This window comes from Dactylosporangium sp. NPDC050588 (assembly GCF_040654975.1).
Classification (GTDB): Bacteria; Actinomycetota; Actinomycetes; order Mycobacteriales; family Micromonosporaceae; genus Dactylosporangium; species Dactylosporangium maewongense.
Genome location: NZ_JBFAJA010000049.1, coordinates 1 through 103,223, shown reverse-complemented (window position 1 = coordinate 103,223; position 103,223 = coordinate 1). Strand labels below are relative to the sequence as shown.

Annotated in this window: 102 protein-coding genes; 61 read left to right on the top strand and 41 right to left on the bottom strand. The window is 71.5% G+C overall.

All coding sequences use genetic code 11. The features are described 5' to 3' along the window. On the bottom strand, positions 1-446 hold a 446-nt coding region (locus AB0I21_RS31280), incomplete at its 3' end, for a winged helix-turn-helix domain-containing protein (RefSeq protein ID WP_360566519.1). Between the two features lie 157 nt (positions 447-603). Further along, positions 604-2,391 (bottom strand): glycosyltransferase family 4 protein, encoded by a 1,788-nt coding sequence (locus AB0I21_RS31275; protein WP_360566517.1) that lies wholly within the window; start codon positions 2,389-2,391, stop codon positions 604-606. Between the two features lie 102 nt (positions 2,392-2,493). Between AB0I21_RS31275 and AB0I21_RS31270 the strand changes: the two genes are divergently transcribed. Continuing rightward, complete coding sequence (locus AB0I21_RS31270) at positions 2,494-3,681, top strand: sigma factor (protein ID WP_360566515.1); 1,188 nt, start codon at positions 2,494-2,496, stop codon at positions 3,679-3,681. A 127-nt stretch (positions 3,682-3,808) separates the two neighbouring features. On the opposite strand, the gene AB0I21_RS31265 is transcribed toward AB0I21_RS31270, so the two are convergent. Beyond that, positions 3,809-4,585, bottom strand: coding sequence for a Cache 3/Cache 2 fusion domain-containing protein (locus AB0I21_RS31265; protein ID WP_360566531.1), 777 nt, complete (start codon positions 4,583-4,585; stop codon positions 3,809-3,811). Positions 4,586-4,725: 140 nt separating this feature from the next. Between AB0I21_RS31265 and AB0I21_RS31260 the strand changes: the two genes are divergently transcribed. The 4 genes from AB0I21_RS31260 to AB0I21_RS31245 all read left to right on the top strand — a co-directional run bounded on the left by AB0I21_RS31260 (position 4,726) and on the right by AB0I21_RS31245 (position 10,721). Further along, positions 4,726-6,498 carry a proline--tRNA ligase gene (locus AB0I21_RS31260; protein WP_344508294.1) on the top strand — a complete coding sequence of 591 codons (1,773 nt, stop codon included), beginning with the start codon at positions 4,726-4,728 and terminating at the stop codon, positions 6,496-6,498. Positions 6,499-6,763: 265 nt separating this feature from the next. Further along, positions 6,764-7,279 carry a septal ring lytic transglycosylase RlpA family protein gene (locus AB0I21_RS31255; RefSeq protein ID WP_360566513.1) on the top strand — a complete coding sequence of 172 codons (516 nt, stop codon included), beginning with the start codon at positions 6,764-6,766 and terminating at the stop codon, positions 7,277-7,279. Between the two features lie 66 nt (positions 7,280-7,345). Continuing rightward, positions 7,346-8,455: a PP2C family protein-serine/threonine phosphatase gene (locus AB0I21_RS31250; RefSeq protein ID WP_344508290.1), complete on the top strand. Its 1,110-nt coding sequence runs from the start codon at positions 7,346-7,348 to the stop codon at positions 8,453-8,455. 418 nt (positions 8,456-8,873) lie between these two features. Further along, positions 8,874-10,721, top strand: a complete 1,848-nt coding sequence (locus AB0I21_RS31245) for an acyl-CoA dehydrogenase (RefSeq protein WP_360566512.1) — start codon at positions 8,874-8,876, stop codon at positions 10,719-10,721. Positions 10,722-10,812: 91 nt separating this feature from the next. Here AB0I21_RS31245 and AB0I21_RS31240 read toward each other — a convergent pair whose 3' ends face one another. After that, entirely contained in the window at positions 10,813-11,331 is a 519-nt protein-coding gene (locus tag AB0I21_RS31240) for a histidine phosphatase family protein (RefSeq protein WP_360566511.1), read from the bottom strand. 55 nt (positions 11,332-11,386) lie between these two features. On the opposite strand from AB0I21_RS31240, the gene AB0I21_RS31235 reads away from it, so the two are divergent. Continuing rightward, positions 11,387-11,692 carry a DUF6458 family protein gene (locus AB0I21_RS31235; RefSeq protein WP_344508602.1) on the top strand — a complete coding sequence of 102 codons (306 nt, stop codon included), beginning with the start codon at positions 11,387-11,389 and terminating at the stop codon, positions 11,690-11,692. 32 nt (positions 11,693-11,724) lie between these two features. Here AB0I21_RS31235 and AB0I21_RS31230 read toward each other — a convergent pair whose 3' ends face one another. Continuing rightward, positions 11,725-12,351 (bottom strand): hemolysin III family protein, encoded by a 627-nt coding sequence (locus AB0I21_RS31230; protein ID WP_344508600.1) that lies wholly within the window; start codon positions 12,349-12,351, stop codon positions 11,725-11,727. A gap of 122 nt (positions 12,352-12,473) precedes the next feature. Between AB0I21_RS31230 and AB0I21_RS31225 the strand changes: the two genes are divergently transcribed. Genes AB0I21_RS31225 through AB0I21_RS31215 form a run of 3 tightly spaced genes read left to right on the top strand, consistent with a single transcriptional unit; the run spans position 12,474 to position 14,663 of the window. Continuing rightward, positions 12,474-13,067 carry an allophanate hydrolase subunit 1 gene (locus tag AB0I21_RS31225; RefSeq protein ID WP_360566509.1) on the top strand — a complete coding sequence of 198 codons (594 nt, stop codon included), beginning with the start codon at positions 12,474-12,476 and terminating at the stop codon, positions 13,065-13,067. Then, on the top strand, positions 13,064-13,918 hold the full coding sequence (locus AB0I21_RS31220; protein ID WP_360566508.1) for a biotin-dependent carboxyltransferase family protein: 855 nt from the start codon (positions 13,064-13,066) through the stop codon (positions 13,916-13,918). The genes AB0I21_RS31225 and AB0I21_RS31220 overlap by 4 nt, the downstream gene beginning before the upstream one ends. Continuing rightward, positions 13,902-14,663: a 5-oxoprolinase subunit PxpA gene (locus AB0I21_RS31215; RefSeq protein WP_360566506.1), complete on the top strand. Its 762-nt coding sequence runs from the start codon at positions 13,902-13,904 to the stop codon at positions 14,661-14,663. Before AB0I21_RS31220 ends, AB0I21_RS31215 begins: the two co-directional genes overlap by 17 nt. Before the next feature lie 459 nt (positions 14,664-15,122). Here the strand turns inward: AB0I21_RS31215 and AB0I21_RS31210 are convergent, their stop codons facing one another. Continuing rightward, a complete protein-coding gene (locus AB0I21_RS31210; RefSeq protein WP_360566504.1) occupies positions 15,123-16,961 on the bottom strand; it encodes an NHL domain-containing thioredoxin family protein in 1,839 nt (612 codons plus the stop codon). 63 nt (positions 16,962-17,024) lie between these two features. Further along, on the bottom strand, positions 17,025-17,552 hold the full coding sequence (locus tag AB0I21_RS31205) for a hypothetical protein (protein ID WP_360566502.1): 528 nt from the start codon (positions 17,550-17,552) through the stop codon (positions 17,025-17,027). 55 nt (positions 17,553-17,607) lie between these two features. On the opposite strand from AB0I21_RS31205, the gene AB0I21_RS31200 reads away from it, so the two are divergent. Continuing rightward, positions 17,608-17,892, top strand: coding sequence for a hypothetical protein (locus AB0I21_RS31200; protein ID WP_360566500.1), 285 nt, complete (start codon positions 17,608-17,610; stop codon positions 17,890-17,892). Between the two features lie 249 nt (positions 17,893-18,141). Further along, positions 18,142-18,489 (top strand): hypothetical protein, encoded by a 348-nt coding sequence (locus AB0I21_RS31195; protein WP_360566498.1) that lies wholly within the window; start codon positions 18,142-18,144, stop codon positions 18,487-18,489. 696 nt (positions 18,490-19,185) lie between these two features. On the opposite strand, the gene AB0I21_RS31190 is transcribed toward AB0I21_RS31195, so the two are convergent. The 4 genes from AB0I21_RS31190 to pdhA all read right to left on the bottom strand — a co-directional run bounded on the left by AB0I21_RS31190 (position 19,186) and on the right by pdhA (position 23,057). Continuing rightward, positions 19,186-19,320 (bottom strand): hypothetical protein, encoded by a 135-nt coding sequence (locus AB0I21_RS31190; RefSeq protein ID WP_344508274.1) that lies wholly within the window; start codon positions 19,318-19,320, stop codon positions 19,186-19,188. A gap of 205 nt (positions 19,321-19,525) precedes the next feature. Next, positions 19,526-20,935, bottom strand: coding sequence for a dihydrolipoamide acetyltransferase family protein (locus tag AB0I21_RS31185; RefSeq protein ID WP_360566496.1), 1,410 nt, complete (start codon positions 20,933-20,935; stop codon positions 19,526-19,528). A gap of 11 nt (positions 20,936-20,946) precedes the next feature. Continuing rightward, positions 20,947-21,927, bottom strand: coding sequence for an alpha-ketoacid dehydrogenase subunit beta (locus AB0I21_RS31180; protein ID WP_360566529.1), 981 nt, complete (start codon positions 21,925-21,927; stop codon positions 20,947-20,949). After that, the gene (gene pdhA / locus AB0I21_RS31175; protein ID WP_344508270.1) at positions 21,924-23,057 is read right to left on the bottom strand and encodes a pyruvate dehydrogenase (acetyl-transferring) E1 component subunit alpha; all 1,134 of its coding nucleotides are present in this window, start codon (positions 23,055-23,057) and stop codon (positions 21,924-21,926) included. Before pdhA ends, AB0I21_RS31180 begins: the two co-directional genes overlap by 4 nt. Positions 23,058-23,408: 351 nt before the next feature. On the opposite strand from pdhA, the gene AB0I21_RS31170 reads away from it, so the two are divergent. After that, positions 23,409-23,999 carry a hypothetical protein gene (locus tag AB0I21_RS31170; protein ID WP_360566494.1) on the top strand — a complete coding sequence of 197 codons (591 nt, stop codon included), beginning with the start codon at positions 23,409-23,411 and terminating at the stop codon, positions 23,997-23,999. 25 nt (positions 24,000-24,024) lie between these two features. Here the strand turns inward: AB0I21_RS31170 and AB0I21_RS31165 are convergent, their stop codons facing one another. Next, positions 24,025-24,204 carry a hypothetical protein gene (locus AB0I21_RS31165; RefSeq protein ID WP_360566492.1) on the bottom strand — a complete coding sequence of 60 codons (180 nt, stop codon included), beginning with the start codon at positions 24,202-24,204 and terminating at the stop codon, positions 24,025-24,027. Then, positions 24,204-24,461, bottom strand: coding sequence for a hypothetical protein (locus AB0I21_RS31160; RefSeq protein WP_344508266.1), 258 nt, complete (start codon positions 24,459-24,461; stop codon positions 24,204-24,206). Before AB0I21_RS31160 ends, AB0I21_RS31165 begins: the two co-directional genes overlap by 1 nt. Before the next feature lie 177 nt (positions 24,462-24,638). Between AB0I21_RS31160 and AB0I21_RS31155 the strand changes: the two genes are divergently transcribed. From AB0I21_RS31155 to AB0I21_RS31140, 4 genes are all read left to right on the top strand, one after another. Next, complete coding sequence (locus AB0I21_RS31155; RefSeq protein ID WP_344508264.1) at positions 24,639-25,493, top strand: helix-turn-helix transcriptional regulator; 855 nt, start codon at positions 24,639-24,641, stop codon at positions 25,491-25,493. Positions 25,494-25,512: 19 nt separating this feature from the next. Next, entirely contained in the window at positions 25,513-25,713 is a 201-nt protein-coding gene (locus AB0I21_RS31150; protein WP_344508262.1) for a DUF397 domain-containing protein, read from the top strand. 247 nt (positions 25,714-25,960) lie between these two features. Next, positions 25,961-26,515, top strand: coding sequence for a GNAT family N-acetyltransferase (locus AB0I21_RS31145; protein WP_360566491.1), 555 nt, complete (start codon positions 25,961-25,963; stop codon positions 26,513-26,515). A 141-nt stretch (positions 26,516-26,656) separates the two neighbouring features. Beyond that, positions 26,657-27,697: a DUF4192 domain-containing protein gene (locus tag AB0I21_RS31140; RefSeq protein ID WP_360566489.1), complete on the top strand. Its 1,041-nt coding sequence runs from the start codon at positions 26,657-26,659 to the stop codon at positions 27,695-27,697. A 491-nt stretch (positions 27,698-28,188) separates the two neighbouring features. Here the strand turns inward: AB0I21_RS31140 and fdhD are convergent, their stop codons facing one another. After that, a complete protein-coding gene (fdhD, locus tag AB0I21_RS31135; protein WP_360566488.1) occupies positions 28,189-29,061 on the bottom strand; it encodes a formate dehydrogenase accessory sulfurtransferase FdhD in 873 nt (290 codons plus the stop codon). 99 nt (positions 29,062-29,160) lie between these two features. On the opposite strand from fdhD, the gene AB0I21_RS31130 reads away from it, so the two are divergent. The 3 genes from AB0I21_RS31130 (at position 29,161) to AB0I21_RS31120 (ending at position 31,161) form a co-directional block, all read left to right on the top strand. Then, entirely contained in the window at positions 29,161-29,745 is a 585-nt protein-coding gene (locus AB0I21_RS31130) for an NTP transferase domain-containing protein (protein ID WP_360566528.1), read from the top strand. Next, entirely contained in the window at positions 29,742-29,978 is a 237-nt protein-coding gene (locus AB0I21_RS31125) for a DUF6457 domain-containing protein (protein WP_360566486.1), read from the top strand. The genes AB0I21_RS31130 and AB0I21_RS31125 overlap by 4 nt, the downstream gene beginning before the upstream one ends. Positions 29,979-30,096: 118 nt before the next feature. Continuing rightward, the gene (locus AB0I21_RS31120; protein ID WP_360566484.1) at positions 30,097-31,161 is read left to right on the top strand and encodes a hypothetical protein; all 1,065 of its coding nucleotides are present in this window, start codon (positions 30,097-30,099) and stop codon (positions 31,159-31,161) included. Positions 31,162-31,174: 13 nt separating this feature from the next. Here the strand turns inward: AB0I21_RS31120 and AB0I21_RS31115 are convergent, their stop codons facing one another. Then, positions 31,175-31,600: a DUF6232 family protein gene (locus AB0I21_RS31115; protein ID WP_354889535.1), complete on the bottom strand. Its 426-nt coding sequence runs from the start codon at positions 31,598-31,600 to the stop codon at positions 31,175-31,177. Between the two features lie 278 nt (positions 31,601-31,878). Between AB0I21_RS31115 and AB0I21_RS31110 the strand changes: the two genes are divergently transcribed. Together AB0I21_RS31110 and AB0I21_RS31105 are read left to right on the top strand one after the other, a co-directional pair. Beyond that, positions 31,879-32,736: a helix-turn-helix transcriptional regulator gene (locus AB0I21_RS31110; protein WP_360566482.1), complete on the top strand. Its 858-nt coding sequence runs from the start codon at positions 31,879-31,881 to the stop codon at positions 32,734-32,736. Between the two features lie 23 nt (positions 32,737-32,759). Continuing rightward, positions 32,760-32,936, top strand: coding sequence for a DUF397 domain-containing protein (locus tag AB0I21_RS31105; protein ID WP_344508247.1), 177 nt, complete (start codon positions 32,760-32,762; stop codon positions 32,934-32,936). A gap of 87 nt (positions 32,937-33,023) precedes the next feature. Here the strand turns inward: AB0I21_RS31105 and AB0I21_RS31100 are convergent, their stop codons facing one another. Together AB0I21_RS31100 and AB0I21_RS31095 are read right to left on the bottom strand one after the other, a co-directional pair. Further along, positions 33,024-34,913 carry a beta-propeller domain-containing protein gene (locus tag AB0I21_RS31100; RefSeq protein WP_360566480.1) on the bottom strand — a complete coding sequence of 630 codons (1,890 nt, stop codon included), beginning with the start codon at positions 34,911-34,913 and terminating at the stop codon, positions 33,024-33,026. A 5-nt stretch (positions 34,914-34,918) separates the two neighbouring features. Continuing rightward, entirely contained in the window at positions 34,919-35,407 is a 489-nt protein-coding gene (locus tag AB0I21_RS31095) for an Lrp/AsnC family transcriptional regulator (RefSeq protein ID WP_360566477.1), read from the bottom strand. A gap of 68 nt (positions 35,408-35,475) precedes the next feature. Between AB0I21_RS31095 and ddaH the strand changes: the two genes are divergently transcribed. Then, positions 35,476-36,306, top strand: a complete 831-nt coding sequence (ddaH, locus tag AB0I21_RS31090) for a dimethylargininase (RefSeq protein ID WP_360566476.1) — start codon at positions 35,476-35,478, stop codon at positions 36,304-36,306. Here the strand turns inward: ddaH and AB0I21_RS31085 are convergent. From AB0I21_RS31085 to AB0I21_RS31065, 5 genes are all read right to left on the bottom strand, one after another. Further along, complete coding sequence (locus AB0I21_RS31085) at positions 36,303-36,815, bottom strand: hypothetical protein (protein ID WP_360566474.1); 513 nt, start codon at positions 36,813-36,815, stop codon at positions 36,303-36,305. The genes ddaH and AB0I21_RS31085 overlap by 4 nt on opposite strands. 57 nt (positions 36,816-36,872) lie before the next feature. Further along, positions 36,873-38,264, bottom strand: a complete 1,392-nt coding sequence (locus AB0I21_RS31080) for a HAMP domain-containing sensor histidine kinase (protein ID WP_360566472.1) — start codon at positions 38,262-38,264, stop codon at positions 36,873-36,875. Beyond that, positions 38,257-38,940: a response regulator transcription factor gene (locus tag AB0I21_RS31075; RefSeq protein ID WP_360566471.1), complete on the bottom strand. Its 684-nt coding sequence runs from the start codon at positions 38,938-38,940 to the stop codon at positions 38,257-38,259. Before AB0I21_RS31075 ends, AB0I21_RS31080 begins: the two co-directional genes overlap by 8 nt. Before the next feature lie 137 nt (positions 38,941-39,077). Next, a complete protein-coding gene (locus AB0I21_RS31070) occupies positions 39,078-39,569 on the bottom strand; it encodes a hypothetical protein (RefSeq protein ID WP_360566470.1) in 492 nt (163 codons plus the stop codon). A gap of 157 nt (positions 39,570-39,726) precedes the next feature. After that, positions 39,727-40,293, bottom strand: coding sequence for a hypothetical protein (locus AB0I21_RS31065; protein ID WP_360566468.1), 567 nt, complete (start codon positions 40,291-40,293; stop codon positions 39,727-39,729). Between the two features lie 133 nt (positions 40,294-40,426). Here AB0I21_RS31065 and AB0I21_RS31060 point away from each other — a divergent pair, with 133 nt between their 5' ends. The 8 genes from AB0I21_RS31060 to AB0I21_RS31025 all read left to right on the top strand — a co-directional run bounded on the left by AB0I21_RS31060 (position 40,427) and on the right by AB0I21_RS31025 (position 48,106). Beyond that, complete coding sequence (locus tag AB0I21_RS31060; protein WP_360566466.1) at positions 40,427-41,488, top strand: HlyD family efflux transporter periplasmic adaptor subunit; 1,062 nt, start codon at positions 40,427-40,429, stop codon at positions 41,486-41,488. Positions 41,489-41,499: 11 nt separating this feature from the next. Beyond that, positions 41,500-42,216 carry a response regulator transcription factor gene (locus tag AB0I21_RS31055; RefSeq protein ID WP_360566464.1) on the top strand — a complete coding sequence of 239 codons (717 nt, stop codon included), beginning with the start codon at positions 41,500-41,502 and terminating at the stop codon, positions 42,214-42,216. Between the two features lie 9 nt (positions 42,217-42,225). Then, a complete protein-coding gene (locus AB0I21_RS31050) occupies positions 42,226-43,854 on the top strand; it encodes a HAMP domain-containing sensor histidine kinase (RefSeq protein WP_360566462.1) in 1,629 nt (542 codons plus the stop codon). 81 nt (positions 43,855-43,935) lie between these two features. After that, on the top strand, positions 43,936-45,120 hold the full coding sequence (locus AB0I21_RS31045; protein WP_360566460.1) for an HlyD family efflux transporter periplasmic adaptor subunit: 1,185 nt from the start codon (positions 43,936-43,938) through the stop codon (positions 45,118-45,120). Positions 45,121-45,134: 14 nt separating this feature from the next. Further along, positions 45,135-45,821: an ABC transporter ATP-binding protein gene (locus AB0I21_RS31040; protein ID WP_344508221.1), complete on the top strand. Its 687-nt coding sequence runs from the start codon at positions 45,135-45,137 to the stop codon at positions 45,819-45,821. Further along, positions 45,818-47,020: an ABC transporter permease gene (locus AB0I21_RS31035; RefSeq protein ID WP_360566458.1), complete on the top strand. Its 1,203-nt coding sequence runs from the start codon at positions 45,818-45,820 to the stop codon at positions 47,018-47,020. Before AB0I21_RS31040 ends, AB0I21_RS31035 begins: the two co-directional genes overlap by 4 nt. An 87-nt stretch (positions 47,021-47,107) precedes the next feature. Then, complete coding sequence (locus AB0I21_RS31030) at positions 47,108-47,626, top strand: hypothetical protein (protein WP_360566456.1); 519 nt, start codon at positions 47,108-47,110, stop codon at positions 47,624-47,626. Between the two features lie 15 nt (positions 47,627-47,641). Further along, positions 47,642-48,106, top strand: coding sequence for a PH domain-containing protein (locus AB0I21_RS31025; RefSeq protein ID WP_360566454.1), 465 nt, complete (start codon positions 47,642-47,644; stop codon positions 48,104-48,106). Between the two features lie 30 nt (positions 48,107-48,136). Here AB0I21_RS31025 and AB0I21_RS31020 read toward each other — a convergent pair whose 3' ends face one another. Continuing rightward, positions 48,137-50,011 carry a SpoIIE family protein phosphatase gene (locus tag AB0I21_RS31020; RefSeq protein ID WP_360566453.1) on the bottom strand — a complete coding sequence of 625 codons (1,875 nt, stop codon included), beginning with the start codon at positions 50,009-50,011 and terminating at the stop codon, positions 48,137-48,139. 175 nt (positions 50,012-50,186) lie between these two features. Between AB0I21_RS31020 and AB0I21_RS31015 the strand changes: the two genes are divergently transcribed. Together AB0I21_RS31015 and AB0I21_RS31010 are read left to right on the top strand one after the other, a co-directional pair. Further along, a complete protein-coding gene (locus tag AB0I21_RS31015) occupies positions 50,187-54,554 on the top strand; it encodes a HAMP domain-containing protein (RefSeq protein ID WP_360566452.1) in 4,368 nt (1,455 codons plus the stop codon). Between the two features lie 32 nt (positions 54,555-54,586). Beyond that, the gene (locus tag AB0I21_RS31010; protein WP_360566450.1) at positions 54,587-55,186 is read left to right on the top strand and encodes a response regulator; all 600 of its coding nucleotides are present in this window, start codon (positions 54,587-54,589) and stop codon (positions 55,184-55,186) included. On the opposite strand, the gene AB0I21_RS31005 is transcribed toward AB0I21_RS31010, so the two are convergent. After that, positions 55,152-55,481, bottom strand: coding sequence for an STAS domain-containing protein (locus AB0I21_RS31005; protein ID WP_360566448.1), 330 nt, complete (start codon positions 55,479-55,481; stop codon positions 55,152-55,154). The genes AB0I21_RS31010 and AB0I21_RS31005 overlap by 35 nt on opposite strands. 101 nt (positions 55,482-55,582) lie before the next feature. Here AB0I21_RS31005 and hemL point away from each other — a divergent pair, with 101 nt between their 5' ends. From hemL to ccsB, 6 genes are read left to right on the top strand one after another with little or no spacing between them, the layout of a single operon-like run. Continuing rightward, complete coding sequence (gene hemL, locus AB0I21_RS31000) at positions 55,583-56,923, top strand: glutamate-1-semialdehyde 2,1-aminomutase (protein WP_360566446.1); 1,341 nt, start codon at positions 55,583-55,585, stop codon at positions 56,921-56,923. Beyond that, the gene (locus AB0I21_RS30995; RefSeq protein ID WP_360566444.1) at positions 56,920-57,570 is read left to right on the top strand and encodes a histidine phosphatase family protein; all 651 of its coding nucleotides are present in this window, start codon (positions 56,920-56,922) and stop codon (positions 57,568-57,570) included. Before hemL ends, AB0I21_RS30995 begins: the two co-directional genes overlap by 4 nt. Beyond that, positions 57,567-58,106: a TlpA disulfide reductase family protein gene (locus tag AB0I21_RS30990; RefSeq protein WP_360566442.1), complete on the top strand. Its 540-nt coding sequence runs from the start codon at positions 57,567-57,569 to the stop codon at positions 58,104-58,106. The genes AB0I21_RS30995 and AB0I21_RS30990 overlap by 4 nt, the downstream gene beginning before the upstream one ends. Then, on the top strand, positions 58,106-58,858 hold the full coding sequence (locus AB0I21_RS30985; protein WP_360566440.1) for a cytochrome c biogenesis protein CcdA: 753 nt from the start codon (positions 58,106-58,108) through the stop codon (positions 58,856-58,858). The genes AB0I21_RS30990 and AB0I21_RS30985 overlap by 1 nt, the downstream gene beginning before the upstream one ends. Then, positions 58,855-60,411: a cytochrome c biogenesis protein ResB gene (locus tag AB0I21_RS30980; protein ID WP_360566438.1), complete on the top strand. Its 1,557-nt coding sequence runs from the start codon at positions 58,855-58,857 to the stop codon at positions 60,409-60,411. Before AB0I21_RS30985 ends, AB0I21_RS30980 begins: the two co-directional genes overlap by 4 nt. Then, entirely contained in the window at positions 60,411-61,547 is a 1,137-nt protein-coding gene (gene ccsB, locus AB0I21_RS30975; protein ID WP_360566436.1) for a c-type cytochrome biogenesis protein CcsB, read from the top strand. Before AB0I21_RS30980 ends, ccsB begins: the two co-directional genes overlap by 1 nt. Positions 61,548-62,833: 1,286 nt before the next feature. Here ccsB and mqnP read toward each other — a convergent pair. Together mqnP and AB0I21_RS30965 are read right to left on the bottom strand one after the other, a co-directional pair. Further along, entirely contained in the window at positions 62,834-63,736 is a 903-nt protein-coding gene (mqnP, locus tag AB0I21_RS30970) for a menaquinone biosynthesis prenyltransferase MqnP (RefSeq protein WP_360566434.1), read from the bottom strand. Then, on the bottom strand, positions 63,733-65,193 hold the full coding sequence (locus AB0I21_RS30965; protein ID WP_360566432.1) for a menaquinone biosynthesis decarboxylase: 1,461 nt from the start codon (positions 65,191-65,193) through the stop codon (positions 63,733-63,735). Before AB0I21_RS30965 ends, mqnP begins: the two co-directional genes overlap by 4 nt. A 72-nt stretch (positions 65,194-65,265) precedes the next feature. Between AB0I21_RS30965 and AB0I21_RS30960 the strand changes: the two genes are divergently transcribed. Next, entirely contained in the window at positions 65,266-65,898 is a 633-nt protein-coding gene (locus tag AB0I21_RS30960) for a UbiX family flavin prenyltransferase (RefSeq protein WP_344509361.1), read from the top strand. Here AB0I21_RS30960 and AB0I21_RS30955 read toward each other — a convergent pair. Then, the gene (locus tag AB0I21_RS30955; RefSeq protein WP_344508964.1) at positions 65,861-66,088 is read right to left on the bottom strand and encodes a BldC family transcriptional regulator; all 228 of its coding nucleotides are present in this window, start codon (positions 66,086-66,088) and stop codon (positions 65,861-65,863) included. The two genes, AB0I21_RS30960 and AB0I21_RS30955, sit on opposite strands and share 38 nt — an antisense overlap. A gap of 187 nt (positions 66,089-66,275) precedes the next feature. On the opposite strand from AB0I21_RS30955, the gene AB0I21_RS30950 reads away from it, so the two are divergent. After that, positions 66,276-66,722: an Lrp/AsnC family transcriptional regulator gene (locus AB0I21_RS30950; protein ID WP_360566430.1), complete on the top strand. Its 447-nt coding sequence runs from the start codon at positions 66,276-66,278 to the stop codon at positions 66,720-66,722. On the opposite strand, the gene AB0I21_RS30945 is transcribed toward AB0I21_RS30950, so the two are convergent. From AB0I21_RS30945 to AB0I21_RS30935, 3 genes are all read right to left on the bottom strand, one after another. Next, positions 66,719-67,324: a putative glycolipid-binding domain-containing protein gene (locus AB0I21_RS30945; protein ID WP_360566428.1), complete on the bottom strand. Its 606-nt coding sequence runs from the start codon at positions 67,322-67,324 to the stop codon at positions 66,719-66,721. The genes AB0I21_RS30950 and AB0I21_RS30945 overlap by 4 nt on opposite strands. A 73-nt stretch (positions 67,325-67,397) precedes the next feature. After that, positions 67,398-68,702 carry a DEAD/DEAH box helicase gene (locus AB0I21_RS30940; RefSeq protein ID WP_360566526.1) on the bottom strand — a complete coding sequence of 435 codons (1,305 nt, stop codon included), beginning with the start codon at positions 68,700-68,702 and terminating at the stop codon, positions 67,398-67,400. 83 nt (positions 68,703-68,785) lie between these two features. Then, positions 68,786-69,370: a hypothetical protein gene (locus AB0I21_RS30935; protein WP_360566427.1), complete on the bottom strand. Its 585-nt coding sequence runs from the start codon at positions 69,368-69,370 to the stop codon at positions 68,786-68,788. Positions 69,371-69,647: 277 nt separating this feature from the next. On the opposite strand from AB0I21_RS30935, the gene AB0I21_RS30930 reads away from it, so the two are divergent. The 3 genes from AB0I21_RS30930 to AB0I21_RS30920 all read left to right on the top strand — a co-directional run bounded on the left by AB0I21_RS30930 (position 69,648) and on the right by AB0I21_RS30920 (position 73,687). Then, entirely contained in the window at positions 69,648-69,950 is a 303-nt protein-coding gene (locus AB0I21_RS30930; protein ID WP_360566425.1) for a hypothetical protein, read from the top strand. 84 nt (positions 69,951-70,034) lie between these two features. After that, positions 70,035-70,763, top strand: coding sequence for a hypothetical protein (locus tag AB0I21_RS30925; protein ID WP_360566424.1), 729 nt, complete (start codon positions 70,035-70,037; stop codon positions 70,761-70,763). A 2,576-nt stretch (positions 70,764-73,339) separates the two neighbouring features. Beyond that, the gene (locus AB0I21_RS30920) at positions 73,340-73,687 is read left to right on the top strand and encodes a hypothetical protein (RefSeq protein ID WP_360566422.1); all 348 of its coding nucleotides are present in this window, start codon (positions 73,340-73,342) and stop codon (positions 73,685-73,687) included. A gap of 202 nt (positions 73,688-73,889) precedes the next feature. On the opposite strand, the gene AB0I21_RS30915 is transcribed toward AB0I21_RS30920, so the two are convergent. Then, positions 73,890-75,422, bottom strand: coding sequence for a C40 family peptidase (locus AB0I21_RS30915; protein WP_360566420.1), 1,533 nt, complete (start codon positions 75,420-75,422; stop codon positions 73,890-73,892). Between the two features lie 316 nt (positions 75,423-75,738). On the opposite strand from AB0I21_RS30915, the gene mqnE reads away from it, so the two are divergent. From mqnE to AB0I21_RS30900, 3 genes are read left to right on the top strand one after another with little or no spacing between them, the layout of a single operon-like run. Further along, positions 75,739-76,908 (top strand): aminofutalosine synthase MqnE, encoded by a 1,170-nt coding sequence (gene mqnE / locus AB0I21_RS30910; RefSeq protein WP_360566418.1) that lies wholly within the window; start codon positions 75,739-75,741, stop codon positions 76,906-76,908. Between the two features lie 9 nt (positions 76,909-76,917). Then, on the top strand, positions 76,918-77,202 hold the full coding sequence (locus AB0I21_RS30905) for a DUF4229 domain-containing protein (RefSeq protein WP_354889493.1): 285 nt from the start codon (positions 76,918-76,920) through the stop codon (positions 77,200-77,202). A gap of 41 nt (positions 77,203-77,243) precedes the next feature. Further along, positions 77,244-79,031 (top strand): M14 family metallopeptidase, encoded by a 1,788-nt coding sequence (locus AB0I21_RS30900; RefSeq protein WP_360566416.1) that lies wholly within the window; start codon positions 77,244-77,246, stop codon positions 79,029-79,031. Positions 79,032-79,037: 6 nt separating this feature from the next. Here AB0I21_RS30900 and AB0I21_RS30895 read toward each other — a convergent pair whose 3' ends face one another. The 5 genes from AB0I21_RS30895 to AB0I21_RS30875 all read right to left on the bottom strand — a co-directional run bounded on the left by AB0I21_RS30895 (position 79,038) and on the right by AB0I21_RS30875 (position 85,116). Next, complete coding sequence (locus AB0I21_RS30895) at positions 79,038-79,790, bottom strand: VOC family protein (protein WP_360566414.1); 753 nt, start codon at positions 79,788-79,790, stop codon at positions 79,038-79,040. A 54-nt stretch (positions 79,791-79,844) separates the two neighbouring features. Then, positions 79,845-81,776 carry an AAA family ATPase gene (locus tag AB0I21_RS30890; protein WP_360566524.1) on the bottom strand — a complete coding sequence of 644 codons (1,932 nt, stop codon included), beginning with the start codon at positions 81,774-81,776 and terminating at the stop codon, positions 79,845-79,847. A 175-nt stretch (positions 81,777-81,951) separates the two neighbouring features. Beyond that, the gene (locus AB0I21_RS30885; RefSeq protein WP_360566412.1) at positions 81,952-82,887 is read right to left on the bottom strand and encodes a hypothetical protein; all 936 of its coding nucleotides are present in this window, start codon (positions 82,885-82,887) and stop codon (positions 81,952-81,954) included. Positions 82,888-83,116: 229 nt separating this feature from the next. Then, entirely contained in the window at positions 83,117-84,067 is a 951-nt protein-coding gene (locus AB0I21_RS30880) for an RICIN domain-containing protein (RefSeq protein WP_360566410.1), read from the bottom strand. A gap of 278 nt (positions 84,068-84,345) precedes the next feature. Next, positions 84,346-85,116, bottom strand: coding sequence for a VOC family protein (locus tag AB0I21_RS30875; RefSeq protein ID WP_360566408.1), 771 nt, complete (start codon positions 85,114-85,116; stop codon positions 84,346-84,348). Between the two features lie 85 nt (positions 85,117-85,201). Here AB0I21_RS30875 and AB0I21_RS30870 point away from each other — a divergent pair, with 85 nt between their 5' ends. Beyond that, entirely contained in the window at positions 85,202-85,777 is a 576-nt protein-coding gene (locus tag AB0I21_RS30870; RefSeq protein ID WP_360566406.1) for a metalloregulator ArsR/SmtB family transcription factor, read from the top strand. 46 nt (positions 85,778-85,823) lie between these two features. Further along, complete coding sequence (locus tag AB0I21_RS30865; protein ID WP_360566404.1) at positions 85,824-87,074, top strand: MFS transporter; 1,251 nt, start codon at positions 85,824-85,826, stop codon at positions 87,072-87,074. On the opposite strand, the gene AB0I21_RS30860 is transcribed toward AB0I21_RS30865, so the two are convergent. Further along, on the bottom strand, positions 86,980-87,840 hold the full coding sequence (locus AB0I21_RS30860; protein ID WP_360566402.1) for a hypothetical protein: 861 nt from the start codon (positions 87,838-87,840) through the stop codon (positions 86,980-86,982). The genes AB0I21_RS30865 and AB0I21_RS30860 overlap by 95 nt on opposite strands. A 120-nt stretch (positions 87,841-87,960) precedes the next feature. Between AB0I21_RS30860 and AB0I21_RS30855 the strand changes: the two genes are divergently transcribed. Beyond that, the gene (locus tag AB0I21_RS30855) at positions 87,961-88,809 is read left to right on the top strand and encodes a menaquinone biosynthesis protein (RefSeq protein WP_344508992.1); all 849 of its coding nucleotides are present in this window, start codon (positions 87,961-87,963) and stop codon (positions 88,807-88,809) included. A gap of 205 nt (positions 88,810-89,014) precedes the next feature. On the opposite strand, the gene AB0I21_RS30850 is transcribed toward AB0I21_RS30855, so the two are convergent. After that, complete coding sequence (locus AB0I21_RS30850) at positions 89,015-89,869, bottom strand: serine hydrolase (RefSeq protein WP_360566399.1); 855 nt, start codon at positions 89,867-89,869, stop codon at positions 89,015-89,017. Positions 89,870-90,130: 261 nt separating this feature from the next. Between AB0I21_RS30850 and paaA the strand changes: the two genes are divergently transcribed. From paaA to AB0I21_RS30815, 7 genes are all read left to right on the top strand, one after another. Further along, positions 90,131-91,150, top strand: a complete 1,020-nt coding sequence (paaA, locus tag AB0I21_RS30845) for a 1,2-phenylacetyl-CoA epoxidase subunit PaaA (RefSeq protein ID WP_360566398.1) — start codon at positions 90,131-90,133, stop codon at positions 91,148-91,150. Beyond that, positions 91,140-91,409: a 1,2-phenylacetyl-CoA epoxidase subunit PaaB gene (gene paaB, locus AB0I21_RS30840; protein WP_344508998.1), complete on the top strand. Its 270-nt coding sequence runs from the start codon at positions 91,140-91,142 to the stop codon at positions 91,407-91,409. The genes paaA and paaB overlap by 11 nt, the downstream gene beginning before the upstream one ends. Beyond that, a complete protein-coding gene (paaC, locus tag AB0I21_RS30835) occupies positions 91,406-92,185 on the top strand; it encodes a 1,2-phenylacetyl-CoA epoxidase subunit PaaC (protein WP_360566396.1) in 780 nt (259 codons plus the stop codon). Before paaB ends, paaC begins: the two co-directional genes overlap by 4 nt. Next, positions 92,179-92,643 carry a 1,2-phenylacetyl-CoA epoxidase subunit PaaD gene (gene paaD, locus AB0I21_RS30830; RefSeq protein ID WP_360566522.1) on the top strand — a complete coding sequence of 155 codons (465 nt, stop codon included), beginning with the start codon at positions 92,179-92,181 and terminating at the stop codon, positions 92,641-92,643. The genes paaC and paaD overlap by 7 nt, the downstream gene beginning before the upstream one ends. Continuing rightward, positions 92,640-93,734: a 1,2-phenylacetyl-CoA epoxidase subunit PaaE gene (gene paaE, locus AB0I21_RS30825; protein WP_360566394.1), complete on the top strand. Its 1,095-nt coding sequence runs from the start codon at positions 92,640-92,642 to the stop codon at positions 93,732-93,734. Before paaD ends, paaE begins: the two co-directional genes overlap by 4 nt. A 61-nt stretch (positions 93,735-93,795) precedes the next feature. Next, on the top strand, positions 93,796-94,404 hold the full coding sequence (locus AB0I21_RS30820; protein ID WP_360566392.1) for a sigma-70 family RNA polymerase sigma factor: 609 nt from the start codon (positions 93,796-93,798) through the stop codon (positions 94,402-94,404). Next, entirely contained in the window at positions 94,404-95,105 is a 702-nt protein-coding gene (locus AB0I21_RS30815) for an anti-sigma factor (protein ID WP_360566391.1), read from the top strand. Before AB0I21_RS30820 ends, AB0I21_RS30815 begins: the two co-directional genes overlap by 1 nt. On the opposite strand, the gene AB0I21_RS30810 is transcribed toward AB0I21_RS30815, so the two are convergent. Continuing rightward, on the bottom strand, positions 95,095-96,042 hold the full coding sequence (locus AB0I21_RS30810) for an aldo/keto reductase (protein ID WP_360566521.1): 948 nt from the start codon (positions 96,040-96,042) through the stop codon (positions 95,095-95,097). The genes AB0I21_RS30815 and AB0I21_RS30810 overlap by 11 nt on opposite strands. 80 nt (positions 96,043-96,122) lie before the next feature. Between AB0I21_RS30810 and mqnC the strand changes: the two genes are divergently transcribed. Continuing rightward, a complete protein-coding gene (gene mqnC, locus AB0I21_RS30805) occupies positions 96,123-97,361 on the top strand; it encodes a cyclic dehypoxanthinyl futalosine synthase (RefSeq protein WP_344509007.1) in 1,239 nt (412 codons plus the stop codon). Further along, positions 97,358-98,050, top strand: a complete 693-nt coding sequence (locus AB0I21_RS30800; protein WP_344509009.1) for a demethylmenaquinone methyltransferase — start codon at positions 97,358-97,360, stop codon at positions 98,048-98,050. Before mqnC ends, AB0I21_RS30800 begins: the two co-directional genes overlap by 4 nt. Before the next feature lie 1,199 nt (positions 98,051-99,249). Here AB0I21_RS30800 and AB0I21_RS30795 read toward each other — a convergent pair. Beyond that, positions 99,250-99,432 carry a hypothetical protein gene (locus AB0I21_RS30795; RefSeq protein WP_360566388.1) on the bottom strand — a complete coding sequence of 61 codons (183 nt, stop codon included), beginning with the start codon at positions 99,430-99,432 and terminating at the stop codon, positions 99,250-99,252. Continuing rightward, positions 99,426-100,325, bottom strand: coding sequence for a hypothetical protein (locus AB0I21_RS30790; protein ID WP_360566387.1), 900 nt, complete (start codon positions 100,323-100,325; stop codon positions 99,426-99,428). Before AB0I21_RS30790 ends, AB0I21_RS30795 begins: the two co-directional genes overlap by 7 nt. A gap of 305 nt (positions 100,326-100,630) precedes the next feature. Here AB0I21_RS30790 and AB0I21_RS30785 point away from each other — a divergent pair, with 305 nt between their 5' ends. The 3 genes from AB0I21_RS30785 (at position 100,631) to AB0I21_RS30775 (ending at position 103,129) form a co-directional block, all read left to right on the top strand. After that, the gene (locus AB0I21_RS30785) at positions 100,631-101,905 is read left to right on the top strand and encodes a geranylgeranyl reductase family protein (RefSeq protein ID WP_344509013.1); all 1,275 of its coding nucleotides are present in this window, start codon (positions 100,631-100,633) and stop codon (positions 101,903-101,905) included. A gap of 183 nt (positions 101,906-102,088) precedes the next feature. Further along, a complete protein-coding gene (locus AB0I21_RS30780) occupies positions 102,089-102,454 on the top strand; it encodes an NADH-quinone oxidoreductase subunit A (protein ID WP_344509015.1) in 366 nt (121 codons plus the stop codon). Between the two features lie 3 nt (positions 102,455-102,457). Continuing rightward, entirely contained in the window at positions 102,458-103,129 is a 672-nt protein-coding gene (locus AB0I21_RS30775) for an NADH-quinone oxidoreductase subunit B family protein (protein WP_360566385.1), read from the top strand. The last annotated feature ends 94 nt before the right edge of the window (positions 103,130-103,223 follow it).

Below are 103,223 nucleotides of genomic sequence, written 5' to 3'. Positions count from 1 at the left end.
AGGTCGCCGACGAGCCGGGGGCGCAGCCACGCCGAGACGGTGTCGTCGAGCGCGTCGCCGCGCCACAGCGCGAGCGCGTCCCGCAGCAGCGCACCCCGGGCGGCCGGGTCCGTCACCGCGCGGGCCGCCGTGACCATCGCGCCGAAGCGCCGGGCGTCGATCGCGTCGTCGTCGACGTCGATCTGGTACGAGGTGCCGGTGCTGCTCAGCGTGACCGCCGGATCCTTGAGCGCCCCGCGGACCCGGGAGACGTGGCTGTGCAGCAGCTGGCGGGCGGTCGGCACCGGTTCGCCGTCCCACAGCAGGTACACCAGCCGCTCCACCGGCACGGGCGCGTGGTTGTGCAGCAGGAGCACCGCCAGCAGGCACCGCTCCCGGCGCCGGCGCAGCACGACGGGACCGCCGGTCGAGTCGATCGTCAACGGACCCAGCAGCCGGAACCTCACAGCGGCACACCGTAGCCGGTCGCCTTCGCGGCGCCGCCGGTGGCGTGTCAAGCGTGGCGCAAGCGACGACATCCATATTCGCAGTTGGTCAATGCCGACCCGATCGGGGACGTACGGCGGCCGGCGCTCACCCGCCGGCCACCGTACGCGGTCGGCATCACCGCACGGTGGTGAGCAGCCGCTCCCGGACGAGCACGTCCGGCTCGTCGAACCACTCGTCGAAGTGGCTGGCCGGTCCGAGGCCGTCGATGACGTCGACGTAGGCGGCGCTGTCGACGGCACGGCCGGTGAGCAGGCCGGTCACCGCCCGCAGGTAGTGGAAGTCGCTGTGCCCCTGGACGCCCTGCACACCGGCCTCCACGACCGACGCCGCCTGCTCGTCGCGGCCCAGCTCGAGCAGCGTGAGAACGATCCAGCGGCACACGGTGGTGCGCAGCTCGCCGCCGCGCTCGTAGAGCTCCAGGAACCCGTCCAGCGCCGCCTCGAAGCGACCGGCGGTGAAGTCGCGCAGCGCCGCCGCGTAGGGCAGGTCCGCCGGCGGGCCGTCCGCGTGGCCCAGCAGGTAGGCCCGGATGGTGCCGCCGCCGCTGCCGCCCTGCCGCCGCCCGACGACCCGCCAGCGCACGGCGCGGTGCCCGTCGAACGCGGGGAACGTCACCGGCACGGCCACGGCGCCGGCGGCCGTCGCGGCGGCCCGCCGCCGGAGCCGCCGCTCGACCTCGGTGTGGCTCTGGTCGAAGCGCAGGCCGCGCAGGTCGAAGCGCCACTCGTCGCGGGCGGGCGGCGGCGACCAGGCGGCCTGGGCGGCGCGGTAGGCGTCCTCAACCCGGCTGATGATCGTGTCCCACGAGTAGCCGGCCGCGGTCAGCAGCCCGCCCTCCCGCAGCCGCGCCGCGAGCGCCGGCTCGTCCAGGACCCGCCGCACCCCCGCGAGCAGCCCGTCGGCGTCGCCGACGTCGGCGAGCAGCGCGTTCACGCCGTCGCGGGCGTATTCGAGGACACCGGTGTTCCTGGTCGCGACGACCGGCGTGCCGGACGCCATCGCCTCCAGGCAGGGCAGGGAGAACGACTCGTAGTGCGAGCAGCAGACGTACGCGGCGGCCCCGCGGAACAGCGCGCCGAGCGTCGCCTGGTCCGGGGCGACGACGACCCGGCCCAGCGGCTCGCGCGCCGGTTTCGGCGTGACCCATACGAGGTCCAGCGCCGGGCGCTCGGCGCTGAGCGCCCGCCACACCTGCCGCATCTGCGCCATGCCCTTGAACTCGTTGCCGTCCCACCCGACGAACAGCACGTAGGGTCGCGCCTGCTCGACGCCGCCCGGGTGGAACACACCCGGGTCGACCGCGTTGCCGACGGCCGTCGCCGCGACGCCGAAGCGCTCGCGCAGCACGTCGGCGACGGTGCCGCTCACGGTCAGCGTCGCGTCGGCGGCCTCGAGGTGCCGGGCCACGAGCTCGTGCATCGCCGGCTGCAGGTCCTCGAACAGGTGCGAGTCGCCCTGCTCGAAGTGGACCACGGGCGCGAGGCCCAGCGAACGGGCGGCGAGGACCTGGTCCCAGTAGCCGGCGACGATCACGTCGCACTCCGGGACCGCCTCGGCGAGCTCCACGCCGAACGGCACCGTCCAGAACTCCGGTCGCAGGTCGTGCCACTGCGGCGGCGGGAAGTGGCTGAGCACCTTCACCTCGTGCCCGCGCCCGTGCAGGCGGTTGGCGTGCTCGAACAGCACACGCGCCCCGCCGCCGACGTCCGTGCGCGGCACGAGGAAGCACAGCCGCAACGGGCCTGCGCCGGCGTTCCTGACCTTGTTCCTGCGGTCGCGGCGGGCCGGCCGCGGCGCGGCGGCGGGCAGGTCCCGCCTGCTCACGAACTCGGCCTGGCGGGCGGCGGCGATGATGGCGGCGAGATCCGGCCGCAGCGGTGGGTGCTCCTCGAAGGTCGGCACACCCTGACATCGGCCGCCCCGCGACCCGCTTGAGAACATTCGCCCCCGCGGGGATGCAGCAGATCGGTGGCGGTGTGTCTCTACCCGGGTGGAGGCGATGCGATGAGCGAGACGGCCGACGAGGCGTTCGCGCAGTTCGTGCGGGCGCGCGGCGCGAGTTTGATGCGGTACGGGTTCCTGCTGAGCGGCAACGAGGCCGACGCGGCGGACCTGTTGCAGGACGCGCTCATCGGGCTGCGCGGCAAGTGGTCCCGGATCCGCCGGCAGGAGGCCGTCGAGGCCTACGTGCGGCGGTCGATGGCCCGGCAGTACATCAGGATCTGGCGCCGGCGGCGGCGCGAACACCTCGTCGGCACGCCACCGGACCTGACCGCGCCCGCCGACCAGGTCTGGCCGCAGGCGGTGATCACCGTGCCGGCCAGGTTCGGGGCGGGCGCCAACGAGCCGATCACCATGCTCGACGAGCACCGGATGCTCCTCGCCGTCCGCGTCAGCGCCGACAAGGTGGTGTCGCTCGCCGTGTACGACACCCGCACCGGCACGGAGCGGCTCCTGACCGACCTGCCGGACCCGCCGGGCGTGCGCGGCTACTGGCCGGGCGCGTTCACCGCCGCCGGCGGGATGGTCGTCTGGACCGCGTACGTGTTCGGCAACGACCGCTCGCAGACGTCGGAGTACTGGACGATGCGGGACGACGGCACGGACAAGCGCCGGTTCACGACCGGGGACGTCGGGGAGCGGCGGGTCGCGGTCGACGGGACGCTGTACGGGTCGGGGATGGATCGCGGTGGCATCAGCCGGATGCCGCTCGCCGGCGGTACACCCGCCAAGATCGCCGGATCGGAGGGCTTCGAGATCACCAGATGGCCGTGGGCCGTCACCGCCGCCCCGGCGGGCACCGACCGGCCGGAGGCGTGGAACCTGCTCACCGGCGAGCGGCGGACGCCGAAGCCGCGCCCGCAGCCGACCCGGTGGTGGACCGCCGCGGACCAGGACGTGTGGCTCGGGCTCGACGCCAACGGCCGCACGTTCGCCCAGGCGACGGACGGCTCGTGGGAGCTGACGACCAACGGGTTCGAGGCGCGGTCGATCACGGGCGGCCGGTTCGACCGGGGCACCGTGAAGAACTGGCTGCATCCGAACGACCCGCGGCCGCCGGCGATCTGGGACCTGCGCACCGGGCTGGTCGGCACGTTCACCGGGGACTCGTTCCGGCAGCAGGTCTCGCGCCCGCTGCTCTGGTCCCCGGCCGGCGACTCGCTGAAGGTCGTCGACGTCTCGCGGATCTAGCGCCGTGCCGTGCCGCGTCAGCGGCGGAAGCGGTCGACCAGGCCGGCGAGGGTCGAGGCGTTGGTGTTGAGGCGGTCGGCGGCGTGCCGGGAGCTCTCCACCGCCCTCGCCGGCGGTCGCGCTGATCTCACTTGTACGGGGCGTAGTAGGTGACCGTGAGGTCGCTGGCGGCCGGTGGCGCCCCGGTCGTGCCCGGCAGCGTGTAGGTCGTGTGCCACATGGCGTCGGCGGCGAGATTCGGTGCCTCGGTGGTGATCTTGTCGACGTACGCGGCGCCGCCGGCGTCCTTCGCGTCGAGGCGGACCTGACCGACCTCCCGGCTGCGGCTGGACGCGATGACCCGGCCCCGGTCGGTGGCCCCGGTCGAGTACACGGTGACGGCGCCGTTGGTGCCGACCTTCGTCCCGGCGATCGTGCCGGTGAGGCTCGCGATCGCCTCGGCCCGCGGCACCCCGTAGTAGATCGCGCCGACCACGGCTCCCGACGCGTCCTTCACCGGGTCGTAGCCGCTCACGTACCAGGTGTCGACGACCAGCGCGACGCCGCGGAACGGCTTGCCGTCCCGGATCGCCGCGGCGACCGCGTTGGGCTTGCCGTCGGCGGTGACCGCCGGGATGTAGGTGCCGATGGCGCGCTTGCCGGCCTTGTTGGGCACGTTCGTCGCCACGCGCAGCAGGTCCCCGGCGGCGTTCATGCGCTGGAACAGCGTCACGGTCCCGCCGACCATGGTGCGGATGTCGTCGACGACCGGCGTCGGGACACCGACCTCCCGATTCTGCCCGAGCCACACCCCGCCGACCGTGACCCGCGGCAGCGTCACCGGGGTCACCGCCTGCGTCAGCTGGTTCGTCGCCTGCCAGGTGACGGTTTCGGGGGTGAACCTGAACCCGCCGCGCTGGCCCAGCGCAGTTGCATACCGGGCGGATCGGCAGGTCCGGCGGCAGGTTGAGAAAACGGCCGGGTTGAGAAAACCCTGTAGTCACGCACCGGAGTCGTACGGGTATCGTCGCCGAAGGCCTGTTTGAGAAGTAAGGCGGATGCCCGATGGTGCTGAAGATGTCCACGCTGTTCGTGCGGACGCTGCGCGAAGACCCCGCGGATGCCGAGGTGACGAGCCACCGGCTGCTCGTGCGCGCCGGCTATGTCCGACGGGTCGCGCCGGGCATCTTCACGATGCTGCCGATGGGCCTGCGCCTGCTGCGCAACGTCGAGCGGATCGTCCGCGAGGAGATGGACGCCATCGGCGGCCAGGAGCTGACCTTCCCCGCGCTGCTGCCCCGCGAGCCCTACGAGGCGACCGGCCGCTGGACCGAGTACGGCGCCAACCTCTTCCGGCTGAAGGACCGCCGGGGCGGCGACTACCTGCTCGGGCCCACGCACGAGGAGATGTTCACGCTCGCCGTGAAGGACTTCTACTCCTCCTACAAAGACCTGCCGCTCACCCTGTACCAGATCCAGACGAAGTACCGCGACGAGGCACGCCCCCGCGCCGGCATCCTCCGCGGCCGCGAGTTCCTGATGAAGGACTCCTACTCGTTCGACGTCGACGACGACGGGCTGCGCGCCGCCTATGAGCGGCACCGGGTCGCCTACGGCAGGATCTTCGACCGGTTCGGCCTGGACTACGTCATCTGCTCCGCGACGAGCGGCGCCATGGGCGGCAGCGCGTCGGAGGAGTTCCTCGCGGTCTGCGACATCGGCGAGGACACGTTCGTGCGCTGCACCAACGGCGACTACGCGGCGAACGTTGAGGCGGTCACCACGCCCGCCCCCGAGGCGCTCGCGATCGAAGGGCTGCCCGCCGCGCAGGTCGTCGACACGCCCGACACCCCGACGATCGAGACGCTCGTCGACCTGTTCAACGCCCGGGACGACCTGCGCCGCGAGGACCGGGCCTGGACGGCCGGCGACACGCTGAAGAACGTCATGCTCATGCTGACGCTGCCCGACGGCAAGCGCGAGCCCCTCGCCGTCGGCGTCCCCGGCGACCGCGAGGTCGACCTGCGCCGGCTGGAGGCCCAGGTGGCGCCCGCCGAGGTCGCGCCCATGTCGGAGGCGGAGTTCCAGCAGCATCCCGCGCTGGTCAAGGGGTACATCGGCCCCGGCGTCCTCGGCGAGAAGGGCTCCTCCGGGATCCGGTACCTCGTGGACCCCCGCGTCGTGGACGGCACCAGCTGGATCACCGGCGCCGACCAGCCCGGCAAGCACGTCGTGCACCTCGTCGCGGGGCGGGACTTCACCCCGGACGGCACCGTCGAGGCGGTCCGCATCCAGGACGGCGACGTCTGCCCCGTCGACGGCGGCGCCCTCGAGCTGGCCCGCGGCATCGAGATCGGCCACATCTTCCAGCTCGGCCAGAAGTACGCCAAGGCGCTGGGTCTCACCGTCCTGGACCAGAACGGCAAGGCCGTCACGGTCACCATGGGCTCCTACGGCGTGGGCGTGACCCGGGCGATCGCCGTGGTCGCCGAGCAGACCGCCGACGAGCGTGGGCTGTGCTGGCCCCGCGAGCTCGCCCCCGCCGACGTGCACGTGGTGGCCGCGGGCAAGACCGAGGAGATCAAGGCCGGCGCGGCGCAGCTCGCCGACGCGCTTTCCGCCACCGGGCTCGAGGTGCTGCTCGACGACCGCAAGGACGTCTCGCCGGGCGTGAAGTTCAACGACTCGGAGCTGCTGGGCGTGCCCACGATCGTCGTGGTCGGCAAGCGGCTCGCCGACGGCATGGTCGAGATCCGCGACCGCAAGACCGGCGAGAAAGAGGAGATTCCGGTCGAGGGCGCGGCGGAGCGCATCGCCGCGATCGTCCGCGCGGGGTGACAACGCGGGAAGGGTCGGCCGTTCGGCTCCTTGTCGGATCAGCCGTTCGGCCGGACCTATCCCGTCAAATCCCCGCACGTGCGGCACTTCGGTTTGACTGGCGCCAGGGACCGGCCGATACGTTCGGTCACGGCCATGCTGTCGACGAAGGGTGCTGACGTTGTCCGGCCGACACACCGCAATCCGCCGACGTCACCTCATTCCATTGATCGCCGGCACTGTCGCGGCGATCGCGCTCATCGGCGGTGCGGTTGTGACCGTCAATATGGGGTCGGATGATGCCAAACCGACCTCGGCGAGCGACCTGATCGACGGCAGCCGCAGCGCCGACACCCGCGCCGACCGCGGCGACCGGCCCTCCCCGTCCTCCACGTCGCCTTCCGCCTCGCCGTCACCCTCCGCATCCGCGCAGGTCAGCAAGTCGCCGGAGGCGACCAAGACCCCGTCGAAGACGCCGACGAAGAAGCCCTCGACGAACCCCACGGGCGGCGTCGTCACGAACACCGGCACCTGCAAGGCGTCGTACTATGCGAGTGGGTCGCGCACCGCGAACGGCGAGAGCTTCGACCCCGACGGGCTGACGGCCGCGCACAAGGAGCTGCCGTTCAACACCCGGGTCCGGGTGACCAACCTGGCCAACGGGAAATCGGTCGTCGTCAGGATCAATGATCGCGGACCCTTCGTCAGCGGTCGCTGCCTCGACCTCGCCCGCGGGGCCTTCGTGGCGATCGCTTCGGTGAGTGCCGGCGTGATCAACGCAAAGTACGAGGTACTCAAGTAAGCCGCATCCCGGCCGTTTGTTTGAGCGGCTCGGGGGCCGGTTGGTGGCATGCTGTCGATCGGACCTATGAAACGACCGTTGCTTCCCGAAGCCCGCGCCGGAGTCGGCGCGGCCTTCGTGCTGCTCTGCCTGGTCCTGGCCGCTGAGCTCGCCGACGGCACCGACGCCAACTACGTCGGGCTGCTCGCCGCCGCGCCGTTCCTCGCGGCCGCGTTCGCCTCCTGGCCGGAGGTCCTCGCCGTCGGCAGCGCCTCGACGCTGCTCGCCGTCGTCTTCTGCAGCATCGAGCTCATGCACACCCGCGAGCGCACGCTGGTGATGATGCTCAACCTGGGCGCCGTCATCCTCGCCGCGGGCATCGCCTCCGCCGTCGGCGCCATCAGGCAGCGGCAGATCGCGCGGTATGCGGAGCTGTCGAAGCTCGCCTCCGTCGCGCAGCAGGCCGTCCTGCGCCCGCTGGGCCCACAGCTCGGCCCGCTGACGATCGCGGCCCGCTACATCTCCGCCAGCGCCGCCGCCGACATCGGTGGCGACCTGTACGAGGCGCTGGACACCCCGTACGGCGTCCGCATGATCATCGGGGACGTGCGGGGCAAGGGCCTGGACGCGGTCCGGCTCGCCAGCATCGTCCTCGGCTCCTACCGGCACGTGGCGTTTGAGCGGGCCGACCTGCGCGCGATCGTGGCCGACCTGGACCGGGCCGTGGCCAGGTCGGTCGGCGACGAGGACTTCGTGACCGCGGCGCTGATCGAGGAGCGCGGCGGCACGCTGACGATCGTCAACTGCGGCCACCCGGCGCCGCTGCTGCTGCGCCGCGGCCAGGTGATCCCGCTCGACCCGCCGTCCAACGCGCCGCCGCTGGGCTTCATGCCGGTGGTGAAGCCGCGCGTCGAGCGGCTGGAGCCGGGCGACCGGCTGCTGTTCTTCACCGACGGGCTGGCGGAGGCGCGCCGCGACGGGCAGTTCTTCCCGACCGCGGAGCGGGCGCAGCGGCTGCTGGGGCACGGCACCGTCGGCGACGGGCTGGCGTCGCTGGAGAGCGCGCTGCTGGAGTGGGTGCGCGGCCGGCTCGACGACGACATCGCGCTGGTGCTCGTGGAGTATCAGGGGGTCAAGGCTCCGGCGACGGTCCCCAGCTGGGAGATCGGCGGCGCCGGAGCTACGGCCGTCGGTTGACGTCCTTCGGGCGCTACTCCGCCACCACGCGGGGGCGGGGGACGAAGCGGCGCATCGGGGCGCGGTGCCGGCCCGTGTAGAAGCGCGGGTACTTGGGAGCGAACAGAGAGCCCATCATCCGGACGATCATCGCGGTGCCCTCCTTCTGACTGCGAGTAACCGCTCAACGATCACGTCACCCGCAGGTGACGGCGTGTCGTGCGCACGTACACCCGGTGCGCTACTCATCTGCCACCTTGGAGTACTCACCGGTCACCCTGACGTGCCGAAATAGGTGACGCCTGTTGTGACGGCCGTCACCCGCCCGGGTGGGTTGCCTGAGGTTACTCGCAAGTAATAAGATTCCTGTTACCGACTGGTAACCTCGGTCGTCCATGCTCGATCTACAAAGCGACCCAGAGACGGGGGCCACTCCGCGATGAGCCATTACAAGAGCAACCTGCGGGACCTCGAGTTCAACCTCTTCGAGGTCTTCGGCGTCGACAAGGTCCTCGGCCAGGGTCCCTACGGAGATCTCGACGTCGACACCGCGCGCAGCATCCTCGCCGAGGTCGACCGCCTCGCCCGCGAGGACCTCGCCGCGAGCTACGCCGACGCCGACCGCAACCCGCCCGTCTACGACCCGGCGACCCACTCGGTGAAGATGCCCGAGTCGTTCCGCAAGTCGTACGAGGCCTTCATGGCCGCCGAGTTCTGGCGCCTCGACCTTCCCGCCGAGCTCGACGGCACCTCCGCGCCGCGGGCCCTGTGGTGGTCCCTCGCCGAGATGGTGCTCGGCGCCAACGCGCCCATCTGGATGTACGCGTCCGGCCCCTCCTTCGCCAACACGCTGCGGATCGAGGGCACCGAGGAGCAGAAGAAGTGGGCCAAGCTCTTCGTCGACCGCCAGTGGGGCTCCACCATGGTGCTCACCGAGCCCGACGCGGGGTCCGACGTGGGCGCCGGCCGTACACGGGCGATCCCGCAGGCGGACGGCTCCTGGCACATCGAGGGCGTCAAGCGCTTCATCACCAGCGGTGAGCACGACCTCGCGGAGAACATCGTCCACTACGTCCTGGCTCGCCCGGTCGACACGCCCGGCGCCGGCGGCCCCGGCACGAAGGGCCTCTCGCTCTTCGTCGTGCCGAAGTTCCACTTCGACGGCGACACCGGCGAGCTCAAGGACCGCAACGGCGCCTTCGTGACCAACGTCGAGCACAAGATGGGTCTCAAGGTCTCCACGACCTGCGAGGTCACCTTCGGCGGCCACGGCGTCCCGGCCAAGGGCTGGCTGCTCGGCGACGTGCACGAGGGCATCCGCCAGATGTTCCTCATCATCGAGTACGCGCGGATGATGGTCGGCACGAAGGCCATCGCCACCCTCTCGACCGGCTACCTCAACGCGCTCGACTACGCCAAGAGCCGCGTCCAGGGCGCCGACCTCGCCAGCAGCGACAAGAACGCGCCGCGCGTCACGATCATGCACCACCCCGACGTGCGCCGCTCCCTGCTGATGCAGAAGTCCTATGCCGAAGGCCTCCGCGCCCTCGTCCTCTACACCGCCTCCTGGCAGGACAAGGTCGCCCTCGCCGAGGCCGCGGGCGACGAGGCCGCCGCGAAGATCGCCAAGCGGGTCAACGACCTGCTGCTGCCCCTGGTCAAGGGCGTCGGCTCCGAGCGGGCATACGAGCTGCTCGGCCACGAGTCGCTGCAGACCTTCGGCGGCTCCGGCTTCCTGCAGGACTACCCGCTCGAGCAGTACATCCGCGACTCGAAGATCGACACCCTCTACGAGGGCACGACCGCGATCCAGAGCCTCGATCTCGTCTTCCGCAAGATCGTGAAGGATCAGGGCAAGGCGCTGCTGACCGTCGCCGCCGAGATCCAGCAGTTCCTGGAGGCCGAGGGCGGCAACGGTCAGCTGAAGGTCGAGCGGGTCGCGCTGGGCAAGGCGCTCGGCGAGGTCCAGAACATGCTCGGCATCTTCACCGGCTGGCTGGGCGAGGCCCAGGCCGGCGACCCCCAGGCGCTCTACAAGGTCGGCCTCAACACCCGCCGCTTCCTGCTCGCCCTCGGCGACGTCGTGGTCGGCTGGCTCCTGCAGCGGCAGGCGGAGGTGGCCCTGAAGGCCCTGGCCGGCGAGACCACGGAGACGGCCTTCTACGAGGGCAAGGTCGCCGCGGCGAAGTTCTTCGCCCGCGAGGTGCTCCCGCGGACCGGCTCCGACCGCCGCGTCATCGAGGCCACCACGCTGGACGCGATGGACCTGTCCGAGGACGCGTTCTAGGGTTCTGTTCCACAGAGAGCTGGCGGGAGGGCAATGGCGCCCTCCCGCTTTTCTGTTCCGGCTTCTTTCTGGGTCGGCTTTCTATCTGGGGTCAGCCGCGGGCCGTGTGGTGCGCCCGCAGCGGCGCGGTCTCCAGGTCGCGCCACGGGCCCGTCACCGTGTGGACCGCGATCCCGCTGGTGGCCAGGCCCTCGTCCGGCAGCGCGTCCGGGTCGAGCAGGTCGGACAGCATGGACAGGGTCGGGTTGTGACCGATCAGCAGCAGCGTCGCCACGTCCGGCGAGTTCTGCAGCAGGTCCAGCGTGTCGTGGGCCGGGCCGAGGTACACCCGGTGCTCGAACACCACGGGCGCCGTCTTGCCGTGCTCACCGTGCTTGTCGTGCTTGTCGAGGCGCAGGCCGTCCAGCGTCTCGCGGGTCCGGACCGCGGTCGAGCACACCACCAGATCGGGCAGCAGGCCCTGCTCACGCAGCCAGTCGCCGGCCGCGGCGGCGTCCCGGCGGCCGCGGGGGCTCAGCGGGCGTTCGAGGTCGGTGGGGTACGGATCCGGGTCGACGGCCTTCGCGTGCCGGAGCAGGATCAGGGTGCGCCCAGTGGTGCCGTCAGCCATGTCCTATAGCGTGCCCGATTGAGCGGCGTCGTAGGTGGGTAACCCGGCGGTACAGATGGTTACCAACCAAACGTCCTGGAGGCCCTCGATGGGTATCGGTGGCAGCATTCTTCTGATCGTTATCGGAGCGATCATGACGTTCGGCTTGGACGACACCGATCTCGGGCCGTTCAACCTCGACACGATCGGCTGGATCTTCCAGCTCGCAGGCCTGGTCGGGCTGCTCCTCACGCTGTACTTCTGGAACAGCCGCCGGCGCACGGTCGTCCGGCAGGTTCCGACTGCTGGTGGCACCGCGATTCCGCCGACCGTGGACGAGGTCGTCGAGCGCCGCCGGACCTACGAGGACCGTTCCTACTAGGAAAATCCGCGGAAAACCGTACACATCGCCGTCTACCTCGCGTACAGCGCGAAGTAGATGGCGATGTGGTGCAGGATCGCGGCGACGAGCGTGCAGGCGTGGAAGAACTCGTGGTGGCCGAAGACGGTCGGCCACGGGTTGGGCCGGCGTAGGGCGTAGAAGACCGCGCCGACCGTGTAGAACGCGCCGCCGACGATCGTCAGCACGAGCGCGGTCACGCCGCCCGTGCGCAGGATGTCCGGCAGGACCACCACGGCGACCCAGCCGAGCGCGACGTACAGCGGCGCCCCCACCCAGCGGGGCGCGTTCGGCCAGATCATCTTCATGCCCACGCCGAGCAGCGCACCGCCCCAGACCACGCTCAGGATGACGTCGCCGGTCCGCCCCGACAGCAGCAGGACGCTGAACGGCGTGTACGTGCCGGCGATGAACACGAAGATCATCGAGTGGTCGAGGCGGCGCATCAGCTTGTACCCCGCGGGCGACCAGACCCGGCGGTGATAGAGCGCGCTGGTCCCGAACAGGGCACACACCGTCAGGCTGTACACGAGACAGCTCACGAACGGCGACCAGCCCGGGCGGCCCGCGGCCAGCGAGCACAGCACGATGCCGCAGATGATCGCGGCGCCGAACGCATAGGTGTGCAGCCAGCCGCGCATCCTGGGCTTGCCGAGGTCGACCGGGCGCAGGCGGGTCTCGGTCTTCACTGTCACGCCCTCCAGGTTACGGTACCGTAGGTTACTGGCAAGTATCGAAGCGGACACCAACTAGGGTGGCGGTCATGGAGATCCGCCCCGTCGGGAGCTCTGCCCTGCTGATCGAGGTCGACGATCCGCTGGCATGGTTCGCCGCGCTGGACGCCGAGCGGGCCGCCGGACGCCTCGCGGTCACCGATATCGTCCCCGGTGCGCGAACCGTCCTGCTCGACGGGGTCCCGTCGCCCGCGTCTCTGGCCGCTTCGCTGCGCTCGTGGCCGACGCCGTCTTTTGCCCGCTTTTATGCCGACAAATTGGCGATCCCGGTCGTGTTTGACGGGCCTGATCTCGCGGCCGTCGCGGAAATGACCGGTTCGTCCGTCGAGGCGCTTGTCCGCACGCTCACCGAAACCACCCTCACGGTCGCCTTCGGCGGCTTCGCGCCCGGGTTCGCGTACCTCGGCGGCCTGCCGTGGACCATCCCCCGGCGGGAGAGCCCACGCCCTCGCGTCCCGGCCGGGTCGGTCGCGCTCGCCGCGGAGTACGCCGGCATCTACCCGACCGCGTCCCCCGGCGGGTGGCAGCTCATCGGCCGCACCGACACGGTCCTGTTCGACATCGACCGTGACCCGCCCGCCCTGCTGACCCCAGGCCGGACCGTGCGGCTGGCGGTGGCATGAGGACGCTCACGGTCGAGACGGCGGGCCCGCTCACGACCCTGCAGGACCTCGGCCGGCCCGGGTTCGCGCACCTCGGCGTCCCCCGCTCCGGCGCCCTCGACCAGCCCGCCCTGCGCCTCGGCAACCGCCTCGTCGGCAACGACGCGTCCTGCGCCGCGCTGGAGATCACGCTCGGCCCGTTCGTCGCGACCCTGGCCTTCGCCGGCACCCTCGCCCTGACCGGGGCGGCGGCGCCGCTGCGCGTCGGCGGGCGGCCCGCGCCGATCAACGCACCCGTCCCCTTCCGCGCCGGCGACCGCGTCGAGATCGGCCGCGCCGTGGCCGGGCTGCGCGGATACCTCGCCGTCGACGGAGGTTTCGCCGCGTCGCCGGTACTGGGCAGCCGCGCCACCGACACCCTTGCGGCGCTCGGCCCGCCGGTCGTCGGCGTGGGCGCCGTGCTGGCCGTGGGCCCCACGACCGGCGACCCGTCCACCGTGGACGTGGCGCCCCGCCCCGCCCTGGGCGGCCCCATCACGCTCGGCCTGACCTGGGGCCCCCGCCACGACTACTTCGCGGCCGCCGGTGACCTGCTCGCCGGCACGTACACCCTGGGCAACGACAGCAACAGGATCGGCGCGCGGCTCGGCGGCCCCGCACTCACCCGCACCCACCAGCGCGAGCTCCCCAGCGAAGGCATCGTCCTCGGCGCCGTGCAGGTCCCGGCGTCCGGCCAGCCGCTGATCTTCCTCGCCGACCACCCCACCACCGGCGGCTACCCGGTCGTCGCCGTCGTCGACCCCACGGATCTGCCGCTGCTCGCCCAGGCCCGCCCGGGCGATACCGTTCGGTTCCGTGGACCTCAACAGTGACCTCGGCGAAGGCTTCGGCATCTGGACCCTCGGCGACGACGAAGCCCTCCTGGACATCGTCACCAGCGCCAACGTCGCCTGCGGCTTCCACGCCGGCGACCCCTCCACGATGCGCCGCGTCTGCTCCAGCGCCGTCTCCCGCGGCGTCCGGATCGGCGCCCAGGTCAGCTACCGCGACCTGGCCGGCTTCGGCCGCCGCCGCATCGACGTCGACGCCACCACGCTGACCGACGAGCTGCGCTACCAGATCGGCGCACTGTCGGCGTTCGGCCCGGTCAGCTACGTCAAACCGCACGGCGCCCTCTACAACACCGCCGCCGTCGACCCCGTCCACGCCTCGGCCGTCGCCGCCGCCGCTGTCGCCTTCGGCCTCCCCGTCCTGTGCCAGCCCGGCTCGGTCCTGGCCCGGCTCGCCGCCGAGGCAGGCCTGCGCGTGGTTTTCGAGGGCTTCGTGGACCGCGGTTACCTCCCGGACGGCCGCCTCGTGCCCCGCGGCACCGAAGGCGCAGTCCTGACCGACATCCCCACCGTCACCGACCGCGCCGTCCGCATGGCCCGCACTGGCGAGGTCGTCGCCATCGACGGCACCGTGCTCCACCTGCCGTTCGAGTCCCTGTGCGTCCACGGCGACACCCCCGGCGCCGTGTCCATGGCAACCGCCGTCCGCACCGCCCTCCTCGCCGCCGGCCTCCCCTTGTCCCCCTTCACCCCCAGCGAGCCGCCCCCACCCTCCGCTTCCCCGTGACGGGCACTGCTGCGGATGTCTGCGCTGGTTGCCGCGATGCGATGTCGCCCGGCTCTGTTCCGTGACGGAAACCGTCTGCCATGCGGGTCTCTGCGCGTCCACTTCCTCACCAGCGAGGCGTGCCCGCGGCCCGGTTTTCCGTGATCCGGAAGACTTTGTGCTGCTATGACGACACAAAGTCTTCCGGATCATGAGCCGTGGTTACCGCAGCGCCTGGGTGTTGCTGGGTGAGTTGTGCTGGCGTTGGTCTTGCGGCGCGTCCTGGTTGGTCGACCGGGCGGGCTGCGGGCGTCAACGCTCAGCGTCGGAGGGCGTTTTTGTGCTGCGGTGACAGGGGTTGCTGCGGGGGGTGGCGTCAGGTCTGGGATGGCGTGCTGCGCCTTGGTGATCCGGAAGACCTTGTGTGGAGCTGGGGTGGGTGCGTGAGGTCTTCCGGATCGTTAAGGGCGGGCTTGGGCGTTAGGTGTCGAGGCCGCGGAGGACCAAGGGGAGGCGTTGGGCGCCGTCCTTGGCCACGCGGATCGGGACGCCCCAGTCCTGGCGGGTCAGGTGGCAGGCGGGGAACTCCGCGTCGATGTCACACGTCGCGGCCTGGGCCACCACCTGCAGCACGCCCTCGGTGACGTCGGGGGAGAGGACCAGGCGGCGGCGCAGGTCCTGGGTCACGCCGGCGCCTTCCAGCAGCAGCTCGGGTGGGGAGGCGGACACCTCCAGGCGGGTCGACGGGCCGAACGACTCGTCCAGCTTCTGGCCCGGCGCCGGCTCGAAGATCAGGTCGAGCTGGACCTCGCCGGGGGCGAGCATCGTCGAGGGGCGTTCGGTGCGGTGCCGGACGCCGGCGACGTCGATGCCCGCCGCTGCCAGGGTGCCAGGGGCGAGCCGGACCAGCCGGTGCGCGCCCGACTCGACGACCACGACGTCGCCGGTCGAGCTGAGGACCAGGTCGCTCGGCTCGCGGAGGCCGTCGACGACGGTGGACACCACGCCGTCGGCGATCCTGCGGATGGCGCCGTTGTACGTGTCGGCGACGAGCACGCTGCCGTCGGCCAGGGCCAGCAGGCCGAGCGGGTGCTGCAGCAGCGCCTGATCGGCGGGGCCGTCGACGTGCCCGAAGTCGAACAGGCCCTGCCCGGCCACGGTCGACATCCGGCCGTCGGCGATGAAGCGGATCGCGCTGGATTCGCTGTCGGCGATCCACAGCGTCGTGCCGTCGGGCGACGCCGACAGGCCGGACGGCTGCGCCATCCACACCTCTTGCAGCGGGCCGTCGCGGAGCGCCTCGACGGTCGTCCCCGCGTACATCCCGGCGGTGCGCCGCACGGGGTTGAACCACCACAGCTGGTGGATGCCGGCCATCGCGACCACGACCTGGTCGTCGAACCACGCCACGTCCCACGGCGACGACAGGTCGACCGCCAGGGAGTCGTGCGCGTCGAAGTCGACAGTGCCGCGCCACTGCCGGCCGCTGCCGGCGACCGTGGTGACCTCGCCGGTCGAGAGCTTCACGCCGCGCAGCAGATGGTTGACCGTGTCGGCGACCACGACGTCATAGCCGGCGATCTCGGCGACGTGCGGGGGCAGTAGGCACAGCCCGCCCGGCTCGGAGAACTCGGGATCCGTGCCGTCCTTGCGGCCTCGCTGCCCGGTGCCGATGCGGCGGATCAGGGTCTCGTTGTCGGCGTCGAGCTCGACCAGCGACTGGTGCGTCGAGTCGGCGACCAGGAAGTGCCCGTCGGCCAGGGCCAGCGCCTTGCCCGGGAACCGCAGCACCGTCTCCTCGGTCCTGGCGGCGACCTGCGGAGCGGAGCCGCGCCGCAGCGTGCCCCGCGCCTCGTGCACGCGGACGAGCTCCTCGACGAGCCGCGCCAGCCCTTCGGCGTGCCCCTCGCCGGCCATCGTCGCCACGACATAGCCCTCGGGGTCGATGACGGTCAGCGTCGGCCAGGCCTTCGCCGCATACTGCTGCCACATCTCCATCTCGGGGTCGTCCAGCACCGGATGGTCGACCCCATACCGCTCGACGGCGGCCGCGAGCGCGGCGGCGTCCTTCTCGTGCTCGAACTTCGGCGAGTGCACCCCGATGGTCACCAGCACGTCCGCGAACCGCTCTTCAAGCGGGCGCAGCTCGTCGAGCACGTGCAGGCAGTTGATGCAGCAGAAGGTCCAGAAGTCGAGAACAACGATCTTGCCCCGCAGATCGGACAGGGTGAGTCCGTCGGTGTTGAGCCATCCGCGCCCCCGGAGTTCGGGAGCGCGGACGCGGGCCTTGAGCAGTGGCGACTGTGCCGGGTCGGTCATGCCCCCAAGTCTGCCCGAGTGCCGCCGGGCGATCCCATGCGGCGTTGGTCCCGGGCGCCTAGGTCATTTGGCCGAGGTCGGACGGAGGCAGAGGACCTCGTCCTTCTGTCCCTTGTGCTGCAGCACGACGTACGGTTGGCTGGCGTCTGAGCAGCTCTCCGGCTTCTCAACCTTCTGCACGATCGTGAATGCGTCCTTGTCCGAGCAGCTCGCCTTCTTGGCCGAGTTGCCGTCCTGCTTGACGCACGAGTTGACCGCGAAGCTGGTGCTGTCGGCGTTGTTCAGCGCCACCACGATGCCTGTGCCGGCCACCGCGAGCAGGAAGACCACGACCACCACGACCAGCCCCATGATCAGGCCGCGCTTGCTCTTCTTTTCAGTCGGCGGCGTCGGTACGACCGGTGCCCCGCCGACAGGCTCAGAACCAGAAGGGGGTTGATCGCCGGGCATGGTGACGAGGTCGCTGTAATGCGGGCCGGTCGGTGCTGCGCTCGGCACCGAAGCCTGGTAGACCCCCGTGGCGGGCGGCGGCGCGGCCTGATAGATGCCGGTCGCGGGCGGCCCGGACGCCGGAGGCGCCGAGGAAGGCATGTTGGTCGCCGGTGGTGCTGACGCCTGGTACAGCCCGGTCGCCGGTGGTGCGCTCGTGGGCGGCAGGTTGGCCGGCGGCGCGCTGGTCGGGGGCACGTTCGCGGGCGGGACGGACACCTGTGCCCGTGCGGCGTACGACGCCGGCGGGATCTTCCCCAGGTTCGGTGCCGCCGGGACGGCACCGGCGGGCTGTCCCGCTTCAGGGCCCGCCGCACTGGGCGCCGTCGATGCCGGCGTGCCGTACGTCGCGGGCGGGGCGGAGGTCGGGGCGCCGTACGTGGCCGGCGGAGCGGAGGTGGGCGCGCCAAAGGCGGCCGGTGGGGCGGAAGTCATGCCGTAGGTGGCCGGCGGAGTGGCAGCGGCCGGCGGCGCCGAGGTGGGAGCGCCGTAGGCGGTCGGCGGAGCGGCGGTAGGCGCGCCGAATGCGGCCGGCGGTGCGGAGGTCGGGGCGCCGTACGCAGTCGGCGGCGCAGAGGGAGCCGAGCCGTAGGTGGTGGCCGGCGGCGCCGAGGTGGGCGCGCCATAGGCGGCCGGTGGGGCGGAGGCCGGGGCGCCGTACGCGGCCGGCGGCGTGGAAGGCGAGCCGTAGGTGGCCGGCGGCGCGGAGGTGGGTGGGGGCGAGGTCGGGGTGCCGTACGTCGCCGGGGGTGCGGAGGTCGGCAGGACCGCGGGCGGCGGAGGCATGGCGCCGGGGACCTGGGCGCTGCCGGAGACCTGGGCGGTGCCATACGTCCGGGCGCTCCCCGAGACAGGGGCCGCCGAGACGGGAGCGTTGCCGTGCTGGGCGCCCGGCACCGATCCGGCCGGCGCACCGCCGGACCCGGGCACCTGCGCCGACCCGGATGAGGGAACACCGGACACCGGCACCTGCGCGGCGCCGGAAGAAGGCGCGGCGCCGGAAGCAGGGGCAGGCGGGGGCACCGGCACCTGGGTGTAGCCGGCGGGAGGGCCGTTGGGGCCCGCCGGAGCCTGAACCGGATCCTGGGCGGCGGCGGCCGGGTCGCTCTGCGGAGCGGCGGACGAGGCCTCGCCGGCCGGTGCTGACGGAGTGAAACCGGGGAAGCTGCCCGGCGGGCCCGGAGGCACGTTCGGCGGCGTGCGGGCCGGAAGCGGAGGGGCCGGCGGCGCGAACGGCCCAGCCGGCGGGAACGGCCCGGGCCTCGGCTGCTGCTCGGCGTCCTCGACCGCACCCTGCCCGGTCGCGGCGGGCACAGCGGGAGGCGCGGCGGCCGGCGCGACCGGCGGGGCGGCAGGGGCGGGCTCTGAGGAGGCGGCGGGTGAGCCGTACGTCGCGGGGGCCGGCGGCGCCGCCGGGGACGACGGCTGGACGGGAGGCCTGGTCGGCATCGGGACCGACGCGGTCGCTCGCACGGTGCCGGCCGGGGGCGTGCCGGGCGGGGGTGAGCTCGGCGCGCTCGCCGCACTCTCGTCCGCTTCGGACGGGTGGGGCTGGTCGGACGTCATCGTGCCTCCTGTGGGTCAGACCCTTGCGACCGTAGTCGACCCGAACCGTACATGGCAGAGCGGAGGCTCAGGTTCGCCGGCAAGCGCTCCCAGAATAGGTGAACAAAGCGATGCCGCCCCGGTCCGGGGAGGGTCGGACCAGGGCGGCGGGCTCGGGTGGTGCGCAGGCTCAACTTCGGCTGAGCATGGCGTGGAGTTCGTCGCGCAGCGCGGCGGACGGGTTCTTGGCGATGGCGCGCTCGATCGCGTCGAGGCGGCGGGCGGCGTTGCGGCGGGCGCGGTAACGCTCCATGAAGGTGCTCACGGCGGGCTCCTTGGGATGTAAGGACGAGGCTTGCTTCGCATCCATTACACGCCCAGTGGAAGATCGTTAGCCAGCGAATAGCAAGTGACGCGGCGCACGCGCCGACGATTCGTAGGGTTGCTGGCTGCTTAAACGCCCAGTTCGTCAGCCATATGACAGTGGCCCGGCGCGTCAGCGCCGGGCCACCTGCCGTGAATTGGACTGCTCAGCTCCAGGCCAGCAGCGATCCCTCGGGGTCCTCGAGGAACGCGCCGACGTCACGCAGGAACTTGGAGCCCAGCTCGCCGTCGATGATCCGGTGGTCGAAGGACAGGCCGAGCGTCGTCACCTGCCGGATCTTGATCTTGCCTTTGTGGACCCACGGGGTGTCCCGGATCGCGCCGAACACCAGGATCGCCGACTCGCCCGGGGGCAGGATCGGGGTGCCGGTGTCGACGCCGAAGACGCCGACGCTCGTGATCGTGAACGTCCCGCCGCTCATCGCCGCCGGCGACGTCTTGCCCTCGCGGGCGGTGGCGACGAGGTCGTTCAGCCCGTCGGCCAGCTCCCGCGTGGTGAGCGCGTCGGCGTCCTTGATGTTGGGCACGATCAGCCCGCGCTCCGTCGCCGCGGCGATCCCGAGGTTGACGTAGTGCTTGACCAGGATCTCCGAGCCCTGCCACGTGGAGTTCACCATCGGGTAGCGCTTCAAGGCGACCAGGGCCGCCTTGGCGACCATGAGCAGCGGCGACACCCGCACGTCGCGCCAGTCCCGCTTGGCCTTCAGCCGTTCGAGGGCCTTCATCGAGCGGGTCACGTCGACCGTCAGGAACTCGGTGACGTGCGGTGCGGTGAACGCGCTCGCCACCATGTTCTCGGCGGTCAGCTTCCGCACGCCCTTGACCGGGATCCGCTCTTCGCGGCCGGTGCGGGACGCCTGGGCCGCCGCCGGGGAAACCGGAGCGGCGGCGGGGGCGGACGACACGGACAGCACGTCGTCCCGCGTGACCGAACCGTTGGGCCCCGTGCCCGTGATCTCCGCGAGGTCGACGCCGAGGTCCCGGGCCAGCTTGCGGACCGGCGGCTTGGCCAGCACGTTGCCCCGCGCTGGCGGCGTCCGGTCCACGGGCGCCATGACGACGACCGGAGCCGGCGCCACGGGCGTGACGGGAGGCTTCGGCAGTACAGGTGCCGCGGTTGCACTTGCAGTTGTTCTTGGCCGGCGCTTCGCGGCGGCGGTTTTCGGACCGTAGCCGACGAGCACGGCGGTGCGGCCGCCCGGCGCGGGGCCGCCGATCATGCCGGGCTCGACCGGCGCGTCACCGGCGATGTCGACGGCCGCCAGCGAGGCCGCGGAAGGCACACCCGTGGAGGGCGCCGGGGCACCGCCCGGATCGGTGTCGATGGCGATGATCGGGGAGCCGACCTCGACCGTCGTGCCCTCCGGATGGAAGATCTTGGCGACCTGACCGGCCCACTTCGCGGGGATCTCGACCGCCGCCTTCGCGGTCTCGACCTCCACGATCGGCTGGTTGAGCTCGATCGTGTCGCCGACCTGGACGAGCCACTTGAGGATCTCGCCCTCGGTGAGGCCTTCGCCCAGATCGGGAAGGTTGAACTCTTTGACCCGTGTCACTGCGCGTCCCCCTAGAACCCGAACGAGCGGTCGACGGCGTCGAGCACCCGGTCGAGGTCGGGCAGGTACTCCTCCTCGACCCGGGCGGCCGGGTACGGCGTGTCGAACCCGGTGACGCGCAGGACCGGCGCCTCGAGGGAGTAGAAGCACTCCTCGGTGATCCGGGCCGCGATCTCCGACCCGAGCCCCAGATTGCCGGGCGCCTCGTGGACGACGATCGCGCGGCCGGTGCGCCGCACCGACTCGTAAACCGGGCCCATGTCCAGCGGCGACAGCGTGCGCAGGTCGATGACCTCCAGGTCGCGCCCGTCCTCGGCGGCGGCGGTCGCGGCGTCCAGCGCGGTGCGGACCATCGGGCCGTAGGCGAGCAGCGTCGCGTCGGTGCCGGGGCGCGCGATCCGCGAGACGTGCAGCGGTGCGCTCGCGGTGTCGACGTTGACCTGGCCCTTCTCCCAGTAGCGGCGCTTGGGCTCCATGAAGACGATCGGGTCGTCGGACTCGATCGACTGCTGGATCATCCAGTACGCGTCGTCGGGGTTGGAGCAGGAGACGACCTTCAGGCCCGCGGTGTGCGCGAAGTAGGCCTCGGGCGACTCGGAGTGGTGCTCGACCGCGCCGATGCCGCCGCCGAAGGGGATCCGGATGACGATCGGCAGCCGGACCTTGCCCTTGGAGCGGTAGTGCATCTTGGCGACCTGCGACACGATCTGGTCATAGGCCGGGTAGACGAACCCGTCGAACTGGATCTCGCACACCGGCCGGTAGCCGCGGATCGCGAGGCCGACGGCCGTGCCGATGATGCCGGACTCGGCGAGCGGGGTGTCGATGACGCGCTCGTCGCCGAAGTCCTTCTGCAGGCCGTCGGTGATGCGGAAGACGCCGCCGAGCTTGCCGACGTCCTCGCCCATGACGAGGACCTTGGGGTCGCGCTCCATCGCCCGGCGCAGGCCGGTGTTGAGCGCCTTGCCGATCGTCAGGGTCTCGGCCATCAGTGCCCACTCCCCTCGAACGACGACAGGTACTTGTCGAACTGCGCCTTCTGCTGCTCGAGCTCCGGCGAACCGTGCGGATACACGTGGTCGAACAGGGTGCGCGGATCCGGGTCCGGCATGGTGAGGACGCGCTCGCGCAGGTCGGCGGCGGCGACCCGGGCCTCCTCGTCGACCGCGGCGAAGAAGTCGTCGCCGGCGATGCCCTGCTTGCCGAGGAACGCCCGCAGGCGCGCGATCGGGTCCTTCGCCTGCCACGCCTCGACCTCGCTGGCGATGCGATACCTGGTCGGGTCGTCCGACGTGGTGTGGGCGCCCATCCGGTACGTGTAAGCCTCGATCAGCGAGGGCCCCTGGCCGTGGCGGGCGTCGTCGAGGGCCTTGCGGGTGACCGCGTAGCAGGCGAGCACGTCGTTGCCGTCCACGCGCAGGCCGGGGAAGCCGAAGCCGCTGGCCCGGTGGTACAGCGGGACGCGGGTCTGCCGCTCGAGGGGCTCGGAGATCGCGTACTGGTTGTTCTGGCAGAAGAACACCATCGGCGCGTTGAAGACCGACGCCCAGATGAAGGCCTCGTTGACGTCGCCCTGGCTGGTGGCGCCGTCGCCGAAGTAGGCGATGACGGCCTCGCCGTCGTCGGAGCCGACCTTGCCGTCCTTGGTCACGCCCATCGCGTAGCCGGTCGCGTGCAGCGTCTGCGCGCCGATCACGATCGTGTACATGCCGAAGTTGAACTCGTTGGGGTCCCAGGCGCCCTGGTCGACGCCGCGGAACAGGGTCAGCGGTGCGATCGGGTCGACGCCGCGGCAGTACAGCACGCCGTGCTCGCGGTAGGTCGGGAACGCCATGTCCTGCTTGCGCAGCGCCCGGCCGGAGCCGACCTGCGCCGCCTCCTGGCCCAGCAGGCTCGCCCAGATGCCCAGCTCGCCCTGGCGCTGCAGGGCGGTCGCCTCGGCGTCGAGCTTCCGGACCACGACGAGGTCGTGGTAGAGCGAGCGGTATTCCTCATCGGTGAAGTCGACCGTGTAGTCGGGGTGTTCGACCCGGTCTCCCTCAGGGGTGAGCAGCTGCACGAACGCGGGTTCAGGCGCGGCCCGTGTTCCTGACGTCCGGGCCTTTGCTTCGCCCTTCGCCATCCGTTTCTCCCTGTCGTCTCTCGCGTCGGCAGCGGGGGTAACCCTGCCGCGCAGCGGGGGTGGCTGCTACGCGGCGGCCCTGTTGGAGCCGGCGCGTCGCGGTGGGTGTGAGTGGATCACGCCCGGGAGCCGGCTCTGAGGCTCAGTCGCAGGGTATGCGGACGCTACAGCCCCGTTGCCGGTGTGTGTCCAGCATCGCAGAAGGCGTGTGGATCGACACCATGGAGTCCGGGTTCGTCCGCGTTGCAAGGTCGAAAAATCCCTCCGAACCGGGCAGATCCTCGCCCGGCGTGCGGCCGTTGCTCCCAATGAGCTTCGTTCTGCCTTCCCCCGCACACTGGAGCGCTTCCTTTGGAATCCGACGTCCGTACCCACCGCATACTGTCGCCGAACCGGCGGCCGCTGCTCATTTCCGCGCTGCTCGTGGCGCTGACCTCGGTGCCGACCCTGATCGTGGTCGCCGCAGGCAGCGCCTCACTGGACACGGCGCCGTCCGTCCGGACGCCGATCGTCGCCGAGCCACGGCCCGGACCGCTCGTGCTCGCCCCGACGCCCAGCAGCGGGCTGCACGGCACGGGCACGCCGTCGCGCGCGGCGGAGCCGACCGCGCCGCTGCCCCCGGCGACCGTGGCGAAGCCGCGCGTCAGCGCGAGGACGTCGGGTGGATCAGGCGGTGGTGTCGTCGTCGGTACGGGCACCAAGCCGCCCACGGTGGTGCCGGCTCCGCCGACCGCGCCGGCGCCCGAGGTGCAGGAGCCCCCCGCCGTCGTGCCCACGCCCTCACCGACGAAGGGCGTGCCCATCCAGGACAAGGCGTGGCCGGGGTGGAACGCCACGCGCAAGGGCAAGCCGGAGGCGGTCAGGAGCTGGACCGCGCATCGGCCCCGATCGGGGTCGGCCGATCAGTCAGATCTTGAGGACTGCCCGGCCGCACAGGTTTAGCGCTGGGTCATGAAGTGTGCGCGGGTCAGCGGCCGGCGCGCGTGTTGGAGTTGCGGGTCACCATCGCCCAGGCGGTGGAGAACGGCTTGCACGGCCAGCGCGCGCAGCCGGCCGCACAGCGTGTCGCCTGATGGACGCGTAACGGCTGGTGGCGCGCCACGAGGCGGCGGGCGTCGGTCACGGCATGGTCATAGATGACGGCCATCAGAACCCCTGCGTCGCGGGTGCGGTCCACAGGATCCAGGCGGGATACAGCTGCTGAGCGGTTGCGAGCGCGTCGTTCGCCGAGCGGAAGACGGCGATCTCGGACTTCCCATTCCCCAGGCGCCAGGTGAGCACGGCCTGATCCGGCAGCTCATGACCCCAGGCGACAACCTGGGGGTGGTCGTCGTCGAACGGATCGGCGACAATGCCGAAAAGCCGTGGTGCGCCTTCGAGCAGGATCACGTCGTCTTCGATCACGACGGATCTCCCTCCGGCAGAGGAACCATCTCTGACCGCCCCAGAATGCATGTGCAGGTTTCCCGGGGCAATACGTTCCGTCAAACTTGAGTAGAGCAACCCAATCGCTCACTGACGCTCAAGCTTGCGCGACAACCCGGTAACGGTGACACTCGTCCTGAGTAATGGAGGTGAGTGGTGTCGCACGCGCACAGCCCCACGTTCCCCCGCTTCCAGCTGGGCAAACAGCTCCGGCGCCTGCGCGAGCAGGCGAAGCTCACCACCGAGGACGTCGGCCTGCAGCTCGACTGCTCGCCCAGCACCATCAGCCGCATGGAGGGCGGGAAGGTCGGCATCCGCCGCAGCACCCTCGAACAGTTGCTCAAGATTTACGACGTTGATGATAGCGATCTCACGGAGACATTGATCGCGCTTGCGAAGGAAGGCAAGACGCGGGGCTGGTTCGCCCGCTTCGGCGACCTTCCCAGCCACTACTCCCGCTACATCGGCCTGGAGTCCAACGCGATCGAGATGCGGGACTACGAGGCGCTCGTGGTGCCCGGCATGCTCCAGACGGAGGAGTACACGCGGGCGTTGCTCGCCGCCGCCTCCCCGTCCGGCGAATCGGAGGACGCGGTCCAAGCGCATGTCAGCGCCCGGCGTGAGCGGCAGGAGCTGCTCACCCGGGCTGAGAATCCATTGCAGTTCATCGCGGTCCTCGACGAGAGCGTCATCCGGCGCCTCATCGGTGGGGTCGACGTGATGCGGTCGCAGCTCAAGCACCTGGCCGAAATGGGCCGGGCGAGGAACGTGACGATCCAGATACTCCCCTTCAGCGGGGGAGCCTATGCCGGCATGGCTGGATCATTCGCGATCCTCAAGTTCCAAGGTGCACCAAGCGTCGTGTACGCCGAAGCCATGGCCGGCGACATCTACCAGGAAGCCGGAGACGTCCAGCGGTACCACGACGTGTTCGAAAGTCTGCGAGCCGCCGCGCTCAGCCCATTCGAGTCGGTCAAGCTGATCGAGTCAACGGTCGCTGAGACGGCCTGACAACGAAGGAGTGCGCAGAATGGCTGCGCTGAACGAGCGGTGGCACAAGCCCACCCGGAGCGGTAACAACGGACAGTGCGTCGAAGCGCGGTTCGTCGACGGCGTCGTCGAGGTCCGCAACTCCAACTCCCCGGACGCGGGATCCGTGCGCTTCACCCGCGCCGAATGGGAGACCTTCATCGCCGCGGTCGACACCGACGGCGAATTCCGCCTTCCGTAACACATCTGAGCAACAGCTTCCCCCAACCAAGCCTGAGCAACAGCGAAGGGACCGTCCCGACCGGCGGTCCCTTCGTCGTAGCTGCGAGCCGATTTTGATGTTATCGCTCACCGGCTCCATCCATAACCGTGTGGCCACGATCCGCGTGTTGCAACAAAAGGCGTGAAACGGTCAGGCGGCGATCGGCCGGGGTGCAATACCGCGATGTGGGTGTCGCGGCGGCGCGCACCGGAGTAAGCATGAACACATGGTGACTGTTCGCGCAGATGACGGCGTAGGTGGCGGGGTCGCGACGCTGCAGCCGACGATCCGGGCGTATCGACCGACGGACCATCGCGAGTGCCGGCAGCTGTGGGCAGAGCTGACCGAGGAGCATCAGCACCTCTACCCGGCGGCGCCACCCGTCAGCGGCGACCCCGGGGCCGCGTTCGAGGAGTACCTCACGCGGCTCGACCTGTCTGGCATGTGGGTCGCGGAGATCCTCGGCGTCGGCGTGGTCGGCATGGTCGGGCTCATCCTCGACGGGCGCGGTGGGCAGGTCGAGCCGCTGGTCGTCGCGTCGTCCCGGCGGGGCGCGGGGATCGGGCGGGCGCTGCTCTCCCACGTCGCCGACCAGGCCAGGCGGCGAGGGCTCGGGCAGCTGAGCATCTCGCCGGCGGCGCGCAACGTCGACGCGATCCGGTGCCTGCAGGCGGCCGGGTATGACGCGCTCGCCCGGGTGACGCTCGCCATCGACCTGCACTCGGACGGCCACGACTGGCACGACGGGATCGACCTGCACGCGCAGCGGTTCCGCTTCTAGCGCTGCTTCCTGTTACTTCTCGCATAGCGGTGGGCTGGCGTTTGTCAAGGTGCGGCCGGCGGTTGTGGATCGAATCGGGCGTTGTCCACAGCCGAAAACCGCGAGTTCCCGTGGGTGGCGGCAGCCACCAAGCTCGGGTGCATGACGACCGCGACCTCGACCCTCGCGCAGCCCCGGCTGCGCCTGCGCACCCCCGCTGACATCCTTGCCGGCACGCCGTACCTGTTCGGGTTCCACCCGTCCGACAGCCTCGTCGCCCTCGGGGTGCGCGACAAGCGGCTGCGCTTCCACATGCGCGACGACCTGCCCGATCCGGGCGAGGACCTCGACACCCTGGCCGACGGCTATGGCGCCCTGTTCGCCCGCCAGGACGTCGACCACGTCGTGCTCATCGGCTATGGCCCGCCCGAGCGCGTCGAGACCCTCATCCACGCCACCACCGCCGCGATGCGCCGCCACGGCATCGCCGTGCACGAGATGCTCTGGGCCCACGAGGGGCGCTACCGGTCGCTGATCTGCGAGTCGCCCTACTGCTGCCCGACCGAAGGCCAGCCCTATGACGTCGAGACGTCCGCGGTCGCGGCGACCGCCACCCTGATCGGGATGGTCGCACTGCCCGACCGGGCCGCCCTCGTCGCCAGCCTCGCCGCCCCGACCGGCCCCGCCCTCGACGCCGCCGAGCGCGCCACCCGCCAGGCCCAGACCCGCCTCGTCCACTCGCCCGGCACGCCCGCCGAAGGCGTCGCCTCCATCGACGCGGCGCTGCGCCGCGTCCGCGCCGGCGAGGGCCTCACCGACGAGGAGGTCGCCTGGCTCGCGTTCCTCCTCCACAGCCTGCCCCTGCGCGACGATGCCTGGCTGCGCATCGACCGAGACCTCGACACCGACCTCGACCTCCACGACCGCCTGTGGACCGATGTGCTGCGCCGCTGCGTCCCCACGTTCGCCGCCCCGGCCGCGATGCTCGTCGCCTATGCGTCCTGGCGCTCCGGCAACGGTGTCCGCTCCCGGATCGCTCTGGATCGCGCGTTCGACGCCGACCCTGGCTATCGTGCCGCCAAGCTCATGGCCGAGATCCTCGACCGCGGCCTGTCCCCGCAGTCCCTGCCCCCGATCGGCCGCCGCGACGGCCGTCGCCCCACTCCACCCCGCCGCCGCACCACCCGCCGCCGAAGGCGCTGAACCCTGCCGGCGCCGCCCCACCCCGGGCGTGCGTCGGCGGTCTGCCCGTGTGTCGCTGCTGGCTCGGGTGTGGGGCGTCGGGTGGTCTGCCCGCGTGTCGCTGCTGGCTCGGATGCGGCGTCGGCGGTCTGCTCGGTGCCGCGTTCCTGATCGATGGGAGGTGTTCAGGGCGTCGTGCCTGGTTGCGACCACGAGCCATGAGCTGTTGCGGGCGGCGGTCGACGCCGCGTTCGACCTGGTTGCGGTGTTTGCCGGTCCGGGTCGGACGCGGGTGGTCGGTCGCGGTGAGGTGCTCTTGGTCCGGTTGGCGATCTGTGCTTCGGGCGCGGGGCCCCGCCACTGTCCTGCGGGCCGCCCTGGATGAGGGTGCCTTGCCGTTCACCCAGTCCGGGCGGCGTGCTGGTGCGTGCGCACCGCCGGGGACGGTGGATGCGCCGGGCGTCTGAGGGCTGACCCGGCATTCCCGCCCGCGGGGAACTCGGCCGGTGTGATCAGGTCTGGGGCAGGCCGGTGATGCGGTGGGCGCCGGTGTAGACGTTGAAGGTCTGGCCGCGCAGGAAGCCGACGAGGGTCAGCCCTGCCTCCTCGGCCAGGTCGACGGCCAAGGTGCTCGGCGCCGACACCGCGGCCAGCACCGGGATGCCTGCCATCCAGGCCTTCTGGCACAGCTCGAAACTCGCCCGGCCGCTGACCATCAGCACGTGACCGGCGAGCGGCAGGCGGTCCTGTCGCGCGGCCCAGCCGATCACCTTGTCCACGGCGTTGTGCCGGCCCACGTCCTCCCGGAGGCAGACCAGGCGCCCGGCCGCGTCGAACAGCCCGGCCGCGTGCAGGCCGCCCGTCGTCCTGAACGCCCGCTGGCCCGCCCGCAGCGCGTCGGGCAGGTCGGCCAGCAGTGCCGGCGCCACCCGGATGCCGTCCGCCGCGACGTCGAACTGTGAGCGTGTCCGCACGGCGTCGATGCTGGCCTTGCCGCAGACGCCGCACGAGGAGGTGGTGTAGAAGTTCCGGCTCGGATCGGTCTGCGGGGCCGGGACCCCGTCGGCGAGCACCACGTCCACGACGTTGTAGGTGTTCGCTTCCTGGTCGCCGGCGCACAGCTGCGCCGTCCGCACGTCCGCGGCGGATCTGATGATCCCCTCGGTGAGGAGGAACCCGATCGCCAGGTCGAGGTCGTCCCCGGGGGTCCGCATCGTGACCGCCAGCGCGGGGCGTGGCGTCCCGGCCGGTCCGACCCTGATCTCCAGCGGCTCCTCGGCGATCAAGGTGTCGGGCCCGACTTTTGCCGCGACCCCCGCCGGGCCGTCCGGGGCGGGGGTGACGGTGACCCGGGTGATCGTGCGCCGTTGCGTGACGCGTCCCATGGTCGGGCCTCCAGATGCGGGGAGTGGTTCCGGTCGTTGCCCGCTCGACGGTACGTTCTGCCCATGGGCGCAGCCACCGCATGGCCGGGACTTGTGGCCGTGATCCTCGCCGGGGGTGGCGGCACGCGCCTCGGTGGCCAGGACAAGCCGATGCTGCCCGTCGCCGGGGTGCCGATGCTCGACAGGGTGCTCGCGGCGGTCGAGGGGGCGGCGCTGCGGATCGTGGTCGGGCCGCCCCGGGAGGGGCTGCCCACGGGGGTGCGCACCGTCCGTGAGGAGCCACCCGGTGCCGGCCCGGCGGCCGCGACCGCCGCCGCGCTCGACCTCGTCCCGCGAGCGGCGTCGGAGGAAGGGCCGGCGCTGGTCGGACTGTTCGCCGCTGATCTGCCGTACCTCACGGTTGAGGGAGTAGGCGTCCTCGTCGCGGCGGTCGAGGAGGACGTGGACGGGGCGGTGTTCGTCGACGGGCGCGGCAAGCGGCAGCTGCTGTGCGGGGTGTGGCGGGCCGGCGCGCTGCGGGACGCGGTCGAGCGGCTCGGGCCTGCGGCGGGCCGGTCGATGCGGGCGGTGTTGGATGGGCTGGACGTGGTCGAGGTCGAGTGGACCGGGTCCGGGCCGGCGCCGTACTTCGACTGCGACACCGAAGAGGACCTGCGGCGAGCAGACGGGGGTGGAGACCGATGAGCGGGAATCCAGAGCTGGCGGCGTGGGTGGTGCGGGCGTGCGCGGAGCTCGGGCTGGAGCCGTTGGGCGCGCAGGAGCAGGACGCGATCCTCGACCTCGCGCGGGACGTGGCGCACAACGTGGCCCGGCCGGGGGCGCCGTTGACCGCGTTCCTGCTGGGGGTCGCCGTCGGGCGGGGCGCCGACCTCGAGGAGGCCCGGGCGCGGCTCGTCGCTCTGGTGGACGAGGGCTGACCGACGCCACGACCCGGAAACAGGCGCCACGACCCGGAAGCAACCAGTCCGAGGAGCCCGAGGCACCCGGGACGTGCGTCGTCTGGATAGGGTGAGCCCGGGGGGATTGGAGGCGGTCATGGCGGATGATCAGGACTACGAGGCGGCGCTGTTCGACGACGAGGACCCGATCGGCGGGGACCTCAAGGAGAAGGTCGCCGAGGCCTGGCGCGATTTCGCGCGGCACCTGGTCGACGCGCTGCGGCAGCTCGCCCCCGGCACGACGCTCGATCTGACGCTCGACCCGACGGCGTCCGGGACCGGCGACGCCATCTACTCGGTGCAGGTGACCGGCGAGGACGGCGACATGCTCGCCGCGACCGCCGTCGGCAACGCCGACCTGCCCGCGGCGTATCGGCTGGGGCGGACCGTGATCGCGCAGACGGTGGCGCTCGGGTGGTCGCCGCCGGGGGTGGTGCCGGGCTCGGGCGAGGCGTTCGGCGTGCGGGTGCCCAAGAGCGAGGCCGTCCAGCTCAGCCGGCTCATCATGCGGACGCTGCGCGACATCTACGGCACGCCGCACCCCGCGTTCCTCACCTATCTCGCCCACGACGCGCAGGGGCTGGTGGCGGCCCTGCCGTCGCTCGGCGTCGCCCGGTCGCTCGCGTCGATCGTCGAGACCGACGGCGACGGGCCGGTGGCGGTGGTGCGGGCGAAGCAGCACCAGGTGGGTGACGAGCAGGACGACCTGCCGCTGCACGACAAGGTGATCACGGTCGTGGCCCGGCTGATGAAGACGACGCCGGAGGAGCTGACGATCGACCCGGACGGTGACATCGGCATCCGGTCCGGGTCGGCGATGGTGTTCGTCCGGGTGCGGGACAACCCGCCGCTGGTCGACGTGTATTCGCCGGTGCTGACCGAGATCGAGCCGACCGAGCGGCTCTACGTGAAGCTGTCCGAGCTCACCAACCGGATGCCGATCGGCCGGCTGTACTGCACCAACGACACGGTGTGGGCGTCGGTGCCGGTGTTCGGCCGGGACTTCCAGGCGACGCACCTGATGCTCGCCGTGCAGGTGATGACCGGGCTCGCGGACGAGCTGGACGACCGCCTGCAGGGCGAGTTCGGCGGGAAGCGGTTCTTCGGCGAGAACGACACCCCCAAGCAGGTCGAGGGCGAGCGCACCGGGATGTACCTGTAAGGCGCGGCAGACGCTAGAGCCCGCAGGAGCGGCGCAGCGCCCGGGACACCCGGCCGAAGAGGTCGACGTCCCGCGTGCGCAGCAGCGTGACCCGCGTGCCGCGGTAGTCGGCGAGCAGCGTGTGCTGCCGCGGCCAGCGGCGTGCGTAGACGACCCCGACGACCCAGGTGATCAGCAGCGCCGACAGCGCGACCAGGATGACCGGCACGGAGCCGGTGGTCGCCGCCGCGCCGAGGACGACGACGTTCGCGATCCCGACCGCGACGCACGCCCGCACGCCCGGGTGCAGGGTGCCGGTGCCGTGCGCCGGTCGCGACAACTCCGCGATCTCGTAACGGCCGCGGTCGGTGGCGAAGATCCGGTCGGTGACCAGGATCCCGTGCTGGTTGTAGTGGATGACCGGCCGGGACTCGAACGACTGGGGTGCGTAGGAACTCATGGTCGCGCTCCCTTGCTGCTGGTCGGGGCCCGGATCGCGGACGCCGACGCGACGAACGAGGAAGGCGGCAACCGGCCACGGTGACGGCCGCCGTCCAGCGTGCCTCCTGGGGATGAGGCACATCGAAGCCCAAGCGTCGCCGTCGCTGGGTGAGGCGGATCATGCAACCTCACTAGTAGCTTCTAACTTGATTACGCATCAACTCGCTGTCAGATGCAAGTGCAACCCAGTGCCGAAAGTTCTCAGTATTTGAGTGTGGATGCGGTACGGTGTGGTCGATGTCCTCGAAGCCGAGCCCGACTCTGCTCCGTCGCCAGCTCGGAGCCGAGCTGCGCCGGTTGCGAGAGGCTGCCCGGAAGACGGCCGCCGATGTCGCAGCCGAGCTCAAGTGGTCCGAGTCCAAGGTCAGCCGGATCGAGACCGCCAACAGCAGCGTCCGCAACCCGGACCTGACGAAGCTCTTCGACCTCTACCAGACCGCAGAGGCCGAGCGCACCCGCATCACCGCCCTCGCCGCGCAATCGCGCCAGCGGGCCTGGTGGGAAGCCTATGGCGACGCATTGCTCGGCGCCTATGAAACAATGATCGGGTTCGAATCCGAGGCAGCCGACGTCTACATCTACGACGCGGTCATTCTCCACGGACTGCTGCAGACCGTGGAATACGCCGGCGCGATCATCAATTCGGTGTCCGTGGGGGAGCGGCCCGACGTGGTGAACCAGCGGGTGTCGGTCCGGATGGCGCGACAGGCCGTCCTGACCCGCGACCCGCCGCCGCGGATCTGGGCGATTCTCGACGAGGCGGTCCTCAAGCGGCCGGTCGGCGGTCATGATGTCATGCGAAGGCAGCTCATGAGGCTCCTGGAGATCGCCGACCGTCCGACGGTGACGCTGCAGATGGTGCCGTTCGACCGTGGGGCGCACCGGGGGATCGACGGGGCGTTCACGGTGCTCGACTTCGTCGGCGACACCGAGCAGCCGCTCGTGTATTGCGACGGAATGACCGGCGGGGTGTTTCGCAACCGCCCCGAGGAAGTGCGGCGCTACCTGGTCGCCTTCGAATCGTTGCGCACTGTGGCGCTGAGCCACGCGGAAACACTTGATTACATTCAGCGGGCTATTCGCGAATACGAATAGCCCAGGTTCTAGGGGTCATCATCATGAGCATTGTGTGGCGTAAAAGCACGCGCAGCGGCGGCAACGGTTGCGTCGAGGTGTTACTCGACCCGAAGGCCGTCGGCATCCGGGACTCGAAGGACGCCAACAGCCCGGAGATCTTCGTGGACGCCGCCGCCTGGAGGGCGTTCGTGCAGCACGTCGCCGGAGAGCAGCGCTGACCAGACGGCGGACAGCGCTGACCGTGCGGCGGCGCTGACCGCCCAGCCGCGCCGACCGTACAGCGGCGCAGCACCGAAACGATCCAGCTAGAGCGCGATCCAGGCCTGCTCGGCCAGGGTCGCCGCGTCGGTCGCCTTCAGCCCCTGCTCCGACAGGGTCCACAAAGTGCCACCGATGATCAGCGAGCGGCGGATCGCCGTGTAGCGACCGGGGTGGGTGATCGCACCCGCCTCGGTGATCGCCGAGTCGCCGACCTTCAGCACCAGCACGGCCGGCTGGGTGTCGCGCCAGACCGGCACCGCGAGCAGCCCCAGCGGCGCCCAGTAGAGGAACGCGTGCGGGTCGTACTCCGCCTCGGAGCTGCCGCCCGGCCGCTTGAACTGCGCGACCCGCGAAGGGTGCGCCGGGTCCCGCACGTCGAACAGGGACACCTGCATGCCCTGCACCCGGCCCTGCGCGTTGGCGTCCTGCCCCAGGCCGAGCAGCCGCCCGTCGCCCGCGGGGTGCAGGTATGCCGAGTAGCCCGGGATCTTCAGCTCCCCGACCACCTTCGGCGCCGCGGGGTCGCGCAGGTCGAGCGTGTAGAGCGGGTCGGTCTGCCGGAACGTGACCACGTAGCCGGTCGTGCCGATGAACCGCACGGAGTAGATCCGCTCGCCCTTGCCGAGGCCGTCGACGCGACCCGCCTCGGTGAGCCGGCCGCCGTCGCGGCGCAGCACGTACACCGCCGACGCCGTCGTGTTGTCGGCGGACATCGTCGTGGCGATCCGCAGGTGCCCGTCCCACTCCGACATCGAGTACTGGTTGAGCAGCCAGCCCGGCACCTCACCCGACGCGACGAACCGGGGGCTGCCCGGCGCGCCGATGTCGAACTTGAACACCTGGGTCGACGGCCGGGCCGGCGACGTCGCGACCTTCCTGCGCACCACGTCGGCGGCGAGCACCCGCCAGCGCTGGTCGTTGGCGATGTACAGGCTGGGCCCGTTGGCGTAGACGGTGTCGCCGTCGGCCACGACCGAGACCGGATCGCCGCCGCCGAGCGCCGCACCGCCCAGGTCGAACGTCAGCACCGTCAGCATCGACGTCGCCGAGTAGGTCGCCGGCCGGCTCACCGCGCCGCAGTCGACCCGGCCCTCGGTGCGCTTGCCGGCGGCGTCGGTCGCGGCCCACTTCGGCAGCCACGCGTCGACCGGCGCGGCCATGACCGCCGAACGGTTCGCCGCGATCCGCGCGTCGTCGCTGCCGAGCTTCGCGTTGTCGGGGAACGCGATCCGCGGCCGGGACACCACGACCACCCGAGCGGTGCCGCCGACCTGCCGGGCGTCGAGCAGGCCGCCCTCGACGGTGAACCGGCCGATCACCTTCGGCGCGCCGGCGAGGTCGACCAGCGTCATCTGCGCACCCGACACGCCGGGCACGTCGTCGAAGCCCGCCCGGTAGTCGTAGCCGAGCACCAGCGCGCGGTCCCCGGACAGCAGCAGCTCCGTGGCGTTGGCGGCGCTCTTGCCGCTGACGTCGTCGACGGTGCCGATGGCCAGGGAGCCGGTCACCGCCCGGCCGGCGACGTCGACGACCTTCAGGGTGCCGCGCGACAGCGTCACGATCCGTTTGCCGTCGGTCTTCACGAGATCCGGCTCGTCGACACCCGCCTCATGGGTGTTGGTGCCGGAGAACTCCTGACCGGCCGGGGCGGCCGCCTTGCCGCTGTTGAGCCCGCCCTGCCGCTGTGCGCCGGTGTCCTCGGCGCGACCGCCGCGCAGCATGCCGCCGTCGTTCAGGAACCCCCACGGCCCGACCGCACCCGCGGCGGCGTCCCGCAGCGACGACAGCAGCTGCTCGCAGGAGTCGAACGCCACCAGCTTGAACACCGGATCCGGCCCGGCGACCGTCGCCGGCGCGGGCTTCGGCGTCCCGCCGCCAGTACATCCGGAGACAACGAAAACCAGGGCACTCAACGCGGCAAGCGAGCGTCTCATGCGTGCTAGGACGTGGCGGGTGTCGATCCGGTTCCCGGCACGGTGACGACTTTCGGCGCCAGCCGCTCGACCAGCCGTGACAGCACGATCATGCTGCGGGTCGACGTCACGAACGGCTCGGCGCGCAGCCGTTCGAGGGCCTCCTCGAGCCCCGCCATGTCGACCGCCCGCAGGTGGACCAGCGCGTCGGCCTCACCCGAGATGGTGTAGGCGCCGACGACCGCCGGGTGGCGCTTCGCGGCGGCGCGGATCTGCTGCGGCGACGTCCGCCCGGTGCAGAACAGCTCGACGAACGCCTCCGTCGTCCAGCCCAGCGCGTCGGGGTCGACGAGCGCCGTATAGCCGCGGATCACTCCGGTTGATCGAAGCCGGTCGACGCGACGCTTCACGGCCGGTGCGGACAGCGCCACCTGCGATCCGATGTCCGCATACGATGAGCGGGCGTCCTCCTGCAGCAACGCAATGATCTGCTGGTCGATCGGGTCGAGGCGCAACAAATCCCTCCTCGAAAGCAAGCAATACCGCTGTTTTGTGCAACCCCACAAATCTACCGTTTGATCTCGTGACCCACGTCGAGCGGCAGCCACGCGAGCGCACCTACCTGATGTCGCCACCCGAGCACTTCGTGGTGGAGTACGCGATCAACCCGTGGATGGACGTGTCCACGCCCGTCGACACCGAGCTCGCCCTGAAGCAGTGGGAGGGCCTGCGGGAGACCCTGGTGCGGCTCGGCCACCAGGTGCACGTGCTGCCCCCGGAGATCGGCCTGCCGGACATGGTCTACGCGGCCAACGGGGCGTTCAGCGTCGACGGCGTCGTCTACGGGGCGCGCTTCAAGTACCCCCAGCGCATCGCCGAGGCCGCCGCGCACCGGCGGTTCTACGACAACCACGGCTGGAAGTTCGTCGCGCCGGCCGAGACCAACGAGGGCGAGGGCGACTTCGCCTACCTGCCCGACGCGCTCGGCGGCGGCGTGATCCTGGCGGGTCACGGCTTCCGGACCGAGACCTCGGCGCACTCGGAGGCGCAGGAGGCGCTCGGCCGGCCGGTGGTCTCGCTGCGCCTCGTCGACCCGCGCTTCTACCACCTCGACGTCGCGCTGGCGTCGCTGGACGACCGCACCGTCGTCTACTACCCGGGCGCGTTCTCGGCCGCGTCCCAACGGGTGCTCGCGCAGCTCTTCCCGGACGCCGTCGTCGCCGATGAGGAGGACGCCCTGTCGTTCGGGCTCAACCTCGTCTCCGACGGGCGCAACGTGGTCCTCAACAGTGAAGCCACCGCCCTCGCGGCCAAGCTCCGCCAGGCCGGTTACCTGCCTGTACCGGTGGAGCTGACCGAGCTCAAGAAGGGCGGCGGCTCCGTGAAGTGCTGCATCGCCGAGCTTCGGCCTTAAGAGGTCGCCGGAGCCGGCGCTGGGGTTTCGGTCCCGGTCCCGGTCCCGGTCCCGGCCCCGGCCGTGGACTGGATCAGCACGATCTGCGCCGTGTAGGTCGTGGTGGGGGACGCCGCCGGGCTTCCGCCGCCGCCGCTGACCGTGATCGGGCCGCCGACAACCACCTGGGAGCCCGCCTGGATCGCTCCTGGCTGCACACTCATGTGGTTGTTGTAGATCTTGGCGTTCTGGGCCAGGGTCCACGTCTTGGTGTAGCCGTCGGTCGACCGGACCGTCAGCGAGGTGTCCGTCGCCGCCGTCGCGGTGCCGTTCTGCATCGCGACCCGTATCGGGCCCTTCTTCGTCTGCACGATGCCCTCACCGTGCAGCACGTTCTTGAGCCAGTTCTCGTGCTGGCCACCCTGACCGGTCTCGCCGGGTGTCGGATCCGCCAGTGCGATCCCCGGCAGGGAGCCGACGATCACCAGGATCACGGCACTGAGCAACAGGCCTATGCGTGTGCGTCGCATCTGGGTACCTCCTGTCCGAGCTGCTCCGAGCTCCGCCGAATTGAGCCGACGGGTGCACTACCTCCTCTCACCCGGCCCAAACGGCACCGTCACCGTGAATCTCGCCCCGCCCTCGGGCGCGTGACCGGCCTCGATCCTGCCGCCGAGCCGGCGGGCCATCCGAGCGGCGAGCGCCAGCCCCAGCCCGCTGCCGACCTTGCGCGCACCCTGGTACCGCCGCGACAACGCACCCCGCTCGAAGGCCACCGCCAGGTCGTCGTCGGTGAACCCGGGCCCGCCGTCACGGATCTCGATCGACGCCTCCGCCGGCCCCCACACCAGCGCCAGCACCACCGGCACCCCCGTCGCCTGCTCGGACGGCACGACCCGCAACGCGTTCTCCAGCAGGCCGTCGACGATCTGGCGGATCCGCCCCGGGTCGGTGCGCACCGGCACCGGCATCGGTGGCAGCTCCGTGCGCAGCAGCAGCCCCGCCGCCGTGAGCCGCCCGCCCCACGCCTCGGCGGTCGCCGCCACCAGCTGGGTCAGATCCACGTCGACCACCTCGACCGGCAGGTCCGCGGCCTCCAGCCGGGCCAGCACCAGCAGGTCGGCGATCAGCCGGTCGAGCCGCTCCGCCTCGTCGAGCACCGTCTGCCCGGCCCGCTGCGCCCCGTCCGGACCCACCACCCCGTCCGCGAGCGCCTCCGCGTAGCCCCGGATCGTCGTCAGCGGCGTGCGCAGCTCGTGCGACACCGACAGCAGGAAGTCCCGCTCGCGCCCTTCGCTCGTGGCGAGGGCCGCGGTCAGCGCGTTCACCGCGTGCGCCAGGTCCGCCACCTCCGCCGGCCCGTCCGCGTCCAGCGTGACCGACCGGTCCCCGGCGGTGAGCCGGTTGGCCGCGGCCGCCACGGTGCGGATGGGCCGCGCGATCCTCCTGGCCAGCAGCACGCCCGCCAGCAGCCCGGCCGCCAACCCGGCCAGCAGCGCCATCCACAGCTGCCCCCACAGCCGCGTGATGGTCGCCTGGCGCGACGGCATCCGCTCGGTCAGCACGATCCCGTTGCCCGCGTTGCCGACCGGCCGGCCCACCACCAGCTGGACCTGCTGGTCCACCACCGCCCGCCGGACCGGGACCGGCCGCCCGGCCCCGACCGTCTTGACCACCCCGTCGGGCAGCCCCGCGCGGTCCGGCTGCCCCGCCCGGATCAGGTAGACCTGGATCCCGCGGGTCCGCAGCCGCTCGACGATCACCTGCTCGTCCGTGCTCCGGGGCGTGTTGAACCGGGGGCGCAGCAGCTCGGCGGTCAGCGTCGCCTCGTCGGCCAGCCGGACCCGGGCCGCCCTGTTGGCCTCCTGGATCGCCAGCGGCGCCCCGACGAGCGCCGTCACCAGCACCGAGATGACCGCGACCAGGCAAGTGACCAGCGCGCTGCGTCCGGCGATGGACCGGAACCCGGCCCTAAGCATCGGCGGTGTATCCGACGCCCCGCACCGTCCTGAGCACCCCCGCCGCGGCGCCGAGCTTCCCGCGCACCTGCGCCACGTGCACGTCGACCGTCCGGGTGCCGGAATGCGCGGCGTACCCCCACACCGAGCCGAGCAGCTCCTCCCGCGTGAACACCCGCCCCGGCCGGTTCATCAGGTGCGCCAGCAGCGCGAACTCCGTCGACGTCAGCACCACCGGCGCGCCGTCGACCAGGCACTCCCGCCGCGCGGGGTCGAGCGTGACGGGTCCGACGGTGCGGACCTGCTCGACGTCGGGCGGCCCCTGCGTGCGGCGCAGCACCGCCTTCACCCGCGAGACCAGCTCCCGCGGGCTGAACGGCTTGGTCACGTAGTCGTCGCCACCCAGCTCCAGGCCGAGGATCCGGTCGACCTCGTCGTCCCGCGCGGTCAGGAACAGCACCGGCGTCCAGTCACCGGCCTCCCGCAGCCGCCGGCAGATCTCGGTGCCGTCCATCCCCGGCAGCGCGATGTCCAGCACGCACGCGACGGGCCGCAGCTTCCGCGCCGCGGCCAGGCCCGCCGTGCCGTCGTGCTCGACGTGCACCCCGAAGCCCTCGCGCGTCAGATACATGCGCAGCAGGTCGGCGATCGGCCGCTCGTCCTCGACGACCAGCACCAGCCCCTTGCCCTGATCCACGGGCCCATTCTGCCGCGCCCGCACCCGGCCCGATGTTCGGGCGATGTTTGGGCATCGAACCGGTCGGATACAAGCACATCGATCGGCTCACCCTTCGCGAGGAAGCCAGCGCCTGCCGCGAAGTGTGAGCCGATCGCTCACGCGAAGCGGAGGACCGCCTTGGCCAGGGCGGGGACCCGGGGCGCCGCGGCGGCGGCGACCACGCCCCACGGGGTGCGGAACGCCTGCTTGAGGGCCTCGTCGAGGCGCCACATCTCGACCTTGTTCGGCAGGCGGACCCAGATGTTCTCGCGGACGCCGTCGATGGCGGTCACGCCGAGCTGGATGCCGGAGCGGGTCGGCTCGGGGGTCCAGGTGACGTCGGCGAGCGAGTGCAGGTCCGTGTTGAGGTGCAGGGAGACCCGGCGCAGCAGCGGCGACTCGGTGGTGATCACGAGGCGGCTGCGGGTCAGCATCAGCACGCTGTTGCGGGAGGCGCGCGACGTGCAGCGGGCGACGACGGCGACGGCGTCACGGTCCCCGGCGCAGCCGCGCAGCACCTGCACGTGGCGGCGGATGGTGGCGGCGGACAGCCTCGCCAGTGCCGTGGCCGGGAGGAAGGTGCACGTGAAGGTGTCCAGCGTCTCCATATCGAAGGCAACGACGGTTCGCGCTCAGCGACACGCGTCGCGCCCCCGGAAATGCGCCGATCTTGCGGGCGTAGTGTCAGGACACTCCCACGATGTCCTTTTCGCCACCGCCACACCCGCAAGACCGGCGCACCGCCTGTCCGACATCCGGGGAGGGCTACGACGCGGACGGGCGAGGGCTGGGCTTGAGGGGAGCGCAGGCGGTGACGGCGGCCGCCACCTTCGCGTCGGCGGTGTCGAGCTGGTCGACCGGGCCGTTGACGGTGACGCCGTGCTCGGTCAGGCAGTTGCGGTAGGCCGCGTCCCGGCCGCCACCGTTGCCGCCGCCTCCGCCGTTGCCGAAACCGCCGCTCGGGAACGCGGTCGGGCGCAGCGACTCGCAGGCCTTCTGCGCCTTCTCCCAGGTCTGCTGGTCCACGCCGTTCGGCGCGGCAGTGCCGAAGAAGCCACCGCCACCGCCGCGGAACCCGCCGCTGCCGGACGGGCGGGGCTGCCCCGACGGGAACGCGGTCGGACGGCCCGACGGGTTGCCGTCAGGGCGGGAGGTGGGGCGTCCAGAGCCGTTCATCTGCGGCAGGTTGACGCCGTTGTTGCGCAGGCACGACGCGTAGTCGGTGCCGGACGCCGCCGTGGCCGGCGCCGCGCTGTCCGAAGATCCGCAGGCTGTGGCGAAGAACGCCACCGCGGCGAGCGCGAGGGCGGCCGCACCGATCCGCTTGGTCATCACTCCCGACATGCAACGGCGCGAACCTCGACGCACCGTGGGCTGGACCTCAAAATTCGATGGGAGCGCCTTCCCAGGGAACTTTGAGGTCCGGTCGAGCTGACCGGGAGCCGGGACCGGTCAACTAGCAGGCATGAAGGTCTGGTGGCTGGCCGGAGGGGCTGCCGTGCTCGCGGTCGCGGTCGTCGTGGGGGTCCTGCTGACCGGCGACGAGAAGGTCGTGCCGGCGAAGGTGAGCACGACGAAGGTGACCCGCGGGTCGGTCTCGACGACGGTCTCCGCATCGGGGACGGTGCAGGCGCAGCAGAGCCGCACGCTCGGGTTCACCAGCAGCGGCACGCTGACGGAGCTCAACGTCAAGCCCGGCGACGTCGTCGCGGCCGGCATGGTGCTGGCCAGGATCGACGCGACCGCCGCGCAGGAGTCGGTCGACGCCGCCGAGCAGAGCGTCGACAGCGCCGAGGACGCCCTGGACCGCGCGGAGACCGCCCAGGCGAGCGCCACCAGCACGCCCAGCGTCAGCCCGAGCGCCAGCCGCGCGCCAGGCGGCGGCGGGCAGAATCCCGGCACCGGCAGCCAGAACAGCGTCCAGAACGCCAGCGACAACCTGCTCAACGCGCAGCAGCGGCTCAACAACGCGAAGCTCACCCTCACGCAGGCCAACGCCAAGCTGGCCGGGACGGTGATCACCGCGCCGCTCGCGGGCAAGATCCTCGCCGTGAACGGCACCGTCGGGTCCGCCGCCGGCTCGGGTGTGATCACGCTCGCCGGCACCGGCGACGTCGTGGTGAAGGCGCAGTTCACCGAGGCGGAGGTGGCCCACCTCAAGGCCGGGCAGGTCGCCCGGATCACGCTGCCGGACAACGCGAGCGCGAAGTACGACGGCAAGGTCATCCAGATCGACCCGGCCGGCACGGTGTCGAACCGGCTGGTCCGCTACGCGGCGCTGATCGCGTTCGACACGGTGCCCGACACGCTGCTCTACGGGCAGAGCGCTACTGTCGCAGTGGTCACCGCGTCCGTGGACGGCGTGCTGTCGGTGCCCTCCACGGCCGTGCGCGGCGGCGTGGTCGTGGTCAGGGTCAACGGCCGCGACGAGGAGCGCAAGGTCGCGACGGGGCTGCGCGGCGACGTCAACACCGAGATCACGAGCGGACTTGCCGAAGGCGACGAGATCCTGACGGCGGGTCGGTGACGATGGAGCCGATGACCGTACAGGCGAACACGCCACAGCCGAAGGTCCTCGTCGTGGACGACGAGGCGAGCATCCGTGCCCTGCTGTCCGCGACGCTGCGGCTCACCGGCTTCGACGTGAAGGTCGCCGGCGGCGGGCGGGAGGCCCTCGCGGCCGCCGCCGAGTTCGCGCCCGACCTGGTCGTGCTCGACGTGATGATGCCCGACCTGGACGGGTTCGAGGTCGCGCAGCGGCTGCGCAGCGGTCAGCGGCCGGTGCCGGTGCTGTTCCTGACCGCGCGGGACTCCGTCGAGGACCGCATCTCGGGGCTGACGGTCGGCGCCGACGACTACGTCGCGAAGCCGTTCAGCCTGGAGGAGGTCGTGCTGCGGATCCGCGCGATCCTGCGCCGCAGCCTGGGCGAGCAGCAGCAGCTCGTCGACGGCGGGGTGCTGCGCTACGCGGACCTGGAGATGGACGAGGACGCGCACGAGGTCCGCCGCGGCGGGCACCGGGTCGACCTCTCCCCGACCGAGTTCAACCTGCTGCGGTACCTGCTGACCAACGCCGGCCGGGTGGTCAGCAAGGCGCAGATCCTGGACCGCGTGTGGAACTACGACTTCGGCGGCGACGGTCGCATCGTCGAGTCGTACGTCTACTACCTGCGCCGCAAGGTCGACAAGTGGGATCCGCCGCTGATCCACACCGTCCGCGGGGTCGGCTACGCGCTGCGCCTGCCCCAGAAGTAGGCCGCAGCGGTGAGACTCAGGCCCTGGCGCCAGTGGACGGTCCGCACGAGGATCGTCGTCTCCGTGGTGGCCCTCGCCGGGGTCGCCCTCATCGCCGCCAACGCGATCGGCGTCGGGCTGCTCAACTGGTACCTGATGCAGCGCATCGACGACCAGCTGGAGCGCTCGGCGCACCCGCCCGCGTTCGTCGGCCGCAACCCGAACCCGAGCCCCAGCGCCTCGGTGACGGGCGGGCGGCGCGACCGGTACAGCGGCGAGTTCTTCCCCGGGCCGCTGTACCAGATCTACCGCTTCGACAGCGCGGGCAAGCTCAAGGAGCCGCCGACGGTCGTGCTGGACCCGGCACTCTTCGGCGACGTCCGGCAGCGGGCCGAGGACCCGAAGCCGTTCACGGTCACCAGTCCGGCCGGCGAGGACTGGCGGGTGATCGTGTTCGCGCTGCCGGTGCCCACGGGCACCGCGGCCGGGGCCAACGGGTACGGCGCCAACGCGGTCTCCCTCGTCGAGATCCAGGACACGCGGGACCGGATGCTGCAGTACTCGCTGCTGGTGAGCCTGATCGTGCTCGGCTTCGCCGGGTTCGCGACGGCGTCGCTGGTGCGGGTCGGGCTGAGCCCGCTGACCCGCATGGAGGAGACCGCGGTCGAGATCGCGGACGGCAACCTGTCCAGCCGGATCGTCGACGCCGACCCGCACACGGAGTCGGGGCGGCTCGGCACCGCGTTGAACACGATGCTCACCCGCATCGAGGAGGCCGTCGAGGACAGCGCCGACTCGGAGCGCCGGCTGCGCCAGTTCCTCGCCGACGCCGCGCACGAGCTGCGCACGCCGCTGACCTCCGTGCAGGGTTTCGCCGAGCTGTACCGGCGCGGCGGTGCCCCGCCCGGACCCGCGCTGGACGAGGCGATGGCGTGCATCGAGGCCGAGGTCAGCAGGATGCGGCTGCTCGTCAACGACCTGCTGACGCTGGCCAGGATGGACGAGGAGCGGGCCCTGCAGCGGCACCCGGTGGACCTGCTCGCCGTCGCCGCCGACTCGGTGCGCGACGCGCACGTGCGGGTGCCGACCCGGTTCGTGCAGCTGTCGGCGCTTTGGCCGAACGCGGTCAGCGCCGAGCGGTCGGTGACGTTCGAGCCGGTGACCGTGGAGGGCGACGAGGCGCGCATCCGGCAGGTCGTCGCCAACCTGGTCAGCAACGCGCTGCAGCACACGCCGGAGGACACCCGCGTCGTCGTGCGGGTCGGGCGGGCGACCGGCGCCACCCCGCCGCCGACCGCGTCGATCGGTGCACCGCTGCCCGAAGGGGTGCCGCTCGCCGCGATCGAGGTCAGCGACACGGGGCCGGGCATGAAGCCGGAGGACGCCACCAGGGTGTTCGAGCGCCTGTACCGCGCGGAGGGCTCCCGCTCCCGCCGGCACGGCGGCGCCGGGCTGGGCCTCGCCATCGTCGCGGCGATCGTGCAGGCGCACGGCGGGCGGGTCGAGCTGTGGACGGCACCGGGCGTGGGTGCGCGGTTCCGGGTGCTGCTGCCGGCGATGGACGAGCCGGACTTCGAGGACGGGCCCGACGGCCCTGACGACGACGAATCCGGAGAAACCGGGGCAACCGAATTCCGAGGTAACTCCGAGGTGGACTGAGGGTCGCTCCGAGCGGCACCCACCACGATTCCCCTCATGCGTTTGTCGCTGCCGTCTCTACGCCGGCCTCGTCCGAACTCCGTGGGTCTGATCAACGCCGCGCTCGCGGTCGCCACGGTCGGCGGCGGGCTCTGGGCCTATCAGATCGTCTCCGGCCCGGCGGCCGCCCAGGCGTCGCAGACCACCACCCGGACCAGGGTCGTCGCGGCCTCCCAGGGCACCGTGTCGCAGACGGTGTCGGCGTCGGGCTCGGTCGCCAGCTCCGCGACCGCCAACGCCAACTTCACCAGCTCGGGCACGGTCACCGAGGTGGACGTGAAGGTCGGCGACGTGGTCACCAAGGGGCAGGTCCTGGCGAAGGTCGACCCGACGGCCGCGAACGCGTCGCTGAACACCGCGAAGGCCAACCTGACCGCGGCGAAGGCGGCGCTCACCCGGGCGGAGAACAACAACGCCGACGACGCCACCATCGCCTCCGCGGAGGCGCAGGTCGCGACCGCGCAGGCCAGCGTCACGTCGGCGCAGACGACGGTCAACGGCACGGTCCTGACCGCCCCGATCGCCGGCACGGTCACCGCCGTGAACGGCGCCGTCGGATCGACGTCGTCATCTTCCGGGTCGTCCTCCGGTTCGTCCGGCGGCGGCGGTACCGGCGGCGCGACCTCCTCCAGCAGCAGCTCGACCGGCTTCATCCAGCTCGCCGACCTGACGAAGCTGCAGATCAACGCCGGCTTCGCGGAGGCCGACGCGACGAAGCTCAAGGCCGGCCAGACCGCGGAGATCAGCTGGAGCGCGCTCAGCGGCACCCGCGCCACCGGCAAGGTCAGCACGATCTCGCCGACGGCGACGACCACCAACAACGTCAACTCCTACGCGGTGGTCATCGGCCTGGACACGCTGCCGGAAGGGGTGCGGCTCGGACAGAGCACCACGGCGGTCGTGACGATCGCCGAGGCGCAGAACGTGGTGCGCATCCCGACCCAGGCGCTGCGCACGGCCGGCGGCCAGCGCACCGTCCAGGTGCAGGTCAACGGCCAGGTGGAGACCCGCACGGTCGAGGTCGGCATCAGCGGCGGCTCGTTCGTCGAGATCAGGTCGGGGCTCACGGCCGGCGAGCAGGTCGTGATCACCACGACGACGACCGGCTCGACGACCGGCACCAACACCAACCAGTTCCCCGGCGGCGGCAACTTCCCCGGTGGCGGTGGTGGCTTCACCGGCGGCGGTGGCTTCACCGGAGGCGGCGGCGGCCGCCAGGGCAACTGATGGGACCCGGCGAGATGCACCCAGTTCTGGACGTCCAGAAGGTCAAGAAGATCTACGGGCAGGGCGAGACCGAGGTCCAGGCCCTGCGCGGGGTGTCGCTGACCGTCGAGCGCGGCGACTACGTCGCCATCATGGGCTCGTCGGGCTCCGGCAAGTCGACGCTGATGAACATCCTCGGCTGCCTCGACATCCCGACGACCGGCAAGTACCTGCTCGACGGCGTCGACGTGAGCCGCCTCAACGACCGGCAGCTCGCGCTCGTGCGGAACCGGCGGATCGGGTTCGTGTTCCAGGCGTTCAACCTGATCGCGCGGACCACCGCCCTCGCCAACGTCGAGCTGCCCCTCGCCTACGCAGGGGTGAGGTCCGCGGAGCGCCGCCGCCGGGCCAACCTGGCCCTGGCGATGGTCGGGCTCGCCGACCGCGCCGGCCACGAGCCCAACCAGCTCTCCGGCGGCCAGCAGCAGCGGGTCGCCGTCGCGCGGGCCCTGGTCACCGCGCCGGCGCTGGTGCTCGCGGACGAGCCGACCGGCAACCTCGACACGCAGTCCACCAGCGACGTCCTGGCCGTCTTCGACCGGCTCAGCGCGTCGGGCCGGACGATCGTGCTGATCACCCACGAGCCGGACGTCGCCGAGCGGGCGAAGCGACTGATCCGGCTCGTCGACGGACACATCGTCCAGGATGAGCGGCTGAAATGAACATCGTCTTCGCCCTGCGGGCGATCACCGCCAACAAGCTGCGGTCCGGCCTCACCGTGCTCGGCATCCTCATCGGCGTCGCGGCGGTCATCCTGCTCGTCGCGGTCGGCAACGGCTCGGCCCAGGCCGTGCAGAAGCAGATCGAGTCGCTGGGGACGAACACGCTGACCGTCACGGCCGGCGGTGGCGGCGGCGGGCGAGGTGCGGCGGCGACCACGAGCACCGCGCTCACCATGGACCTGGTGCCCGCGCTCTCCGACAAGGACGAGGCGCCGCACGTGCGCAGCGTGTCGCCGGTCGTCACCGGCTCGCAGTCGGCAACGTACGAGGGCACCGACCACACGATCGCGCAGTTCGTCGGCACCTACCCGGGCTACGTCGCGGCCTCGAACTTCAAGGTCGACAAGGGTGCCCTCTTCACCGACGAGGACGTCAAGGACTCCCGCAAGGTCGTGCTCATTGGCAAGACCGTCGCGGAGGAGCTGTTCGGCGCCGTCGACCCGCTGTCGAAGCAGATCACCGTCTCCGGCAAGCTCTTCACCGTCGTCGGGGTGCTCGCCGACAAGGGCGGCACCGGCTTCACCGACCCCAACGACGTCGCGATCGCCCCGGTCACCGCGGTGCAGGAGTCGCTGACCGGCTACGGGTCGCTGAACCAGCTGCTGGTGCAGGCGACCGCGCCGGAGGACGTCAGCGCCGCGCAGGGCGAGGTCACGGCGATCCTCAACGCCAAGCTGAACATCACCGGGTCGAGCACCAGCGCGTACCGCATCCAGAACGCCTCGCAGCTGCTGGAGACCCGCGCGAACACCGCGGAGACCTTCACGCTGCTGCTCGGCGCGGTCGCCGGGATCAGCCTGCTGGTCGGCGGGATCGGCATCACCAACATCATGATGGTCACCGTCACCGAGCGGACCCGCGAGATCGGCATCCGCAAGGCGCTCGGCGCGCCGAAGCGCACGATCCTCACCCAGTTCCTGGTCGAGGCGACCGTGCTGAGCCTGATCGGCGGGCTCCTGGGCGTGGCCGCGGCGGTGATCGGCAGCCGGTTCACGATCGTCAGCATCAAACCCGTGATCGTGCCCAGCTCGGTCTTCCTGGCGCTGGGGTTCTCGGTCGCGATCGGGCTGTTCTTCGGCAGCTACCCGGCCAGCCGCGCCGCCGGCCTGCGCCCCATCGAAGCGCTGCGCTATGAGTAGGAGATTCCTGTGAGCCACGCTTTTCGCCGGCCCAACGCATCGACGCTGGAACAGCCGGACAATCCGGACACTGAGATCCTCGAACCTGTGGTTCTCGAAGAGCCGGACGATCTCCTCGCGCAGCCGCTCGACGACGACCTGAGCGAGCGGATCAGCAAGGCGGCGCCGCGCCGGCTCGCCAACCGCGCCACGTACGTCCTGGCGGGGCTGGCGCTGCTGGTCGCCGGCTTCGTCGGCGGCGCCCAGGTGCAGAAGTCCTACGGCACCGCACCGGCGGCCTCGACCCCGGGCGGCGGCGTCAACCCGGCGGCGCTGGCGAGCCAGTTCGCCGGGCGGGGTGGCTTCCCCGGCGGTGCGCAAGGCGGCACCGGCACCGGGCAGACGGGCACGCGGGGCGGCATCACCGGCACCGTCAAGCTCGTCGACGGCACCACCGTCTACGTGGAGACCGCCGACGGCCAGACGCTGATCGTGAAGACCAGCGGCACGACCACCGTCTCGATGCCGGGCGCGCTGAAGGATCTCACCGCCGGCTCCAGCGTGACGATCGTCGGCCAGAACGCCGACGGGACCGTCACCGCCACCTCGATCACCAAGACGAAGTAGCGCATGCTGGGGGGCATGGACCTCCGCAGCGGAACCTTCGACCCCTCGCAGCCGAAGCCGCAGCCGCAGGCGACCGCCTTACGGTGGCGGGTGTCGACCGGCTTCGCCGCGCTGAAGGCCTGTGCGGCGATCGGCCTCCTGGTCGCCGGCGTGTTCGCCGCGGGCGACCGCCGGATGCTCACCGCCGCGGTGGTCGCCGCGGCCATCCTCGGCATCTATGCGCTGCGGGACTTCGTCGCGCCGGTCCGGCTCGCCGCCGACCCGGACGGGGTCACCGTCGTCACCGGCTACGCGGGCCGCCGCCGGGTCGAGTGGGTGCAGGTCGAGCGGATGCGCGTCGACGCCCGGTCCCGTGGCGGCATGCGCAGCGAGCTCCTGGAGATCGACGCGGGCGAGCAGCTGTTCCTGCTCAGCCGGTACGACCTCAACGCGCACCCGGCCGACGTCTATGAGGCGCTGCTCCGGCTCCGCGGCTTCTAGCTGTCGTCGGCTTCCAGCCGTCGCTGGGTGCTAGCTGTCGTTGCGGACGGCGAAGACGGCGATGTCGTCGCGGGGCGCCTCCGCGGAGAAGCCCAGCGTCGTCGCGCGCAGGCGGGCGACGACCACGTCGGCGGGGAAGCCGGCCAGCAGCGCCGCCTCCTTGCGCAGCCGGTCGACGCCGAAGAGCTCCGCGCCGCGGCGGCGCTCGGTGACGCCGTCGGTGTAGAAGATCAGCGTGTCGCCGGGCTGCAGCGTGATCTGGGTGCGCGGGGTGTTGATCGTGTCGAGCAGACCGAGGGCGGTGCCGCACCGGCCGGCGAGCTCCGTGCTGCCGTCGGCGCGCAGTAGCACCGGCTGGTCGTGCCCGGCGAGGTGCAGCGCCACGTCCAGGGTGCCGTCGGGGCGGCGCAGGATCTCGGCCAGGCACAGCGTGCAGAAGCGGCCGGCGCCCCGCTCGAGCAGCGTCTCGTTGATCCGCTTCAGCGTCTCGGGCATCGGCCGGCCGTCGCGGACCAGCACGCGGGTGACGTCCCGCACCAGACCGGTGACCGTCGCCGCCTGGACGCCCTTGCCCGACACGTCGCCGACGACCACCAGCCAGCGGCGGCCGGAGAGCGGCACCACGTCGTAGAAGTCGCCGCCGACGTCGACCCCTTCGCCGGTCGGCACGTATTCGGCGCCGAACTCCACGCCCTCGGCCTTCGGCAGCTGCGGCGGCAGCAGCGAGCGTTGCAGGGTCTGGGCGATGTTGCGTCGCTCGGCGTGGATGTTGGCGTTGTCGATCGCGAGCGCGGCGCGGCGGGCCACGTCCTCGACGACGGCGACCTCCTCGCTGCGCTGCCACGTGTCGCCGCCACCGCCGACCGTCAGCGTGCCCAGGTGCTGCCCGCGGGCGATCAGCGCGAGGACATACCCCTCCAGCGGCGGGCCGAGCGGCACCACCGCGTCGGTGCCCATCGCCTCCTTCAGCTGCGGGGCCGCGTGCGTGAGCGAGTCGAGCAGCCCGGTGAGCATCGACTCGTCGGCGTGCGCGGCCGCGGCGAGCCGCAGCTCACCGCCGGCGTCGGCGGCGTGGATCGCGCACCAGGTGCCCAGCCGCGGCACCACCAGCCGCGGGATGAGGGCGAGGGTCAGCTCCACGTCGAGGGACTGGGCGAGCAGCTCGCTGGCGTCGGCGAGGAACGTCAGCCAGGTGCGCCGCTCCGAGTCGGCGCGGCGCAGCCGGTGGTTCTCGATCAGCAGCATCAGCCGGTCCGCGGCGAGCGACGTCAGCGGCCGCGCGTACGGGTTGCCGCCACCGCCGGCCACGAGCAGCTCCGCCCGCCAGGGCTTGGTGACCCGCAGCGGCACCCGCAGGCCGCTGTCGACGGTCCCGGTGAGCCGGCCGACGGCGGCGATCGTGTGCGGGCCGTCGCCCTCGTCCAGGGTCAGCGCCGCACCGGTCCCGCCGATCACCCCGACGAGCCGCTGCAGCAGCTCCTCCGAGACCTCGGTCAGCGACGTGCCGGTGCCCGACCAGCCGAGCGCGCTGAGCGCCTCCGGTGCGGGCGCGACGGGGATCTCGAAGCTGGGCGGTGTCCTGTCGCTGCCGACGCTGCCGGGCTTCTTGTCCAGCCGGAACCAGACGCCCTTGCCGCCGCCGAAGTGCAGGGTGCCCCAGGAGGACGCCAGCTGGTCGACGAGCAGCAGGCCGCGGCCGCGCTCGTCCAGGTCGGTGCCGGGCGCCGGGATGTTGGGCACGACCGTGCCGGGCTTGAAGTCCAGCACGGTGACCGTCAGCGAATTGTCGGCTGCGGTGATCTCCACATCGACCTCGGTGCCGGCGTGCACGACGCTGTTGGTCGTCAGCTCCGTCACCAGCAGCAGCGCCTCGTCGAGAATGCCGCCCAGATCCCGTTCGTGCACGATCGTCCGGATCGCTTCGCGGGCCAGCCCAGGAGAGCTATGGTCGGCCGGGAGTCGGATCCTCCGGACGGTCGGGGCGTTCACACCTCGCAGTCTCTACCGAACGGTGGTAACAATCCAACCTGGAGACGACGATGGGTGGACACCGCCTGCCCCCGAGACCGGTGGAGACGTCATGACCACAGTCGAAGAAGTCACCCAAAAGAGTCCCGAGACGCTGCTGCTCGAGGAGCTGTCCACCGGGCTGGACCGGTTGGCGTCGGGCGACCTGAAGTACCGGCTGAGCCGCCGCGACGGCCTGCCCGGCGAGGTCGTCGAGCGCTTCAACCGGCTCGCCGAGCTCAAGCTGCGGCACACCCGCGAGGTCATGCGGATCAGCCGGGTCGTCGGCCGCGAGGGCCGCATGACCGAGCGTCTCGACGAGGAGGGCTTCGAGGGGGCGTGGCTGGACCGCATCCACGCGGTCAACTCGCTGATCGACGACCTGGGGCGGCCCACCACGGAGATCGCCCGGGTCATCGTCGCCGTCGCCGAGGGCGACCTGTCGCAGCAGCTCGCGCTGGAGATCGACGGCCGGCCGCTGCGTGGCGAGTTCCTCACCATCGGCCGCACGGTCAACACGATGGTGGATCAGCTGTCGTCGTTCGCCGATGAGGTCACGCGGGTGGCCCGCGAGGTCGGCACCGAGGGCAAGCTGGGCGGTCAGGCGCAGGTGACCGGGGTCGCCGGCACCTGGCGCGACCTCACCGACTCGGTCAACTCGATGGCCGCGAACCTCACCGGCCAGGTCCGCTCGATCTCCACCGCCGCGACCGCCGTGGCCCGCGGCGACCTGTCGCAGAAGATCACCGTCGCGGCGAAGGGCGAGGTCGCCGAGCTCGCCGAGACGATCAACTCGCTCGTCGACACGCTGCGGGTCTTCGCCGAGCAGGTGACCCGCGTGGCCCGCGAGGTCGGCACCGAGGGCAAGCTCGGCGGCCAGGCCGACGTGCCCGGCGTGGCCGGCACCTGGAAGGATCTCACCGACAACGTCAACTCGATGGCGTCCAACCTCACCGGCCAGGTCCGCAACATCGCGCAGGTGGCCACCGCCGTGGCCCGTGGCGACCTGTCGCAGAAGATCACCGTCGTCGCGCAGGGCGAGATCCTCGAGCTGAAGGACACCGTCAACACGATGGTGGATCAGTTGTCGTCGTTCGCCGATGAGGTCACGCGTGTGGCCCGCGAGGTCGGCACGGAGGGCAAGCTGGGTGGTCAGGCGCAGGTGACCGGGGTTGCCGGCACGTGGCGGGACCTGACGGACAACGTGAACTTCATGGCGTCCAACCTGACGTCCCAGGTGCGTAACATCGCGCAGGTCGCGACGGCGGTGGCCCGTGGTGACCTGTCGCAGAAGATCACGGTTGACGCCCGGGGCGAGATCCTGGAGCTGAAGTCGACGGTCAACACGATGGTGGATCAGCTGTCGTCGTTCGCCGATGAGGTCACGCGTGTGGCCCGCGAGGTCGGCACGGAGGGCAAGCTGGGTGGTCAGGCGCAGGTGACCGGGGTTGCCGGCACGTGGCGGGACCTGACGGACAACGTGAACTTCATGGCGTCCAACCTGACGTCCCAGGTGCGTAACATCGCGCAGGTCGCGACGGCGGTGGCCCGTGGTGACCTGTCGCAGAAGATCACGGTCGACGCCCGGGGCGAGATCCTGGAGCTGAAGTCGACGGTCAACACGATGGTGGATCAGCTGTCGTCGTTCGCCGATGAGGTCACGCGTGTGGCCCGCGAGGTCGGCACGGAGGGCAAGCTGGGTGGTCAGGCCCAGGTGCGCGGCGTCGCCGGCACCTGGCGCGACCTGACCGACAACGTGAACTTCATGGCGTCCAACCTCACCGCCCAGGTCCGTAACATCGCCCAGGTGGCCACCGCCGTGGCCCGTGGTGACCTGTCGCAGAAGATCACGGTCGACGCCCAGGGCGAGATCCTCGCCCTCAAGTCGACCGTCAACACGATGGTCGACCAGCTGTCGTCGTTCGCCGACGAGGTCACCCGTGTCGCCCGCGAGGTCGGCACGGAAGGCAAGCTCGGCGGCCAGGCCCAGGTGAAGGGCGTCTCCGGCACCTGGCGCGACCTCACCGACAACGTCAACTCGATGGCGTCCAACCTGACGTCCCAGGTCCGCAACATCGCCCAGGTCACCACCGCCGTCGCCCGCGGCGACCTGTCCCAGAAGATCACCGTCGACGCGCACGGCGAGATCCTGGAGCTGAAGTCGACGGTCAACACGATGGTGGACCAGCTGTCGTCGTTCGCCGACGAGGTCACGCGTGTGGCCCGCGAGGTCGGCTCCGAGGGCAAGCTCGGCGGCCAGGCCCAGGTGCGCGGCGTCTCCGGCACCTGGCGCGACCTGACGGAGAACGTCAACCAGCTCGCCTCGACGCTGACCACCCAGCTGCGGGCGATCTCGCAGGTGTCCACCGCCGTGACCCGCGGCGACCTGACCCAGCGGATCGCGGTCGAGGCGCTCGGCGAGGTCGCCGAGCTCAAGGACAACATCAACCAGATGATCGTCACGCTGCGCGAGACGACGAAGAAGAACGCCGAGCAGGGCTGGCTCGACTCCAACCTGGCCCGCGTCGGCGGCCTCCTGCAGGGCCAGCGCGACCTCGGCGAGGTCTGCCGCATGATCATGGCCGAGGTGACGCCGCTGGTCGACGCGCAGATCGGCGCGTTCTTCCTGGCCGGCGCCGATGCCGGGTCCGGCCTGCGGCTGCGCCTGGAGGCGTCCTACGGCTACATGACGCCCGGCGCCGAGGTCAGCTTCGCGCCCGGCGAGGGCCTGATCGGGCAGGCGTCGCTGTCGCGCCGCGCGATCCGGGTCAGCGCACCCCAGGACGGCCGGCTCCAGGTCCGCTCCGGGGTCGCCGCGACCCCGCCCGCGGACCTCGTCGTCCTGCCGGTGCTGTTCGAGGGCGAGCCGCTCGGCGTCATCGAGTTCGCCGGCGTCGCCTCGTTCTCCGAGCTGCACCTGGCGTTCCTCGACCGGCTCGTGGTCACCATCGGCGTCGCGCTCAAGACGATCCTCGCCAACCGGCGGACCGAGGAGCTGCTGTCCCAGTCGCAGCGCCTCGCGCTGGAGCTGCAGGACCAGTCCGCGGAGCTCCAGCGCACCAACGCCGAGCTGGAGGAGAAGGCGACGCTGCTGTCGGAGCAGAAGGGCAACATCGAGAAGCAGAACCGCGAGATCGAGATGGCCCGCCTCGGCCTGGAGGAGAAGGCGCAGCAGCTGGCGCAGGCGTCGCAGTACAAGTCGGAGTTCCTCGCCAACATGAGCCACGAGCTGCGCACCCCGCTCAACTCGATGCTGCTGCTGTCGCGGTTGCTCGCCGACAACCCGGACGCCAACCTCACCGCGAAGCAGATCGAGTTCGCCGCGACGATCCACAACGCGGGCTCCGACCTCCTCGCCCTCATCGACGACATCCTCGACCTGTCGAAGATCGAGGCGGGCCGCATGGACGTGGAGCCCGGTGAGGTCTCCTTCGACGAGATCCGCTCCTACGTGGAGCAGGCGTTCGCCCCGCAGGCGGAGGACAAGGGCCTCGACTTCACGGTCGGCACGACCGAGGAGCTGCCGCCCGCGATCGTCACCGACCCGCAGCGCCTCCAGCAGATCCTGCGCAACCTGATCTCCAACGCGGTGAAGTTCACCGAGAAGGGCGCGGTCACGCTGTCGATCAGCGTCGCCACGCCCGACCTGCAGTTCTCGTCGCCGACGCTCGCCGGCGCGCGCCGGGTGATCGCGTTCGCGGTCGCCGACACCGGGATCGGCATCTCCAACGACAAGGTCGCGCTGATCTTCGAGGCGTTCCAGCAGGCGGACGGCACCACCAGCCGCAAGTACGGCGGCACCGGCCTCGGCCTGTCGATCAGCCGCGAGCTGGCCCGGCTGCTCGGCGGCGCGATCGGGGTCACCTCGGAGGTCGGCCGGGGCGCCGTCTTCACCCTGTACCTGCCGGACGTCATCGCGACCGAGGTCACCCAGACCGTGCACACCGTGCCGGCGCAGCCCTTGGCGCCGGTGCGCAGCCTGCCGCCCGGCCCGGCGATGCTGCGGGCGCTGCCGACCCCGGAGCGGCGCCCGACCGCGGCGGCGCATCAGCTCGACGGCGCGACCGTGCTCATCGTCGACGACGACGTCCGCAACGTCTTCGCCCTCACCAGCGCCCTCGAGCTGCACGGCATGACCGTCCTGTACGCCGACAACGGCGCCGACGGCGTGCGCGTGCTGTCGGAGCACCCGGGCGTGGACATCGTGCTGATGGACGCGATGATGCCCGACCAGGACGGCAACGAGACGACCCGGGCGATCCGGCGCAACCGGCGCTTCGCGAAGCTGCCGGTGGTGTTCCTGACCGCCAAGGCGATGCCCGGCGACCGCGAGTCGTCCCTGGCCGCCGGGGCGAGCGACTACATCACCAAGCCGGTCGATCTTGACGAACTGCTTGACGTGATGGCCGCTTGGGTAAACGGGGAGGGTCGCGCGGTGTAGGTTGCTCCGAAACGGGAGAAAGGGGCGCGTCCTTGACTGGACCGGACCGGCCGGCGAAGGTGCTGCTCGTCGACGACCGGCGGGACAATCTCCTCGCCTTGGAGGCGATCCTGCAGGGGTTGCCGGTCCAGGGCGTCGCCGCCGAGAGCGGCGAGGAGGCCCTCAAGCACCTGCTTGTGGACGACTTCGCCCTGATCCTGCTGGACGCGCAGATGCCGACGATGGACGGCTTCGAGACCGCCCGGCACATCAAGCGCCGCGAGCGGACCCGGCACGTGCCGATCATCTTCCTCACCGCGGCCGACCGTGACTCGCACCTGGCGCTTCGCGGGTACGCTGCCGGCGCCGTCGACTACCTCACGAAGCCCTTCGACCCATGGGTGCTCCGGGCGAAGGTGTCCGTGTTCGTCGAGCTGTGGACGAAGACCTCACAACTCGCGGTGCAGACCGAGCTGGTCAAGGCCCGGGACGGCGAGCTGCGGGCCGCCGGGGTCGCCGTCGACGAGGCCACCGCGCTGCTGAAGGCCGGGCTGGCCGCCGGCGGGGAGGTCGGCCGCTCGCAGGTGGAGAAGGCGATGGAGGCGCTGACCAGAGCCTTCAGGCAGGCTCCTGGATCATCAGTGCGCCCCTGAGGCCCGTGATGTCCAGGACGCGGATCAGGAACGCGCCGACGTTGGTCAGCACCAGGTAGCTCTGTGCCATGGTCGCCTTGCGGCTGAGGACGACGAGCGTGCCGAGGCCCTGCGAGTCGCAGAACGTCACGCCGCCCATGTCGAGGACGACCCGCTGCGGGGCGTCGCCGCCGAGGATCTCATCGACGGTTGTCGCCAGCCGCTGGACCGTGGACATGTCGATCTCGCCCGCGAGCGATACCACGGTCTCGGTCGGCGCGCGCCGCACTGTGACGGAAAGCTCCGGTCGATCCACCCGCACAGCCTAACGTGGATCAGCGCCCGCAGTGGCGTCGGGCACAGGCCGCCCGGGGGCGGTCGGCGTCGCCTCGGGCAGGCTGTCAGAATGGGCAGGCTGTGACAGCTATTGACTCCGCCGGCCTCGGCCCCTACGCGGGTGACGCTCCGGCTTCGCAGGCACTGTTCGACCGCGCTCAGGCCATCGTGCCGGGTGGGGTGAATTCACCTGTCCGGGCGTTCCGCGCGGTCGGTGGCACCCCCAGGTTCATGGTCGGTGGCGAGGGCTGCTGGCTCACCGACGCCGACGGGCGACGCTATGTCGACCTGGTCTGCTCGTGGGGGCCGCTGATCCTCGGCCACGCACATCCCGAGGTGATCGGTGCGATCACCGCCGCGGCCGCGCACGGCACCAGCTTCGGCACCCCGACACCGGGCGAGGTGGCGCTCGGCGAGGAGATCGTCGCGCGCACCCCGGTCGAGCAGGTCCGCCTGGTCAACTCCGGCACCGAGGCCACGATGAGCGCGCTCCGGCTCGCCCGCGGCTTCACCGGCCGGCCCAAGGTGGTCAAGTTCGCCGGCTGCTACCACGGTCACGTCGACGCGCTGCTCGCCGCCGCCGGGTCCGGGGTCGCGACCCTCGCGCTGCCCGACTCGCCCGGCGTCACCGGTGCGGCGGCCGGGGACACCATCGTCCTGCCGTACAACGACATCGCCGCCGTCGAAGCGGTCTTCGCCGCCGAGGGCGACCGGATCGCGGCCGTGATCACCGAGGCGGCCTGCGGCAACATGGGTGTCGTCGCGCCGCACGACGGGTTCAACGGCAAGCTCGCCGAGCTCGCCCACCGCCACGGCGCGCTGCTCATCCTCGACGAGGTCATGACCGGCTTCCGGGTCAGCCGGGCCGGCTGGACCGGCCTCGAGCCCGTCGACGCCGACCTGTGGACCTTCGGCAAGGTCATGGGCGGCGGGCTGCCGGCCGCCGCGTTCGGCGGTCGCGCCTCGATCATGGCGCACCTCGCCCCGGCCGGCCCGGTCTACCAGGCCGGCACGCTGTCGGGCAATCCGCTCGCCTGTGCGGCCGGCCTCGCGACCCTGCGACTGGCGACCCCCGAGGTCTATGCGCAGCTCGACGCGACGGCGGCCACGATCGGCAAGCTGTCCTCCGATGCGTTGGCCGCAGCGGGTGTACCGCACACGCTCGCCACCGCCGGCAGCATGTTCTCGATCTTCTTCACGGCGCAGCCGGTGCGGAACTACGACGACGCGCGCACGCAGGACGTGGCGACGTTCAAGGCGTTCTTCCACACCATGCTGTCCCGGGGTGTCTACCTGCCGCCCAGCGCCTACGAGTCGTGGTTCGTCTCCACCGCGATCGGCGCCGAGGCCCTGGACGTCATCGCGGCCGCGCTCCCGCACGCCGCCCGCGCCGCCGCGGCCGCCTCGGCGGGCCTCTCATGACGACGAAGACGATCGTGCACGTGCTGCGGCACGGTGAGGTGCACAACCCGGAGAAGGTCCTCTACGGCCGCCTTCCCGGCTACCGGCTGTCGGAGCTCGGCGTGCAGATGGCCAAGGCCGCCGCCCAGGCCGTCGCCGAGAAGGACATCACCCACGTGGTGGCGAGCCCGCTGGAGCGCGCCCAGCAGACCGCCTCGCCGATCGCCGACCAGTTCGGGCTGCCGATCGCCGTCGACGAGCGGCTCATCGAGAGCGGCAACTTCTTCGAGGGCAAGCGGGTCGGCGCCGGCGACGGCGCGCTTCGCGACCCCCGCAACTGGTGGGTGCTTCGCGACCCGGTGACCCCGTCGTGGGGCGAGCCGTACACGGCGATCGCCTCGCGCATGTTCGCCGCGCTGATGGCCGCCAGGGAGGCCGCCGAGGGCCACGAGGCCGTGTGCGTGTCGCACCAGCTGCCGATCTGGACGCTGCGCCGGCACGTCGAGCGCAAGCGGCTGTGGCACGACCCCCGCAAGCGTGAGTGCAACCTCGCCAGCTACACCAGCTTCCACTTCGAGGACACGAAGATCGTCGGGGTGGCGTACAGCGAGCCGGCCGCGCACCTCGTCGCCATGTCGCCGGGCGCGCGCGACGCGAAGGGCGCATGATGCGCGCTCGCTTCCTGTGGGTCCTCGTCGCCTGCGTCTTCCTGGCCGCCTGTGACAGCGCCGCCCCGCAGAACGCCCTCAGCAGCCGCAAGATCGCTGTCTCCGACCGGGTGGCGGCGCCGGCGATGCGCGGCGACTTCATGGACCGCGCCGGCTCGTTCGACCTCACCCAGCACAAGGGCGAGGTCGTCGTGATCAACTTCTGGGCGTCCTACTGCGCGCCGTGCCGCACCGAGGCGCCCGAGCTGGAGAAGGTGTACGACGCGACCAAGGGCGACGGTGTCGTCTTCGTCGGCGTCAACGTCCGCGACCAGCGCGACCCCGCCGCGTCCTTCCTGGCCGACGTGAAGCCGTCGTACGGCAGCATCTTCGACCCACCCGGCGAGCTGCCGCTGAAGTTCCCCGCGCCGCCCAACACGATCCCCGCCACGCTGGTCATCGACCGCAGCGGCCGGGTCGCCGCCGTCATCCGCTCCCAGGTCGACCAGAAGCTGCTCGAGCCGATCGTGCGCGACCTGGTCGCCGAGCAGGCCTGATGCTCCTCGCCGGCGTCTTCGACTTCACCACCAGCGGCCCGCTGGTCGGTGCGATCGCCGTCGCCGTCCTCGCCGGGCTGGCCAGCTTCCTGTCGCCGTGCATCCTGCCGCTCGTGCCCGGCTACCTCTCCTACGTCACCGGCCTCGCGGGCGCCGACCTCGACTCCGGGCAGCGCCGGGGCCGGGTCGTCGCCGGGGTCGCGCTCTTCATCGCCGGGTTCACGGCCGTCTTCGTCACCCTCATCGTCCTCGCGACCAGCGCCGCCATGCAGCTCATGGTCCACCGCCGGACGATCGAGATCGTCGCGGGCGCGATCGTCATCGTCCTCGGTCTGGCCTTCATCGGCCTGGTGCCGGGGCTGGAGCGGCAATGGCGGATCCAGCGGCTCCCGGCCGCCGGGCTCGTCGGCGCCCCCGTCTTCGGCGTCGTCTTCGCCCTCTCGTGGGCGCCGTGCACCGGCCCGACGCTCGCCGCGATGATCGCGCTCGGCTCCACCAGCGGCTCGCAGGCGCGGGCGGTGACCCTCGCCGTCGCGTACAGCCTCGGCATCGGCCTGCCGTTCATCGCGGTCGGGCTGGGCTTCCAGCGGCTCATCGGCGTCATCAAGTTCATCCGCCGCAACAGCCGCTGGGTGACCCGCATCGGTGGCGCGCTGCTCGTCCTCGTCGGTGTCGCGCTCATCACCGGCGTCTGGCACTCGCTCATGATCGCCCTCACGGCCAGCTTCGGGCCGGGATTGGTGCCACTGTGACGCGCTGGCTCGTGTCCGTGTGCCGGCGCGCCTGGCGCCAGCTGACCTCGATGCGCACCGCGCTGGTGCTGCTGTTCCTGCTCGCCGTCGCCGCCATCCCCGGCTCGGTCCTGCCGCAGCGAAACGTGTCCCCCGAGCAGGTCCGGCAGTACCTGCGGGACAACCCCGACTGGGGCCCGACGCTGGACCGGTTCTTCTTCTTCGACGTGTACGCCTCGCCGTGGTTCTCGGCGATCTACCTGCTGCTCTTCACGTCGCTCGTCGGCTGCCTGGTGCCCCGCTTCCGGTCCCACTTCGCCGCGATGGTGCGCAAGCCCCCGCCGGCCCCGGCCCGCTTCTCGCGGCTTCCCGCCGCTGCCTTGGATTTGCCTGTTTCGTCGACTTCTTCGGTTCTCTCCGTTTTGCGGCGCCGGCGCTTCCGGACCGTCGTGCGGGTCTCGGGTGACGTCACCGAGATCAGCGCGGAGAAGGGGTACCTCAAGGAGACCGGCAACCTGGTCTTCCACTTCGCGCTGCTGTCGCTGCTGATCGGCGTCGCGTACGGGTCGTGGTTCGGCTGGCACGGCAACCGGCTGCTCATCCAGGGGCAGGACTTCGCCTTCTGCAACACCCTGCTCAACTACGACGAGCACGCCCTCGGCGCCCAGGTCGGCGAGGGCGACCTGCCCCGCTTCTGCGTGCGGATGGACAAGTTCGCCGCCACGTACCTCGACAACGGCCAGCCCGTCACCTACAAGGCCGACGTGACCGTCACCGAGCGGGGCCGCTCCTCCAAGCACGTGCTGCAGGTCAACGACCCGCTGCGCCTCTCGGGCGCCAACGTGTCGCTGCTCGGCCACGGGTACGCCCCCCGGCTGCGCTACACCGACAAGTACGGCAAGACGCACGAGCAGGTCGCCGCCTTCCTGCCCAAGGACGGGATGCTCACCAGCGACGGCGTCGCCACCTTCCCGGACGTCAACCTGAACCCGTCGACCGGCACCCGCGACGAGAAGGCACAGATCGGCTTCTCGGGCGTCTACCTGCCCACCCTGCCGTCCGACCCCTCGGTCGCGTCGTCGGCCTTCCCCGCCGAGAACGACCCGCGTCTCATGCTGCAGGCGTACCGCGGCGTCCTCGGCTTCGACGCCGGCGCGCCCCTGTCCGTGTACACGCTGGACCAGCGCCAGATCGACGCGAAGCGCCTCAGCCCCTTCGGCGACCCGATCATGCTCAAGCCCGGCGGCAAGGGCACCCTCCCGGACGGCACGACGGTCGAGTTCCTCGGCACCGAGCAGTGGATCAGCATCTCGATCCGCCACGACCCCGGCCAGCCGATCGTCCTGGGCGGCGCGGCCGCGCTGCTGCTCGGCCTGCTGGGCTCCCTCACCGGCAAGCGCCGCCGCGTGTTCTTCCGCATCACCCCGACCGGCATGTCCGCGGGCGGCCTGCCGCGCGGCGACTACCCGGGCTTCGCCGAGGAGTTCGCGTCCATCGTGGCCGCGGTGACCCCTGCTGCCACCGTGCCGGACCAGGTGGCGCAGACTGACGCTGACGTCAAGGAGGTCGTTTGATGGGTGGGTTGTCCAATCAGCTGCTGGTCGTCACGATCTTCAGCTACGTCCTGGCCATGCTGGCGTACGCCGTCGAATACGCGTTCGGCGCCCGCAGCCTCGTCGGCCAGCGCGCGCTGATGACTGCTGGTGCCCCAGCGGTCGAAGCCATCCCGGTGGCCGCCGCGGCTTCCACCTCTTCCGCGCTTTCCTCTGCCGCGTCGTCTTCTTCCACGCTCTCCTCTTCTCCGGCCTCCTCTTCTCCGGCCTCCTCTTCTCCGGCCTCCTCTTCCCCTGCTCCCCTTTCCTCGGCTCCCCTTTCCTCGGCTCCCCTTTCCTCGGCTCCCCTTTCCTCCGCGGACATTTCCGATTTTTCGGATAAGCCGGACTCTTCGGGTTCGGGGCTTCGGTGGGCGGGTGTCGCGGCCGTCGGTCTCACCGTCCTCGGCTACCTGGCCCATGTCGGCGCCCTGGTCACCCGCGGCATCGCCGCCGACCGGGCCCCCTGGGGCAACATGTACGAGTTCGTCATGACCGCCACCCTCGTGGGCGTCTCCGCCTGGCTGGTCGTGCTGTTCAAGTGGCGCAACCTCCGGCACCTGGGCCTCTTCGTCACCCTGGTCGCGTCGATCCTGCTCGCGATCGCCGGCATGACGCTGTACGTCCCGGTCGGCCCCCTCGTCCCCGCGCTCCAGTCCTACTGGCTCGTCATCCACGTCGGCGCCGCCTCGATCGCCTCGGGCATCTTCCTCGTCGGCTTCGTCGCCGCCGCCATGCACCTGATCCGCACCGGCCACGACCAGGGCAAGCGCAACTTTCCGTACAGCCTCGGCGAGCGCATCCCCCAGGCCGACACCCTCGAACGCGTCACCTTCCGCGTCCACGCCTTCGCCTTCCCCATCTGGACCTTCGGCGTCATCGCCGGCGCCATCTGGGCCGAGGCAGCCTGGGGCCGATACTGGAACTGGGACCCCAAGGAGGTCTGGTCCTTCATCGCCTGGGTCGTCTACGCCTGCTACCTCCACGCCCGCTCCACCCCGAGCGTCAGCCGCCGCGTCACCTCCTGGATCGCCGTCGTCGGCTGGCTGACCATGCTCGTCAACCTCTTCGGCGTCAACCTCGTAGCCAGCGGCCTCCACTCCTACGCCGGCGTCTGACCCCCACCCCACCACCGCCTCACACCGCCGCCCTGCCCACCGCCACTTGATCGAAGTCCAGTTCCGGCGGTCATGACGACCAGTTCGGTCCTTGGATCACCACGCTGACGGGCGCCAGTCCGTGGATGGGGTAGAGGGTGGCCCATCTCCCGGACAGCAGAGCGGGCCGCGCCGGTCCGGATCGTCCGGCGCTGGGTCTCCGCTGCGGTGCCACCCGCCGATGTCTGGTTCTGTTCGGTCGGCGTCGCGCTGGTGTGATCCAAGGATGGTTCTGGCTGTGATGACGGCCGGTTCGGTCCTTGGATCACCACGCTGGCGGGCGTCGGGTCGGTGGATGCCGCAGAGGGATGGCCCGTCCGCTGGACAGCCGGGTGTCTGCCGCACGAGCACGGGTCGACCGGCTCTGGGTCTTCGCTGGGGTGCCGCCTGCCGATGTCTGGTCCTGTTCGGTCGGCGTCGCGCTGGCGTGATCCAAGGATGGCTCCGGCTGTCATGATGACCAGTTCGGTCCTTGGATCACCACGCTGCTGGACCCCGGGTCGGTGGAATGCCGCAGCGGTGGACGTCGCCGTGGGCGGCAGCGGCGGCGGGCGGCAGCGGCGAGCGGCAGCGGCGGCGTTGTCCGCCTCGACCGGATCGGCGGCGTTGCCCGCCTCACACCGGATCGGCCGCGGTCGGCTGTCGGTGGAGTGGGGGTCAGCTGCTGGAGCTGACGACGCTCGGGTTGGCGGCGACGTCAACGTGAGTGCTAACTGCCCACGGCTGCGCGAGGTCCCACGCCTGACGCCCGTGTCCGACGTCTGCGCGGAACGTCGACAACTGCGTGCGACGCCGGCGTGGACGCTGACCTACTTGTGAAGGCCCGCGCTCGACGCCAGTGACGTCCGCGGGAAGGCTTCGCGTTCGGCGGCAGGGTGGACGTCAACGCTCGCGCCGGCGACGTCCGTGCGGAAGGCCACGCACCATGCACCCAGCGCCGGCGACGTCCGTGCGAAAGGTTCCGTCCGAACGGCAGCGTGGACGTCAGCGTCCGACGCCGGCGACGTTCGTGCGGAAGGCCACGCACCATGCACCCAGCGCCGGCGACGTCCGTGCGAAAGGTTCCGTCCGAACGGCAGCGTAGACGTCAGCGTCCGACGCCGGCGACGTTCGTGCGGAAGGCCACGCATCACGCGCCCCGGCGCCGGTGACGTCTGTGGGAAGGCTTCCGTCCGGCAGCGTGGGCGTCAGCGTCCGACGTGGGTGCCAGGCGTCGACGTGGGCGGGGTCGGGGGCGGGGAGATGGGTCAGGGGCGGAGGCCGCCTAAGACGGTCAGGTCGAGGAGGGCGAACACGAAGAGTGCGATCCCCACGAAGCCGTTGGCGGTGAAGAAGGCTCGGTTGACGCGGGACAGGTCGTCGGGGCGGACGATGGAGTGCTCGTAGATGAAGGCGACGGCCGTGGCGGCCAGGCCGATCCACCACAGCCAGCCGAGGTCGACGAGCTGGCCGAACCACACGAACAGGCCGAACGTCACCACGTGGGCGGCGCTGGACAGGTGCAGGGCGAAGGGGACGCCGTAGCGGGAGGGGACGGAGTGGACGCCGATCTCGCGGTCGACGGTGGCGTCCTGGCAGGCGTAGATGAGGTCGAAGCCGCCGATCCACAGGCCGACCGCGGCGCCGAGCACCCAGGCGGGGCCCGAGCCGCGCAGGTCGCCCGTGACGGCGAGCCAGGCGCCGACCGGGCCGACCATCTGCGCCAGGCCGAGCAGCGCGTGCGGCCAGTTGGTGAAGCGTTTGCCATACGGGTAGAGGACCAGCGGCACCACGGCGAGCGGGGCGAGGGCCAGGCACAGCCAGTTGAGGAGGGCGGCGGCGCCGAGGAACACGACGAGGGCAACGGCGGCGCCGGTCCACGCGGTGCGGACGCTGACGGCGCCGGTGACGAGCTCGCGCTGAGCGGTGCGCGGGTTACGGGCGTCGATGTGGCGGTCGATGATCCGGTTGGCGGCCATGGCGAACGTGCGGGCGCCGACCATCGCGATCGTCACCAGGAGCAGATCGGCCCAGTTGACGTGACCGCCGTGCACGGTCATCGCGGTCAGCGCCGACAGATAGGCGAACGGCAGCGCGAACACCGAGTGCTCGATCGCGACGAGCCGCAGGAAAGCCTTGACCCGGCTCGGGGGTGCCTCAGCGAGCGTCACTTGAACCCATACTCTCTCCAGCGCTTGTCGACGCGCGCCACGACCTCGGGAGACATGAGCATCTCTTCCGGCCAGCCGCGATGGTAGCCCTCCGACGGGCCCTTGCGGGTCGCGTCGAGGCCGGCCTTGCCGCCCCAGAACTGCTGATAGGACGAGTGGTCGAGGTGGTCGACCGGGCCCTCGGTGATCAGCAGGTCGTGCTTGTAGTCGACGTTGCCGAAGGCGCGGAAGGCGACCTCGGCGTAGTCGTGCACGTCGCAGTCCTCGTCGACGACCACGATCAGCTTCGACAGCGACAGCAGGTGCGCGCCCCAGATGGCGCTCATCACCTTCTGCGCGTGCTTCGGATAGCGCTTGCGGATCGACACGATCACGCAGTTGTGGAACACGCCGGCCGCGGGCAGGTCGTAGTCGACGATGTCGGGGATCATGATCTTCAGCAGGGGCAGGAAGATCCGCTCGGTCGCCTTGCCGAGGCCCAGGTCCTCCTGCGGCGGCTTCGACGTGATGATCGAGTGGTAGATCGGCTGCTTGCGGGTCGTCATGCACTCGACGTGCAGCACCGGGAAGTCCTCGACCGGCGTGTAGAACCCGGTGTGGTCGCCGAACGGCCCCTCGGGCAGGCGCTCGCCGGGCTCCAGATAGCCCTCGAGCACGATCTGCGCATTGGCCGGCACCTGCAGCGGCACGGTCAGGCAGTCGACCATCTCGACCCGCTCGCCGCGCAGGAACCCGGCGAACAGGTATTCGTCGATGTCGGACGGCAGTGGGGCGCTCGCCGAATAGGAGACGACGGGGTCGGCGCCGATGGCGATCGCGACCGGCAGCCGCTGCCCGAGCCGCTCGGCCACCGCGTGGTGCGCGGTCGAGTCCTTGTGGATCTGCCAGTGCATGCCGAGCGTGTTGTGCGAGTGCTGCTGCAGCCGATAGAGCCCGAGATTGCGCTTGCCGGTCTCGGGGTGCTTCGTGTGGGTCAGCCCGAAGTTGTGGTAGATCCCGCCGTCGTCGGGCCAGATCTGCAGGCCGGGGAGCCGGTTGAGGTCCACCTGGTCGCCCTTGTAGACGACCTCCTGGCAGGGCGCGGTCTTCACGTGCTTCGGCGGCACGGCCTTGAGCTGCAGCAGCTTGCCGATGCCGTCGCGGATGCCCGCCCAGCCGACCGGCAGCTCCGGCTTGACCAGCGACCCGATGCGCTCGCCGACCTCGTCGAGATGGGAGACGCCGAGCGCCATCGCCATCCGCCGCTCGGTGCCGAACAGGTTGATCGCGACCGGCATGTCGCCACGTGTCGGCCGGTCGAACACGAGCGCCGGTCCGCCCGCCCGGACGGTCCGCGTGACGATCTCGCTGATCTCCAGGTGCGGGTCGACGGGTGCGGACACGCGATGCAGCTCACCTGCCCGCTGGAGGTCGGCGAGGAAGGCGTTGAGGTCTGCGTACGGAAAGCCGCGTGCCATGCCCACCATCCTGCCAACCCGGTATGACACTTTCCGAGCGGGCTGGTCAGTTGTGGCAGAGTTGACCGCGTGGTGGATCAGCGCAGGCCCTGGGTCGTCGGGGTGTCCGGGGCGTCCGGCACGCCATACGCGGCCGCGGTGATCCGGGCGCTGTTCGACGCGGGCGAGGCCGTCGACCTCGTCGTGTCACGCGCCGCCCGGCTCACGATCCTCGACGAGACCGGCGCACCCTTCCGCGACGCGCACTGGAAGGACGACCTGGCCACCTGGGTGGGGCAGGAAGCGACAGGAGCAGACGTCGCCTACTGGCCCGCCGGTGATCTCGCCGCCGGTCCCAGCAGCGGGTCGTACCAGGTCAAGGGCATGCTCGTCGTGCCGGCGAGCACCGCGGCGTGCGCAGGCATCGCGATCGGCCTCTCCAAGGACCTGCTGCAGCGGGCTGCCGAGGTCAACCTCAAGGAGCGCCGTCCAGTGGTCGTCGTCCCGAGAGAGACCCCGGTGACCCGCAGTCACCTGGAGCACCTCATCGCCCTGCATGACGCCGGCGCCGTGGTCCTCCCCGCCAGCCCCGGCTTCTACTCGGCCGGAGCGGCGGCCACGGCCGCCCAACTCGTTGACTTCATCGCCGGCAAGGTCCTCGACGCTGCCGGCGTCACTCATACCTTGTTCACTCGTTGGTCGGGTGAACTCGGCCATTCCCGTTAGAGGTGTCGTCGAGCGTCTCGTCTCCTTCGAGCAGTGCCCGCACCTCGGATTCCCGGAACCGCCGGTGTCCCCCCGGGGTTCGGATGCTGCTGATCCGGCCGGCCGCAGCCCAGCGTGTCACCGTTTTGGGGTCGACACGAAACAAGGCGGCGACTTCGCCGGGCGTCAGCAGACGATCTCCCGTCTCCACGGCCCCTCCTTAACCCATGGGTGGCTCGATCGGGCCCGCGCACCCCCATGCGGCAAGCTGAAAGCACGAGTCATCCTGGGATGTACGCCCATTACAGCACCGCTAGCGTGCCGTGTCCGGGAAACGAGGAAATCGCACGTGTTGGGTAATTAGCTGTGCTAAAACCCTGACCATTAGGCTGGACGCGATGGATGCGATCGATCGACAACTCATCGACCTGCTTCGAGACAACGCCCGGCTTCCATACGCGGAGCTGGCCCGGAAGGTGGGCCTGTCCGCGCCGGCCGTGCACGAACGCGTCGGCAAGCTCGAGTCGTCGGGGGTCATTCAGGGCTACCGCGCCGAGATCCACCCGGAAGCCATGGGGCTGCCGCTGACCGCCATCATCGGCATCGTGCACGACAGCAACGGCGACACCGACGACATCCTCGAGGCCCTCCGCGAGCATCAGGAGATCGAATCCTGCTACTTCATGGCGGGCGAGGAATCGTTTCTGTGCAAGGCGCGCGTGAAGACGATCGGCGACCTGGAACGGCTCATCATCGACCTCAACCGCGTCAACGGCATCGCCCGCACGCGCACGGCGATCGCCCTCTCCACGAAGTGGGAAGGCCGCACCCAGCCCCCGGCCTAGGCCAGCGTCGCAAGCCCGGGATAGTCGACCACATAACCGTCCGTGTCCAGCTCCAGGTCGGCCGCGAAACCCTCCGAGGAATAGCGGACCCGTCGGCCGGGCAGCACCTCGTACACCTGCTGCATCGGCAACACGGCCAAGCTGGGCAGCAGGACCCACGCCGCCTCGATCGTCGCCACCGTGCCGGGCTCCGCGCGGTGCAGGCCCAGCCTGCGCACGGGTAACGTGTTGGTCAGCGGGGAGTTGTAGAGGTCGACGTCGAGCACCTGATGCAGCCGGTCGGGCTCCTCGATGCCCGCGAACGGCGCCGTCGGCAGCACCCGCTCCAGATCGCCCTGCTCGCCGGTGGTGACCCGCCACCGGCCCGCGGCCCGCTCCATGCGCAGCGTCCGTCGCCAGCCCGCACCTTCGGTCGTCACCTCCAGCCGCGTGCTCGCCCAGCCCTCGTCGGTGTGCAGGTCATATCGGCACGAATACAACGCGTTGTCGGCGGCGAACGCCGTGCCCTTGGCATAGAGCCCGCGGCGATCGTCGAGCGTGACGAACTCGCCGCCTGTCGTGTCGGTCCGCTGCCACGCGAACGCCCGAGGAAGCACCGTCATGCGTCGACGCTATCCGATGGGTACGACAAAAAGGCGGTCCGCACCATACGCGGACCGCCCTTGTCGTCAGCGACTAACGCCGTGGACGACGATCATGGTCGTGATTCGGCCGCCGGGCCGGACGACCACCGTGCGACGGGGCACTGCGCTGGATGCGCACCGGCACACCGCTCGGCTGCCGAGCGCCCGTGACCTCGGCCAACGCCGGGTCGCCGGCCCGCACCCGCAGCTCGGTCGGGGTGACCCCGGCCTTCGCGAGCAGCGCCGCAGCCCGCCGCCGCTGCCGAGGCAGCACCAGCGTCACGACCGTCCCCGCGGCCCCCGCCCGCGCGGTCCGCCCGGCACGGTGCAGATAGTCCTTCTGGTCACGCGGGAGGTCGACATGTACGACCAGCGACACGTCATCGATGTGGATGCCACGCGCCGCGACGTCGGTCGCCACCAGCACGTTGCACGTGCCCTCTTTGAACTCGGCGAGCGTGCGCGTGCGCACCCGCTGCGTCTTGCCGCCGTGCAGGGCACCGGCCCGCACGCCGACGGCCGCGAACTGCTCGACCAGCTCGTCGACGGCCATCTGCGTCTTCACGAAGAGGATCGTGCGGCCCTTGCGGGCGGCGATCGACGCGGCGATGGCGAACTTGTCATTCGGCGGGACCAGCAGCACGTGGTGGTCCATGGAGCCGACCGAAGCGGTCGGCGGCTCGATCGAGTGCGTGACCGGGTCGACCAGGAAGCGCTTGACCAGCGAGTCGACGTCCTTGTCGAGCGTCGCGGAGAACAGCAGGCGCTGGCCACCGGCCGGCGTCTGCCCGAGGATCTCGGTGACCTCCGGCAGGAAGCCCATGTCGGCCATCTGGTCGGCCTCGTCGAGCACGGTGACCTCCACCGCGTCGAGCCGGCAGACCCCGCGCTTGATCAGGTCACCGAGGCGGCCGGGCGTCGCGACGAGCACGTCGACCCCCCGCTCGAGCGACCAGATCTGCCGGTCATACGGCACGCCGCCGACGGCGGTCTTGCAGAACAGGCCGAGCGTCTTCGCCAGTGGCGTCAGCGCGTCGTTGACCTGCATCGCGAGCTCGCGCGTCGGCACGAGGATCAACGCCTTCGGCGCATGCGGACGGGACCGCCCGCTCGCCGCCAGCCGGGCCAGCAGCGGCAGGCCGAACGCGAGCGTCTTGCCCGAGCCGGTGCGCCCCCTGCCCAGCACGTCACGGCCCGCGAGGACGTCGGGGACCGTCGCGGCCTGGATGGGGAATGGATCGGTGATGCCCTGGTCGGCGAGTGCGCGCACCAACCTGGCGGGCAGACCGAGGCCGGCGAAGCCCGGCTCATCGGTGGATTCGAAGATGGAGGGGAACGAACTGGGGTCAGCGAGCAGCAAGGAGCTGGGACCTTCCGATTGGAGACCCTTCAGCTTATCCGATCTCGCTCACCGACCCCGCATCGAGGTGTCGTGCCTCACTATTTCTGCGGTACGCCGCTGAACATGTCCTCCATGAATGACTTGGAGAACGTGACAGCGAGGTAACCGCCCACCACGAGCACCACCACGATGACCGCGATGATGACCATGACTTTCAGGTTGCTGGACCGGGCCGGCTCGTCGTCGTCCTCGTCCGCTTCCTGCGTGCCTTGACTCAAGATGTGCCCGGTCAGCGAGCCGGAGTTCTCCAAAGGACTGCTGCCGCCGTCGGCCGAGGCTGTTGTCACCGGGGTGACACCTTGCCCGCCATAGACTGTGCCCGCAGAGCCGCGATGGTTCCGAGCCCATTTTCCGTAGCTTTCCGCCGCGGGCGAAGGGCCCGCGTCGCTCACCACCTGGGTCTCGTCGGACGCAGGCGGGGGGATCGCGGGCGGCTGCTGATGCGGCGGAGGAGACGGGTTGGCGGGTGCGCCGCTCGACGGGTAGACGGCGCCGGGCGTCCTGTCGTTGGACGGCCGGTCGTCCCGCTCGGGACCCGCCGACGGCGGCTCGGACGGGGTCCAGGCGGGCGCGCCCCAGCCCGTCTGCTGCAGCGGGGGCAGCTCGGGCTGGGCGGTCGGCACCGAGTAGGCGGGCGGCCCGTCGGAGGAAGGCGGCGGCGCCCAGCCCTGCCCTGAGTCCGGCGATGACGGGGGCGGCGCCCAGGCAGACGCCGCGGGCGCGGCAGGAGAGGAGGGAGCCGAGGGAGCGGAGGACGCAGACGGCGCGGAGGGGTCTGCGGCCGGCGCGGCCCAGCTCGGCGCGAACGGCGCCGACACCGAGTCAGCGGCCGGCGGCGGTGGCGTCCAGCCTGACGCCTGCCCACCGGGAGCCCAGCTCGGCGGCGCCGACACCGGCGGCGTGGAATCCGACGGGCTCGCCGAGGGGATGGAGAAGGCCGGCGGCGATGAGACCGGCGGCATGGAGTCTGACGGTGACGCTGATGGCATGGTGTACGACCCAGCCCCCGAACTAGGTGGCGCGGAACTCGGCGGCGTCGACTGTGACGGCGTCGCGGACGGCATGGTGAACGATCCGGACACAGCGCCCGGCAAGGAGACCGGCGGCATGGAGTCCGACGGTGATGCTGATGGCATGGTGTACGACCCTGCCCCGGAGCTCGGTGGCGCCGAAGCGGGCGGCTCCGACGCTGGGGCTCCGTAGGCGGGCGGCGCGAACGGCGGAGTGCCCGCACCCGGCCCACCCGCCGCCGGCGGCGGGGCGAATGCGGGTGGGGCGAACGGCGGGGTGCTGGAGGCCGGTCCGCCCGAGGTGGGCGGTGCGAACGCGGGCGGTGTCGAGTCCGAGGACGGCGGGGCGAACGCGGGCGGTGCCGAGGCCGGCGCGCCGAACGCAGGTCCACCCGAGGTGGGGGGCGCGAACGCGGGTGGGGCCGAGGCCGGTCCACCTGAGGTCGGCGGTGCGAATGCGGGTGGGGCGAACGGCGGGGTGCTGGAGGCCGGTCCGCTCGAGGTGGGTGGTGCGAACGCGGGCGGTGTCGAGTCCGAGGACGGCGGTGCGAACGCCGGCGGTGCCGAGGCCGGCGCGCCGAACGCAGGTCCACCCGAGGTGGGGGGCGCGAACGCGGGCGGCGTCGAGTCCGAGGACGGCGGTGCGAACGCCGGCGGTGCCGAGGCTGGTGCGCCGAACGCGGGTGGGGCCGAGGCCGGTGCGCCCGAGGTCGGCGGTGCGAACGCCGGCGGTGCCGAGTCAGATGACGGCGGCGGTGCGAATGCGGGTGGGGCGAACGGCGGGGTGCTGGAGGCCGGTCCGCTCGAGGTGGGTGGTGCGAACGCGGGCGGTGCCGAGGCCGGTGCGCCGAACGCGGGTGGGGTCGAGGCCGGTGCGCCCGAGGTCGGCGGGGCGAACGCGGGTGGTGCCGAGTCGGACGACGGCGGCGGGGCGAACGGCGGGGTGCTGGAGGCCGGTGCGCCAGAGGTGGGTGGGGCGAACGCCGGTAGGGCTGATGCCGGTTGAGCCGGGGGCGACTGCCAGGAGGGTGCCGGGGGAGAGGAGACCTGCTCGCCCGTATGGCCGGCGCCTGGCTGCCAGGCCTGAGCGGCCGGCGGCGGGGCCCAGCCCTGGCCGGGGGCGGCGGCCCAGCCCTGCTCGCCCGGTGCGGCGGCGGGCTGCTGGCCCTGCGGCTGCTGCCAGCTGGGCTGGGCGGGTGCCGGCGGTGCGGTCCAACCCTGCGCGGGCGGGGCTGACGCCGGCGGGGCGGCCCATCCCTGCGCGGGCGGGGCCGGGGGCTGGCTTGGCGTTCCGTAGGTGTTGGGCTGGCCGGGCGTGCCGTACTGGGCGGGCTGGCCGGGAGCGCCGTATTGACCCGCCGGGCCGGGCTGGCCGTGCTGAGGTGGCGTGCCGTACTGGCCCGTGGCGCCCTGCTGGCCGGGCTGCGGGGCACCCCACTGACCAGGCTGCCCCGGGGCGCCGTGCTGGCCCGGGGCACCCGAATGCCCCGGAGCGCCGTGCTGACCAGGAACACCGTGCTGGGCCGGGGTGCCGTACTGCCCGGGCTGAGCGGGCGTGCCGTACTGACCCGGCGCACCGTGCTGGGCGGGCGTGCCGTACTGGCCCGGGACGCCGTACTGGCCGGGCTGTCCAGGGGCGCCGTGCTGCCCAGGGGCGCCGTGCTGTCCAGGAACACCCTGCTGGCCGGGAGCGCCGTGCTGGGCAGGGGTGCCGTACTGGCCCGGAACGCCGTACTGGCCCGCCGGGCCGGGCTGTCCGTGCTGGCCGGGCTGGCTGGGGGTGCCGTACTGCGGCGGGGGCTGGTAGGCCGGGGGCTGCTGGGCAGGGGGGCCGTAGCCGCCGGGGGCGGGCTGGGCCGGGGGAGCCTGCCAGGGCTGCTGCGCCGGGGGCCGAGTCCAGCTCTGGCCGGGCGGGGTCGACACGGGCTGCTGGCCAGCCAGCCACGGCTGTGCAGGGGCCGGCGGCTGCTGCGGTCCGGCGGGCGGCTGCGGTACTCCGGCGGCCGGCTGAGCCCAAGCGGGCGCCCCGTCCTGTCCGGGGGCAGCGGCCGCGGGCTGGCCGGCGTCGGAGGTGCCCCACGGGTGCTGGGAGGACGGCGTCGTGTACGGCGTGGGCGCCTGGAACGGCGACGGCGGCTGCGGCCCTGGCCCGGGGAACGGCGGCGACGGCGCGGGTCCGGGGCCCGGGACCGGGGACGGCTCAGGCACCGGGAACGGTTGCGGCGTCGGCTCCGGCTCCGGCACGGGAGTGGGCTCGGGCGCAGGGGGAGTCGGCGGGTACGGCGTCGGGATCGGCTCGGGCTCCGGCGCCGGTGGGAACGGTGCCGGCTCCGGCGTGGGCACGGGCTCCGGGCTCGGGAACGGCGACGGCTCCGGGCCGGGGAGCGGCGACGGCTCCGGCCCCGGGATCGGGTCGACCGGCGCCGCGGCAGGCGAGGCGTCCTGACCAGCGGCGGCGAAGGCGCCGGAGGGAGACGCGCCCGGACCGGCCATGGACTGGGGGAGGGCCATGGAGGTGCGGTACACGGTCGGGGTGGCGGCGGCGCGGGCGGCCTGCTCGGCCTCCTCGGCGGTCACCAAGTGGGCGCCGGGCACGGAGGCGCTGGCCCGGGCGGCGACCACGGCGGCGGCGAACGCCCCGGCGACCGGCAGCACCACCGGAGCGGAGGAGACCGGAGCGGACGAGCCGGGCGCCATCAGCGGCTCGGCGGGCACGTCGACGACGGGCCGGTCGATCGGCGCGAGCACAGGCTCGACGGCGGGCTCGACGGCGGGCTCGGCCGCAGCAGCCGGAGCGGGCTCGGCGGCGGGTGGGAACGGCAGGGACGGCCGCTGCACCGCGAACGGATGCACCACCTGCGGCTCGGAAACAGGCGCTTCAGCAGGTGAACCAGAAGGTGAAGCGCCGGCGGCGGGTGAATCGGAGGGCGAGGGCGCGCTCCACGGCAGCGCGAACGCGTCCCACGACGACTCCGGCAGCGGCCGCGGCGCCCGCGCCCGGCTCGGCAGCGGCGGCAACGATTCCTCGGACGAACCCCCGACCGACGAACCCCCGACCGGCGAACCAGCGACCGGCGAACCAGCGACGGGCGAACCAGCGACGGGCGAACCAGCGGGCGAGTCGACCGGCGAACCAGCGGCCGGCGACACCGGGTCCTCGATCGACGCGGCGGGAGCCCCGAAGCCAGACACCGGAACCGGCGCGAACGGCGGCGCCGCCACGTCCGAGGACTCCGGCTCCGCGGGGTGGATGCCGGAGTACGGCGTGGACTCGCCGGGCGGGGGACCGTACGTCCCGGCGACGGAGTCGAAGCTCGGCAGCTGGAACGCCGGCGGCTCGGCGGAGAGCGCGGCGGCGATCACGTCCGCCTCGGGCTCGGCGCGGCGGCGCGGCCCGTCGGGACCGGCCGGCCGCTGGTCGGGCGCCTCGTTCAGCGAGCCGCTCGGCGCGGGGCTCAACCCGGCGTCCACGCCGGTGCTGGCGGGGCCCAGGCCCGCGGGGCTCACGCCGGCGTCCAGGCCTTCGGGGGTGTCGGGTGCCTCGGACAGCCCGTCGGACGCGGGCACGGCGGTGTCGGTCGAGTGGAACGCCGCGACCATCGCCGCGACCTCCGGGTCGTCCTCGTCGTCGGCGGCGTCCGCGAAGGGGTCGCCGCCGGGCCAGAGGGCGCCGTCGGTGGGGGTGGGCGGGAGCTCGTACGCCGCGTCGGGGACCACTTCCTCCGGCGTGTCCGGCGGCAGCTCGGCGCCGACCGGTGGCGGTGGCGGCAGCGGCGGCAGGTCGTCGAGTGCTTCCGCGTCGGTGCCGGCCGCCGGGTTCGTGGCCTGCGGCTGCGCGCCGGGCGGGAAGCCGAACGGGGAGCCGGCCCGCACCCCCTCGTCGCGTGCGCCGTCCCGTGTCTCCCGCTCGTCCATTGCTGCCCTCCATGACCGTGCCCTGCCCGGGCGTCGTCGCGCTTCCGGCGTGCCCCCGCCGCCAGTCACGCGTCCACGGTGCCACATCGAGTCACGGAACGCTGGACCGGACCTCGGTCGGGTTTTGGATCATCCGCCTGCGCGGACGCCGGATTTGTTCGGAAACGAACGGACCGGCCACGGGAGACCCGTGAGCCGGTCCGGTGGAACAGGTAGCTCAGTTGCCTGACGCGGACGCCGTGGTCTGCGCGGTCGTGCTGGCCCCGGCCGCGGACGGCTTGAGCGCCGACTTCGAGGGCGCCGCGGCGCTGCTGGCCGGCGTGCTCGGCGCCTTCGACGTCTCGTCGACGGTGGGCTCCGGCGCGGGCGGCGGTGCGGTCGTCGTCGTGGGTGCCGCGGACGACGGCGGCGCCGACGACGGCGGTGCGGACGAGGGTGGCGTGGACGTCGGTGGCGTCGACGTCGGCGGCGTCGAGGACGGGGGCGTCGAGGACGGCGGGGTCGACGAGGGTAGCGTCGACGACGGCGGGGTCGAGGACGGCGCCGTCGTGGTCGGGGTCGCGTTCGGTGCCCGCACCGCGTCGAAGATCCGGGTGGCGCCGAAGAAGCGCGACCACTTGACCTGCCCGATCTTCACCTTGTCACCCGTGGTCGGCGCGTGCACCATCTTGCCGCCGCCGACGTAGATGCCCATGTGGTAGATCGAGCGCCAGTCGCTGGAGTCGCTGGCGAAGAACACCAGGTCGCCCGGGAGCAGCTGGTCGCCGAGGGTGCGCTTGGTCGCCTGGATCGCGTGGGTGCCGTGGTACATGTCGTTGGCGACCCGCGGCACGCGGACCCCGACCTGCCCGTAGGACCAGTAGGCCAGCCCCGAGCAGTCGAAGGTGCTGGGGCCTTCGTCGCCCCACACGTACCAGCTGCCGATCTTGCCGAGTGCGTAGTTCAGCGCCTGGATGGCCTTCGGGTTGGCGACCATGCCGTCGACCGGCACGTTGTCCACGGTGCCGAGGACCTGCTCGGCGGCCGCGTCCTCCGCGGCGATCCGCAGGACCGCCGCCTCGTTGTCGGCCTTGAGCTTCTGGAACTCGGCGTCCTTGATCCTGAAGTCGGAGTCCAGCGGCACGAACGTGCTCTGCGCGGCGAGGTAGGTCGACTGGGCCAGCTCGTACTGCTGCTTGGCGGCCGCCTCCTCCTGCTCGGCGCGCAGCAGGCCACGGGCGTCCTCCTGGCTGCCCGGCTGCTGACCGAGGCCCGGGGCGAGCAGGCCGAACTGGTGCAGGTTGTGGGCATAGCCGTCGAGCGGGCCGAGACCCGTCGCGCGCTTGTAGGCCTCCGCGGCGGCCGAGTCGGCCCGGCTGCGCAGCTCGGTGACCTGGTCGGTGGCCAGCCGCAGCTTGTCCTGGGCGTCGGCGGCCGCGGCCTGCGCGGTCTCCAGGTCGATCTGTGCCTGGAGCCGTTTCTGCCCGAGCGTGCTGACGGCCACCTCGAGCGTGGCGAGCTGGGTGGCGAGCGGGCCGCGCTGCGTCGTGGTGCTCCCACCGACGGGCACGGGCGTGCCGGTGCCCGTCTGCCCGGGCATGAGGAGCGTGCCGGCCGCGATCGGCCGCGAGCCGGTGTCGGGGATCGCGCCGCCCGGATCGGCGTACGCGGGCCGGGGGACCAGCGAGCACAGCAGCGTGCACACGACCGTGGCGACGAACATCCTGCCGCGCCGGCCGGTCGAGTGCTTCCCGCGCTGGTTGGGGATCATGGCCGCGACCTGCGCGGATTCCTCTGCTTGGGCAGGCGGAACCCACTCGTCGCCGGGATAGCTCGCTGCCCTCAGTACCAATCCGTCCATGCCACCGTCCCCAGTCGGTCTGCCCGCCAATGGTCGATCAGGTTCGATCGATCAGTCGGTCTGCCGCCCGACCGTGTTTCTGCCCACTTTTGTTTACCTCACGGAAGCAATCAGCGTCGAGAGCTGATCAATGTCAGCTTGCTCGCGATGAGGTGAACAGAGAGATGAACACCGCACTGGCGCCCGGGCCTCTTCCCCGCCGGACGGGCCGACGTACGCTGGCCTCGTGGATGCAGGTGTGAAGCGTGAACTCGAGGCCAAGGTCGTCGCCGGCGAGCGGCTGAGCAGGGAAGACGGCATCGCTCTGTATGAGAGCGACGATCTTGTCTGGCTCGGGAAGCTGGCGCACCACAAGCGCACCGAGCTCAACGGCGACCGGGTGATGTTCAACGTCAACCGGCACCTCAACCTGACCAACGTCTGCTCCGCCAGCTGCGCATACTGCTCGTTCCAGCGCAAGCCGGGCGAGAAGGACGCCTACACGATGCGCATCCACGAGGCGGTCGCCAAGGCCAAGGAGATGGAGGACGAGCAGCTCACCGAGCTGCACATCGTCAACGGCCTGCACCCGACCCTGCCGTGGAAGTACTACCCGAAGGTGCTCCGCGAGCTGAAGGGCGCGCTGCCCGGCGTCAAGCTCAAGGCGTTCACCGCCACCGAGATCCAGTGGTTCGAGAAGATCAGCGGCCTGCCCGCGGACGAGATCTTCGACGAGCTGATCGACGCCGGCCTGGAGTCGCTGACCGGCGGCGGCGCGGAGATCTTCGACTGGGAGGTCCGCCAGCACATCGTCGACCACGCCTGCCACTGGGAGGACTGGTCCCGCATCCACCGCCTCGCCCACAGCAAGGGCCTGCGGACCCCGTCGACGATGCTCTACGGCCACATCGAGGAGCCCCGGCACCGGGTCGACCACGTCATGCGCCTGCGTGAGCTGCAGGATGAGACGGGCGGCTTCACCGTCTTCATCCCGCTGCGCTACCAGCACGACTTCGTCGACTCCGCCGACGGCAAGATCCGCAACAAGCTGCAGGCCCGCACGAAGATGGCCTCACCCGCGGAGTCGCTCAAGACCTTCGCCGTGTCGCGGCTGATGTTCGACAACGTGCCGCACGTCAAGTGCTTCTGGGTCATGCACGGCCTGTCCGTCGCCCAGCTCTCGCTCAACTTCGGCGTCGACGACCTCGACGGCTCGGTCGTCGAGTACAAGATCACCCATGACGCCGACAGCTACGGCACGCCCAACACGATGCACCGCGAGGACCTGCTCCACCTGATCTGGGACGCCGGCTTCCAGCCCGTCGAGCGCAACACGCGGTATGAGGTCGTTCGGGAGTACGAGAAGCCGACGCCCCTCGCCGCGCGCCGGGCGGAGCCGCAGCAGGTCTGGGCGTAGAACGACACCATGTCCGCTCTGCTGAAGTACTCCCTCGCCCGGCTCGGGCTCTTCGTCCTGGCCGCCGCGGTGATGTTCGCCGTCCCGCTCGACATCAGCGTGCTGCTGAAGCTGATGATCGCCGTGGTGGTCTCCGCCGCGCTCGCCTTCTTCCTGTTGAAGAGCCTCCGCGAGGAGGCCTCCGTGCAGGCGGTCGGTGCCGCCCAGCGCCGCACGGAAAAGCGCGATCGACTGCGCGCCGCGCTCAACGGGGATGATGATGGGGGTGAAAGCACCACCAAAGCGGACCAATAGCGCTTAAACCTTGGATGGTGCAGTCCACCCAAGGAGTCACGATGGCCCGCAAGCTGTCCGTATCACTCTCGCTCGCCGGCGTCGGCCTGCTGCTGCTCGTCGGGGTCAACCCCGCCGGCGCCGCGCCGGCCGAGCGGTCCGGCAGCTACGTGGTGGAGGGCGTCCGTACCCTCGAGGACCGCAACCGGGTGGCCCGCAGCGGCGCCGCGATCGACGGGATCGACCACGGGCGGGCCGAGATCACCGCCCTGCCGTCCGAGGTGCGCAAGCTGCGCGACCAGGGCTACGCCGTCGCCGAGGTCCGCGCCGAGGACTTCCCCGCCGCCGACTCGGGATACCACAACTACGCCGAGATGGTCGCGGAGCTGGACAAGGCCGTCGCCGACCACCCGGCGATCGCCCGCAAGATGAGCATCGGCAAGTCGTTCCAGGGCCGCGACATGCCACTGATCAAGATCTCCGACAACGTCGCGGTCGACGAGGACGAGCCGGAGGTCCTCTACGGCGCCCACCAGCACGCCCGCGAGCACCTGACCGTCGAGATGGCGTTGTACCTGGTGAAGCTGTACACCGACGGCTACGGCAAGGATCCCCGCATCACGAAGCTCGTCGACAGCCGCGAGCTGTGGATCGTGCCGGACCTCAACCCCGACGGCGGCGAATACGACATCGCCACGGGCGGCTACCGCAACTGGCGCAAGAACCGCCAGCCGAGCGCCGGGTCCAGCAGCATCGGCACGGACCTCAACCGCAACTGGAGCTACAAGTTCGGGTGCTGCGGGGGATCGTCGGCGAACCCGTCGTCGGAGACCTACCACGGCGACGCGGCGTTCTCCGCACCCGAGACCCAGCGGCTGCGCGACTTCGTGCTCAGCCGGCGGGTCAACGGGGTCCAGCAGATCAAGGCGAGCATCGACTTCCACACGTTCTCGGAGCTGATCCTCTGGCCGTTCGGCTACACGGTCGCCGACACCGTGCCCGGGCTCAACGCCGACCAGCAGGCGGCGTTCGAGGCCCTCGGCGCCGGGATGGCGAAGTCCAACGGCTACACCGCCCAGCAGTCCAGCGACCTCTACATCACCGACGGCTCGGTCATCGACTGGCTGTGGGCGACGCAGGGGATCTTCGCCTACACGTTCGAGATGTACCCCGGGCCCGGCTCCGCCAGCGGCTTCTACCCGCCGGCGAGCGTGATCGCGGCGCAGACGGCCCGCAACAAGGAGGCGAGCCTGCAGCTCGCGGAGTACGCCGACTGCGTCTACCGGATCGTCGGCAAGCAGGCGCAGTACTGCGGCGGCGACACGGTCTGGTCGGACGACTTCGAGACCGCCAAGGGCTGGACCACCACCAGCGGCACCGCGACCGCCGGGCTGTGGGAGCGCGGCAACCCCGAGGCGACCACGCAGAACGGCCCGAAGCAGCTCGGCGACCCCGTCAGCGGCGACAACGACCTGGTCACCGGCCGCAGGGCGGGCGCCGCGGCCGGCAGCTACGACGTCGACGGCGGCACGACCGGCGTGCGGTCACCGTCGGTCGCGCTGCCCGCCGCCGGCCCGCTCACGCTGGGCTGGTCGTGGTACTTCGCGCACGCCGCGAACGCGTCGGCCGCCGACCGGTTCAAGGTCAGCGTGGTGCAGAACGGCTCGAAGACCGCGATCTTCACCCGGGCCGGCGCGGCGTCCGACCGTGACGCGGTGTGGGCCGCGGCCAGCGCCGACCTCACGCCCTACGCCGGCAAGACGATCCAGCTGCTGATCGAGGCCACCGACGCCGCCGGCGCCAGCCTCATCGAGGCCGCCGTCGACGACGTCAAGATCACCCGCGGCTAGCGTTCACTAGAGGCCGCCCGAAAAGCCGTACTCGTCGGAAATCTCGATCAGTGCGAAATGAGCGCCGGCCGGGTCGGCGACGCGGGCGTACCAGCCGGCCGACGACACCATCGGCTTGCGGGCGACCGTGCCGCCCAGCTCGGCCACCCGCTCGCACGCCGTGACCGCGTCGTCGACCATGAAACACACCGTCCAGTGCTCCGGCAGACCCGCGGGGAACCGGCCGTCGATCGGCAGTAGCCCGCCGACGGCGTCGTTGTGGTGGTGCAGCTCGAAGTACGGCTCGGCGTTCTCCGTCTCCACCGCGTGCCACCCGAAGACCTCGCCGTAGAAGGCGCCCGTGCGGTCCAGGTCGTGGGCGGCCAGCTCATACCAGCAGATCGCGCCCGGCTCGAACGACACCTGCGCCCCGCCGAACCTGCTGCGCTGCCACGTGCCGAAGACCGCGCCGCCGGCGTCGGCGAACACGGCGGCCGTGCCCAGGTCCCGCACGCTCGCCGGCGGCACCTTTACGGACCCGCCGGCCCGCTGGACCGCCTCGGCGGTGCGGGCCGGGTCGTCGGTCGAGATCGAGATCAGCCACGCGGGCCGGCCGGCGGTGCGCAGGCCGGCCACGGCGCGGCCGTTGAGCGTGAAGTGCCCGTCGTCGTTGAACTGCCAGCCGAAGAGGCCGCCGTAGAACGCCCGCGCGGCGACCGGGTCGGGGCTGCCGACCTCGGCCCAGCACGGTGTACCCGGCGCGTAACCCCTTACTCGCATTCCGCGTCCTCCCGGTTGTCACACTGTTTCGAGATAGTGACATCCGGGACGTGATCACGACACCCTATCCAACGGTGCAGGAAGCGGACGTTCGTGGAGAACGTCCAGCCGTGACACCGCCCGCGTCAGGACCACGAAGAGCCGGTTCAGCCCGCGCGGCTCGGCCTCGACGATGTCGGCCGGCTCCACGACGATGACGTGGTCGTACTCGAGACCCTTCGCCAGGCTCGCCGGCAGCACCGTGACCCGCTCATGGTGCACCACGGCGGCGATCGCCGGGACCGCCGCGTCCGCCGCGATCACCCCGATCGACCCCTCGAAGGTCAGCGCCAGCCGCACCGCGTCCTGCAACGGCGTCGCGCCGATCGTCAGCGCGCCGTCGGTCCGCAGCGACCGGGCCTCCGGCACGTCGACACCGAGCGCCGGCAGCAGCCGGTTGGCCAGGGCGACCACCGCGGCCGGCACCCGGAACCCCGTCGTCAGCGGCACCACCCGCGCGTCCGGCTTGCCCAGGTGCGCCAGCAGGGTCCGCCACTCCAGCGCCGCCCACGGCGCCGTGCCCTGCGCGAGGTCGCCGAGCAGCGTGATCGACCCGTGCTCGGAGCGCCTGGCGATCACCCGCGCCTGCATCGGCGACAGGTCCTGCGCCTCATCCACCACGACGTGGCCGAACGAGGGCACCCGGTCGATCAGTCCGGCGGCCTCGTCCACCAGCACCGCATCCGCCGCCGACCAACGGGCGGACCTCGCCGTCTTCGGCGGCTTGGCCCAGGCGATCGCCGCCTGCTCGTGCGGCTCGAGAAGCTCGTCGGCCGGGTCGCTGAGCACCTCGAACACGAGCTGCTCCGGCGTGACCGCCGGCCACGCGTGATCCAGCACCGCGACCACCGGCTGCGACTTCCCCATCCGCCGCTGCCAGCCCTCGCTCGGCGAGTCGCCGCGCCGCGCCTCCGACTGCCGCATCAGCAGCGACACGATCCTGGCCCGAACCCGCTCCCGGCCGATCCCGTACGGTGGCGCCTCCCGCCGCACGTCGTCGACCACCCGCCGCAGCGCCTCCGCCGTCACCCGCCACCGGTAGGACCCGTCGGACACCGTCAGCGGCTCCTCCGGCCTCCGGATCTTGCCTTCAAGGCGTCTGCGCAGCACGTCCGCCATCCGCGGGTCGTGCTTCACCCTCGCCGCGGCCTCGTCGTCGTCCGTTTTCGCCGGTGTACCGAGCAACCCGTCGATCGTGGACTGCTGCACCTCGATCTCGCCGAGCGCCGGCAACACGCTCGCGATGTAACCGAGGAACGCGCTGTTCGGCCCCACGATCAGCACCCCGGACCGCTTGAGCCGCTCCCGGTGCAGGTACAGCAGGTACGCCGCCCGGTGCAGCCCCACCGCCGTCTTCCCGGTCCCCGGCGCCCCCTGGACGCAGATCGACTCGTCCAGCTCCGCCCGCACCAGCTCGTCCTGCTCCGGCTGGATCGTCGCGACGATGTCCCGCATCGGCCCGACACGCGGCCGCTCGATCTCCTCCAGCAGGATCCTGCTGGTGCCGAGCTCCTCGCCGGCCTGCAGGTTCTCGTCCTCGAAGCTGGTCAGCTCACCCTTGACGAACCCGAACCGTCGCCTTCTGCTGACGTCCTGCGGGTCCTTGACGCTCGCCTGATAGAACTTCCGGCTCATCGGTGCCCGCCAGTCCAGCACCATCGGCTCTCCGGCGACGTCGGTGACGTGCCGCCGCCCGACATGGAACTTGTCCTGCTCGATCTCCAGCTTCCCGAAGAACAACGGCGTGTCGGGACTGTCCGCCAGCTCGGCGATCCGCCGGGCCAGATGCCGCCCCAGCGTCTCCGCCGCGAACGGGTCCCCGGCCACCTGATCCCCGGTCGAGAACAGATCCTCGGCATGCTCCCGCATCCTGCGGAGCGCTTTGCGTGAGGCTTCCAGGTGCGCTCGCTCAGCGGCGAGCTCGTCTTCCAGTGCGGGCACGGTGATTTCCTTCAGGGGAATCTCAGCAGCTGCTCGCTCGCGTATCCGGACCGCATCGACCCGGCGCGTAGGGACGTCCGCTGCGGTGCCTACCTCACCGCGGCCGTCAAGCGGTCCACCACCTTACGCCCCACCCCCCACCCCCTCCACCCATTTCCACCGTCGTGTCGGCGCTGCTGGTTCAGACGCGGGCGCTGGCGGTGCGGGCGGCGTGGCGGCAGGATTCGGCGAGGAAGCAGCGACGGCAGTCCGGGGTGGCTGCGGTGCACGTGTCGTAGGCGACCTGCTGGAGCAGGGGGTGGACGCGCGCCAGGTCCGGGCCGTAGGCGAGGAGGTCCGCGGCGACCCGGCGGCTGCCCGGTTTGGTGAGGCCGCCGTCGTGGTCGGTGAGGCCGAGGCGGTACGCGACCCGCATCAGGTGCTGGTCGATCGGCACCATGTCGGGCACGTTGTTGATGATCGTCACCACGAGGGCGGCGGTGTGGGTACCGACGCCGGGCAGCGACAACAGGTAGTTCAGGGCGAGCGAGCCGGAGCCGGCGATCAGCCGGTCGAACGCCGTCGCGCCGCGCCTGGTGAGGATGGCCGCCGTGGCGTGCAGGCGGGAGGCCTTGACCTCGCCGAGCGGCCTGACCAGCTGGGCCAGCCTGGGCAGTGGCAGGGCGGACAGTCGTTGCGGGGTGAGGCCACCGCACGCGGCGGCGAGCCGGGGGAACACCTTCCGCACCGCCTCGGCCGGTCGGCCCTGGGCCAGGATGGCCAGGACGAGCGTCTCGAACGGCGAACCGTTCAGCAGGATCATGCCCTGGTGGTGCCGGCGCAGCGTTCTCAGCGCCGGGTGACCCGCGAGGGCCATGGCGCCGACCTGTTCGCCGTTGCGGAACGTGGAGATCAGCACGTCGCGCAGCAGCGCCTCCTCCGCGCTGGTCCGGAAGGTGAACCGCAGCCCGCCGTGGTCGGCCTCGACCCGCACCGGAACGCCCCGCCCGTTCGGGTGGTAGGTGCGTTGCCATTCGCCGACCCCGGTCCTGTGCCAGGCCAGGGCAGGGATCTGCAGCTTCATGGTGGCCGCGAGATCAGGCGTGGTGTCGCATTCCAGGCGTAGTGCGGTAAGCATCCGTGCACCTCATCGGCAGGGGTCCAGGACGGCGAGGTACGACCGAGATGCCATCGCGTCCACCCGGCGGCGCTCCACGCGCCGGTGCCGCTGCCACTTCGGAGTGCCCTCCCGAAGTAGCGCGCTACGTGCCCACCCCGTTACAGATAGGCAGATCGTGATCGTCGGTGGTTGGTCGAAACACCGACCGATCGGCGCAATTCCCCTGTGGGATGCGGCGTGAGCACCGCTACGGCAGGGTCCATCGTTGCGCGTCGGACCGGTTGCAGGCCGACATCCGCTGCGGGGCCCTGCTGTTCGCGTTGTCCAGGCTCCCGAGGCACAGCCCCGACGCCTGGTTGATCAGCGAGCCCGCGGGTCCGGACCGCCACCGCTGGGCCGGTCCGCCGTCGCAGCCGCGCAGGCGGAGCTGGTCGCCCGACGCCTGCAGGCACCGGCCGACGGCCCGGATGGTGCCGTCCCCCGCCACGGTCCATGCCTGGCCGGAGCTGCCGTTGCAGTCCGCCCGCCGGACCTTGTCGCCGCCGTCGTCCGGGTAGGCGCTGCCGTCGAGGCACAGCCCGGACGCGCCGGTGATCCGGCCCGTGCGGGACTCGACGCCGGGCGGCGGTGACACGGCGGGCAGTTCGCTTGGCGCGGGGTCACCACTCGGCGGGACGGCATCCGATGGGCCGGGTGACACCCCGGGCAGCGGCGGCTTCCCGGGGACGGACGACTCTCCGGCCGTCGCCGGCGCGTCCGACGCCCCGGCCGACGCCCCGGCCGACGCCGCCTCCGTGTCCGGCGCCGGCAGGGCCGGTGCGGCGGCCGTCTCGAAGAGGCCACCCCTCGGCGCCGGCGTCCAGGCCGGGCTCGCGGCGGGCGCCGCGGGCCGGTCGCCGAGGCCCAGCCCGAGGGCGGTGGCGCCCAGCGCGAGCACCAGCATGCCCGAGCCGACGGCAAGGCGGCGCCAGCGGACCCGCCTGCCCGGACGGGCGGCCTGGGTCGGGAGGACGTCGGTGGGCGTCCCCGCGTGCCGGCCGTCGTCCTCGGATCGGTCGTCGGGCGCCGGTTCGTCGTCGAAGGGTTCGTCGGCCGCGAGCTGGTCCGCGAGCAGGCGGACGTACGGACGAACCAGCAGTGGCTCGTCGTCGAGTTCCGGCCCGGCCGTGCACGCGGCCGTCATGCTGGGATCGGTCATGCGCCGGCCGCTCCCTCCACCCAGGGCCGCCGGTTCAGTCGCGGCCGTCGCCGTCGCGGCCCTCGTACACCTTCACGAACAGCGCCGGGGGTCGCATGACGCCGAACGTAGCGGGCATCGGTGCGTACTGATGAAATCGCGGAGGGTGATTTCGGAAATCACCCTCCGGATTCACCCGCCTCGGGTGGGTGGAACGTCTACCTCCGTCCGGCCGGGGCGCGCCGTGGCCCCGGCCGAACGGCCGACCGTCAGCCGGCGGCGATGTCCACGGTCAGCGGCTAGAAGTGCTCGCGCAGCTCGGGGAGCAGCTCGAACGCGAGGAACGCGGCACCCGTCGGGTCCAGCAGGAACGCGCCCTGACCGATGCCCGCGTCCACCGGGCCGGCCATCAGGCGCCCGCCCAGCGACTCGGCCCGCGAGGCGGTCGCGGCGCAGTCGTCGACCAGGATGATCGTGCGCCAGTGCGCGGGGGTTCCCGGCGGGTAGAGCGCGCCCATCGGGCTCATGCCGCCGACCACCCGGTTCGTCGCGACCCACTCGTGGTACTCCTGGTTGGCGCCCGCCGAACCGGCGCGCTCGGTCCAGCCGAAGACCTTCCCGTAGAAGCTCACCGCCGTGGGTATGTCGGGGGTGACGACCTCGCTCCAGCAGATCGCGTTCGACTCGTTGACGACCTGCGTGCCGGCGAACGTCCCGCGCTGCCACGCGCCGAACACCGCGCCGCCCGCGTCGGCGAAGAGGGCGCTGCGCCCGCGCGTCCCGGCCTGCGCCGGCGGGGCGAGCATGCTGCCGCCCGCGTCGGTGACCAGGCCCGCGGTCGCCTCGACGTCCTCGGTCGACACGTAGGTCAGCCACGCCGACGGGCGGCCGGGCGCCGCGGCCAGACCGGCCACCGCCAGGTCGCGCAGCAGGAACGTGGTGGTCCCGTCGTCGGCGGGCGCCACCGTCCAGCCGAAGAGCCCGGTGTAGAAGTCGGCGGAGGCCGAAGCGTCGGGGCTGGTCAGCACGGTCCAGCACGGCGTAGCAGGGGCGTAACCACGTACTCGCACCAGTCCCCCTCAGTTGAAGATCCCCAACGATAAGAAAAAAGGTCTGACCTTAGATCATCCGAAGGGCCATGAATACCCTGGGTGCGTGGCTGATGAGACCCCGGTGCGAGCGAACATCCGCGACGCCTCGACCATGCGCGCGCTCGCGCACCCGGCGAGGATCGCCATCCTCGACCGGCTCTTCGACGGCGGGGAGCCGGCGACCGCGACGGAGCTCGCCGAGGTCTGCGGCCTGTCACCCAGCGCGACCAGCTACCACCTGCGCGAGCTGGCGAAGGTCAACCTGATCGAGCAGGCGCCGAGCCGCGGCGACGGCCGGGAGCGGGTCTGGCGCAGCCAGCTGCGGGGGCTCAACATCGAGCCCGGCCCGGAGGGCGGCGCGGCGGAGCGGGCCGCGGACCGGGAGCTGTCGCTGATGTTTCTGGAGATCGAGGACGCCCGGGCGCGGGCGTGGCTGGCCCGCCGCGATGAGGAGCCCTACGCGTGGTACACGGCCGCGACCTCGGCCGACATGCAGATCCAGGTCACCGCGGACGAGCTCAGGGCGCTCAACGACGAGGTGTTCGCGCTGTTCGAGCGGTACGCGCGGTCCCGCCGTCCCGACCCGCCGGAGGGCGCCCGCCAGGTGAACGTGACGTACCGGACCTTTCCCCGCAGTTAGGGCAACCATCTGGTGATCACGAGATGTGAAGCATTAACTTCGAAGTATGTCCTTCGCATCTCCTCGTGACGTGTACCTGCTCGCGGTCGCGCGAGGCGTCTCGTACCTCGGGGACTTCATGGCCGCCACCGCGATCCTGCTCGCGCTGCAGGACCGCGGCGCGGGCGGATCCGCCGTCGCAGCGGTCCTCATCGCGTCGGTCCTGCCGGTCGTCGCGCTCGCCCCGCTCGTCGGCCGCCTCGTCGACCGGGTCGACAGCCGCGTCCTGCTCACCACCGTCGGCCTCGGCCAGGCCGCCTGCTGCGCCGCGATGGCCCTCACCACCAGCACCTGGCTGCTGATCACGCTGGTCGCGCTGCTGGCCGCCGGCGTCGCGGTGACCTCACCGACGTTCAACGCGCTGCTGCCCGACTGCGCCGGACCCGACGGCGTCGGCCGGGCGATGGCGATCGGGCAGACCGCCAACTCGATCGGCACGCTCGCCGGTCCCGCCCTCGCCGGACTGCTCGTCGGCGCGTTCGGCCTGCGCGTCCCGCTGCTCATCGACGCCGTCACCTACCTGGCCGTCGTCGCCGCTGGGCTCCTGCTGCGCACCCGCCGCACTGCGGCGCCGGCAGAAGCGGCAGGCACTGGTCATACACCGTGGAAAATCCGCGACGACAAATTCCTGCTCGCATTGACCTGCCTGGTCGGGGCCATCGTGCTCACGATCAACGTCGACATGGTCGTGGGCGTGTTCTTCATCCGCGAGACGCTCGGCGGCAGCCCCGCCGAGTTCGGGCTCGTCGAAGCGGCGTGGACGGCCGGCATGCTCGCCGGAGGATGGCTCGCCGCGTCCCGCGCCCGAGACGACGGCGCACTCGGCCGGGCCCTCGCGCTGATGCACCTGGCGACCGCGCTGGTCGTGCTGCTGTCGGGCTTCGCCACCGCGGTGTTGCTGGTGTACCCCCTGTGGCTGCTGGGCGGCGCCGTGAACGGAGCGGAGAACAACTTCCTCGGCGTCATCGCCGCCAGGCGCGTCCCCGCGGCCGTGCGAGGGGCGTTCTTCGCCCGGTTCGGCGCCGTGATCAACGCCGCCAACCTCATCGGCTACGTGGCCGGCGGCGTGCTCGTCGGCCGGTTCGAGCCGCGGCAGATCGTCATCGGCTGCGGCGTCGCCGGCCTCATCGCCGCCGCGACCCTCGGCGGCTGGATGTGGCGGGTCAGCGCGGCGGCTGGGTCAGCAGCTGCTTCGTCACTTCCCGGCACGTCTTCGTCCCGTAGTCCTTCCCCAGCGTGCTCGGGTAGTGCGCCATGACCCCGATCGTCCACCCGTCGCCGACGGCCATGCACGCGATGTGCCACTGACCGTCGTCCCGGGCGAGCCAGCCGTTCTTGATCGCGGTCGTCTTCTGTACGTCCGCCGGCAGCACCTCGATCGGCCCGAACCGACCCGGCCCGCGCACGTTGCGCATCTCGTTGAGCAGCCAGCCGGTCCACTTCGGCCCCGCCGCCCGGCCGTCACCGATGCACTTCGCCAGCCGGGCCACGTCGCGCGCCGACATCTGCGTCAGGCTCCATGAGTTCTGCGTGCCCTTGGTCTCCGTGAGCCCGCAGGTCGTGATCATGCGCTTGATCGAGGTGAGGTTGCCGTTCTGGACGTGGTACTTGAACGTGTTCTCGGTCTCGGAGTCGCGGATCATGCGCGTCAGCTCCTGCAGCGCGGCGGCCGCGGGCTGCTTGTTCTGCTCGGCCTGCCGGCGCAGCCAGTCCGCGGCGACCCAGGCCTTCGCCATGCTCGCGGTGTCGCTCGTCGTGTACGGGGTCGACCCGTACATCTTGTCTTCCTTCAGGTCGTAGAACGCCCACGACCAGAAGCCCTTGACGTTCATCGTCACCGGGTTGGTCGGCGTGAAGAGCGGGCCGCTGGGGCTGGGGCTCGGGCTCGCTGCCGGACTCGCCGCGGACTCACTCGCCGCGGCCGCTGCGGCGGGCTGCTGGGTGTTTTGCGGCTTTTGCTCCGAGGGTGTGCTGCAGCCCGCCAGCATGATGGCGCAGGTCAGTGCCGCGAGGGGGCGTCGCATCCCCAAGAGGGTACGCGCCGTGACAATGCCCCGCCCGCCTGCGTGTCCCGCCGGATCACGCGCTGTGACAATGGCCGCCTCTCCTGCTTGAGCGGCGAATCCTGGGGCACCATGGGCGGTGTGCCTGCACTGCAGCGGCCCCGCGTCGGCCACATCCAGTTCCTGAACTGCCTGCCGCTCTACTGGGGGCTGATGCGCTCGGGCGCACTGATCGACGTCGACCTGCACAAAGATTCCCCCGAGCGGCTGAGCGCCGCCCTCGTCGCCGGTGACCTCGACGTCGGCCCGATCACCATGGTCGAGTACCTGCGCAACGCTTCCGACCTGCTGCTGCTGCCCGACATCGCGGTCGGCAGCGACGGCCCGGTGCTGTCGGTCAACCTCGTGTCCACCGTGCCGCTCACCTCGCTCTCGGGCCGGCGCGTCGCGCTGGGCGCCACGTCCCGCACCGGCGTCATGCTCGCCCAGATGTACCTGGAGTCGAAGGTCGGCGTCACGCCCACGTACTTCCAGAGCCCGCCCGACCTGGCCCGCATGCTCGACGAGGCCGACGCCGCCGTGATCATCGGCGACGTGGCCCTGCGCGCGATGCACGACGCCCCGCAGCACGGCTGGACCGTCACCGACCTCGGCCAGGCCTGGCGCGACTGGACCGGCCTGCCGATGGTCTTCGCCGCCTGGGCCGTCCGGCGCTCCTTCGCCGAGGCCCACCCCGGCCTGGTCAAGGACGTCCACCAGGCGTTCCTGCGCTCCAAGGAGCTCTGCCTGACCGAGCTCGACGAGGTCGCCGAGGCCGCCGCCCGCTGGGAGACCCTGTCGGCGGCGACCCTCGCCCACTACTTCCGCGTGCTGGACTTCTCCCTCGGCGCCCGCCAGGTCGAGGGCATCCGCGAGTTCGCCCGCCGCACCGCCGCCCGCGGCGTCGTGCCCGCCCTCCCCCCGAACGGCCCGGAGTTCTTCATCGGCTAGTACTACATTCGGTGACTGTTGTGTATACGGGTTCAGTGATCAATTTGTATGCGTCAGGTACGGTGAAGAGAAAGCGGAGCGCCACCGTGACCGCCGCCCCGCCTTCCCGCCGACGCGAGGCCTGAGCCCTGCCTGACGTCCCCGAGTCGAGTCGCCGCCCGTTCGCTGCCTGATCGCGCGACCGGTGCGGCGGGAAGCGGGTTCGCTAGGCCTGGAGCTGGCGGGTGACGCTGGTGCAGATCTCGGCGCCGTAGCCCATGCCCTTCGAGGACGGGTAGACGGTCAGGACGCTGAGGACCCACTCGGTGCCGATGGCCAGGCAGTTGACGTGCCACTTGCCGTCGCTGCGGGCGATCCAGCCGTTCTTGACCGCCGTCGTCGCCTGCTCCGTGGCCGGCAGGGCGGGCACGATGCCGAACTCCTGGCTGCTGGCGACGTTGCGCATCTCGTTGAGGACCCAGTCGGTCCACTTCGGACCGGCCGCGCGGCCGTCGCCGATGCAGGCGCCCATCCGGGCGGCGTCGCGGGCCGAGAGCAGGGTGCTGGCCCAGTCGATGTAGGCCTTGCTGTCCGTCAGCCCGCACATCTGCACGAGCCGCGTGATGCTGGCCGAGCGGCCGTCGAGGGTCCAGAAATACGAGGCGGCGGTGTTGTCGCTGTTGCGGATCATGGATGTGAGCTGGCGGAGGATCGAGGTGCTGGGGTTCGGGGTGCGGCGCAGGTAGTCGGCGGCCAGCCAGGCCTTGATCATCGAGGCGGTGCGCTGGGTGGTGGCGGCGTTGGGGGAGCCGGCCATCTCGCCGGTGCGGCGGTCCAGGACCGTCCAGGACCAGAAGCCCGTGGCGTTGACCGTGACGGCGGCGGGGTGCAGCAGCGCCGGCGGGAGTGACGGGGCGGCCGGCGCCGCCGGGGCGGCCTTCCGGGTCGCCTCGACCTGCGGCGCCGTGGGCTCGGTCACGGCCGCGGGCGCGGCGGCGCTGAAACTGTGGTCGTCCAGCAGGTTGCTGCCCCACACGAACGGGACGCCGATCATCACTGCGACGGCCAACAGTACGAGCATGGTGAATCCGACGCGCTTGCGCATGGGTCGGTGGTCCTCCCTGGCGGTCGCACCCATTGCATCGACCGCTGGTCATGAGCAGATGTAGCCGAGGTAACCAGCACGTAAGCAATCAGGGAGTGACGCCACGTGATGATCCCGGACAGTCTCTCCTTCCAACGCATTCTTCGCAGCTCGGACGCGCTCAAAGGTCCCTGGTAGTTGCCTCGATGGCTGTGACACCTTCTTGCCGATGCGGTCGGTTGCTGTAACACTGAGAGGGTGTACGGCAACGACTTCGCCCCGCTCCTCGAGCAGGTGGACAGCGCCGAGCGGGACCTTCACGACGCCGCCGGCCGGGACGTCGCGGCTGGTGAGGACCTTCAGGGCTACTTCGACGCGATCGTCGCGGCCGACCAGAAGATCGAGCCACGCGACTGGATGCCCGAGGCCTACCGCAAGACGCTGATCCGGCAGATCGCCCAGCACGCGCACTCGGAGATCATCGGCATGCAGCCGGAGGGCAACTGGATCTCCCGCGCGCCGTCGCTGAAGCGCAAGGCGATCCTGCTGGCGAAGGTGCAGGACGAGGCCGGGCACGGCCTGTATCTCTACGCCGCCGCCGAGACGCTCGGCATCTCCCGCGACGAGCTGGTCGAGATGCTCATCGACGGCCGGCAGAAGTACAGCTCCATCTTCAACTACCCGACCCTGACCTGGGCCGACGTCGGCGCGATCGGCTGGCTCGTCGACGGGGCCGCGATCGTCAACCAGGTGCCGCTGTGCCGGTGCTCCTACGGGCCGTATGCGCGGGCGATGATCCGCGTCTGCAAGGAGGAGTCGTTCCACCAGCGGCAGGGATTCGAGATCCTGCACACGCTGTCGCACGGCACCCCCGGGCAGAAGGCGATGGCGCAGGACGCCGTCGACCGGTGGTGGTATCCGTCGCTGGCGATGTTCGGCCCGCCCGACGGCGACTCGACCCACTCCGAGCGGTCGATGGCCTGGAAGATCAAGCGGTTCTCCAACGACGAGCTGCGGCAGCGGTTCGTCGACATGTGCGTCCAACAGGCCGGCGTCCTCGACCTGCGGATCCCCGACCCCGACCTGCAGTGGGACGAGGAGCGCCAGCAGCACCACTACACCCAGCCCGACTACGACGAGCTGATGCGGGTGATCAAGGGCGACGGCCCCTGCAACCAGCAGCGCATGGAGCACCGCCGGCGAGCCCACGAGGAGGGCGCCTGGGTGCGTGAGGCCGCCATGGCGTACACGGCGAAAAGAGAGAACAGTGCTGTTTGAAGTATTCGTCCGGCCGAGGCGGGGGCTGTCCCACGCCCACGTCGGCAGCCTGCATGCGTCCGACGCCGAGATGGCGCTGCGCAACGCCCGCGACGTCTACACCCGCCGCCAGGAGGGCGTCTCGATCTGGGTCGTGCCGGCCGCGGAGATCACCGCGAGCAGCCCCGACGAGAAGGACGCCTTCTTCGCGCCCGCCGCCGACAAGGTGTACCGGCATCCCACGTTCTACGACGTGCCCGAAGGTGCGAGCCACATATGAGCCACTTCGGGTACGTGCTGGGTCTCGCCGATGACGCGCTGATCGCCGCGCAGCGGCTGAGCGAGTGGTGCTCGCGCGCGCCGGAGATGGAAGAGGACATCGCCCTGGCCAACATCGCCCTCGACCAGCTCGGCGTCGCCAGGATGCTGCTGAGCTACGCCGGCGAGCTCGAAGGCCAGGGCCGCACCGAGGACGACCTGGCATACCTGCGCGAGGCGCACGAGTTCCGCAACGTCCGGCTGGTCGAGCTCGACAACGGTGACTTCGCGGTCACCATGGCCAAGCTGCTGTTCCTGTCCGTGTACCAGCGGCTGCTCTACGACCGGTCGATCGGTGCCGGCGACGAGCGGATCGCCGCGGTCGCCGCCAAGGCCAGGAAGGAGTCGGCGTACCACGTCGATCACAGCTCCAGGTGGGTCGTGCGGCTCGGCGACGGCACCGATGAGTCGCACCGCCGCATGCAGGCCGCCGTCGACCAGATCTGGCCCTACACGCACCAGCTGTTCGAGGCCGACCCCGCCGTGCACGCCCTGGCCCTGACCGGCGTCGTGGTCGCCCCGTCGACGCTGCGCCCGGCCTGGCTCGACACGATCGACACCGTCCTGACCGAGTCCCACCTGAGCAGACCGACGGCCGAAGCGGCGTCCCAGCTGAGCAGCCCGACCACCGAAACGGCGGTCATGAGCAGGACCAGGACCGAGCACACCGAGGCACTGACCGAGCTGCTCGCCGACATGCAGGTGCTGCACCGCGCACACCCGGGAGCCCGCTGGTGACGCTGTTCGACGTGGTCGCCGCCGTCAAGGACCCCGAGCTGCGGGTCCTCAACGTCGCCGAGCTCGGCATCCTCCGCGACGTCGACGTCACCGAAGACGGCAGCGCCGTCACGGTGACGATCACCCCGACGTATTCGGGCTGCCCCGCCATGGACCTGATCCGCGCCGACATCGAGTCCGCCCTGCACGACGCGGGCGTCGAAGACGTCCAGGTGCGGACCGTGCTCGACCCGCCCTGGACCACCGACATGATCACCGAGGAGGGCCGGTCGAAGCTGGCCGCGGCCGGCATCGCGCCGCCGAGCTCCACCAAGGTGACCGTCCAGCTGTCGATCCGGTGCCCCCGGTGCGGGTCGCCGGCGACCGAGCAGCTGTCCCGGTTCGGCTCGACCGCGTGCAAGTCGCTGTGGCGCTGCACCGCCTGCCTCGAGCCCTTCGACGCGGTGAAGGCGCTATGACGGCCCCGCCCAAGCTGCGCCGCCCGACGTTTCACCGGCTGCCCGTCGTCGACGTCGAGCAGCTCACCGGCGACTCGGTCGTGGTGACGTTCGACGTCCCGGTGCCGCAGCGCGCCGCGTTCGCGTTCCAGGCGGGGCAGCACCTCACCGTGCGCAGATGGCACGGCGACACCGAGGTCCGCCGCTCGTATTCCATCTGCTCGAGCCCGTCGAAGCTCGCCGCCGAAGGGGTCCTGCGGGTCGGGATCAGGGCGGTGCCCGGCGGGGCGTTCTCGTCCTACGCGGTCGCCGACCTCTGCCCCGGCGACGAGATCGACGTGATGCCGCCGCTGGGCCACTTCACCACGGCGTTCGACCCCGCCCGCACCCGGCACTACGGTGCGCTGGTCGCCGGATCCGGCATCACGCCGGTCCTGTCGCTGGTCGCGACGGCCCTCGAGGTCGAGCCGGCCAGCCGGTTCACCGTCGTCTACGGCAACCGCGCCGCCGGCACCGTCATGTTCGCCGAGGAGCTCGCCGACCTCAAGGACCGCCATCGCGAGCGGCTGCACGTCGTACATGTGCTGTCGCGGGAGGCGCAGGAGTCGGCGCTGCTGTCGGGCCGCCTCGACGAGCAGCGCATCGGCGCCATCCTCGACACGCTGGTCCCGGCGGCCACCGTCGACGAGTGGTTCCTGTGCGGGCCGCACGGCATGGTCCTCGACGCCCGGGTCGCGCTGAGCCTCCGGGGCGTGTCCGACAACGCCGTGCACACGGAGTTGTTTCATGTCGCCGATGTACCGGCAGCGCCCGCCCGACCCTCGGCCGACATGGACGGCGTGACGGTCGACATCGTCCTGGACGGTCGCACCTCGACCATCGCGATGGCCCCCGACGAGCGCATCCTCGACGCCGCGCTGAGACAGCGACCCGAGCTGCCGTACGCGTGCAAGGGCGGTGTCTGCTCCACCTGCCGCGCCAAGGTCGTGTCCGGTTCCGTGGAGATGGCCCGCAACTTCGCCCTGGAGCCGGACGAGGTCGCCGCCGGGTATGTCCTCACCTGTCAGGCCCTGCCGATCACCGACAAGGTCGTGGTGGACTACGACGCATGACGCTGTGCATCGATCCGTGGATCGATCCCATCCGCGGCCGCGGCGGCTCCGAATGAACGACATGAGACCCGAACACGAGGAGCTGCCCACCCAGCGACTCGTCGCCGTGCCGCCCCCGCAGCGCCGCGTCGACGCCGACGAGCTGCTGGGCCGGGTCGCCCGGGGCGACGAGCGGGCGTTCGCCGAGCTGTACGACCTGCTGTCGCCGCGCGTGTACGGGCTGATCCGCCGCGTGCTGCGGGATCCGGCCCAGTCGGAGGAGGTCGCGCAGGAGGTCATGGTCGAGGTGTGGCGCAACGCCGGCCGCTTCGACGGCACCCGCGGCTCCGCGACCGCGTGGGTCTTCACGATCGCGCACCGCAGGGCCGTCGACCGGGTCCGCGCCGAGCAGGCCAGCAGCGACCGGGCGCAGCGGGTGGCCGCCAGCAGCGTCGACACCCCGTACGACGACGTGGTCGAGACCGCGACGGCCCGCATCGAGCAGCAGCAGGTCCGCCGCTGCCTCGACGGCCTCACCGACCTGCAGCGCGAGGCGATCACGCTCGCGTACTACAACGGCAACAGCTACCGCGAGGTCGCCGACCTGCTCGGCGCCGCGCTGCCGACCATCAAGACACGCATGCGTGACGGGCTGATCCGGATGCGGGACTGCCTGGGGGTGGCGTTCTGATGGCCGAGACGGTGGACATCCACGCGCTGGCCGGCGCGTACGCGCTGGACGCGGTCGACGACCTGGAGCGCGCCGCCTTCGACCGGCACCTGCGGGAGTGCGGGGCGTGCGCGGTCGAGGTCGCCGAGCTGCGGGAGACGGCCTCGTGGCTGACCCACGCGGTCGCCGAGGCGCCCCCGCCGCGGCTGCGGGAGTCGGTACTGGCCGAGATCGGCCGGACCGCGCAGGAACGACCCCGGCGGGGTGCCTCCGGCGCGGGCCGGTCCCGGCGCTCCCGGTTGCTGCGCTGGACCGCCGCCGCGGTCGCCGCCGTGGTGCTGGCCGCCGGCGTGGGCGTCGGCACCTGGACGGTCGCGCGGCAGGGCGTACAGCGGGAGAACGCGCGGATCGACGCCGTCCTCGCCGCTCCGGACGCCCGCCTGGTCTCCTCGGAGATGGCGGGCGGCCGGGTGACGCTGATCGTTTCGCCCTCCCGGAACGCCGCGGTGGCGGTCCTGGACGGTCTCGCCGACCCTGGCGCCGGCAAGGACTACCAGCTGTGGATGATCGGTGACTCCGGTCCCGCGCCGGCCGGTGTCGTGGCCGGTGGGACGGGCCGGCAGTACATCACCGGACTCGCGCCCCTGTTCGCCGTCACCGTCGAGCCCGAGGGCGGATCTCAGCGGCCCTCACCGACGGGCGTCGGTCAGATCACGCTGTGAGGGCGGCCTCGATCGCGGCCTGGTCCTCGGCGGTGGGGACCCAGGATCCGGCCGCGACGTTGGCCTCGACCTGCTCGGGGCTGGTCGCGCCGGCGATCACGCTGGTCACCGCCGGACGGGCGGCCAGGCCACCGATCGCGACCGTCAGCAGGTCGACGCCCCGCTCCCGGCCGACCGCTTCCAGGCGCTCGATCGTGTCCCAGGGCGCGGCGGCGAGGACCTTGTCGAAGCCGTCCCGCGCCAGGCGGGTGCCCTCGGGGGCGGCCTCGCCGCGCCGGTACTTGCCGGTCAGCAGCCCGTGCGCGAGCGGGAAGAACGGCAGCAGCCCCACCCCGTAGTGCTCCAGCGCCGGCACCAGGTCCTTCTCGATGCCGCGCTCCAGCAGCGAGTAGTAGTTCTGCGCGCTGACGAACGGCGCCTTCCCGGTGGTCTTCGCGGTCCACGCCGCGTCGGCCGCCTGCCATCCGGAGAAGTTCGAGTGTCCGATGTACCGGACTTTGCCCGCTTTGACGAGCGCATCGAGGGCGTCGAGGGTCTCCTCGATCGGCGTCGCGGGGTCCGGGGCGTGCAGCTGGTACAGGTCGATGTAGTCGGTCTTCAAGCGCCACAGCGACGCCTCGACGGCCTTCGCGATGTACCGCCGGCTGCCCCGCGCGCCCCAGTCGGGCCCGTTCGAGCCGCGCGCGTCCATGCCGAACTTGGTCGCGACGATGACCTCGTCCCGGCGCTTCCCCAGCGCTCTGCCCAGCGCCTCCTCCGAGGCGCCCGGGGTCGCGCCGTACACGTCGGCGGTGTCGAACAGGGTCACTCCGAGATCGATCGCGGCGTGGACGACGCCCGCCGCGCGGTCCGCGTCGATGCGGCCGCCGAAGTTGTTGCATCCGATGCCGACGACGGAGACGGTCAGGCCCGAGGAGCCGAGGCGTCGATAGCGCATGTCAGTCACTTGGTGATCCTAGGCACGAGAGGTCGCGGGGCCCTGCCATACCCGTTTGCCGCCAACGTAGTCTCGGAGGTGTGACGGAGACTCCGGTGATCAGCGACATCCTGCAGCGTGCGGCCGACGGCGGGCGGATCAGCGCGGAGGAGGCGCTGCTGCTCTACACCGACGCCCCGTTCCACCCGCTCGGTGAGGCGGCCGACACGGTGCGCCGCCGCCGATACCCGGACAACATCGTCACGTACCTCATCGACCGCAACATCAACTACACCAACGTCTGTGTCACGGCCTGCAAGTTCTGCGCCTTCTACCGGGCGCCGAAGCACGCCGAGGGCTGGACGCACGGCACCGAGGAGATCCTGCACCGCTGCCAGGAGGCGGTCGACCTCGGCGCGACCCAGGTGATGCTGCAGGGTGGCCACCACCCGGAGTACGGCGTCGAGTACTACGAGGAGCTGTTCTCCTCCGTCAAGCAGGCGTTCCCGTCGCTGGTCATCCACTCGATCGGCCCGTCCGAGGTCCTGCACATGGCCAAGGTCTCCGGCGTCTCGATCGAGGAGGCGATCCTGCGGATCAAGGCCGCCGGCCTCGCCTCCATCGCCGGCGCCGGCGCCGAGATGCTCCCCGAGCGCCCGCGCAAGGCGATCGCCCCGCTCAAGGAGTCGGGCGAGCGCTGGCTGGAGGTCATGACCCAGGCGCACCGGCTCGGCGTCTCCTCCACCGCCACGATGATGATGGGCACCGGCGAGACCAACGCCGAGCGCATCGAGCACCTGCGCATGATCCGCGACGTGCAGGACAAGGCGGTCGCCAACGGCTACACGACCGAGGCGGACCTCGACGGCACCGTCGGCGGCTTCCGGTCGTTCATCCCGTGGACGTACCAGCCGGAGAACAACCACCTGAAGGGCCGCACCCAGGCGACCAGCCTCGAATACCTGCGGCTCGTCGCGGTCTCGCGACTGTTCTTCGACAACATCGCCCACCTGCAGTCCTCGTGGCTCACCACGGGCAAGGACGTCGGGCAGGTGTCGCTGCACCTCGGCGTCGACGACCTCGGCTCGATCATGCTGGAGGAGAACGTCATCTCCTCCGCCGGCGCCCGCCACCGCTCCCGCCTCACCGAGCTGGTCCAGATGATCCGCGACGCCGACCGGATTCCCGCGCAGCGCGACACCCAGTACCGCCACCTGCGCGTCCACCTGACCCCTGCCGACGACCCCACGGACGACCGCGTGCAATCACACTTCTCCTCGATCGCCATCCCCGGCGGCGGCACCGGCCGCTCCATCCCGCTGACGCCGGTGTCGTCATGAGCCGCGCCTCGCTGGACAAGCAGCCCCACGAGGTCGCCGCCATGTTCGACGGCGTGGCCAAGCGCTACGACCTCACCAACACCGTGATCTCCGGCGGTCAGGACCGCATCTGGCGCCGCGAGACCCGCCTCGCGCTCGGCCTCAAGCCCGGCGAACGCGTCCTCGACCTCGGCGCGGGCACCGGCGTCTCGACCGAGGAGCTGGCCAAGTCCGGCGCCTTCGCCGTCGGCGTCGACCTCTCCATCGGCATGCTCCAGGCCGGCCACGTCAAGCGCCCGGCGGTCCCGCTCCTCGCCGGCGACGCCCTGGCCCTGCCCTTCGCCGACGAGACCTTCGACGCCATCACCATCTCCTTCGCCCTGCGCAACATCGTCGACACCGACGCCGCGCTCCAGGAGATGGCCCGCGTCACCAAGCCCGGCGGCCGCCTGGTCATCTGCGAGTTCAGCCACCCCACCTGGCGCCCCTTCCGCGGCGCCTACCTCGGCTACCTGGTCAAGGCCATCCCCCAGGTTGCCAAGCGCGTCTCCAGCAACCCCGACGCCTACGTCTACCTCGCCGAGTCCATCCGCGCCTGGCCCGATCAGGAAGGCCTGGCCGCCCGCGTCGCCGCCAACGGCTGGCGCAAGGTCGCCTGGCGCAACCTCACCGGCGGCGTGGTGGCCCTCCACCGCGGCTTCCGCGTCTAGCCCCACCGCCACCTCACCGCGGCCCGCCGCCGGGATGCTCACCCTGCGCCCCGGCGGCCCCAGCCGGGGAGTCCTTCACCCACTCCGTCAGCGGGTCGGTCGAGAGAGGCCTCCGAGCCTGCGCGGCGGAGACGCTCACCCCAAACTGCGCAGCGGGTCCTATCGAGGAATGCTCACCCGGTCGGTCGAGGGAACCTCCTGATACCACGCGGTGGATCCCGTGAGCGCGGCCGGTCTGACGCAGATGCTCACCTGCACCCCGGCGGGTCGCATCGGGGAATGCTCACCTCGCACCGCGCGGCGGGTCCGTCGCGAGAAGCTCCAGAAACCGGGCGGCAGGTCCGTCGGATCCGGCCCTCCATGCCAGGCGCGACGAGCCGCTCATCCCGCCCCGCGCGGCCGGCCGACCAGGGGTGCCCACCCCACATCGCAGTTCCGGGTCCGTCACCGGAAGCTCCCGAACTGCGCGGCGGATCCCGCTGCGGGTGCTCACCCCGCACTACGCGGCGAGCCCGGAGCGGGGACGCGCTTGCCTCCGCACCGCGCGGCCGGCCGACCAGGGTGCTCACCCCACATCGCAGTTTCGGGTCCGTCACGGGAAGCTCCCGAACTGCGCGGCGGATCCCGCTGCGGGTGCTCACCCCGCATTACGCGGCGAGCCCGGAGCGGGGACGCGCTTGCCTCCGCACCGCGCGGCCGGCCGACCAGGGTGCTCACCCCACATCGCAGTTTCGGGTCCGTCACGGGAAGCTCCCGAACTGCGCGGCGGATCCCGCTGCGGGTGCTCACCCCGCATTACGCGGCGAGCCCGGAGCGGGGACGCGCTCGCCTCCGCACCGCGCGGCCGGCCGACCAGGGTGCTCACCCCACATTGCACGGCGAGAAGCTCCAGAAGGCCGGGCGGCAGGTCCGTCGGATCCGGCCCTCCACGCCGGGCGCGACGAGCCGCTCCAGCGGCCTGCCAGGTGAGCGGCGCCCTCTCCGGCCCTCGCTGCGCTGCTCACCTGCGTTCACCAGGGAGGGCTCGCCCCGCACGCCGGCGGAGCGCGCCGCCGCGACCGCACCGGCAGGGGCGCGCCCGCGGGCGACGTCCGATGGCCGGATGTCGTTGGGCGTGGCTCCGGATGGCGCTCCGCGACCGGCTCGCCCGTGATCCCATGCGGTCCCGGGGCAGCCAGGGCCACCGGAACCGCACGGGATCACGAAGGACGGGGCGGAGGGCGAGGAGCTGGCCAGGCTTTCCAGTGCAGCGGGCCGAGCGGCGGCGACGCCATCGTCGCCACCGCATCGGGGCCGAGCGTCGCCATCATCACCACCGCACCAGGGCCGAGCGGCGCCATCATCACCACCGCACCGGGGTCGAGCGGCGGCACCATCACCACCGCACCGGGGTCAGGCGGTCCAGGTGCTGGCGCAGCTCGGCCACCAGGTCGGACGGGCGGGTGGTCAGGTCGGTCCAGGAGTAGCTGACGACCGTCCAGCCGGCGGCGGCCAGCCGGGTGTGCCGCTCCCGCAGCGGCGCCGGCTCCAACTCGTCGATGCCCAGCTCGATGACCAGCTTCGCCTCGGGGAAGACCAGGTCGCCCAGGCCGATCAGGCCCCACCGGTCGCTGATCGGCTCGTGCGGTGACCAGCCCCAGATCCCGGCCCGCTGCAGCAGCTTCCCCGCCAGCTTCTGCGCGGCCGTGCGGTTGCCCAGGGCGACCATCCGCACCAGCCGGACCAGCCGCGGCGTCCCGTGCCTGCCGGTGGCGTCGCGGATGCGGGTCGCCAGGTCGGGCATCGTCGTCCAGCACTCCTGCAGGGCGGTCGCCAGCAGGGCCGAGGCGGCGCCGTCGGGCAGCAGGCGGGCACAGTCGAAGACGGTGCGTGACGGCGTCGTGACCTGCTGCTGGTCGACGGTGCAGATGTCCGTCGCGGGCAGGTCCACCGGCACGACGTGGACGTGCCTGAGCCGGGGGCGGCGGCCGGGAAATGCGACGAACGTCTCTGTGCTCGGCACCTCCCAGCCGTGCCAGCGGGCGGCGGAGGGGCCGGCGAGCACGGCGCCGGGAAGGGCGAGCTGCGCGGCGACGTCGCGCAACCTGGGGGTGACCGGCAGGCCGCGGTCGGCGAAGACGTCCCGGACGACCGGGGACCAGTCGCCGGCCTGCACCTTGGTCCTGATCCGCAGCGTGGTGAAACCGCAGCTCAGAGCCTGTGCGCGAGTGAAGAGGCCGCGTTGGTCAGCGGCAAGTGCGTCGAGCCGGTCACGGTCCGGCTGCCCGGGGTTCATGATGACCGAGGATCGTCATGCGCCCACGCGAAGTCGACGCACAACAATTTTCTGTGGATAACCCAGCGCCATGATCACCGTCTCCGAGACGCTGGATCAGACCGACCGCTGCCTTGTCGTCCCATTTGCCGATCTAGGTGACCGCTGGGGTGAAAACTTAGGGTCGCCTAACCGACAGCGGACCTCGTCACGGTTCTAGACTCGCACCAGAGTGACTTTGTGAAGACTTTCACGAGCCGGAAACGACCGGGAGCGACCCCCGGGAGCTGCCGGTCAGCGAGACGAAGGGCAGGGAGGTGGCGGCTGTGACCGACACGCGGCAAGACGCAGATGTCATCGTCGTCGGCGCCGGGCCCGGCGGTTCGTCCGCCGCGTTCCACCTCGCCCGGCACGGGCTGCGGGTGCTGCTGCTGGAGAAGACCGAGTTCCCCCGGGAGAAGGTCTGCGGCGACGGCCTGACCCCGCGCGCGGTCAAGCAGCTCATCAAGATGGGCATCGACACCACCGAGGAGAAGGGCTGGCTGCACAACCGCGGCCTGCGCGTCATCGGTGGCGGCATCCGGCTCGAGCTCGACTGGCCCGACCTCGCGAGCTTCCCGGACTACGGGCTGACCCGCACCCGCATGGACTTCGACCAGATGCTGGCCACGGCCGCGACCGACGCAGGCGCGATCCTGCGCACCGGCACGCCGGTGACGGGGCCGATCCTCGACCGCACCGGCCGGGTGGTCGGCGTGACCGCGACCGGCCCCGGCAAGGAGCCGCTGGAGTTCCGGGCGCCGCTGGTCATCGCGGCCGACGGGGTCTCCGGCCGGTTCGCGCTCGCGCTCGGCATCGCCAAGCGGGAGGACCGGCCGATGGGTGTGGCCGTCCGGCAATACTTCCGCAGCGAGTTCCGGCACGACGACGACTACCTGGAGTCATGGCTGGAGCTGCGCAGCCGTGAGTCCGGCGACAAGCTGCTGCCCGGCTATGGCTGGATCTTCGGCCTCGGCGACGGCCGGGTCAACGTCGGCCTGGGCGTGCTCAACAGCAGCGTGGCCTACGGCAAGACCAACTACAAGACGCTGCTCTCCGACTGGGTCGACAACACGCCGGCCGAGTGGGGCCTGTCCGACCCGGCCAACGCTGAGGGCAAGCCGCAGGGCGCCGCGCTGCCGATGGGCTTCAACCGGGTGCCGCACTACACCCGGGGCGTCCTGCTGGTGGGCGACACGGGCGGCATGGTCAACCCGTTCAACGGTGAGGGCATCGCGTATGCGATGGAGTCGGGTGAGCTGGCGGCGGAGATCGCCATCCAGGCCCTGGCCCGCCCGCAGGGCACCGCGCGCGAGCGGGTGCTGGCCAACTACCCGACCGAGCTCAAGGCGCGGTATGGCGGCTATTACCGGCTCGGCAACATCTTCGTGAAGCTGATCGGCAATCCGCAGGTGATGCGGATGGCCACCAAGCACGGCATGCCCCACCCGATGCTCATGCGGTTCGTCCTGAAGCTCCTCGCCAACCTCACCGACCCGCGGGGTGGCGACGCCATGGACCGTGTGATCAACGCGATGACCCGGATCGCGCCGGCAGCTTAGCCAGCAGGCAGACATATGACGGCACATCCCGAAAACCGCAACTGAACAGCCAAAGCGCAGCCAAAAGCACAGCCCCGGACGGAGCGGTCCGGACCTCACCGAATAGTGTTAAACCGCATACAGCTTGAGTGGTCCCCAGGGGCGGCAGCCCCGCCGGGCTCGCCGAAAGGACGGAGCAGCACAGTGTCGCTCGCGCCGTACGTACCTATCCTTGGACTCTTCGCCCTCGCCGCAGCCTTCGCGCTGTTCTCGGTGGCGGCGGCCCCGTTCGTCGGGCCGCGCCGCTTCAACAAGGCGAAGCTCGACGCCTACGAGTGCGGCATCGAGCCCACTCCGCAGCCCGTCGGCGGTGGCCGCTTCCCGGTCAAGTTCTACCTGACCGCGATGCTCTTCATCGTCTTCGACATCGAGATCATCTTCCTGTACCCGTGGGCCATGAACTTCGGCATGCTCGGGGTGTTCGGGTTCGTGGAGATGGTCCTGTTCATCGTCACGGTGTTCGTCGCGTTCGCCTACGTGTGGCGGCGCGGCGGGCTGGATTGGGACTGAGCCATGGGCATCGAGGAAAAGGTACCGACCGGCGTTCTGCTGACCACCGTCGAGAAGCTGGTCAACTGGTCGCGCAAGGCCAGCTTCTGGCCCGCCACGTTCGGCTTGGCCTGCTGCGCCATCGAGATGATGGCGACCGGCGCGGCCCGCTACGACCTGGCGCGCTTCGGCATGGAGGTCTTCCGGGCCAGCCCCCGCCAGGCCGACCTGATGATCGTGGCCGGCCGGGTGAGCCAGAAGATGGCCCCGGTCCTGCGCCAGATCTACGACCAGATGCCGGAGCCCCGCTGGGTGCTCTCGATGGGCGTCTGCGCGTCCAGCGGCGGCATGTTCAACAACTACGCGATCGTGCAGGGCGTCGATCACATCGTGCCCGTCGACATGTACCTGCCGGGTTGCCCGCCGCGGCCCGAGATGCTGATCGACGCGATCCTGCGGCTGCACGACAAGGTGATGGCCGAGCCGCTCGGTGACCGTCGCCGCCGCATGATCGAGGCGCGGGTCGAGCGCGACGGCGCGCCGATCGTGCCGCCGGGCGCGATGCCGTCGAGCTACCGGTTCGACAAGGCCAAGCGCGCCGAGTGGACCAAGGCCGTCGCTCAGGGCCGCGAGGAGCAGCTGCGCATCCAGAAGTGGATGGAAGAGCGGGCGAACCTGTCCGGAGGAGCGAAGTGACTGAGGTAGAACCGGTCGGCACGTAGGGCAGGGCGGTGACGTCGGTGCGGTTCTCCTTGCGGGCCAGGCGCCGCGCCAGGAACGTGTAGTAGAC

What these genes read in the sequence shown, in the direction of transcription:
- AB0I21_RS30965 (WP_360566432.1), bottom strand. Translation starts at nt 65,193, where the DNA reads ATGGCACGCGGCTTTCCGTACGCAGACCTCAACGCCTTCCTCGCCGAC.
- AB0I21_RS31220 (WP_360566508.1), top strand. Translation starts at nt 13,064, where the DNA reads ATGAGGACGCTCACGGTCGAGACGGCGGGCCCGCTCACGACCCTGCAG.
- AB0I21_RS30985 (WP_360566440.1), top strand. Translation starts at nt 58,106, where the DNA reads ATGCTCCTCGCCGGCGTCTTCGACTTCACCACCAGCGGCCCGCTGGTC.
- AB0I21_RS30905 (WP_354889493.1), top strand. Translation starts at nt 76,918, where the DNA reads ATGTCCGCTCTGCTGAAGTACTCCCTCGCCCGGCTCGGGCTCTTCGTC.
- AB0I21_RS31120 (WP_360566484.1), top strand. Translation starts at nt 30,097, where the DNA reads ATGGCGGATGATCAGGACTACGAGGCGGCGCTGTTCGACGACGAGGAC.
- AB0I21_RS30880 (WP_360566410.1), bottom strand. Translation starts at nt 84,067, where the DNA reads ATGACCGATCCCAGCATGACGGCCGCGTGCACGGCCGGGCCGGAACTC.
- AB0I21_RS31270 (WP_360566515.1), top strand. Translation starts at nt 2,494, where the DNA reads ATGAGCGAGACGGCCGACGAGGCGTTCGCGCAGTTCGTGCGGGCGCGC.
- AB0I21_RS30860 (WP_360566402.1), bottom strand. Translation starts at nt 87,840, where the DNA reads ATGCGACGCCCCCTCGCGGCACTGACCTGCGCCATCATGCTGGCGGGC.
- AB0I21_RS30810 (WP_360566521.1), bottom strand. Translation starts at nt 96,042, where the DNA reads ATGCGCTATCGACGCCTCGGCTCCTCGGGCCTGACCGTCTCCGTCGTC.
- AB0I21_RS31235 (WP_344508602.1), top strand. Translation starts at nt 11,387, where the DNA reads ATGGTTACCAACCAAACGTCCTGGAGGCCCTCGATGGGTATCGGTGGC.
- AB0I21_RS31065 (WP_360566468.1), bottom strand. Translation starts at nt 40,293, where the DNA reads ATGACCAAGCGGATCGGTGCGGCCGCCCTCGCGCTCGCCGCGGTGGCG.
- AB0I21_RS31230 (WP_344508600.1), bottom strand. Translation starts at nt 12,351, where the DNA reads ATGCGCGGCTGGCTGCACACCTATGCGTTCGGCGCCGCGATCATCTGC.
- AB0I21_RS31015 (WP_360566452.1), top strand. Translation starts at nt 50,187, where the DNA reads ATGACCACAGTCGAAGAAGTCACCCAAAAGAGTCCCGAGACGCTGCTG.
- AB0I21_RS31250 (WP_344508290.1), top strand. Translation starts at nt 7,346, where the DNA reads ATGAAACGACCGTTGCTTCCCGAAGCCCGCGCCGGAGTCGGCGCGGCC.
- AB0I21_RS30885 (WP_360566412.1), bottom strand. Translation starts at nt 82,887, where the DNA reads ATGCTTACCGCACTACGCCTGGAATGCGACACCACGCCTGATCTCGCG.
- AB0I21_RS30915 (WP_360566420.1), bottom strand. Translation starts at nt 75,422, where the DNA reads ATGATCCCCAACCAGCGCGGGAAGCACTCGACCGGCCGGCGCGGCAGG.
- AB0I21_RS31070 (WP_360566470.1), bottom strand. Translation starts at nt 39,569, where the DNA reads ATGGAGACGCTGGACACCTTCACGTGCACCTTCCTCCCGGCCACGGCA.
- ccsB (WP_360566436.1), top strand. Translation starts at nt 60,411, where the DNA reads ATGGGTGGGTTGTCCAATCAGCTGCTGGTCGTCACGATCTTCAGCTAC.
- AB0I21_RS30800 (WP_344509009.1), top strand. Translation starts at nt 97,358, where the DNA reads ATGAGCCGCGCCTCGCTGGACAAGCAGCCCCACGAGGTCGCCGCCATG.
- AB0I21_RS31245 (WP_360566512.1), top strand. Translation starts at nt 8,874, where the DNA reads ATGAGCCATTACAAGAGCAACCTGCGGGACCTCGAGTTCAACCTCTTC.
- AB0I21_RS31165 (WP_360566492.1), bottom strand. Translation starts at nt 24,204, where the DNA reads ATGGCCGTCATCTATGACCATGCCGTGACCGACGCCCGCCGCCTCGTG.
- AB0I21_RS31025 (WP_360566454.1), top strand. Translation starts at nt 47,642, where the DNA reads ATGGACCTCCGCAGCGGAACCTTCGACCCCTCGCAGCCGAAGCCGCAG.
- AB0I21_RS31205 (WP_360566502.1), bottom strand. Translation starts at nt 17,552, where the DNA reads ATGCCTTCCTCGGCGCCTCCGGCGTCCGGGCCGCCCGCGACCGGCATC.
- AB0I21_RS30900 (WP_360566416.1), top strand. Translation starts at nt 77,244, where the DNA reads ATGGCCCGCAAGCTGTCCGTATCACTCTCGCTCGCCGGCGTCGGCCTG.
- AB0I21_RS30775 (WP_360566385.1), top strand. Translation starts at nt 102,458, where the DNA reads ATGGGCATCGAGGAAAAGGTACCGACCGGCGTTCTGCTGACCACCGTC.
- AB0I21_RS31115 (WP_354889535.1), bottom strand. Translation starts at nt 31,600, where the DNA reads ATGAGTTCCTACGCACCCCAGTCGTTCGAGTCCCGGCCGGTCATCCAC.
- AB0I21_RS31145 (WP_360566491.1), top strand. Translation starts at nt 25,961, where the DNA reads ATGGTGACTGTTCGCGCAGATGACGGCGTAGGTGGCGGGGTCGCGACG.
- AB0I21_RS31240 (WP_360566511.1), bottom strand. Translation starts at nt 11,331, where the DNA reads ATGGCTGACGGCACCACTGGGCGCACCCTGATCCTGCTCCGGCACGCG.
- AB0I21_RS31150 (WP_344508262.1), top strand. Translation starts at nt 25,513, where the DNA reads ATGGCTGCGCTGAACGAGCGGTGGCACAAGCCCACCCGGAGCGGTAAC.
- AB0I21_RS30815 (WP_360566391.1), top strand. Translation starts at nt 94,404, where the DNA reads ATGGCCGAGACGGTGGACATCCACGCGCTGGCCGGCGCGTACGCGCTG.
- AB0I21_RS31260 (WP_344508294.1), top strand. Translation starts at nt 4,726, where the DNA reads ATGGTGCTGAAGATGTCCACGCTGTTCGTGCGGACGCTGCGCGAAGAC.
- AB0I21_RS30820 (WP_360566392.1), top strand. Translation starts at nt 93,796, where the DNA reads ATGAGACCCGAACACGAGGAGCTGCCCACCCAGCGACTCGTCGCCGTG.
- paaE (WP_360566394.1), top strand. Translation starts at nt 92,640, where the DNA reads ATGACGGCCCCGCCCAAGCTGCGCCGCCCGACGTTTCACCGGCTGCCC.
- AB0I21_RS30790 (WP_360566387.1), bottom strand. Translation starts at nt 100,325, where the DNA reads ATGAACCCCGGGCAGCCGGACCGTGACCGGCTCGACGCACTTGCCGCT.
- paaC (WP_360566396.1), top strand. Translation starts at nt 91,406, where the DNA reads ATGAGCCACTTCGGGTACGTGCTGGGTCTCGCCGATGACGCGCTGATC.
- AB0I21_RS30850 (WP_360566399.1), bottom strand. Translation starts at nt 89,869, where the DNA reads ATGCTCGTACTGTTGGCCGTCGCAGTGATGATCGGCGTCCCGTTCGTG.
- AB0I21_RS31080 (WP_360566472.1), bottom strand. Translation starts at nt 38,264, where the DNA reads ATGCTTAGGGCCGGGTTCCGGTCCATCGCCGGACGCAGCGCGCTGGTC.
- AB0I21_RS30865 (WP_360566404.1), top strand. Translation starts at nt 85,824, where the DNA reads ATGTCCTTCGCATCTCCTCGTGACGTGTACCTGCTCGCGGTCGCGCGA.
- AB0I21_RS31055 (WP_360566464.1), top strand. Translation starts at nt 41,500, where the DNA reads ATGACCGTACAGGCGAACACGCCACAGCCGAAGGTCCTCGTCGTGGAC.
- AB0I21_RS31125 (WP_360566486.1), top strand. Translation starts at nt 29,742, where the DNA reads ATGAGCGGGAATCCAGAGCTGGCGGCGTGGGTGGTGCGGGCGTGCGCG.
- AB0I21_RS31085 (WP_360566474.1), bottom strand. Translation starts at nt 36,815, where the DNA reads ATGCGACGCACACGCATAGGCCTGTTGCTCAGTGCCGTGATCCTGGTG.
- AB0I21_RS31040 (WP_344508221.1), top strand. Translation starts at nt 45,135, where the DNA reads ATGCACCCAGTTCTGGACGTCCAGAAGGTCAAGAAGATCTACGGGCAG.
- AB0I21_RS31110 (WP_360566482.1), top strand. Translation starts at nt 31,879, where the DNA reads ATGTCCTCGAAGCCGAGCCCGACTCTGCTCCGTCGCCAGCTCGGAGCC.
- AB0I21_RS30895 (WP_360566414.1), bottom strand. Translation starts at nt 79,790, where the DNA reads ATGCGAGTAAGGGGTTACGCGCCGGGTACACCGTGCTGGGCCGAGGTC.
- AB0I21_RS31100 (WP_360566480.1), bottom strand. Translation starts at nt 34,913, where the DNA reads ATGAGACGCTCGCTTGCCGCGTTGAGTGCCCTGGTTTTCGTTGTCTCC.
- AB0I21_RS31060 (WP_360566466.1), top strand. Translation starts at nt 40,427, where the DNA reads ATGAAGGTCTGGTGGCTGGCCGGAGGGGCTGCCGTGCTCGCGGTCGCG.
- AB0I21_RS30995 (WP_360566444.1), top strand. Translation starts at nt 56,920, where the DNA reads ATGACGACGAAGACGATCGTGCACGTGCTGCGGCACGGTGAGGTGCAC.
- AB0I21_RS30990 (WP_360566442.1), top strand. Translation starts at nt 57,567, where the DNA reads ATGATGCGCGCTCGCTTCCTGTGGGTCCTCGTCGCCTGCGTCTTCCTG.
- AB0I21_RS30945 (WP_360566428.1), bottom strand. Translation starts at nt 67,324, where the DNA reads ATGACGGTGCTTCCTCGGGCGTTCGCGTGGCAGCGGACCGACACGACA.
- AB0I21_RS31105 (WP_344508247.1), top strand. Translation starts at nt 32,760, where the DNA reads ATGAGCATTGTGTGGCGTAAAAGCACGCGCAGCGGCGGCAACGGTTGC.
- AB0I21_RS31210 (WP_360566504.1), bottom strand. Translation starts at nt 16,961, where the DNA reads ATGACCGACCCGGCACAGTCGCCACTGCTCAAGGCCCGCGTCCGCGCT.
- pdhA (WP_344508270.1), bottom strand. Translation starts at nt 23,057, where the DNA reads ATGGCGAAGGGCGAAGCAAAGGCCCGGACGTCAGGAACACGGGCCGCG.
- AB0I21_RS31255 (WP_360566513.1), top strand. Translation starts at nt 6,764, where the DNA reads ATGGGGTCGGATGATGCCAAACCGACCTCGGCGAGCGACCTGATCGAC.
- AB0I21_RS31035 (WP_360566458.1), top strand. Translation starts at nt 45,818, where the DNA reads ATGAACATCGTCTTCGCCCTGCGGGCGATCACCGCCAACAAGCTGCGG.
- AB0I21_RS30950 (WP_360566430.1), top strand. Translation starts at nt 66,276, where the DNA reads ATGGATGCGATCGATCGACAACTCATCGACCTGCTTCGAGACAACGCC.
- AB0I21_RS31140 (WP_360566489.1), top strand. Translation starts at nt 26,657, where the DNA reads ATGACGACCGCGACCTCGACCCTCGCGCAGCCCCGGCTGCGCCTGCGC.
- fdhD (WP_360566488.1), bottom strand. Translation starts at nt 29,061, where the DNA reads ATGGGACGCGTCACGCAACGGCGCACGATCACCCGGGTCACCGTCACC.
- AB0I21_RS31225 (WP_360566509.1), top strand. Translation starts at nt 12,474, where the DNA reads ATGGAGATCCGCCCCGTCGGGAGCTCTGCCCTGCTGATCGAGGTCGAC.